Source organism: Caloramator quimbayensis, from assembly GCF_900167605.1.
Classification (GTDB): domain Bacteria; phylum Bacillota; class Clostridia; order Clostridiales; family Caloramatoraceae; genus Caloramator_B; species Caloramator_B quimbayensis.
This window is the reverse complement of the sequence record NZ_FUYH01000011.1, coordinates 1-107,289: the sequence shown is the minus strand read 5'-3', so window position 1 is coordinate 107,289 and position 107,289 is coordinate 1. Positions and strand designations below refer to the sequence as shown.

Annotated in this window: 102 protein-coding genes, 1 tRNA gene, 1 pseudogene, 1 riboswitch and 1 other annotated feature; of the genes and pseudogenes, 20 read left to right on the top strand and 84 right to left on the bottom strand. The window is 32.8% G+C overall.

All coding sequences use genetic code 11. The annotated features are described in order from the left end of the window. Positions 1-344, top strand: a pseudogene (locus tag B5D15_RS08825) (transposase); the annotation flags it as partial. Between the two features lie 622 nt (positions 345-966). Here B5D15_RS08825 and B5D15_RS08820 read toward each other — a convergent pair. From B5D15_RS08820 to B5D15_RS08805, 4 genes are all read right to left on the bottom strand, one after another. Then, a complete protein-coding gene (locus tag B5D15_RS08820) occupies positions 967-1,695 on the bottom strand; it encodes a pseudouridine synthase (protein WP_078696749.1) in 729 nt (242 codons plus the stop codon). A 74-nt stretch (positions 1,696-1,769) separates the two neighbouring features. Next, positions 1,770-2,168 (bottom strand): phosphatase PAP2 family protein, encoded by a 399-nt coding sequence (locus tag B5D15_RS08815; RefSeq protein ID WP_078696748.1) that lies wholly within the window; start codon positions 2,166-2,168, stop codon positions 1,770-1,772. A gap of 572 nt (positions 2,169-2,740) precedes the next feature. Continuing rightward, positions 2,741-4,087, bottom strand: coding sequence for a patatin-like phospholipase family protein (locus B5D15_RS08810; protein ID WP_179122240.1), 1,347 nt, complete (start codon positions 4,085-4,087; stop codon positions 2,741-2,743). Positions 4,088-4,108: 21 nt separating this feature from the next. Next, positions 4,109-4,684 carry a lytic transglycosylase domain-containing protein gene (locus B5D15_RS08805; RefSeq protein ID WP_078696746.1) on the bottom strand — a complete coding sequence of 192 codons (576 nt, stop codon included), beginning with the start codon at positions 4,682-4,684 and terminating at the stop codon, positions 4,109-4,111. A 188-nt stretch (positions 4,685-4,872) separates the two neighbouring features. On the opposite strand from B5D15_RS08805, the gene B5D15_RS08800 reads away from it, so the two are divergent. Then, entirely contained in the window at positions 4,873-5,112 is a 240-nt protein-coding gene (locus tag B5D15_RS08800; protein ID WP_078696745.1) for a hypothetical protein, read from the top strand. 74 nt (positions 5,113-5,186) lie between these two features. Here the strand turns inward: B5D15_RS08800 and purD are convergent, their stop codons facing one another. The 13 genes from purD to B5D15_RS08735 all read right to left on the bottom strand — a co-directional run bounded on the left by purD (position 5,187) and on the right by B5D15_RS08735 (position 19,600). Continuing rightward, positions 5,187-6,428, bottom strand: a complete 1,242-nt coding sequence (purD, locus tag B5D15_RS08795; protein ID WP_078696744.1) for a phosphoribosylamine--glycine ligase — start codon at positions 6,426-6,428, stop codon at positions 5,187-5,189. Between the two features lie 76 nt (positions 6,429-6,504). Beyond that, positions 6,505-8,004: a bifunctional phosphoribosylaminoimidazolecarboxamide formyltransferase/IMP cyclohydrolase gene (gene purH / locus B5D15_RS08790; protein ID WP_078696743.1), complete on the bottom strand. Its 1,500-nt coding sequence runs from the start codon at positions 8,002-8,004 to the stop codon at positions 6,505-6,507. Positions 8,005-8,086: 82 nt separating this feature from the next. Beyond that, positions 8,087-8,692 (bottom strand): phosphoribosylglycinamide formyltransferase, encoded by a 606-nt coding sequence (purN, locus tag B5D15_RS08785; RefSeq protein WP_078696742.1) that lies wholly within the window; start codon positions 8,690-8,692, stop codon positions 8,087-8,089. Next, on the bottom strand, positions 8,680-9,675 hold the full coding sequence (purM, locus tag B5D15_RS08780) for a phosphoribosylformylglycinamidine cyclo-ligase (RefSeq protein WP_078696741.1): 996 nt from the start codon (positions 9,673-9,675) through the stop codon (positions 8,680-8,682). Before purM ends, purN begins: the two co-directional genes overlap by 13 nt. 33 nt (positions 9,676-9,708) lie before the next feature. After that, positions 9,709-11,106: an amidophosphoribosyltransferase gene (gene purF / locus B5D15_RS08775; RefSeq protein WP_078696740.1), complete on the bottom strand. Its 1,398-nt coding sequence runs from the start codon at positions 11,104-11,106 to the stop codon at positions 9,709-9,711. 37 nt (positions 11,107-11,143) lie between these two features. Beyond that, positions 11,144-11,851 (bottom strand): phosphoribosylaminoimidazolesuccinocarboxamide synthase, encoded by a 708-nt coding sequence (gene purC, locus B5D15_RS08770; protein WP_078696739.1) that lies wholly within the window; start codon positions 11,849-11,851, stop codon positions 11,144-11,146. Continuing rightward, entirely contained in the window at positions 11,851-12,330 is a 480-nt protein-coding gene (gene purE / locus B5D15_RS08765; protein ID WP_078696738.1) for a 5-(carboxyamino)imidazole ribonucleotide mutase, read from the bottom strand. Before purE ends, purC begins: the two co-directional genes overlap by 1 nt. A 1,022-nt stretch (positions 12,331-13,352) precedes the next feature. Further along, positions 13,353-14,597, bottom strand: coding sequence for a DUF1015 domain-containing protein (locus tag B5D15_RS08760; protein WP_078696737.1), 1,245 nt, complete (start codon positions 14,595-14,597; stop codon positions 13,353-13,355). 75 nt (positions 14,598-14,672) lie between these two features. After that, a complete protein-coding gene (locus tag B5D15_RS08755) occupies positions 14,673-15,581 on the bottom strand; it encodes a D-2-hydroxyacid dehydrogenase (protein ID WP_078696736.1) in 909 nt (302 codons plus the stop codon). Between the two features lie 22 nt (positions 15,582-15,603). Then, on the bottom strand, positions 15,604-16,674 hold the full coding sequence (locus B5D15_RS08750; protein WP_078696735.1) for a pyridoxal-phosphate-dependent aminotransferase family protein: 1,071 nt from the start codon (positions 16,672-16,674) through the stop codon (positions 15,604-15,606). Positions 16,675-16,956: 282 nt separating this feature from the next. Beyond that, complete coding sequence (locus tag B5D15_RS08745; RefSeq protein ID WP_078696734.1) at positions 16,957-17,970, bottom strand: uroporphyrinogen decarboxylase family protein; 1,014 nt, start codon at positions 17,968-17,970, stop codon at positions 16,957-16,959. 168 nt (positions 17,971-18,138) lie between these two features. Further along, complete coding sequence (locus B5D15_RS08740; RefSeq protein WP_078696733.1) at positions 18,139-19,071, bottom strand: 4Fe-4S binding protein; 933 nt, start codon at positions 19,069-19,071, stop codon at positions 18,139-18,141. A gap of 127 nt (positions 19,072-19,198) precedes the next feature. Further along, positions 19,199-19,600 (bottom strand): hypothetical protein, encoded by a 402-nt coding sequence (locus tag B5D15_RS08735; RefSeq protein ID WP_078696732.1) that lies wholly within the window; start codon positions 19,598-19,600, stop codon positions 19,199-19,201. 180 nt (positions 19,601-19,780) lie between these two features. Here B5D15_RS08735 and B5D15_RS08730 point away from each other — a divergent pair, with 180 nt between their 5' ends. From B5D15_RS08730 to B5D15_RS08715, 4 genes are all read left to right on the top strand, one after another. Beyond that, a complete protein-coding gene (locus B5D15_RS08730; protein WP_078696731.1) occupies positions 19,781-20,461 on the top strand; it encodes a response regulator transcription factor in 681 nt (226 codons plus the stop codon). Next, the gene (locus tag B5D15_RS08725; RefSeq protein WP_078696730.1) at positions 20,461-21,732 is read left to right on the top strand and encodes a sensor histidine kinase; all 1,272 of its coding nucleotides are present in this window, start codon (positions 20,461-20,463) and stop codon (positions 21,730-21,732) included. The genes B5D15_RS08730 and B5D15_RS08725 overlap by 1 nt, the downstream gene beginning before the upstream one ends. A gap of 174 nt (positions 21,733-21,906) precedes the next feature. Further along, on the top strand, positions 21,907-23,022 hold the full coding sequence (locus tag B5D15_RS08720) for an aminopeptidase (RefSeq protein ID WP_078696729.1): 1,116 nt from the start codon (positions 21,907-21,909) through the stop codon (positions 23,020-23,022). Positions 23,023-23,079: 57 nt separating this feature from the next. Continuing rightward, positions 23,080-23,829, top strand: a complete 750-nt coding sequence (locus B5D15_RS08715) for a Fic family protein (RefSeq protein WP_078696728.1) — start codon at positions 23,080-23,082, stop codon at positions 23,827-23,829. 117 nt (positions 23,830-23,946) lie between these two features. On the opposite strand, the gene B5D15_RS08710 is transcribed toward B5D15_RS08715, so the two are convergent. The 27 genes from B5D15_RS08710 to B5D15_RS08585 form a co-directional block, all read right to left on the bottom strand. Next, entirely contained in the window at positions 23,947-24,435 is a 489-nt protein-coding gene (locus B5D15_RS08710) for a hypothetical protein (RefSeq protein WP_078696727.1), read from the bottom strand. A 2-nt stretch (positions 24,436-24,437) separates the two neighbouring features. Continuing rightward, positions 24,438-25,703 carry an AAA family ATPase gene (locus B5D15_RS08705; protein WP_179122239.1) on the bottom strand — a complete coding sequence of 422 codons (1,266 nt, stop codon included), beginning with the start codon at positions 25,701-25,703 and terminating at the stop codon, positions 24,438-24,440. A gap of 277 nt (positions 25,704-25,980) precedes the next feature. After that, positions 25,981-29,079: a restriction endonuclease gene (locus tag B5D15_RS08700; RefSeq protein WP_078696725.1), complete on the bottom strand. Its 3,099-nt coding sequence runs from the start codon at positions 29,077-29,079 to the stop codon at positions 25,981-25,983. A 17-nt stretch (positions 29,080-29,096) separates the two neighbouring features. After that, positions 29,097-30,983: a site-specific DNA-methyltransferase gene (locus B5D15_RS08695; RefSeq protein WP_078696724.1), complete on the bottom strand. Its 1,887-nt coding sequence runs from the start codon at positions 30,981-30,983 to the stop codon at positions 29,097-29,099. A 13-nt stretch (positions 30,984-30,996) separates the two neighbouring features. Continuing rightward, on the bottom strand, positions 30,997-31,719 hold the full coding sequence (locus B5D15_RS08690; protein ID WP_078696723.1) for a DUF4391 domain-containing protein: 723 nt from the start codon (positions 31,717-31,719) through the stop codon (positions 30,997-30,999). Positions 31,720-31,730: 11 nt separating this feature from the next. Further along, positions 31,731-34,898, bottom strand: a complete 3,168-nt coding sequence (locus tag B5D15_RS08685) for a helicase-related protein (protein WP_078696722.1) — start codon at positions 34,896-34,898, stop codon at positions 31,731-31,733. A 476-nt stretch (positions 34,899-35,374) separates the two neighbouring features. Further along, positions 35,375-35,677, bottom strand: coding sequence for a type II toxin-antitoxin system RelE/ParE family toxin (locus B5D15_RS08680; protein ID WP_242948720.1), 303 nt, complete (start codon positions 35,675-35,677; stop codon positions 35,375-35,377). Beyond that, positions 35,664-35,936: a type II toxin-antitoxin system Phd/YefM family antitoxin gene (locus B5D15_RS08675; RefSeq protein ID WP_078696721.1), complete on the bottom strand. Its 273-nt coding sequence runs from the start codon at positions 35,934-35,936 to the stop codon at positions 35,664-35,666. Before B5D15_RS08675 ends, B5D15_RS08680 begins: the two co-directional genes overlap by 14 nt. 41 nt (positions 35,937-35,977) lie before the next feature. Next, on the bottom strand, positions 35,978-36,322 hold the full coding sequence (locus B5D15_RS08670) for a helix-turn-helix domain-containing protein (protein WP_078696720.1): 345 nt from the start codon (positions 36,320-36,322) through the stop codon (positions 35,978-35,980). 424 nt (positions 36,323-36,746) lie between these two features. After that, positions 36,747-37,067, bottom strand: a complete 321-nt coding sequence (locus tag B5D15_RS08665; RefSeq protein WP_078696719.1) for a hypothetical protein — start codon at positions 37,065-37,067, stop codon at positions 36,747-36,749. A gap of 128 nt (positions 37,068-37,195) precedes the next feature. Next, complete coding sequence (locus tag B5D15_RS08660) at positions 37,196-38,848, bottom strand: tape measure protein (RefSeq protein WP_242948721.1); 1,653 nt, start codon at positions 38,846-38,848, stop codon at positions 37,196-37,198. Between the two features lie 297 nt (positions 38,849-39,145). Continuing rightward, positions 39,146-39,490: a hypothetical protein gene (locus tag B5D15_RS08655; RefSeq protein WP_078696717.1), complete on the bottom strand. Its 345-nt coding sequence runs from the start codon at positions 39,488-39,490 to the stop codon at positions 39,146-39,148. A gap of 18 nt (positions 39,491-39,508) precedes the next feature. Beyond that, a complete protein-coding gene (locus tag B5D15_RS08650) occupies positions 39,509-40,378 on the bottom strand; it encodes a sigma factor-like helix-turn-helix DNA-binding protein (RefSeq protein ID WP_143287258.1) in 870 nt (289 codons plus the stop codon). Between the two features lie 21 nt (positions 40,379-40,399). Beyond that, positions 40,400-40,837 (bottom strand): sigma-70 RNA polymerase sigma factor region 4 domain-containing protein, encoded by a 438-nt coding sequence (locus tag B5D15_RS08645; RefSeq protein ID WP_078696715.1) that lies wholly within the window; start codon positions 40,835-40,837, stop codon positions 40,400-40,402. Between the two features lie 79 nt (positions 40,838-40,916). Next, a complete protein-coding gene (locus B5D15_RS08640; RefSeq protein WP_078696714.1) occupies positions 40,917-41,111 on the bottom strand; it encodes a hypothetical protein in 195 nt (64 codons plus the stop codon). A 22-nt stretch (positions 41,112-41,133) separates the two neighbouring features. Beyond that, positions 41,134-41,448: a hypothetical protein gene (locus B5D15_RS08635; RefSeq protein WP_179122237.1), complete on the bottom strand. Its 315-nt coding sequence runs from the start codon at positions 41,446-41,448 to the stop codon at positions 41,134-41,136. A gap of 311 nt (positions 41,449-41,759) precedes the next feature. Next, on the bottom strand, positions 41,760-42,083 hold the full coding sequence (locus tag B5D15_RS08630; protein ID WP_078696712.1) for a hypothetical protein: 324 nt from the start codon (positions 42,081-42,083) through the stop codon (positions 41,760-41,762). After that, a complete protein-coding gene (locus B5D15_RS08625; RefSeq protein WP_078696711.1) occupies positions 42,076-42,441 on the bottom strand; it encodes a hypothetical protein in 366 nt (121 codons plus the stop codon). The genes B5D15_RS08630 and B5D15_RS08625 overlap by 8 nt, the downstream gene beginning before the upstream one ends. A gap of 54 nt (positions 42,442-42,495) precedes the next feature. Continuing rightward, positions 42,496-42,660 carry a hypothetical protein gene (locus B5D15_RS15430; protein ID WP_179122236.1) on the bottom strand — a complete coding sequence of 55 codons (165 nt, stop codon included), beginning with the start codon at positions 42,658-42,660 and terminating at the stop codon, positions 42,496-42,498. A 123-nt stretch (positions 42,661-42,783) separates the two neighbouring features. Continuing rightward, positions 42,784-43,032 (bottom strand): Mor transcription activator family protein, encoded by a 249-nt coding sequence (locus B5D15_RS08620; RefSeq protein WP_078696710.1) that lies wholly within the window; start codon positions 43,030-43,032, stop codon positions 42,784-42,786. A gap of 106 nt (positions 43,033-43,138) precedes the next feature. Continuing rightward, on the bottom strand, positions 43,139-43,402 hold the full coding sequence (locus tag B5D15_RS08615) for a hypothetical protein (RefSeq protein WP_143287256.1): 264 nt from the start codon (positions 43,400-43,402) through the stop codon (positions 43,139-43,141). A 19-nt stretch (positions 43,403-43,421) separates the two neighbouring features. After that, entirely contained in the window at positions 43,422-43,631 is a 210-nt protein-coding gene (locus B5D15_RS08610) for a hypothetical protein (protein ID WP_078696708.1), read from the bottom strand. Positions 43,632-43,635: 4 nt separating this feature from the next. Beyond that, positions 43,636-43,950 carry a hypothetical protein gene (locus B5D15_RS08605; protein ID WP_078696707.1) on the bottom strand — a complete coding sequence of 105 codons (315 nt, stop codon included), beginning with the start codon at positions 43,948-43,950 and terminating at the stop codon, positions 43,636-43,638. A 20-nt stretch (positions 43,951-43,970) separates the two neighbouring features. Then, entirely contained in the window at positions 43,971-44,207 is a 237-nt protein-coding gene (locus B5D15_RS08600) for a hypothetical protein (RefSeq protein WP_179122235.1), read from the bottom strand. 5 nt (positions 44,208-44,212) lie between these two features. Further along, a complete protein-coding gene (locus tag B5D15_RS08595) occupies positions 44,213-46,678 on the bottom strand; it encodes a DEAD/DEAH box helicase family protein (RefSeq protein ID WP_078696705.1) in 2,466 nt (821 codons plus the stop codon). 36 nt (positions 46,679-46,714) lie between these two features. Beyond that, on the bottom strand, positions 46,715-46,909 hold the full coding sequence (locus B5D15_RS08590) for a helix-turn-helix transcriptional regulator (protein ID WP_078696704.1): 195 nt from the start codon (positions 46,907-46,909) through the stop codon (positions 46,715-46,717). Between the two features lie 78 nt (positions 46,910-46,987). Then, a complete protein-coding gene (locus B5D15_RS08585; protein WP_078696703.1) occupies positions 46,988-47,194 on the bottom strand; it encodes a helix-turn-helix domain-containing protein in 207 nt (68 codons plus the stop codon). Positions 47,195-47,318: 124 nt separating this feature from the next. Here B5D15_RS08585 and B5D15_RS08580 point away from each other — a divergent pair, with 124 nt between their 5' ends. Next, positions 47,319-47,828 carry a helix-turn-helix domain-containing protein gene (locus B5D15_RS08580; protein WP_179122234.1) on the top strand — a complete coding sequence of 170 codons (510 nt, stop codon included), beginning with the start codon at positions 47,319-47,321 and terminating at the stop codon, positions 47,826-47,828. A 162-nt stretch (positions 47,829-47,990) separates the two neighbouring features. After that, entirely contained in the window at positions 47,991-49,079 is a 1,089-nt protein-coding gene (locus B5D15_RS08575; protein ID WP_078696701.1) for a site-specific integrase, read from the top strand. An 81-nt stretch (positions 49,080-49,160) separates the two neighbouring features. Here the strand turns inward: B5D15_RS08575 and guaA are convergent, their stop codons facing one another. From guaA to larC, 3 genes are all read right to left on the bottom strand, one after another. Next, positions 49,161-50,693, bottom strand: coding sequence for a glutamine-hydrolyzing GMP synthase (gene guaA, locus B5D15_RS08570; RefSeq protein ID WP_078696700.1), 1,533 nt, complete (start codon positions 50,691-50,693; stop codon positions 49,161-49,163). 6 nt (positions 50,694-50,699) lie between these two features. Next, complete coding sequence (gene guaB / locus B5D15_RS08565; protein ID WP_078696699.1) at positions 50,700-52,154, bottom strand: IMP dehydrogenase; 1,455 nt, start codon at positions 52,152-52,154, stop codon at positions 50,700-50,702. A gap of 62 nt (positions 52,155-52,216) precedes the next feature. Next, positions 52,217-52,315, bottom strand: a riboswitch (purine riboswitch). 131 nt (positions 52,316-52,446) lie between these two features. Next, on the bottom strand, positions 52,447-53,646 hold the full coding sequence (gene larC / locus B5D15_RS08560) for a nickel pincer cofactor biosynthesis protein LarC (protein WP_078696698.1): 1,200 nt from the start codon (positions 53,644-53,646) through the stop codon (positions 52,447-52,449). A gap of 94 nt (positions 53,647-53,740) precedes the next feature. Between larC and B5D15_RS08555 the strand changes: the two genes are divergently transcribed. From B5D15_RS08555 to B5D15_RS08540, 4 genes are all read left to right on the top strand, one after another. After that, on the top strand, positions 53,741-54,286 hold the full coding sequence (locus B5D15_RS08555) for a GerAB/ArcD/ProY family transporter (protein ID WP_078696697.1): 546 nt from the start codon (positions 53,741-53,743) through the stop codon (positions 54,284-54,286). After that, entirely contained in the window at positions 54,259-54,576 is a 318-nt protein-coding gene (locus B5D15_RS15860; protein WP_078696752.1) for a Ger(x)C family spore germination C-terminal domain-containing protein, read from the top strand. Before B5D15_RS08555 ends, B5D15_RS15860 begins: the two co-directional genes overlap by 28 nt. Positions 54,577-54,836: 260 nt before the next feature. Next, the gene (locus tag B5D15_RS08545) at positions 54,837-55,127 is read left to right on the top strand and encodes an autorepressor SdpR family transcription factor (RefSeq protein ID WP_278305714.1); all 291 of its coding nucleotides are present in this window, start codon (positions 54,837-54,839) and stop codon (positions 55,125-55,127) included. Beyond that, complete coding sequence (locus tag B5D15_RS08540) at positions 55,111-55,767, top strand: SdpI family protein (protein ID WP_179122233.1); 657 nt, start codon at positions 55,111-55,113, stop codon at positions 55,765-55,767. The genes B5D15_RS08545 and B5D15_RS08540 overlap by 17 nt, the downstream gene beginning before the upstream one ends. 95 nt (positions 55,768-55,862) lie before the next feature. Here B5D15_RS08540 and groL read toward each other — a convergent pair whose 3' ends face one another. The 6 genes from groL to B5D15_RS08510 all read right to left on the bottom strand — a co-directional run bounded on the left by groL (position 55,863) and on the right by B5D15_RS08510 (position 63,620). Further along, complete coding sequence (gene groL / locus B5D15_RS08535; protein WP_078696694.1) at positions 55,863-57,491, bottom strand: chaperonin GroEL; 1,629 nt, start codon at positions 57,489-57,491, stop codon at positions 55,863-55,865. Between the two features lie 26 nt (positions 57,492-57,517). Then, positions 57,518-57,802 carry a co-chaperone GroES gene (groES, locus tag B5D15_RS08530; protein WP_078696693.1) on the bottom strand — a complete coding sequence of 95 codons (285 nt, stop codon included), beginning with the start codon at positions 57,800-57,802 and terminating at the stop codon, positions 57,518-57,520. A 228-nt stretch (positions 57,803-58,030) separates the two neighbouring features. Continuing rightward, complete coding sequence (locus B5D15_RS08525; protein ID WP_078696692.1) at positions 58,031-59,635, bottom strand: hypothetical protein; 1,605 nt, start codon at positions 59,633-59,635, stop codon at positions 58,031-58,033. Positions 59,636-59,701: 66 nt separating this feature from the next. After that, positions 59,702-60,580 carry a DNA-3-methyladenine glycosylase family protein gene (locus tag B5D15_RS08520; RefSeq protein WP_078696691.1) on the bottom strand — a complete coding sequence of 293 codons (879 nt, stop codon included), beginning with the start codon at positions 60,578-60,580 and terminating at the stop codon, positions 59,702-59,704. After that, a complete protein-coding gene (locus B5D15_RS08515) occupies positions 60,561-61,403 on the bottom strand; it encodes a hypothetical protein (protein WP_078696690.1) in 843 nt (280 codons plus the stop codon). The genes B5D15_RS08520 and B5D15_RS08515 overlap by 20 nt, the downstream gene beginning before the upstream one ends. Positions 61,404-61,472: 69 nt before the next feature. Next, entirely contained in the window at positions 61,473-63,620 is a 2,148-nt protein-coding gene (locus tag B5D15_RS08510) for a glycosyl hydrolase family 18 protein (RefSeq protein WP_078696689.1), read from the bottom strand. A 180-nt stretch (positions 63,621-63,800) separates the two neighbouring features. Between B5D15_RS08510 and trxA the strand changes: the two genes are divergently transcribed. Both trxA and B5D15_RS08500 read left to right on the top strand, forming a co-directional pair. Further along, positions 63,801-64,124, top strand: a complete 324-nt coding sequence (trxA, locus tag B5D15_RS08505) for a thioredoxin (protein ID WP_143287254.1) — start codon at positions 63,801-63,803, stop codon at positions 64,122-64,124. Next, positions 64,124-64,969, top strand: a complete 846-nt coding sequence (locus tag B5D15_RS08500) for an NAD(P)/FAD-dependent oxidoreductase (RefSeq protein WP_078696687.1) — start codon at positions 64,124-64,126, stop codon at positions 64,967-64,969. The genes trxA and B5D15_RS08500 overlap by 1 nt, the downstream gene beginning before the upstream one ends. 64 nt (positions 64,970-65,033) lie before the next feature. Here the strand turns inward: B5D15_RS08500 and B5D15_RS08495 are convergent, their stop codons facing one another. Beyond that, entirely contained in the window at positions 65,034-65,681 is a 648-nt protein-coding gene (locus tag B5D15_RS08495; RefSeq protein ID WP_078696686.1) for a redox-sensing transcriptional repressor Rex, read from the bottom strand. A 213-nt stretch (positions 65,682-65,894) separates the two neighbouring features. Between B5D15_RS08495 and abc-f the strand changes: the two genes are divergently transcribed. Beyond that, positions 65,895-67,814 carry a ribosomal protection-like ABC-F family protein gene (gene abc-f / locus B5D15_RS08490; RefSeq protein ID WP_078696685.1) on the top strand — a complete coding sequence of 640 codons (1,920 nt, stop codon included), beginning with the start codon at positions 65,895-65,897 and terminating at the stop codon, positions 67,812-67,814. A gap of 66 nt (positions 67,815-67,880) precedes the next feature. Here the strand turns inward: abc-f and mglC are convergent, their stop codons facing one another. From mglC to B5D15_RS08450, 8 genes are all read right to left on the bottom strand, one after another. Further along, the gene (mglC, locus tag B5D15_RS08485) at positions 67,881-68,885 is read right to left on the bottom strand and encodes a galactose/methyl galactoside ABC transporter permease MglC (protein ID WP_078696684.1); all 1,005 of its coding nucleotides are present in this window, start codon (positions 68,883-68,885) and stop codon (positions 67,881-67,883) included. 14 nt (positions 68,886-68,899) lie between these two features. Beyond that, on the bottom strand, positions 68,900-70,390 hold the full coding sequence (locus B5D15_RS08480; RefSeq protein ID WP_242948719.1) for a sugar ABC transporter ATP-binding protein: 1,491 nt from the start codon (positions 70,388-70,390) through the stop codon (positions 68,900-68,902). 126 nt (positions 70,391-70,516) lie between these two features. Beyond that, complete coding sequence (locus B5D15_RS08475; protein ID WP_078696682.1) at positions 70,517-71,551, bottom strand: galactose ABC transporter substrate-binding protein; 1,035 nt, start codon at positions 71,549-71,551, stop codon at positions 70,517-70,519. Between the two features lie 183 nt (positions 71,552-71,734). Beyond that, positions 71,735-72,721, bottom strand: coding sequence for a substrate-binding domain-containing protein (locus B5D15_RS08470; protein WP_078696681.1), 987 nt, complete (start codon positions 72,719-72,721; stop codon positions 71,735-71,737). Then, complete coding sequence (locus B5D15_RS08465; protein WP_242948718.1) at positions 72,711-74,516, bottom strand: cache domain-containing sensor histidine kinase; 1,806 nt, start codon at positions 74,514-74,516, stop codon at positions 72,711-72,713. Before B5D15_RS08465 ends, B5D15_RS08470 begins: the two co-directional genes overlap by 11 nt. A 19-nt stretch (positions 74,517-74,535) precedes the next feature. Beyond that, positions 74,536-76,173: a response regulator transcription factor gene (locus B5D15_RS08460; protein ID WP_078696680.1), complete on the bottom strand. Its 1,638-nt coding sequence runs from the start codon at positions 76,171-76,173 to the stop codon at positions 74,536-74,538. A gap of 207 nt (positions 76,174-76,380) precedes the next feature. Next, positions 76,381-77,403: a tRNA (adenosine(37)-N6)-threonylcarbamoyltransferase complex transferase subunit TsaD gene (gene tsaD / locus B5D15_RS08455; protein WP_078696679.1), complete on the bottom strand. Its 1,023-nt coding sequence runs from the start codon at positions 77,401-77,403 to the stop codon at positions 76,381-76,383. Between the two features lie 187 nt (positions 77,404-77,590). After that, on the bottom strand, positions 77,591-78,151 hold the full coding sequence (locus B5D15_RS08450; RefSeq protein ID WP_078696678.1) for a glycerol-3-phosphate responsive antiterminator: 561 nt from the start codon (positions 78,149-78,151) through the stop codon (positions 77,591-77,593). A 237-nt stretch (positions 78,152-78,388) separates the two neighbouring features. Between B5D15_RS08450 and B5D15_RS08445 the strand changes: the two genes are divergently transcribed. The 3 genes from B5D15_RS08445 (at position 78,389) to B5D15_RS08435 (ending at position 79,389) form a co-directional block, all read left to right on the top strand. Next, entirely contained in the window at positions 78,389-78,763 is a 375-nt protein-coding gene (locus B5D15_RS08445; RefSeq protein ID WP_078696677.1) for a zinc ribbon domain-containing protein, read from the top strand. Positions 78,764-78,817: 54 nt separating this feature from the next. Further along, complete coding sequence (locus B5D15_RS08440) at positions 78,818-79,111, top strand: hypothetical protein (RefSeq protein WP_078696676.1); 294 nt, start codon at positions 78,818-78,820, stop codon at positions 79,109-79,111. A gap of 202 nt (positions 79,112-79,313) precedes the next feature. Further along, a tRNA-Trp gene (locus B5D15_RS08435) sits at positions 79,314-79,389 on the top strand. A gap of 121 nt (positions 79,390-79,510) precedes the next feature. Here the strand turns inward: B5D15_RS08435 and B5D15_RS08430 are convergent. From B5D15_RS08430 to B5D15_RS08355, 16 genes are all read right to left on the bottom strand, one after another. Then, positions 79,511-80,203 carry an SDR family oxidoreductase gene (locus B5D15_RS08430; protein ID WP_078696675.1) on the bottom strand — a complete coding sequence of 231 codons (693 nt, stop codon included), beginning with the start codon at positions 80,201-80,203 and terminating at the stop codon, positions 79,511-79,513. A gap of 112 nt (positions 80,204-80,315) precedes the next feature. After that, positions 80,316-82,181 carry a hypothetical protein gene (locus tag B5D15_RS08425; RefSeq protein WP_078696674.1) on the bottom strand — a complete coding sequence of 622 codons (1,866 nt, stop codon included), beginning with the start codon at positions 82,179-82,181 and terminating at the stop codon, positions 80,316-80,318. Positions 82,182-82,196: 15 nt separating this feature from the next. Then, a complete protein-coding gene (locus B5D15_RS08420) occupies positions 82,197-83,276 on the bottom strand; it encodes a S1C family serine protease (RefSeq protein ID WP_078696673.1) in 1,080 nt (359 codons plus the stop codon). Positions 83,277-83,499: 223 nt separating this feature from the next. Continuing rightward, complete coding sequence (msrA, locus tag B5D15_RS08415; protein WP_078696672.1) at positions 83,500-84,057, bottom strand: peptide-methionine (S)-S-oxide reductase MsrA; 558 nt, start codon at positions 84,055-84,057, stop codon at positions 83,500-83,502. Positions 84,058-84,080: 23 nt separating this feature from the next. Further along, positions 84,081-85,709 carry a M20/M25/M40 family metallo-hydrolase gene (locus tag B5D15_RS08410; protein ID WP_078696671.1) on the bottom strand — a complete coding sequence of 543 codons (1,629 nt, stop codon included), beginning with the start codon at positions 85,707-85,709 and terminating at the stop codon, positions 84,081-84,083. A gap of 12 nt (positions 85,710-85,721) precedes the next feature. Continuing rightward, on the bottom strand, positions 85,722-86,966 hold the full coding sequence (gene larAH6 / locus B5D15_RS08405; protein WP_143287252.1) for a nickel-dependent malate racemase, LarAH6 family: 1,245 nt from the start codon (positions 86,964-86,966) through the stop codon (positions 85,722-85,724). A 65-nt stretch (positions 86,967-87,031) separates the two neighbouring features. Further along, positions 87,032-88,042, bottom strand: a complete 1,011-nt coding sequence (gene iolG / locus B5D15_RS08400) for an inositol 2-dehydrogenase (protein ID WP_078696670.1) — start codon at positions 88,040-88,042, stop codon at positions 87,032-87,034. An 11-nt stretch (positions 88,043-88,053) separates the two neighbouring features. Continuing rightward, positions 88,054-88,950 carry a myo-inosose-2 dehydratase gene (gene iolE / locus B5D15_RS08395; protein WP_078696669.1) on the bottom strand — a complete coding sequence of 299 codons (897 nt, stop codon included), beginning with the start codon at positions 88,948-88,950 and terminating at the stop codon, positions 88,054-88,056. Positions 88,951-88,965: 15 nt separating this feature from the next. After that, positions 88,966-90,828, bottom strand: coding sequence for a 3D-(3,5/4)-trihydroxycyclohexane-1,2-dione acylhydrolase (decyclizing) (gene iolD / locus B5D15_RS08390; protein ID WP_078696668.1), 1,863 nt, complete (start codon positions 90,826-90,828; stop codon positions 88,966-88,968). A gap of 18 nt (positions 90,829-90,846) precedes the next feature. Then, positions 90,847-91,653, bottom strand: a complete 807-nt coding sequence (locus tag B5D15_RS08385; RefSeq protein WP_078696667.1) for a 5-deoxy-glucuronate isomerase — start codon at positions 91,651-91,653, stop codon at positions 90,847-90,849. Positions 91,654-91,666: 13 nt separating this feature from the next. Beyond that, complete coding sequence (locus B5D15_RS08380; RefSeq protein WP_078696666.1) at positions 91,667-92,638, bottom strand: transketolase family protein; 972 nt, start codon at positions 92,636-92,638, stop codon at positions 91,667-91,669. Positions 92,639-92,642: 4 nt separating this feature from the next. Beyond that, on the bottom strand, positions 92,643-93,482 hold the full coding sequence (locus tag B5D15_RS08375; protein ID WP_078696665.1) for a transketolase: 840 nt from the start codon (positions 93,480-93,482) through the stop codon (positions 92,643-92,645). Positions 93,483-93,560: 78 nt separating this feature from the next. Next, positions 93,561-94,823 carry a phosphoglycerate kinase gene (locus B5D15_RS08370; protein WP_078696664.1) on the bottom strand — a complete coding sequence of 421 codons (1,263 nt, stop codon included), beginning with the start codon at positions 94,821-94,823 and terminating at the stop codon, positions 93,561-93,563. Continuing rightward, on the bottom strand, positions 94,808-95,836 hold the full coding sequence (locus B5D15_RS08365) for a type II glyceraldehyde-3-phosphate dehydrogenase (protein WP_078696663.1): 1,029 nt from the start codon (positions 95,834-95,836) through the stop codon (positions 94,808-94,810). The genes B5D15_RS08370 and B5D15_RS08365 overlap by 16 nt, the downstream gene beginning before the upstream one ends. 18 nt (positions 95,837-95,854) lie before the next feature. Continuing rightward, a complete protein-coding gene (locus tag B5D15_RS08360; RefSeq protein ID WP_078696662.1) occupies positions 95,855-97,081 on the bottom strand; it encodes an NAD(P)-dependent malic enzyme in 1,227 nt (408 codons plus the stop codon). 289 nt (positions 97,082-97,370) lie between these two features. Then, positions 97,371-98,354, bottom strand: coding sequence for a LacI family DNA-binding transcriptional regulator (locus tag B5D15_RS08355; RefSeq protein ID WP_078696661.1), 984 nt, complete (start codon positions 98,352-98,354; stop codon positions 97,371-97,373). A gap of 299 nt (positions 98,355-98,653) precedes the next feature. Between B5D15_RS08355 and B5D15_RS08350 the strand changes: the two genes are divergently transcribed. Together B5D15_RS08350 and B5D15_RS08345 are read left to right on the top strand one after the other, a co-directional pair. Beyond that, entirely contained in the window at positions 98,654-99,751 is a 1,098-nt protein-coding gene (locus B5D15_RS08350; protein ID WP_078696660.1) for a GIY-YIG nuclease family protein, read from the top strand. A 357-nt stretch (positions 99,752-100,108) separates the two neighbouring features. Next, positions 100,109-100,345, top strand: a binding site (T-box leader). 90 nt (positions 100,346-100,435) lie between these two features. Further along, positions 100,436-101,758 carry a dicarboxylate/amino acid:cation symporter gene (locus tag B5D15_RS08345; protein WP_078696659.1) on the top strand — a complete coding sequence of 441 codons (1,323 nt, stop codon included), beginning with the start codon at positions 100,436-100,438 and terminating at the stop codon, positions 101,756-101,758. A 312-nt stretch (positions 101,759-102,070) separates the two neighbouring features. Here B5D15_RS08345 and B5D15_RS08340 read toward each other — a convergent pair whose 3' ends face one another. The 6 genes from B5D15_RS08340 to B5D15_RS08315 form a co-directional block, all read right to left on the bottom strand. Beyond that, on the bottom strand, positions 102,071-103,015 hold the full coding sequence (locus B5D15_RS08340; protein WP_078696658.1) for a carbohydrate kinase family protein: 945 nt from the start codon (positions 103,013-103,015) through the stop codon (positions 102,071-102,073). Positions 103,016-103,019: 4 nt separating this feature from the next. Further along, on the bottom strand, positions 103,020-104,399 hold the full coding sequence (locus B5D15_RS08335; protein ID WP_078696657.1) for a family 4 glycosyl hydrolase: 1,380 nt from the start codon (positions 104,397-104,399) through the stop codon (positions 103,020-103,022). 86 nt (positions 104,400-104,485) lie between these two features. Continuing rightward, the gene (locus B5D15_RS08330) at positions 104,486-105,358 is read right to left on the bottom strand and encodes a carbohydrate ABC transporter permease (RefSeq protein ID WP_078696656.1); all 873 of its coding nucleotides are present in this window, start codon (positions 105,356-105,358) and stop codon (positions 104,486-104,488) included. Positions 105,359-105,372: 14 nt separating this feature from the next. Next, the gene (locus B5D15_RS08325; RefSeq protein ID WP_078696655.1) at positions 105,373-106,248 is read right to left on the bottom strand and encodes a carbohydrate ABC transporter permease; all 876 of its coding nucleotides are present in this window, start codon (positions 106,246-106,248) and stop codon (positions 105,373-105,375) included. A 76-nt stretch (positions 106,249-106,324) separates the two neighbouring features. After that, positions 106,325-106,984, bottom strand: coding sequence for an extracellular solute-binding protein (locus tag B5D15_RS08320; protein WP_078696654.1), 660 nt, complete (start codon positions 106,982-106,984; stop codon positions 106,325-106,327). A 47-nt stretch (positions 106,985-107,031) separates the two neighbouring features. Further along, positions 107,032-107,289: ATP-binding protein (locus tag B5D15_RS08315; RefSeq protein ID WP_179122232.1), on the bottom strand; the 258-nt coding region annotated here is incomplete at its 5' end.

Sequence of the window (107,289 nt, the reverse complement as noted above, 5' to 3'; positions counted from 1 at the left end):
TAGATGCAAAGAGGCAGGAGTTTAAAGATGAACCTACGGAATACAGAAGCATGAGAAAGGTACTCGTTAGAGACTTATCCCCTGAAAAGATAATAGAAATAATTGCAGAAAGATTTAACATAGATAAACTAATGCTTAAGATAAAGAATTCAAAGGGAGTTAAGGAGGCAAAGGCAATATTGTGCTTTGCTTTAAGGAAGTTTTGCGATTTAAAATGTGCCGACATATGCAGGATACTTGGGAGCATGGGGCAGGCTAATGTATCGAGGCTGTGTGCTTTAGGTGCAGAACTTATAAAGGAGGAAAGATACAGAAACATTGTGGAGGAGATATTGGCGATATAAATATTAATTAGAGTAAAAAGACATATAAATTCATTATAAAAATACTTACATAACCAAATAATAATTCCAATATTTTTACAAAAAAATACACAACTATAAAACATTCTAAGATAGATATTTAATTAAAATGTACAAGCTATGAATATCAGCCACATATTAACAATCAAAAATATTTATTCTTTTATAAATAAAAGTTATTAACATAATATTCTACATTATCCACATACATTAATTTATCAAAATTTATTCTTAATTAATTTGATTCATCACAATAATACATATTTCATCATAAAATGTTTTTTATTCACTTTATTTCGATAAATATTTAAAATACAATTTATAATTATCCACAGATTTATATTCTAATCTTTTTGATAACTTGCTATAATTTGGGACGGTTACTTATTATATGAAGTATTTTATTAAAACTTTAATAATTTTAACTTTATACTATTTATAAAGAATATATATATACCTAATATTAAATATAAAATTATTTTTTTAATTTAATTAGAAAACCATACTCCCTATATATTAATAAAATAAGATTAATAAGTAACCGTCCCAGAGTTTTAGATTTTCTAATTTTTATAGCATTAAAAAAAGCAGCTCTTTAGCTGCATCATCTTTTAACCGCTTCCTTTAACATCTTTACTTCTTCTTCCGTAAGCTCTCTATATTCCCCATTTTTTAAGTTATTGTCGAGCTTTAAAGGTCCCATCTCAAGCCTTTTAAGGTATATTACTTTTTTCCCCACGGCCTCAAACATCCTTTTTATCTGATGATATTTCCCTTCATATATAATTATTTCAACCTCTGATATTTCATTAGATTCTATTATTTTAAGCTCTGAGGGCAAAGTTTCATATCCATCATCAAGTATTACACCTTTTTTAAACTTTTTAACATCTTCTAATGTTACTCTACCATCTATTCTTGCAAAATATTTCTTTGGTACATGTCTCTTGGGAGATAAAAGCATATGATTTAACTCACCATCATTAGTTAAAAGCAAAAGCCCTTCAGTATCCTTATCTAATCTTCCTACAGGTGCAGGGTTAAAAATTATATATTCATCATCAAGTAAGTCTACTACCGTCTTTTCATAGTAATCCTCGGTTGCAGAAATAACTCCGCTTGGTTTATTCATCATAAGATATATAAACTTTCTATATATTAGCTTTTCCCCACACACTTCAATTATATCCTTTTTAGGGTCTACATGCTGAGAAGAATCCTTAACTATCTGTCCGTTAACAGAAACTTCTCCGGATTTTGTTAGTGATTTTACTTCTTTTCTTGTACCAAAACCCATATTAGAAAGTATTTTATCAAGTCTCTCCTTTGTCATAGTGTCTCCTCCATTTTTATATCTAAGCAATTATATCATAAAACTAAAAATGTGGAAACGAATATGTTTTAATTTTAAATATATAAAAAACTAAATACTATGTTGGTAAGTACTGAACATATAATCCCAATAAACATCCCTACAACAACATCTGTTGGATAGTGAACTCCAAGATATATTCTTGTAAATCTAACTATTAAAGCTATTAAGATAAAAAAAACGCAAAAGACAGGAAACAAAAGAGATAGAGTCATACATACTGAAAAAGCCGCAGTTGTATGTCCTAATGGAAAAGAATAGTCTCTTAAAACAATGTTAAAGTTGTTTACATCATTTAAAATATTGTAGGGCCTTGGTCTTTCAAATTTATTTTTTAAAAAATAACTATAAAATGGCTCGTTGAAAGGGTTAAAAAGCTCTGAAAGCCAGCAATTTTTAAAGAATTTTTCCCAAAGATAATCATTATAAGGCATGTCAAAACTGTAACCATATCACTGCCTAAATTAGTAATATAAGGAACTATACAATCTAAAATAGTACATTTTATTCCATCGTTAATACAATAGAAAAGCCTTATATCACTATTGCTTATTTTTGTAACGAATTTATTCAAGAAAACCGCCACTCATATTTTTTAAAATTTAACATTATTATATTAAAATAGCGATGTTATAAATATATAAAGATATATTTATTTTTAGGTAAAATGTAATCCTTGCCTCTTCTTTCAAAATCCAAATGATAGCTGCAACTTATGTTTAACTTTTATATGCAAAAAAATTATCATATAAAGCAATTAAATAAGTAACCGTCCCTTCTACTTCCTCCTTATAATGGATACCCTTATGGCTGGTAAATTATTTTTTCAGTATTAATCCTATAGCAGACTTGCACCGCCGAGCTGGTGCTAATGAATGACACATAATAAGTAACCGTCCCCATTGATGCCCATTGATGCGTTGATATTAAAGAGGGACGGTTACTTATTTAATATAATTTGTGGGCTGCAAACCAGCCCATTTTAATTTAAAAATTAAGTAACAAATTAATTTCCACACTTATTTATATTATCTATCAAAAGCGTGATAAACATATTTGCAATAGAAATCTTTGGGAAGGCTATAGCAACAAACCTCCTAAACCTTCTAATTTTTTCATCCATATCCTTAAAGTCAGTATTATAAGATATTAAGAATTTCCCCTCTATCAAAGACTTTTTTATTTCTCTATCAAACTCAAGCTGGTTTTTACTCATTATTAGTTTCTTTATATTTCCTACATACTGTTTAAAATCATCGCTGTTTTTTATATCATCATACTTTTTTAATATCTCATCTATCAAATCATCCATGCTGTATACCATTTTTTTATCTATATCAAGCTGCTCTGCCGTAATCTCTGCCATAGCTGCATAAATGCTTCCTACCTCAATTTTTCCATCGGTATACTGCTGTATTGTCCTTATTATTACATCAAGTATGAGTCTGTTTGATGTTAAAGTCTTGCTATTAAAGTCAATTCCCAAAAATGAATATATCTTCTTTAAATCCTCAAGTTTGAGTTTATTTATAAACTCATATTTTATTTTTTCCTTATTTTCATCTTTAATATAATATTTGCATCCCTTTAGCATTCCAAAAGTCTTAAGCGTGTCTAAATATCCACTATTCATGTTTGCCTTTGACTTTTCGCTGTCAAACTCAAGTACCCCGCCTAATATATCCTTATTTTTTATATATAATATATCAGAACTTTTTTTGCCGCTGCTTCTTGTTATACCTGGTCCTGAAACATCAACAGCAATAATCTTTTTAGCTCCCCTGTCAATAGCAAGGGATATCGGTATGTTATCATAAACCCCTCCATCTATATATTTCTTGCTGTCTATTTCTAACGGTTTAAAGGCAGGGAAACAAGCGCTGGCAAGCAGATAATCTACCATCTTGCCCTCTGGTATATCCTTCTTAAATATTTTAACTGGTTTAAAATCCGTTAATGAAAAGGTAACCAAGCCAAAATCTATAGAAGATTCTCTTATTTTCTTCTCATCTATTATATCGTTTAAAAGCTGCTTTAATGGTGATGTATCAAGGCCTCCGCTGCTTACAGCCTCCCTTACCAATGCCATTCTGTCAAGTAAGCTTATTCTATCTTCTTCCACAGATGCAAGTTCCCTTTCAACCTTTACAACGCTTTCAAAGCTTATACTTGTCCATAAATCCTTTGCAAGTTCAAAATCACCCTGAGCTATCATAGCTCCGTTTAATGCTCCAACTGAGGTACCGCATACAATATTGATAGGTATATTAAGCTCCCTTAACGCCTGCCACACACCTATTTCATATGCTCCCTTTGCGCCGCCTCCTCCTAATACAAGTGCATAATTTTCCATATCCATCCCCCTTTAGGATGATTAGTATTTGCTATACTCTTTTAGCACTTTGCTTATGTAGCTTTGCGTTTCCTTTGGCATCTTCTGTATCTCTTCAACGCTGTCAACTCCAAGTTTTTTCATTCTGCCTATCCCTCCGTTATAAGCCGCAAGAGCAAGCTCCTTATTCCCACTAAAAGCATCAAGAAGCGTTCTTAGATATCTTGTCCCTCCATCAATATTTTCAAGTACATCAAAGGGATTATCGACTCCAAGGCTTTTTTGAGTCTGAGGCATAAGCTGCATTAGCCCCTGAGCTCCTGCCTTTGATACCGCCATAGGATTAAAGGAGGATTCAACATCTATTACTGCTTTTATAAGGCTCTCTTCTACATTATATTTCTGTGAAGCTTTTTTTATTGCATCGGATATATTGTTTATTTTATCATCAGCTTTATTATCATTAATATACTGTGAATCCTTGTCCATATTTTGCAAAATATTATCAAGCATTAAAGAAAACATGGAAGATAAATCTGTGCTGTTTTCACCTTCAGAAAGATACAAATTCTGCATCATATATATTCTCATTATCTGAGCAAATTCATCTACCCTCATAGTCTCCTCCTAAGCATAACAAGAATTATCTTCTTTAAAGCTTTAATATATTAATAATTATATCATATAAAAAAACATTAAAAGTTAAAATTTTTCAACATACATCTACTAAATTTCACATTTTATAATAAATAATTTTTTGTATAATGTCGCATATTAAAAGGAGAAAAAGCAAAGAGGTGATTAATATGAAAAATGCTAAGAATCCAGATTTGCCCTATAAAGATAAGAAAAGCGTTGATGTTAAAACTTCTAATGTTCCTTACCCAATTATAGAAAATATAAGCAATGCCATACTCTGGCCTGAAAAGCTAAAAGGTGGAATCGATCTTATCGATACCTATGAAGTTTCCTCCGTTCCTGAAAATCCAAACACTTCTCTCGATTCAGTTGAAACTTTAAAGAAGAAGGGAGTAATGCCTAAATAGAAAGAGGAATCTTTTTTATTTTATCAGCTCAATATTATCTTTAATACATCTTAAATTAAAAAGGAAGGATATAGTTACTCCCCTATATCCTTCCTATAATACATTCCACTAAAGTTTATTTTTTTTATATCCTCGTAGGCTGCCTCTCTTGCCTTATCTAAATCTTTTGAAACACAGACTACAGACAAAACCCTTCCTCCAGTCGTTATAAGTTTTTCATCCCTTAGAGCCGCTCCTGCTATAAAAACCTTGCCGCATACGTTTCCAATGCTTATTTCATGTCCAGTTTCATACTTTTCAGGATAACCCTTTGATGACGCAACGACGCAGCAGGACGCTCCATCTATCCATTCAACTTTAATATCATCTAAGCTTTTATCTATTGAGGCTTCTATAAGCTCAATAAAATCAGTCTTTAAAAGAGGAAGTACTGCCTGTGTTTCCGGATCTCCCATCCTTACGTTATATTCAAGAAGATAAACTCCCTTTTTTGTTATCATTATCCCAAAATATATAATTCCGCAGTAGTCAAAATTTTCTTCCTTTATACCCTTTAGAGTTGGATTTAGTATGTCCCTTTCAAATTCTCTTAAAACCTCTTCACTGCAATAGGGATTTGGAGCAATAACTCCCATTCCGCCTGTATTAGGCCCTTTACCGCCCTCAAAAATAGTTTTATGATCCTTTGAGGATATAAAGGGTATTATAGTATTACCGTCGGTTATAGATAATATTGTCGCCTCAACTCCCTCTAAATACTCCTCAATTACAACTTTTTCCCCAGAGCTTTTTAATATCCCCTCTATCATAAAATCTCTAAGGGTTTTTTCTCCTTCTTCAAAACTTTGGCATATTACAACACCCTTGCCTGCTGCAAGGCCGTCGGCTTTTATAACTATGGGATAGCCGCACTTATTTATATATTCTATTGCAGCACCGTAATCCTCAAACACTTCACACTTTGCAGTCTTTACGTTGTATTTTTTCATAAACTCCTTTGCGAAGGCTTTGCTTCCCTCGAGATTTGCCGCTCTTTGAGAAGGTCCGAATATTCTAAGGTTTTTTTCTTTAAAATCGTCAACTATTCCATCAACAAGATATGCTTCTGGTCCTACTATTGTAAGGTCTATTTTTTCCCTTAAGGCAAAGTCTAAAATCTCATCCTTTGTAGAAATATCAACGTTTACACATTTATATTCAAGGGCTGTTCCTCCATTACCTTTGGCACAGTATACAACATCAACATCTTCGTTTTTAGATGCTTTATAGGCTATTGCATGTTCCCTTCCTCCGCTGCCAACAACAAGAACTTTCATAATAACCTCCTTATCTGCTGCTTAACATTAAATTTTAGAACCGTTTCATCCTATCTACACAATTTTCATTATAAAATTAATGCTTAAAGTGCCTGATTTTTGTAAACACCATTGCTATTCCCTTATCGTCGCAGGCTTTTATAGAAAGGTTATCATTTATAGAACCTCCTGGCTGTATTATAACCTTAATACCATACTTTGAAGCCTCCTCAACCACATCGCTGAAAGGAAAAAATGCATCGGAGGCAAGAACGCTTGCTCCCTTTCCTCTCTCTAAGGCCTGCTTTGCTGCCCAGATTCTGTTTACCTGTCCCCCTGCAATTCCAACAGCCATTTTATCCTTAACAACAACTATTGCATTGGATTTAACGTATTTTACTACTTTCATTCCAAATATCATATCCTCATAATATTTTTCATCAGGTTTTATCTGCGTTACGCATTCAATATTATCTATAAGCACTTTGTCTGTATCCTGCACTAATATTCCTCCATCAACGGAGCAAACTTCAAATTTCTGACATGGTTTTACGCTGCATTTTATAACCCTTAAATTCTTCTTCTCGCAGAGTATTTTAAGAGCATCCTCATCAAAATCCGGTGCAATTACTATTTCAAGGAATATTTTAACAAGTTCCTTTGCTGTATCTGCATCAACTCTTCTATTAAAGGCAACAATTCCTCCAAAAATTGATACGCTGTCACACTCAAAAGCCTTTTTATAGGCATCAGCTGCACTATCGCCTATTGCAACACCGCAGGGAGTATTATGCTTTACAGCACAGCAGCAAATTTCATCAAATTCATTTACAACCTTCCATGCAACATCCATATCCTTAATATTGTTATAGGATAGTTCCTTACCATTAAGCTTTTCAAAATCCTTCATAGAACCCTTCTCTGTAGTTGAAACGTAGTAGGCAGCGCTTTGATGTGGGTTTTCCCCATATCTTAAATCCATCTCTTTTTTATAGGAAATGGATAGATATTCAGGATAATCATCTTCAAGAAGGAAGTTTGCAACAGCACTGTCGTAGGCTGATGTAAGGTTGAACACCTTGCCTGCAAGCTTTCTTCTTGTTTTAATATCCACATCTCCCTTTTCCTTAAGCTGATTTATAACATCATCATAGTCTGAAACATCGGTCAAAACCAAAACATCCTCAAAGTTTTTAGCCGCAGCCCTTATCATCGTAGGGCCTCCTATATCTATGAATTCAACCTTCTCTTCAAAGGATATATCATCTTTAACCTTTTCAAAGAAAGGATAAAGATTTACAACCACCATATCAATAGGCTCAATTCCCTTTTCTTTTATTGTTTCCATATGCTCTATATTATCCCTTATTGCAAGTATGCCTCCATGTATTTTAGGATGAAGGGTTTTAACTCTTCCATCGAGTATTTCATCAAATCCTGTAATCTCGGAAACTTCAACTACAGGTATTCCCTTTTCTTTAAGATATTTATAGGTTCCACCGGTTGATATTATCTGTGTTCCCATTGAATTTAAAAATGAAGCAAGTTCATATATTTTATCCTTTTTATATACGCTTATAAGTGCTCTTTTAATCATATTAACCTCCCTTTCGCCGCTTTATATGCGGCACAAAATAGGATAAATTTATTTTACGTATTACAAAAGTTTAAAGATATTATTAGTAGATTATAACCCTTCTTCCTTCTATTTTAACAAGTCCCTTTGAAATTAAATCTATAGCATCAACTATCGCTTTGTGCTCCTGCGTTAAAATCCTTTGCTGAAGGGTTTTAGCATCATCATTTGGATAAACTCCAACCGTTCTTTGAAGTATTATGGGCCCCGTATCGGTTCCCTCATCAACAAAATGTACTGTACATCCTGATACCTTAACTCCATATTCTATTGCAGCCTCATGAACTTTAATTCCATACATATTAGGACCGCAAAAACTTGGTATCAGGGATGGATGTATGTTTATTATCCTATTTTTAAACCTCTTTAGTATATCTCCCTTTAATATTGAAAGATACCCTGCAAGAACTATTAAATCAACCCTTTCATCAACTATTTTAAGTATCTCATCGGAAAGGGTATCCCTATATATTTTCCTGTCTAATAGATAGGTTTCAATTCCATGCTTTCTTGCTCTTTCTATGCCAAAGGCTTCTCTGTCACTTATTACACATTCTATTGAACATGAAATTTCTTTATTTTCTATTGCATCTATTATGGATTGAAGGTTGCTGCCTCCACCGGATATTAAAACTGCTATTTTAAGCAAACCCCTCCACCTCCAGATGCTGCATATCCTATTCTTACGGCATTTTCCCCCATATTCCTTAAAGCTTTCAGTATTTTTTCTTCATCCTTTTTATCTATGCAAAGTACAAATCCTATTCCCATGTTGAAGGTGTTGTACATGTGCTCCTCCTCAACGCCGAGTGACATTATATATTTAAATATATCTAAAACATTTATTTTATTTTTTTCTATAACAGCAGTAAAATCTCCTTTGAACATTCTTGGGATATTCTCAATAAATCCTCCTCCTGTTATATGGGCCATTCCTTTTATTTTAAATTCCTTTAAAAGCTCAAGTACGCTTTTTACATAAATCCTCGTAGGAGTTAATAAAACATCCCCTATCTTTTTACCGTTAAAGTCCATATCAAGATCTGTTATAAGCTTTCTAACAAGGGAATAACCGTTGCTGTGTATTCCGGAAGATTCAATTCCTATTAAAACATCCCCATCCTTTATAGTGCTTCCATCTATTATTTTATCCTTTTCTACAACACCTACTGCAAAGCCTGCAATATCATATTCCCCTTCTTTATAAAATCCCGGCATCTCTGCAGTTTCTCCTCCAATAAGAGCACAGCCTGCCTCTGAACATCCCTTTGATACTCCCTTTACTATATCCGATGCAACATCCGCATTTAGTTTTCCGCAGGCAAGATAATCGAGAAAAAATATTGGGGCTGCCCCATGGCATAGTATATCGTTAACACACATAGCAACGCAGTCTATTCCAACGGTATCGTATTTTTTCATTCTAAAGGCAATATCAAGTTTAGTGCCAACGCCATCAGTTCCAGATACTAATACTGGATTTTTAAAATCCTTAAGTTCAAACATCCCAGCAAAACTTCCAATGTTATTTATAACACCGGGGATAAAGGTTTTTTTTGCATATTCTTTATAGGATTTTACCGCCCTGTAGCCCTCTTCTATGTTAACGCCTGATTCTCTGTAAGTTACCATAATATCCTCCATTCCGCCGCAAATGCAGCTATATTATCTTTTTTCAAGATGAAATTTATCAGTTTCAAGAGGAGCAGATATCGGGTAAATTCCGCTGAAACACCCAAGGCAGAAGTTTCTGCTGTTTAGAGCTGACAAAAGTCCTTCCATACTAAGATACCCAAGGCTGTCTGCACCTATTTCCTCCCTTATTTTTTCAAGCTCTGACTTTGAACCAATAAGCTCCCTCCTGTGGGGAGTATCTATTCCAAAGTAGCAGGGGTATTTTACAACAGGGGAGGCAACTCTGAAATGCACCTCTTTTGCTCCTGCCCTTCTTAAAAGCTCCACAAGCCTTCTTGATGTAGTACCTCTAACTATTGAGTCATCAATTAAGACTATCCTTTTCCCCTCGACGTTAACCTTTAATGCATTCAGCTTAACCGAAACTGCTCTTTCCCTGATTTCCTGACTTGGAGATATAAATGTTCTTCCAACATATTTATTTTTTATTAGTCCAATTCCATAGGGAATGTTGGAAGCCTGTGCATACCCTACCGCCGCTGCAATGCCTGAATCAGGAACCCCTATTACCATATCGGCCTGTGCAGGGCTCTCCTTATATAGAATTTGACCTGCTCTAACTCTCGATGTGTAAACGTTTATGCCATCTATTGTGCTGTCGGGCCTTGCAAAATATATAAACTCAAAGGCACAGGTTTCGCACTTAGTCTTTTCTGCAAAGTGTATCGACTTTAATCCATCTTTATCTATTATTACAATTTCGCCTGGCAATACATCCCTTATGAATTCTGCGCCTAAAGCATCAATTGCGCAGCTCTCAGAGGATAATACATAGGAATCATCGATTTTACCTATACAAAGGGGTCTAATTCCATTAGGATCTCTAACTCCAATAAGCTTATCCTCCGTTAGTATTACAATTGCATAGGAGCCTTTAACTGCCTGAATCGCATCTACAATAGATCTTTCAATGCCTTTTTTAGCACCCCTTGCAATAAGGTTTAAAACAACTTCCGAATCTATTGAGGTTTGAAATATAACTCCTCCATCCTCTAAAAGCTCCCTTATTACATCGGCATTAACAAGATTCCCATTATGAGCTATTGCAATAGAGCCAAGCTTATATCTTGAAACAATTGGCTGTGCATTTGAAGGACTGCTTGAACCCGTTGTGGAATACCTTACATGTCCAATCGCAGCCATTCCCTCCATGTTTTTTAAAACATCGCCTCTAAAGGCCTCAGATACAAGACCCATATCCTTATGGCAGTGTAGATTTTTACCATCTGAAACGCATATGCCAGCGCTTTCCTGTCCTCTATGCTGGAGGGCATAAAGCCCATAGTACGTTATTCCTGCTACATCTGTTTTTTTATTTGAATATATTCCAAATACTCCGCACTCTTCTTTGAATTTATCATTAAACATAGTTTCCTCCTAAAGCCCTATGGCATAGTAAAATAAATTATTTTCTGTTTATTCTGTTTAGTATTTCTACATATGCTTCCTTTACATTTCCAAGGTCTCTTCTGAATCTATCTTTATCGAGTTTTTCGTTAGTATTAGCATCCCAAAATCTGCAAGTATCCGGAGATATTTCATCGGCAAGTATTATATCACCGTTAAACCTTCCAAATTCAAGTTTAAAATCTATAAGTTTTATACCAAGCTCTAAAAAGAATTCCTTTAATATATCGTTAACCTTCTTTGCAGTATCGTATATTTTATTCAGCTCTTCAAAGGTTGTAAGTCCTATTGCAACAGCATGGGTATCGTTGATCAAAGGATCCCCTAAGTTGTCGTTTTTATAGCATATTTCAAATACTGTTGTCTTAAGCTCATAACCTTCTGAGAGACCAAGCCTCTTTGCCATGCTTCCTGCAGCCACGTTTCTTACAATAACCTCAACTGGAACTATCTCAACTTTTCTGCACAGCTGCTCCCTTTCGCTCAGCCTTTTTACAAAGTGGGTTTTAATGCCCTTTGTCTCTAACATCTCAAAAAGTGCCGATGTTATGTTGTTGTTTAAAACTCCCTTATCCTCTATTTCACCCTTTTTTTCCCCGTTAAAAGCAGTTGCGGAATCCTTATAATAAATTACAACATAATCCTTATCATCAGTTTCATAAACCTTCTTTGCCTTTCCTTCGTACATCATTTCTCTTTTTTCCATTATAATTCCACTCCTTTTTCGTTATCATTTATAAATTTTTCTTTCATATTTTTCCTGTATTCTATAAGTTTTTTCTTTAAATCCGGATATTTAATTGAAAGAATTTGAACTGCGAGCATACCTGCATTATAGCTGTTGTTTATTCCAACAGTTGCAACGGGAATTGATTTAGGCATTTGAACTATCGAGAAAAGAGAATCAAGACCATTTAAGGATGCGTTTATGGGAACACCTATTACGGGAAGTGTTGTATGGGAGGCTATAACTCCGGGAAGATGGGCTGCAAGTCCAGCACCTGCTATAATACATTCATATCCATCTGATTCTAAATTTTTCAGAGTTTCGAGAAGCTTTTCGGGAACCCTGTGAGCTGAAAGAATATGAGTGCTATATTCTATATTAAATTCCTTTAGAGCATCGGCTGCCCCTCTCATTACATCCTTATCCGACTTGCTTCCAAAAATAATTGCAACCTTCATGAAAACCTTCCTTTCTTTATTTTATGAAATTTAAATTCTTATTTAATAATCGAAAAAAATACTATATAATGCATTAAAAAAGTTTCATTTTATGATTAAATTTATTATTCCTCATAATCTATTATAATTATCACTGCTTATTTATTAGCATCATCATATATTTAGGAGTATATTTTCTGCGAATATAGCTGAATGGATTTTTGCGATTCATTCTGCTCTAAAGCAGAAAATGAAGCGCAAATTTTTATATAAAGGGGGAGTTGAGATTTACTTTTAAATTGAAAGGACGATTCCTTCTCAAAATATAAGTTACTTTAGAGTTTTTATACATTAATATTATCATCAACAAAATTCATAGTCAATATATTTTTGGATTAATTTAATTTAATATTCACTATATATTGTTAGTATCGATAATGTTTAGTGCATATATTTCGTTATGTAACGAACATTGTATCAACACTCCTTAAAACATAATTCTTGTGTCTATACAAAAACTCACAGGACAAGCATAGGGACGGTTACTTATTATGCATCATTTTAAGCAGATATTCTCCATCTTCAGTGCCCACCAATAAATTAATACGTGACAAACTTTTTCATTCCGTCGTTGTGGCTATTGATGAGTCATGACTTGTTATTTATTTATTATTAATTTTTCAATTTCATTTTCAAAAGAATAGGGGTATATTCTCCTCTTTTGATTGACTATCAAAGCTATGAAAAAGCTATTTTGTTTATCAAAAACATAATAATTTTATAGTTGTTAAGTTCATATAACCTATATGTTGTAGCATAAATTTTAAATGTGCATTTTTTCAGATGCTTTCCTATCACTTGAAACAAAAAGGCTGTAATCCTTAAAGATTACAGCCTTTCGATTTTAAACAGATTTTTATATTTAAAGATAATTTTAACTAAAAAGTTATGTTCATAAAAAATAGAAAATAAGTAACCGTCCCTCTGCTGCCTATGCTATAAAATGTAGATAATAAGTAACTGTCCCTCGACCTTTGCCGCTTCTATGATAATTTATGTATAAACAGTCCGCTTCTTAGCTTAGGTTCAAACCAAGTAGATTTTGGAGGCATTACCTTTCCTGCATCTGCAATATCCATCAAATCATCAATGGTTGTTGGATACATTGAGAAAGCAACCTTCATGCCTTCCTTTACTCTCTTTTCAAGCTCCTTAAGCCCCCTTATACCTCCTATAAAGTCTATTCTCTTATCGGTTCTTGGATCCTTAATGCCGAGGATTGGATCTAAAAGATTATTTTGAAGTATGGAAACATCAAGCCTTCCCACAGGATCCTTCTCATCAAAGGTTCCTTTCTTTGCAGTAAGCTCATACCACATTCCATCAAGGAACATTCCAAAGGTATGCTTTCTTGATGGTCTTAACTGTCCTTCTCCTTCATAGGGTTTTATATCAAACTTTTCTGATACCTTTTTAATAAACTCCTCAGAGCTAAGACCATTTAAATCCTTTACCACTCTGTTGTAGTCCATTATATAAAGGTCGCTGTCTGGGAAAATAACTGACAGGAAGAAGTTGAACTCTTCATCCCCTGTGTAGTTTTTATTTTCCTCTCTTCTTTTTATGCCAACCTTTACCGCAGAGGCTGCCCTGTGGTGTCCATCAGCTATGTAAAGGCTGTCTATTCCCTTAAAAAGCTCAATTAGTTTTAATATTGTTTTTTCATCATCTATAACCCATACTATATGGGAAATGCCGTCCTCAGCAGTAAAATCATATTCGGGCTCTTTTTTAGTCCAATTATCTATTATATCGTTTATTTCCCTTTTGTTTTTATAAGTTAGGAAAATAGGGCCTGTATTGGCATCACAGTAATCCACATGATTTATTCTGTCCTGCTCCTTATCCGCCCTTGTAAATTCATGCTTTTTGATTATATTATTCATATAATCATCGATTGAAGTGCAGCCAACTATACCGGTTTGGCTTCTTCCATTCATTATAAGCCTGTATATATACAAATAAGGTTTTTCATCCTGATTAAATATGCCCCTGTCTATAAAACTATAAAGGTTCTCCCTCGCCTTTTCATATACTTTTTTATCGTAAATATCTATATCCCTGTCAAGATCTATTTCCGCCTTATCTATGTGTAAAAATGAATAGGGGTTACCCTCTACCATTTCCCTTGCCTCATCGCTGTTCATAACATCATATGGAAGGGCAGCAACCTTATGTGCTAATTCTTTCTTAGGTCTTATCGCTTTGAAGGGTCTTAATACTACCATAAAACTATCCTCCTTTTAAAGTTAAATATCAGATGGAAATTCCTTTAATAAGAAAATTTCCATCTGACAAATTAATTATTTTGCAAATTCTTCTATAATATTTACTACTTCCATTCCTATTTTTCCCTGAGCCTCAATAGTAGATGCTCCAATATGAGGAGTTACGCTTACCCTTGGATGATTTATCAGCGCTTCATTTTTTGTAGGTTCCTCTTCAAATACATCTATTGCCGCACCTGCAATTTTGTTAGAATTCAAAGCCTCAAGAAGAGCTGCCTCATCAACTACTCCTCCTCTTGCACAGTTTATAAGAAAAGCAGTATTTTTCATCATATCAAGCTGCTCTTTTCCTATAACCGGTCCTTTAGCCTTATCAAAGGGTATGTGTAAGGATACATAATCAGATTTTCTTAAAAGTTCCTCAAGGCTGCATCTTTCGAATTTAAAGGTATCAACAACTTTCCCTGAAAGGTTGGTGTAAATAACCTTCATTCCAAAGGCTTCGGCTCTTTTAGCAACTTCCTGAGCAATCCTTCCAAATCCTATAAGTCCAAGAGTTTTACCGTAGAGCTCAAATCCTTCATATTTTTTCTTTTCCCACTTGCCCTCTCTCATGGTCACATTTGCTATATGAATGAACCTGCTAACAGAAATTATATGCCCAAAGGTAAGCTCAGCAACCGAGATGCTGCTTGCCCTTGGTGTATTTTTAACTGTTATCCCGTTATTTTGAGCATAATCAACATCAATATTATCAACACCAACTCCGCCTCTTATTATAAGCTTTAATCTTCCACCTTCTAAAGCCTTATCAATAATAGGTTTTCTAACCTTTGTTGCAGACCTTACCACTAAAACATCAAAATCCTTTAATTTTTCCCCAAGTTCTTCAGCTTCATAGTGCTCGTTAACTACTTCAAATCCCTTTTCTTCAAGGGATTTTATGGCTTCCTTCTCAAGACCATCGGACAAAAGAATTCTCATAACCGCATCCCCCTATAAATTTTTAAAATCCGAGAATATCGTCAATATTCCATAAAAGCTCTTTTACATCATCCATAGTGCAGTCAGCCATATGAGCTATTCTAAAGGTCTTATCCTTTAAATCTCCATAACCGTTAGAAATCTGGAAACCTCTTTCTCCAAGCTTTTTATTAAGATCAGCAACGTCTATGTTCTTAGTATTTTTAACAGTTGTCAGTGTATTTGAAAGGTATCTTTCATCTGCAAATAAATCAAAGTGTTCCTTTGCCCATGCCCTAACATAATTAGCCATTTCTATATGCCTTGCAAATCTGTTTTCAAGTCCTTCCTCAAGTATCCTGTCAAGCTGATAATCGAGGGCAAACATATGGGAAAGTGAAGGGGTTGAAGGATATTGATAATCTTTCTTCTGTATGTAATTGTATAGTGATAGTAGGTCTAAATAGAATCCTCTAAAGGGAACCTGCTTTGCTCTTTCAACAGCCTTCTTTGAAAAGGAACATATGGACATTCCTGGAGGAAGGCCTATTGCCTTTTGAGTGGAAGTTATACATATATCAACTCCAAGCTTATCTACTTCTATTTTTGTTCCTCCCATAGAACTTACAGTATCAAGGCACCATACTACATCGGGATATTTTTTAATAACCTTTGATATTTCCTCAACTGGATTCATAATTCCAACTGATGTCTCATTATGTGTTATTGTAACAAGGTCATATTTTCCTGTTGAAAGGGCTTCCTCTACCATCTCAGGAGTTGTAGCATGTCCAGCTTCAGATTCAAATAAATCTGCAGGAACATTGTTAAACTTAGCCATTTCATACCATCTCTTACCAAAGGCGCCTACTGAAAATACTGCTGCTCTCTTTGCAGTACATGAACGAATAGCTCCTTCCATAAGTCCGCTCCCCGAAGTTGTTGAAAGAAGTATTTCCTCCTCAGTATAAAATACTTTCCTGAGCTTGTCGCTTATTCTCCTTTGAAGTGCTGATGCATCCTTGCTCCTGTGACCTATCATTGGAGTTGCCATTTTTTCAAGAACATCCGGTCTAACCTCTACTGGCCCTGGAATAAATAATTTCTTATGCATTTTTTTACCCCCTTTTAATATAATTATTTTTTATAATCGCACATTTTTGAATTTTTTGGCTATTTATATTTTATCATTATATAGCAATATTAACAACTTATTTGATTAGTAATATTATTAATTATTAGAATTAGTATAGTATATATTATAAAAAATTATAATATATACTAAGGCTTTAAATATGAACACTTATTATGGAAAACAAATACAAAAGCCACCACTTGTGACAGGTGACAAAATGATAGTTTGTAACTTGTCACAAGGATGGCTTACATATGACGCTTATACACCTGCGTAAAAATCCTTTACTGCACTAAAAAACTCATCTATGTTTTCCCATTTTGACATTGGAGGAATATCGCAACCTGAAGAAATTACAAAATTATTATATTTGCTGCATTCTTCCATAAGAGAAATTGTAGCTCTTCTTATTGATTCTTTAGTGCCGTTTTTAAACTCGCCAGCTGGGTCAATATTCCCCATAGCTACAATATTATTAGGAATAAGAGGCATTATTTCAGCCATATTTATTGCATTTCCAAAATGTACAACTAAGCAGCCAGTGCTGATAATAGAATCCACCATTTGAATAGTATTGTTACCGCAATTATGATAAATAACTATAAAATTATCATCTTGTACTGCATCTACTATTTTTTTCACATACCTCCCAGAAAACTCTGCTTCTAAGGCAGGAGATAAAATTCCAGATAAAGGTTCAGCTATCACTACACCATTAGCACCAGCATTTTTATAGGCTTTGCAATATTCAATTATAAATGCTGTTGCTTTTTCTAAAATTATATGTACCATTTCTATCTCTTCATAGCAATAAATCATAATTTCTGTAACATCCATCAGCCTTCCTGCCAAGGAAAAAGGTCCAATTACACCTGCAAAAACTGGGCGGTCAGTAATCATTTTAACAGCTTTCTCAATTGCTTCAATATAAACACCTGTACGTCCGGAACCAATCTCAGGGATTTGAAGAGCTTGTGCCTCTTCCTGTGATGATACTATGCTGTTAGTTACTGTTGGCACTTCATCATCTGAAAATTGCACAGCAGCTCCAAAACATTCTGCTTCAATTGATAAATCCATTAAACTTACAGATGCTGCTGAATCTATGCGATCTGCAACCAATTTCATTCCCTTTGCTTGAAGGTTGCTGTCTGATATTAATTCCTTTACGCTGATATTCATAAGCTGAATTGCAGGGAAAGAAAGAATTGGCATAGGCTTTTTTATAGGCGATTTTATTATTTCTTCCACCCACTGCTTCATATTTCTTTTCATTTTGTCCCCTCCATTATTTCAATAGTTTCTTATTATTTTAAGCTATTATTTATTAGATATATATTAATATTTTTTGCAGTTTTTGTACTTTTTTATTTTTATAATAAATTATTCTCCGGTGCCAGGCACCGGAGAATGTAGATATTACCTTTTTATTCTTTTCGCTTTCTATTTTTTTGCCTGTTTTAATGCATCTGCAACAGCATTAATTATTCCTACGCTTGTCCTTGTTGCACCTGATACTGTATCAATTTTGCTTGTGTTGTTATTTATCATACTTACAGCCAATCCCCTGAAAGCTATAAATGTAAATACGAATATCAACATTACTGCTACTTCATTTATTGTCTTTGATTTTATAGAAACCTTAGCATTATTCCCTAAACACCCTGCACTGCAGTTCATGCATTGAATACACTCTATGCTGTCAACTCTATCTATTTTTTCAAGGTCTATACCCATAGAACAGCTTCTTGAGCATAAATTGCACCCATTTAAACAATTAGATTTATTTTTACTTATCCTGACTATTCTAAAAACCTGAATCAAAGATAAAAAAGCACCAAGAGGGCATAAATATCTGCAGAAAAACCTTTCTATAAAAAGCGCTCCAATTAAAACTAATATTAAAACGCATAAAGATAAAATACTTTGAACAGATGGTGGAAACTGAATTATTTGTGCAAAAGCATCCCATGGGTTTAAACCATTTAATCCCTTATTTCCTAAAGTCCAAATAAATATTACAATAAACAGTAAAACTGCATATTTAATTAGCTTTAAAAATTTATCTACCCTTTTATTTATTTTAAACTTTATTTTTAAAACGTTAGAAGAAAATTTATAAATTAAATCGTTTATCGTCCCAAAAGCACAGATATATCCGCAGAAAAACCTTCCAAACATTATTGTCAGAGGTATTAAAATAAAAATTTCTATACTCATTGGCAATATTCTGCCAAGTTCAAAATTACCTTTTATTGATGCTGTATATATTTGCTTTAATTGCCCAAAAATCAATGTAAAAAGTCCCGGCATCATTATTAAAAACAGAATTTGAATTATTAGTCTTATATACGATGTATTTTTCTTCTTATTCAATTCAGATCCTCCTGCCAATCAATTATATTCAAAGATAAGACTTATTTTTAAGATGTATCTATTATATATAAACACGCCTTAATTATATAGTATTATATAATTTGTTAATAAAATTTTAGAAATCAGTTCACCTTCTTTTAAAATTACGCCCATGAAAACCTTTAAAATTATGTCTGTCATATGCTCTTTCATCTTTTATATTATAGCTATAGTCCTTCACACTCATGACTTGACCTGATAGGTTTTTCTTAATTAATATCCTGTCTCCTGCCTGTATATTTCCTAATATATTTTCAAAATCACCTACGTCCACAGTTTGGGTTGTTAAGAAATTCACTACTGTTATTTTGCTCCCTTCAACCTTTTTAACAACACCCTTTACTTCAAACATAAATAAATATGTTATTTTTAATAGCGCAAGTATCACTATTAAAGCTATTACTTTTTTAAGGTTCTTCTTATTAAAAATTTTTTTGTTAAACTCCTTTACTTTTTCATCTTGTAAAAAAGCAATTATCTTTTCTTTCATTTTAATTACTCCTTTCAAATTTTAATTTCTAACCTTATGGGTTTATTTTATATTTGCAACCTTAAATAAACCTTAAATATTTACTATAAGATAGTAATATTTAAGGTTTATTTAACCTTTACTGTGATATAATTAATAAAACAATCTTTTCAATTGGAAAAGGAGAGGAATTGATTTAATATGAAAATTTTGTTGGTAGAAGATGAGATTCATCTCTCAGAAGCCTTAACTCAAATATTAAAAAAGAATAAATATATAGTTGATGCTGCATATGATGGAATAAGCGGCCTCGACAATGCATTAAGCGGAATATACGATTTAATTATTCTTGATATAATGCTTCCTGAAATAGACGGAATAAGTGTTCTTAAAAATATAAGAAAAGAAGGAATTTCAACACCAGTTATTCTCCTCACAGCCAAAGGCGAAATCTCTGATAAGGTTACAGGGCTTGACAGCGGAGCTGATGATTATATTGCAAAGCCCTTTGCAACAGAGGAGCTTCTTGCAAGAATAAGGGCAGCCTTAAGACGCAAAGGTGAGGTTTTAACTGATAATAACAACTTAAAATTTGGAGATATTGAACTTAACGTTTCATCATTAAAATTATGCAAAGGTGATAAGCACATTAAACTTATACTAAAAGAATGCCAGCTTCTTGAGCTTTTAATATTAAGGAATACATCTGTAACGCCAAAGGAACTTGTAATTGAAAAGCTCTGGGGGTTTGATTCAGAAGCCGAACATAATAATGTTGAAGTTTATATCTCATTTCTAAGGAAAAAGCTTGCTTCCCTTGACTCAAAAGTCTCCATTACCACAGTTCGAGGGGTAGGTTACATTCTGGAGGTGAAACCTTAATGTTTAAAAAGTTAAGGAATAAGTTTCTTATACTAAATTTGTTAATAATATCAGTAATGATGCTATTATCCTTCGGTTCAATATACCTTATAATATATCAAAACGTACGAAGCACAATATATGAGGAATTAGCAGATGCATCTGAATTCTACGGCAAAATGGATGGGAATTTTAATTCTCAAGATTTGATTTTAAAATCTCCCCATCGCAAAAAAGAAGATAGGTTAAATGAATTATACGAACGCTCAATTTCATTTTCCATTTTAACAGATAAACAATACAATGCTATATCTAAATCATCAACATTTAAAATCGATGACAGCTTATATGAAGATTCGTTAAAGAAAATAATGCAGCAGAATAAAACTGTAGGTAACTTTAAATCAAAAGGTTATAACTGGGCTTTTGCTGTTATTCCTCTTAATATCGGTTACAGAATTGTTGTTATTGACATTACTTCTCAGCAGCAAATTTTAAACAGCATGGTTTATACATTTATTTTTGTAGCTTTAATAATGCTTATTATTATTTACTTTATAAGCAGATTTTTTGCCAACAGAGCTATAAAGCCAGTTAAAGATGCATTTGAAAAGCAACAGCAATTTATAAGCGATGCTTCCCATGAGCTTAAAACTCCTCTTACCGTAATAAATACAAGTGTTGATGTGCTTTTATCTAACGGCACTGACACGATAAGCAGTCAATCAAAGTGGCTCAGCTATATAAAATCGGAATGTGAAAGAATGTCCAAGCTTACAAATGATCTTTTATACCTAACACAAATGGATTGTTCAAGCAATAATTTAATTTTTTCAAACTTTAATATTAGTGAAGTCGTTGAAAATGTGATATTAACAATGGAAGCAATTATATTTGAACAAAATATTTCTTTATCCCATGATATAGAACCTTATTTGATTACTCATGGCAATAGTGATCAGATAAGGGAAGTAGTAATGATACTTTTAGACAATGCTGTAAAATACACAAATAAGAGCGGTTCAATATATATCTCTTTAAAAAAGTGTGCAAATAATGTACTGCTATCAATTACAAATACAGGTAAAGGTATCCCCGAAGAAGATTTAGAAAGGGTTTTTGACAGATTTTACCGCACAGATAAGTCCCGCTCACGAAGCAGCGGAGGATACGGCCTTGGGCTTGCTATAGCAAAGGCAATCGTAACTCAACATAAAGGTAAAATCTATGTTAAAAGCACTTTAGATAAAGAAACCTCTTTTTATGTTGAACTTCCCTTTATCCGGCTATAGCCCCAATGTAGTTTTTCAAAGGGACGGTTACTTATTTTGCATAAACTATATACTTTTCTACTTTTCTTATTTGGATTTTATAGTTCAATAGCCAAAATTTGTTACTTAGTTACTTGTAAATTAGGTAACACTTTTATAAAATGAAATTATAAGCTTTATAGGGAGGTATTTAAAATGGCGGATCCAAGACTTAATAAATTAGCTAAACTATTAGTAAACTATTCTACAAAGGTAAAGAAAGGCGACTTCGTTTTTGTAATGTGCGAAGATGTTGCAAGTCCATGGATGGCAGAGATAGTGAAAGAGGCTGTTAAAGCTGGGGGGCATGTTGAAACAATACTTACCTGTCAGGAAGTGCAGGAAGAAAAGTTAAAAAACGCTACCGATGAACAACTTTTAGAAGAAAACATAATATTAAAGTATGCTCTTGAAAAGGCTGATGTGTGGCTTACTGCATGGGGAACCAAAAATACAAGAGCAAATTCAAATATCGACTCTAAAAAAATACAGCTTCAGTCAAAGGGTGCTACAAGCTGGAGAAGCGTTTATTCTTCAAGAACAGGAGATGGAAGCTTAAGATGGTGCGGAACGCAATTCCCAACCTATGCAGATGCTCAAGAAGCAAGCATGAGTCTTAGTGAATATGAGGACTTTGTATATGGGGCAGGTCTTTTAGATAGCGATGACCCTATAGCTGAATGGGAAAAGATAAGCGCTCAGCAGGAAAGATGGGTTAAATATCTAAACACTAAAAAGCAGCTCCATATAATTTCAGAGGGAACTGATATAAAAGTAAATATTGAAGGAAGAAAATGGATTAACTGCGATGGAAGGGTTAACTTCCCAGACGGAGAAATATTTACATCCCCAGTAGATACAGGAACAGACGGATATATAACCTTCTCCTTCCCTGGAATATATATGGGCAAGGAAATAGAAGGCATTAAATTATATGTTGAAAATGGAATAGTAGTTAAGGCAGATGCAAAAAAAGGCGAAGACCTTCTTCATGCTTTATTGAACACAGATGAAGGTGCAAAGAAGTTTGGAGAAGTTGCTATTGGAACTAACTATGGCATTCAAAAGTTTACAAGAAATATGCTCTTTGACGAAAAAATAGGAGGAACTGTACATATGGCAATAGGAGATTCTATGCCTGAAGCCGGCGGAATAAACAAATCCGCAATACATTGGGATATGCTCTGCGATATGAGAAATGGAGGCAGAATATATGCTGACGGTGAGCTTTTCTATGAAGATGGCAAATTTATAGAAAGCGTTTTAAAATAAGTAAAAGGTTCCAATCACCAAGATTCAGGAAATAATTATGAATGGCGGTGGAACTCAATGACGATATATGAAAAAATCGACCGCTACAAGTTGGCCATTGATGAAATGCGCCCCTTTGAAGGTCACTTATTAAATGAACTTAAAAACTACTACCGTATAGGACTTACATGGTCGAGCAATGCTCTTGAAGGTAACACTCTCACTTTAAGTGAAACAAAGATCCTCCTCGAAGATGGATTGACTGTTGGCGGTAAGCCTCTTAAAGATACCTTTGAAGCTCTTGGCCATGCAAAGGCATATGATTTTATGTTTACATTGCTTGGCAGTTATCAAATAACCGAAACAGACGCTCTTACAATGCACCAAATGTTTTATACAGGAATTGATGCCAAGGAAGCAGGGAAATATCGTAACCGCCCAGTTTTTATAACTGGTTCAAAATATGAAGTATATCAAGTAGAACAGATAGAAGAGGAAATGGTAAAGTTATTCCAGTGGGCAGCCTCAGAGCGAAAAAAATATCATCCGGTTCAATTTGCCGCCCAGCTGCATAAACGATTTGTTTTTATACATCCTTTCATTTATGGGAACGGGAGAGTTGCCCGTCTGCTAATGAATACAGCACTCATTCAGGACGGATATATGCTGGCCATAATTCCACCGGTTTTGCGCCATGAGTATATAAGCTTACTTGAGCAGGCTCATGATGAGGATCAGCCTTTTATGGACTTTATTGCCGAACGCGTTTTAGAGTCTGAAAAGGAAATCATGAGGTTACTGCATATTCCTTTCCGCAATCCGCTTTAAAATAAAATTAAAGCCTGCAAAACCTTTGATTCTTAGTGTCTGCAGGCTTTCTTTGTTATTTCCACTCTACAATTGAATATTATCTTGCCTTAATAACGATTGTTATTGAGGCTTTTATTATTTATTTTTTCGCCTTTGCGGTAGCTTCATTTCTTCTTTATATCCAGCCAAATGAGAATCCATGCTCCATATCATAATAGTACCTATTCCTAAAACGCTCTCTTTATACTTCTCATAAGCTCTGATTATAGATAAATCTCCAAGCCCTGTCCCCCTCATTGCGCTATCTGGGAACTCAAAGGATAGTTTCAACAAATCTTCCTTGTCCAACTCTTTCCCAAAATATTGCCAAGGGGCATTATTATTTGCAGTATTTTTCAGAATTTTTCCCATTAATTCTGCCTTCTCGCGTCTTATGTTTCCATCTGGTATATGGGCAATATGATTACCCGTTTCAATAATAGCAGCTAAAGGTAAAATTAAAATCTGATTATCAAGTTCTTTAAGCCTATTAAGCTCTTCAACGACCTCAGAACGATTTTGATTCATGTGGGGGATATCTAAAATATTTGTCAATATTGATGTATCTATTATCCTAACATCCATGATTATACCCCCAGCCAATTAAAATCTTTTTTTCTTCTTCTGTTCCCTTTTATGGTATTCAAAATTTCGTTATTTACAGCCAAATCACCGAGACTTCCCTGTGCTAAAAGCTCTGGATACTTATTTATGTCTATGAATTGTATAAACTTGCTGCTTCCATCATTTTCATCTCTATAACATATTGTTACTCCTATTAAATCATCTTTTGTTACAGCATTTAATAGTGCCGGATTATGTGTTGTTATAATGACATCTATGCTTCTTTCCTTGCATAAAGATGAAATCGTATTAATCAGGCTCTTAGCTCTGCTTGGATGTATTCCATTATCTACTTCTTCAATAATTACAACACTTCCACTCTTTTCGCTAATTAATGAAGCAATAACAGCAATACATCTTATAGTCCCGTCTGAAAGTCTTTTAGCCTCTATATAGTCTGTGCTTACTGAAAATTTTTCTTTCAGCCTGAACATTACATCCCCAATTGGAGTTTTTATAAAATCAATATCTAATATTTCATTTTCAGGTAGAGTACCTATAACATCTAAAATTCTTTTTTTATTATTATCATCTTGGCATAATTTATATAAAACAGAAGATAAATTATCAGCTTTAGATCTCATTTCAGAATCATTTATCCTTGAATAATCCCTCATTTCTGAAGGAACAGGGTTCAAAAATAACATATTGCGCAAGTTTTTTATAACTAAATCTATATTGTTTATATCCTCTTGAAATTTTTCAGATTCTGAAGGAATTTTAGAGGAAAGTTGTGCAAGTACAGATGATGATCGTATGCAGGTAAGATCTGGGTTCTTTCCAGGCTTTCCGTTATTATACTCAACCTTTATATCTCCACTATCCTTTGATGTTTTCTTTGTCTTAAAAACCAATTCCTTAGTATCGTCATTAAAAACTTTATATAAACTTTCTTCATCTACGTATATTCTATCTCCTACCTTTATTTTTATTGAATACTCCAAGTCACTTTCATTATCCAAATCCACTATGCATCCTAACTTAAAAAAGTTTGAATTAAATTTAGGGCATCCTCTGCTTCCCCCTCTAATATCACTATCTACATTTTTTGAACCATCAAGTATAACTGAAAATTCCCTTCCTGTAGATATTTCTGAAAGTATTCTAATACCTTCAATTGCGTTTGATTTTCCACTGGCATTTGAACCGATTAATATAGTTAAACTTTCCAAATTAAATTCAGCTTTATTAAAACTTTTAAAATTCTCGAATATAAAAGACTTTATCACTTTTTCACCTTCTTTTAATTCAACATATGCTAAAATATTAACCCGTAATATATCTTTTAATTTTTGATTATTAAATTATTCTATTTATTTTACATTATTCCTTCTATTTTAAATTTAAAACATAAAAATTCATATTGCCTCAATTTATAATCAAAACTTTTCAATATATTGTTATATATAAATTAGGTCTTAGATATCTATCAATTCTTCTTATATTTAATATGACTTATTTTAACTCAGCATAAACATTTGAATCAATATTTCCTTATTATCATCATTAATTTTTCAGAATTTGATTTCTCCTTAATATATCCTTCTTCACCAGCTCTTTAAACTTATTATAACCGTTAACCCAATCAAAGGTAATATCTTCTGAAACCTTGGCAAAATGCTTCTTTGCACAATTGATTTTAGCATCTTCAACCTGAGTCAGGTCCTTCTTTTCCTTATCACACTTTGTTTCGACTATAAAGTAAAGTTTAGCTGTTGCATCATCTACCTTATGGATAATAGCCCAGTCTGGTGAATAATTTCCATAAGGAGTATCAATTACAATGCCACCCTTTTTAAGCTTAGTAAATAGCAGTACCTCAGGATCTTCATCGAGACTCTTTGCAAATTCATATTCTCCATCACTATCAACTCTTATATACTTATGTAGTACATTTTTATATGGAGCATTTGTTTTATATGCCCTTTTATTGTCTACCATACTTCTTTCAATCTCTTCCACAGAAAATATAGAACTTTCCTCAAAGAGATATCCATCTATAACTTCATAGTCAATATTTTTAGCCTTAAACTCTGTTAATTTATCCAATATAGCCTTCATAACCTCATCAAGAACTGCTTGTTTTTGGAGGAATTTTTTGTTTTTCAAACCTGAAATAATCCTAAACAAAGCCTTCCTTGGGAGCATAGTATGATGCATTAGATAATTAGTGATTTCAAAATCACTCTTAGTAATTTCTATATCTTCATCACCAAGAGCAAGGCTTACCTTTGCTGGATCATCAAACTTAAACTTCCTAAATTCATCATAATCTCCCTTACCTGTTGCTACTTCAAATTCTCTTTTAAGTGCCTTGTAGCTTAATTTCTCATTCAAATCATCAATACATTCTTTAATAAACTGTTCGTTATCAATTTTAACCTGATACATAGTTCTCTTTACTATACGATTTTTAAGTTCTATCCATAGTTTTTGGAACTCTGATTCAGTAACAAAACTATGGTATCCATTAACGACAGCTTCTTCATCTCCATTTTTGATTTCAATTCTGTGACTTCCCTTGTTTTGCATATTATCTATAAATCTTTCTTTGATTTTAATTTCAAAGGTTTTTAATGTAGGATTCTTAAATTCATAATATAATATATCCGCTGCATTTTTAGTAAGTTCATTGTTCTTTGGATTAATAATTTTAGCTTCCGTTAATTCTGCCTTAAAAGCTTCAACAGTTTCTGCTACTATGAATTCCTTAGGCATACCTGCTTCCTCGAGAGTTCTGTATACTATATCATAGGTTACTTCTTCCTTCTTAAAGCCTGCTTCACTGCTAAAATCATTTTGAAGTGCCTGTGCAAAATGATCATAGTAATCATTAGCTATAACGGTTAAAACATTAACATCCTCATCAAAGCATCTGTTGCCATGTATATCAACAGGCAATCTAAGTCCACGTCCTATCTCCTGCTTCTTTGCTATTTCTGAACTTCCCTTTTTTAATGTACAAAGCTGAAATACATTAGGATTGTCCCATCCTTCTCTAAGGGCTGAATGGGAGAATATAAATGCAAGTGGTTCATCAAAGGATATAAGTTCATCCTTTTTATCCAGTATGAGCTGAATTCCCCTTTCTATATCTTCCTGAGCCTTTTTATTCATCTCAATTTCATCCTTAGACCAGTCAAAACCATCAACTTCTGTCTCATTATTTTTCTTATCGCGGGCAAAATATCCTTCTCTTACCTTTTGCACATTTTTGTACTCTATAAAAAGTTCTGGATACTTTCTAAAGACTTCATTGTATCTTGGATCAAGGATAATCTTTGCATATTCTTCATCGAATATTTTAGCATAGAGCCCTCTGCCATCTGCTGCTTCACTGTCTCTAAAGTTCTTTACAGCATCTATAAAAAAGAGCGAAATAACCTTTATCTTATAACCTTTTTCAAGTATTTTTAACTGCTTTTCAAGATGTTTTTGTATTGTGAGCCTTATTTGAATTCTAATCAAATCAAGCTCGTCCACATTATAATTGTTCTCTCCTTCCTTGAGGACGAGAACATCATCGCCTAAACCGATTTTAAGGCCATTTATTTTATGTGGATCTTCTAATACAACCATATTTTTATACTGAGGAAGTCCCCCTGATAATTCAAATAAAGATGCGTTTTTTAACACATTAAAGGTCTTAAATCTTACACTTCCACCAGGCTCACTATAGAATATTTCTATCTTTGCCTTTAAATCTTTAGTAAACTCTACATATCTAATGTAATTATAGTCTTTACTTATATTGCTATATATAGTTTTAACTTCTATTTTTTTAACCAAATCCTGTTTATAAGCCTCATAAGAGTCAAGCTTATATATTTGATTATAAAGTTTTTTATGTGTGGCTGAATATCTTAATATAAACAGAGGATTCAGCTCCTCAATTGCACTTAAAGATGCACTCTTTTTCCTGCCGCTGCCCTCAAGTCTTTGTGGTTCATCTATAATAACAATAGGATTTACATACTTTATTAAATCCCAAAGCACCCTGCCTGTTTCATCTTCTTTTCTTATTTTATTTGTATCCTTATTGAAGGATTGGATATTCATTATAGCTATTCTTAAATCCCTTGCTTCAACAAAATCCGTAAGCTTTCCTATGTTATCTGAATCATATACAAAGGCATGTTTTGATATATCAAGACCATGATAAAGTGTCTTAATATGCTCCTTTAGCATCTCTATACTTTTTTCAACACCTTTTCTAATAGCAACAGTAGGTACAACAATTATAAACTTCATAAAGTTATAGGCTTCATAAAGCTCTAAAATAGAACGAAGATATACATATGTCTTTCCTGTACCAGTTTCCATCTCTACAGTAAAGTTATATCCTGTATCAAAGGCATTACTTGGAAAGAGCATATTATTATTCTGCACTTTTCTCATATTATTCAGTATTATACTTGGTCCAATATCAAGCCTGTTTCTTACTGGGTCCTTCTCAACAAAACTTTTTATATGGCGTGTTGCCCCCCTGTATATTACATCTCCAAGCTCCCTGTCCTGACCTTTGAAAAGATCAACAACAGCATTTATGGCTCTACGCTGATATTCCAAGCTTTCATCAAAATTAAAAACTATTTTTTGTGACACATTTATCCCCCCTATGCCTAAATAAACTCTACTCTGTAGGACTGTTCTTTTCCTTGATTATGCTTTTTAAGCTGTGCATCAAGGCGGTTCATTGTATTAAGCTTCAGGGAGATATCATCCTCAAAGGCACTGTCTCGGAATATTACTTTAATAGGCTTTGGCTCTATGGCTGCAATTCCATCAACTATTTTGTCTGTTACCTTTTCTTCTAAACATACAACTATTGCATCAGCAAAAATGTAAGTTCTTTCTCCTATATTTGAGAGCTTTTCTATCTTTGAGGTTAGAGGGAAATCCCTGTGGCGGAGCATTATTTCGTAGACTACGTCAATATCAGTAAAGTTAGGATTAAAGTCTAATGCATCCTTTGAAAGTCCCTTTATATACAAATCTTCAGCTTCTTTAAATGAATTATTATTCCATCGGATATTTGTATCTGCTACTTTGAAAACTTTAAATCCAATATCAAGATTTTCTATTCCTTCTTTGTCTTTAAATTCCTCTTTTATTTTTTCACCGGCACGACGGATACGTTCTTTTCCAATTTCACAAATATTTTTATATCCAGCTTTGTAGGCTTCTGATTTTTCATCACAAGGTTCTGGAAGTTGTACCATTATAAATTTACGATTTCCTCCATCCTCGGCATTAAGCTGCATAACCGCATGTGCTGTTGTGGCGGAGCCTGAGAAAAAATCGAGAATAATAGAATTTTTATCATTTGAGCAAACATGAAATATTAGTTTATTAATCAAAGCAACAGGCTTTACTGTCTCAAATCCATGTTCACCAATTATCGCTTTTAATTCTGCTTTTGCGGTTTCTGCTGTGCCAATTTCTTTTGATATAAACGACCAAAATGGTTCCATTTTATCTTCTTCGTCAAATTCTCTAATACGAAAATAAGCCTTTTCATTTTTAATTAATAAATCGCCTCGTTCTCTAAATTTTTCAATTGTTTCAATACCATATTTCCATTGGTTTCCCTCTTTAGGATATACTCCATCAATAGAAAATATCATAGTATTTCTACCCCTGATCCCACTCGCAGACATTTCTCCTATCTGTTCTAATCTATATCTCTTTCCATTCTCATCAACTTCTGGATATATTCTATGTTCAGTTAATTTTAGAGCAAATTCATATCTTAAAGATGACTTTTTATACACGAAAATATATTCTTGTTTATTCTGTAATTGGTATTTAGCAGTCTTGGTATTTTGACATTTTGTTTTACTTTCCCAATCAATAATTCCTAAACAATTTGTAGAACCAAATATTTCATCACATACTTTTTTCAAATTGTCAATTTCTTGATTTGCTATACTTATAAATATAATTCCATCATCACTTAGTATATCTTTAGCTAATTTAAGCCTTGGATACATCATATTTAGCCAATTTGAGTGAAATCTTCCACTTCCTGCTTGATTTTTAATCAATCTATTTCCTTCTTCATCTATATTGCCCTCATTTTTATCGTTCTCCATAGCACTAACCGAATAATCGTCCCTGTACACAAAATCATTCCCTGTGTTATATGGCGGATCAATATAAATCATCTTAATCTTCCCATAGTAGCTATTTCTGAGTAGCTTTAATACCTCAAGATTATCTCCCTCAATGTATAAATTCTCTGTTGTTTCTGGATTCTTGCTGTCCTCTGGGACATATTTTAATGTTCTGCCAACTATATCTGTATTTGCAAGCTGTTTTGCTTGTGTTTTTCCTGGCCATGTAAGTTCATACTTTTCTTTGCCCACTTCTTCAAACTGCCCAAGCTCCTGCTTTAAGGCTTCAAAATCAACTTGTCCATCCTTTACTATCTCCGGAAACAGACTTTCAAGCTTTTTTAAATTTTCATTTATTGGATTGAATATCTCCATACTTACTTTATTCTCCATACTTATCCTCCTGTCACTCTGTTAGTTTATTTATTTTTTCAAGAGTATTCTTGATTTTTATATTAATCTGCGCCTTATCTGACGCAGTATTAGCAATGCTTATTTCTCTCTCAAAGCCTTCAATTTCTCTTAAAAGTCCTGTCAATGATTTCATAGTATCAAAATCATAGAATATGTTTGATGATAAAATGCCTTTGTATCCGGAAAAATATGCCCTGTTACTGATTAATTTGGCTTTGCAAAACATTTCATAATAAAAGAAAAGCTTATTGACCTTGTTTTTAACTTCATCAAAATCTAAGTATTTTGATATTAGTTCTTTAGTTTCATTCTGCAGAAAAATTGATGATGCAGGTGTAAATATAGTTTCATCTATAACTATCTGGGTATTATCAAGTTTATTAAGCCTTTTATAGGCAAAACAATAGCTCTCTGTCCCCTTAAAGTCAAAGAATCTTATTACAACTAATGGTTTTACAACTCTTTGAATAATTTCTCCTATAGTTTTTGCACATTTTAAATCCTTAACTTCAACCTCAAAAAACATTATAGCCTGACAATTATGTTCATCATCAATAAATGATGCAATATCTTCTCCTGTAATTTGATATTTTAATTCTATTTTAAATACATTATCTTTAAAATATTTCTTCTCCTTTGGAGTAAGCTGAGAGGTTGTAAACATCTTTATATCAAACTTTTTATTAACCTCATAGGCTGATGGAATATTAAACATTTTTATGCCTCCTACTCTACAACGAGGAAGGATACTAATTCAAAATCGTCACTGCTTACATTTTCAAAGCTGTTTTCATATCCTCCAAAGTCAAAAATACTCTGCTGTGCCCTTTTATCCTCTTCTCCCAATATTTGTGATATTGCTTTATTAAGTAGTTTTGAATAAAAGCTCATATCTGCTGCATTTTTTGTTCTCTTATTAAATTTTTGAATAAGTAATCTATCCGGCTCTGCCTTACCATAGGCAAGTTTTCTAAACTCCTTTAGTGTTTCCCTGGCACTGCTATTTCCAAAATAGATTTCTCCATCCTCTGATACATACATAAGATAATATGGATACAATGAACTTTCACTCTTAGGCTTTGCTTCATCTTTTAAATGCTTAAAACAGAAGATACATCCTTTTTTCCCTCCCTGAGCTACAGAATAAACACCCCTTGGCACCCTTTTTATGTCAGGGTTTTGCCTTACAAATCCAGCAAGTTCATAAAGATAATCATTCATATTTAAGTCAGTAAGGGATATATTGTCATTTAAATCTTCTATATCTACAACCTCATTTTTAAGTCTTTCAAGCTGTTTCTTTCTAAAGATAAAATCATTCATTTCAGGTGAAAGTATATCCTCATCCCCTGTTGATGAAAGGTTTGCTGCCATCATTTTACCTTTAACCCGACTCTCCAGCTGTAAATACTCATTAAGCTCCATATTAGGGAAGAAGTTTATCATAGCTATCTTATCATTTTTGCTTCCTATTCTATCAATTCTTCCAAACCTTTGAATTAAGACAACGGGATTCCATTGTATATCATAGTTAATTACACAGTCTGCATCCTGAAGGTTCTGTCCTTCAGAAATACAATCCGTTGCTACAAGCACATCAATTTGCATTTCCTTTGGAAGTTCTTCACCAAGTTTGGACTTTGGTGAAAAATGTTTTAGAACTGTATTAAATTCCTTTTTTATTCCGCTTAATGTTGTTTTAGGCTCTCCTGAGCCTGTTATACATGCCGTATTAATTCCATGTTTTTTTAGCTCATCTGCTATTGATGCATAAATATAGTTTGCTGTGTCTGCAAAGGCTGTAAATATTAATATCTTCCGATTTTTAGGATTTACAGGAGTAGTTATAATTTTATTAACTATAACGTCCTCAAGAGTTTTTAATTTTTCATCCCTATTATTTTCAAGTATTTCATTAACCTCTTTCATAATATTTTTCAGTATCTCTTTATCGTAGAGCAAATCTTCAAGGAAGTTTTGACTCATCAAATGCTTAACATTTATCTCATATTTATAGTCAAGTGTAACTTCATCTTCTTCATCTATATCATCTACTTCAAGATTCAAATTCTCTTCTGAATCATTAGTTATCACATAAATATAATTATCTATTCTCTCCATAAGCCTTCTTATAGTTTCTCCAAAGGAATAAACAGAACTTTCAAGGCGCTTAAATAAATTGAAGCGGTGTAATGTAGCAGTTATAAGCTCTCTCTGTTCATGATAAAATATTACCCTATCTCCATATACTGTTTGGTATTTTTTCCTATAATACTCCTTATATTGAGGTTTAATATATGACATAGGTGAATATACTGCAAGCTTTAATCTCTCAAGAACTTCATTAGTTTCTTTAAACTTTAAAAGCTTGCCTTTACTATCAATTTCTGGATTATATGTCTTTGGGGGAAGCTTGTCTGGAAACTTTCCTACATTATCATTGCCATAATATTGTGTTATATGCTTTCTGCTTCTTGATATTGTAATCATTTCAAGAAGTTTAAAAAATTCAGATGGCAGCCTGTCAAGCAGAACATTCTTGCTCCTGCTGCTCTCTTTCATCCACTCATTTATCTCTCTTTGAGCCTTTCTTAAAACTCCATCAATACTTGGAATACCATCCTCCTTAAAAGCTTTATCATCATCAATATTTATAACACTTAACTGATTTTTTAAATCTGTGAGTGAATTGTTAACAGGAGTTGCTGACAGCATTAAAACCTTGGTTTTAACACCTTTCTTTATTATTTCGTTAATTAATCTTCCGTACCTTGTCATCTTTTCAGGGTTTTCATTCCTGTTTCTAAAGTTGTGGGATTCATCAATAACCAAAAGATCATAATTCCCCCAATTTATACGTGATAGGTCAAGGCCACTGCGTGTTCTTCCACCCTTTCTGGATAAATCAGTATGGCATACTATATCAAAAGCAAATCTATCCCTATCAAACCTGTTATCTACATAAGAATTTCTAAATGATTCCCAGTTATCATAAAGCTTTGCAGGAGTCAGCACCAATACCCTATGCTGTCTTAATTCATAGTATTTTATAACAGCAAGAGCCTCAAAGGTTTTACCAAGCCCTACACTGTCTGCTATTATGCACCCATTATATTTTTCAATCTTTCTAATAGCAGAAACAACCGCATCCTTTTGGAACTTAAAAAGACTCTTCCAAATTTCAGTATCTTTAAAACCTATGCGGTCATTTTCAAACTTTTCAACATCTGAATCAAGATTATCCCCAAAGAGTTCATATAACGTAAAGAAGTAAATAAACTCAGGACCATATTCCTTATATATAAAGTTCAAACTTTCAAGAAGCTGTTTTTTAAAGTCCTCTGTATATTCTTTACTGTTCCATAAAAGTTCAAAGTTCTTTGATAGCTGTTGAACCTGCTCCTTATCTGTTAGCTCCACATTAAAATTAATAGTTTTAAATAAGCCTGTCAGTGCTTTTTTTGTAATTTCTAAAGAAGAATCTCCAAACACTGCATAGTCATTATCAATAAGCATTAAATTGCTCTTTACAACGGCTTTGTTTCTTACCCTTTTTACATTTACATGTTTTTCTATAAATTCATGCATATTTCTTGCCTTATTTAAGTGATTTAACTTATTCTTTTCAATAATATCATAGGAATTAAAGAGCATATCATTGACTGTACGGCTTATCTCAAATTCCCTTGATACCTCTCGTCCTGAAGGAATATAATAAGAATCTCTTATTATAAGATTAATATCCTTTACTTTACTCATATTTTCCTTTAACTCTGAAAAGACCGAAAGAGTTAGTTTGTCATTAATAATATTTACTCGGCTTCCTTTCTTATTTGAAAGCACATTGTTCACCTTATTAATAAGCTGTTCATTTGAATTAATAATGCCGCTCACAGTCAATACCCCCATTTATTTACTACACCCATGTAATTATATATTTAATCATAATTTATACGCTTGTACTTATATATACAATATTATTTTATTCGTTTTGACGACAGCATTCAATATTCTACATTATTATTTTCTAATTAATGTAAAATTCTACAACATTATAAAGCTTTCGGGCAGCTTTGGAGGACGGTTATGTGAAAAAGTTTTCTCCATCCTTGGTGCCTGACACCGGAAATGGAGAAAACGAATAAAAAAACTTCCACCCAGCTGACGTTTGTCACTTGTCAACTGGGTGGCACTTTTTTATTCCCACTCTGTGATTATGTCTTTTTCAATAATTTCACCTATTGATTTTACTGCATTTCAAGCCATTATTTTTTCTATTTTCAATGAAAAAAACAGGCTTCAGAAATTTTGCGTATCATTTTCGTATCACTTTTTCATTCATTTTTATATTTTCTGTGGTGTCAGATATATCATTTTATAATCTTTGTTAAATCCATTCTTGAATTGATAATTCGGTGAATCTCAATTGTATCTTCTAACACGACATAAAATATCAAGTATTTATCAACTACCATCTTTCGGTATCGAAAGCCCATCACATCTACTGGATATTCCTCATACATAAATGGGAATTCTTTTAAAGCATTAATTTTTTCTATAATTCTATCATATTGTTTTAAAGCTGTGCTTGGGTAAAATTTGGACAAATAATCTATCATATCTCCCAAATCAACCTTTGCAGCAGGAAGCATTTTAATCTTATATTTTTTCAATGAGTTTCTCCCTCATTTCTTTTGAAACCTCATCAAAATCATATCTTACATCTGTTGATTTTGCTTCCAATGCAGCTTCTTTTAATTTTTCATAAATCAAAATATCCAGCTTAAACTTTTCATAAGCTTCCATACTCATTACAACCATATCACCATAACCATTTTTGGTCAAGAATACCGGTTCGGCAGTTTCATGGACCACCCTTGAAATATCAGCAAAATTATTTCTCAAATCTGAAACTGGTCTGATATGTGGCATATTTTTCACCCCTTAATTAGTTTAGCATCATTTTATCATAATTATGCTAAACTATCAATAGTATTCTGTTCAATCGGCTTTATGTTAGATGGGTCTGTCAAATCATATCCTTGATATTTTTCCAAAAATTCCAACAATGCAATTCTTCTTACCTTCATACTCCCAAGTTTTAAACCTGGAAGCAAACCTGTTTTAATTAACTGATATACATAATTTGTGTTGCATTTTATAAGTTCAGCAACTTCACTGACTGTATATAAAATATCCTGTGATTCAGCATTATAAACAACTGTTACATTTTGCTGCTTTTCACCCAATAGGTTATGTCTTTTTAATTCGTTAATGATTGATTCCGCAATCTGCTTTTCATCAATTTTTATTTCCATAAGCTTCAAATTCCTTTCTATTCGCTTTTAAAGGGTAAAGGCAATATAATTCTACCCTCAAGAAAAAACAAGCCCTTAAAAGCCAAATACAAGCTTATAAGGGCTTGTTATGTATAACTCGTCCAAAAACATGGCAACTCCTATAATATTATTATAGGAGTTGCCATGTTTTTGGACGAGTTTTGTATTGTGTCTGCTTTTAATTTCTTATACTTATTTACAGTGTCATGAGAAACACCTGCAAGTTTTACAATTTCTTTTTTGGTATCTACATTTGTCAGATTTCTGACAAACGGTATTTTGCTTTAAACTTGATAATTGATTCTCTTTTGCTTGTGCTTTTATCAAAGGTTCAAGTAATAATGCTAATTCAATTTTTACAGCATTGGTTAAATTACGTCTGCCATTAAATGAGGGGGTGCTTTTAATAAACAATACCTTCTAAATCATAAGTTGGTATCTTCCCAATATCCCCAATAGCTTCAATTGTTGGGATTGAACCATCATCAAAGAAAACTGATTCAAGAACACTGTAAGCCGCCAACAAACTATTTTCAGGCGGGTAATATGTTCCACCAATTGCTGGTGCTTCTTTAAGTAGTTGATTAAATTTATTTTGTATGGTTTCATCATATTCACCATCAATTTCAATAATCGGCAAACCATCTTCAAGAAATACTTCAACTTCTCTTTTAACACCAAGATATTTTCCTTTAGCAATTATTTTGGGTATTGGTTGTAACATACCTTATCACCGTTCCTTTGAAAATTAACTTTCAAAATATATTATAACACATTTGATATTCCCCAATAAACAAAAAAAAGCCCAAGGAATAGCCTTTATTTTGGCTATCCCTTGGGTACTTATCATTATTATAGATGCACACCTTCAGCGGCAACCTGCATTGCTTCATATAACCCATTTGCAAGGTAATCAATTATGCCATCAAGGTCAGTATCTTTGCTTACATTGTTGGTTATGCCACCCATTTCAACCTTGATTTCAGCAGTTGTAAAGCGGTTTATTACTTCCTGTTCAGCAATATCACGAAGATATTCAAGGCTTTCTTCACTCATTTCCATAGAATTAGCCATTTTTGATGTATTGGCTGCTGTATCAGCTAAATTTTTCATTGCTTCAGCATTATTAAACATAGATGAAAAGTCATTATCTTGCGCTGCTTTGGCTGCATTTGCCGCTTGTGCTGCACTTATTTCAGCTTGTCTTTTAGCGGCTGCTTCCCATGCATCTGACTTCATCCTTTCAAGTGCTGCATCCCTTGCAGCCATACCAGCTTCAAGTTGATTTCTGTAATTCTGAAGGTCAGCTTCCCTTGCTCTTTTGGCTGCATCATTTTCCATCTGTGCAGTTGTTCCAAAGGTTACTTCCTGGATTGCACTAATGGATACCCCTGGAATCTTATTCAGCAGGTTAATGAAATTATTGATGATTCCAATTGCACTATTAACCATATTTTGAAGGATAGTCAGCACACCTGCTTTCATATCACCCATGAAATTCTGAATTCCAACACTTGCAGTCATGATTCCAAGCTTTAGTTTATCCCATAAATCAAGAACCCAATAAACACCTGTGAAGAATCCGATTTTCACCCAATCCCAGGCTGTCAGGATTCCATTCATGGCAATCTTCCAGGCTATTTCAAGCCCACCAACTGACTGAACCCATTTATAAATCATTCCGATTAAAACACCAATGGCAACTGCAATCCATAAAACAGGATTGGAAAGCATTGTTGTTATTAAAGCCCTATTTGCAGCAACAGAAAGCCATGTCGCAGCAGTTTGAATTCCTGTAATTGTAGCATAAGCACCAACAGCAGCAGTAAGCCCCCAAAATATTGGTTCAAGGGTTGACCAGTTGTCATATATCCATTGCGCCCCTCTGCCAATACCCTGAAGCACTGGTTCAAAGGTCTGAAGTAAGGTATTTCCAACAACTGTTCCAATCTGTCCAATAGTCATTGGCATTTCAGCAAACTTGGCATTTGTTTCATCAGCAGAAGCAAACATTGCATTTTTAATAATATCAGCAGTAATCAAGCCTTCAGCGGACATATCTTTTAATTCACCAACAGATTTTCCCATATATTCAGCAATAGATTGTGCAAGAAGCGGCGCATTTTCCATAATGCTTCTGAATTCATCACCTTGTAATTTACCTGCCGCCATTGCCTGTGTAAGCTGGTACATTGCCGCTGTCTGTTCCTGAATACTTGCCCCACCAATAGCAAAGTTCTTGTTCATTAGTTCGGTAAATGCAACTATTTCTGCATTGCTTGAAAAGGCATCCTTTGCCATAATTCCAAGTTTGGAAATGGCGGCAGCAGTGTCCATATATGAAGTTCTTGAAGCATTTGCTGATTTTAGTATCATATTCTGTAGTTCTTCTGTGGTTTGAAGTCCATCATTCATTAAGTCAAGCCTTGCATTTGTAGAAGTCATGGAATCTGTCAATTCAATAATCTTTTTAGCACCAAAGGCAGCACCAATTGACATTGCCACACTTTTCAATTTACCCAACAATCCATCAGCAGCCCCTTGACCATTCCGCACATCATTATTAAATTGCTGTTGTGCCTGGTTTGCTTCTCTTATTTGTTGTTCAATCTCGTTAAAAGCCAATTCTGCCCTGTTTAATTCTGCCCTTGCTGCTTGAATACTTGCAGTATCAACCGCATTATGAGAAGCATTTTGAAGTGCTTCAAAGCTTGATATTGTCATATTCAAAGCATTGGTTATACTTCTTAATCCTGGTGTCATACCATCATGAATCTGAATAGCTGTTCTTATTGTTGCCATTTATTTTTCACCCCTTTCCTTTTTTCTTCTTTCAGCTTCTACCTGAAGCATTGCAGCATATACTGTTTGCCAATCTGTTTTATTTTTCAAAGCTTGTGCTGCTTTGATTTCCTTGTTTAATTGCTTGTCCTTTTTCTTCATCAACTTTGGAAGCCATTCTTTAAAAATCTTATACCCTGGATAATCCTTGTTAAGAATAAGCAATCCATCATTGGTTACCCGCCCAAATTCTTCATAGGCTGGTATTTCTGAATCAGGTTTATAATCAATTTCCGATATGAAGGGAAGGAAGCTGAACTTTACCGCCCACAAATGTTTATTGATTACTTCAATATTTTGATTCATCCTGTTTTCACCGCCTTTCTAAGAGCATTGTTTAAGAATTTTATACAGTAAATCATCAACTATTTCCATTTTTTCAAGAATTTTATCAGGTGAAGTAAATTCATTTATTTTGTCCCTCTCATGTTCCAGTGAACTTAACACTTTCCACTGATATTTTTTCATCAATGCTTTACCTGCTTCACTATTTCTTATTTTTTTAATTGCACCGAATTCAATTTGCTGAACATACTGGTGTGATACATTGAACTTTTTACCTATTTGTTCAATTGATTGTGGTTTCCCCTCTAATCCATAATGCAAAATAAGAACTTCCCTGCCAGTAATACTATTTTTCAGCTTAAAGGTTAAATAATTGACATCCATAATACTAAAATCTTCACCATTGAATTCTGTTTCTTTACCAAATACTGAATCAAGCACTTCATATAGGTCTTGCCTTAGTATTTCATTGTCAATTTCTTCATCAACTTCTAAAAAAGGCTGTTCTGAACTTTCATCTGCAAGTAGTTCTTCAAGGTTTCTGTCATCATCTTCTGACACAACCTCATTAATACTATGCATTTTTATCCAGTCACTCGTTGAATCACTTTTTTTAACCCTGGAAATATTACAATTCAAGAACCTAAGCATTCCATATTTCATTGCTTCGCCTGCATATTTAGAAAATTTAACAGGTTCTTCAGTATCAAATCTATATTTTTCAACTGCTTTTATAAAAGCAATCCAGCCTTCTTGTTCCAGGTCATCAAAGTCAATCAATGCCTTACTTGCAACACCACAATATTTGTAGACAAAATACTTGACCAGCCCTGTATTTTTCTTTATCAGTTCATCCAAAGCTGAATGATTGCCTTCTTGATATGCTTTTACAAGTTCTTCATTAGTCAAGTAATTCACCCCTTTCAGCGCCTATCTAAACATAGCCATGATGCTAAGTTCAGGATATAAAATAATTGATAACTTCAGCAAAGCTTTTTTCTTATTCCTTGTAACTGTTGTAACATCAATATTTAAAGCATCTGCTATTTCATTTCTTGTCTTATCTTCAATATAGGAATTATAAAAAATGGTAAAACACCTTTCTCCAACCATTTCATAAAGCTTTTTAAAAGCTTCATTCATGCCCTTAACAAATATCGCTGCTTCACGTTTCTTATTAGCTGTTACTGAAGCATCATTCAACATAATTAAGCTTTGCTTGAACCATATAATGTCACTGAGAATGGATGAAATAACTTGTCCCTCATATTCATTAAGTAAATTTGCTTTTCTTAATTCATTTAAAAAATTTTCTCCTGCTTGCTTTACTATCTGCTTGAATTCAAATAAATCCAATGTTTCCACCAATAACAACCACCCCCTGAAAACAAATAGCTGCACCAATGCTGAAGGGAAGTCCACCACCAGTACAGCTTTGAACATGGCATTATTCTTCTTTTGGTGTTGGATTTATGGCATTGGAATGTCCATCCTGCATTACTGTTCCAACATGTTCAACTTTTCTTAAATAATCATAACCATCATCAGTTGGGTTAAGTCCATCAGGTGTTGGCGAACCAATTCTTACCCCAACCTGAAAGCCATTTACCGTTTTATTTACTGCATCATCCTGGTATTTCATATCAAATTACACCCCTTTCCTTTTAAGATTCAACGGTATCTGCCAGTTTTTCAATATTGCTAACACTATCCATAAACATGGCAAGTTTAACACCGCTATTTAAGCTGGTATCTTTTGAATTAAATAAATTATCAACTGTCTTTTCTGCAATTTCAAAGCTATTCACCAACATCATTAGATTATTGGTTTTGCCAAAGGTTTTATCAAAGCGATTAAACATATCAGGTTGAACCATATTTCCAACAACTGACTGAAATAACTTCATGGTTTCAAAGTCATTTTGGAAAGGTTTAAGGATATTATAAGCTTGGTCATCATTCAACTTGCTGCCAGCCAATTCAAGAAACTTTAAAGCATTGGCAACTTGAAGTTGATAATCAGCAGGCTTTGCTTCAGGTTCACCAATAATGGCTGCTTTTTCTTCTGCAATAATCTGTTTCAGCTTTTCATTGAAAACTTTATCATTTGCAATAGCTTCATTCTGAAGAACGTTAATAGCTTCTGCTTTATAAGTATCCGAATAAACAGTATTTGATTTTTGCTGTTATGTTCTTAATGATTGTTTGGTAAGTATCAACCAGGGTTTTAACTTTGTTTCCAATTTCTGTTTTCATGTTTTTTCCACCTTTCTTTTTTGAACATTAATTTTCAAAACTGCTTTGCAATTTCCAAGGGGTCATTATAAGCCAGGTCTTTGAGAACCTCCACCAATGGTGCTTCACCATAAAATATATTGCAATCAGGGTTTTGAGAAAAATATTCTTCCTTTGTGTTAATAACTTTTTCAACATACTTTAAAGTGCAATTGATGCCATGTGAATTAGTACTGTTATAATGTTCAACTACTTCATACCTACCATCAGGAAGTTTTCCGATAAAGGCTATATAAGGCTTGTTGTTTGGGATTTTAACATCCATTTCATCAAGCTTTTTATTTATCTGCTTTTTTAGTGTCACTTTCTTTTTAATCATTTCTACCAAGCCTTCTTTCCAGTTCAGCAAGCCTTTGAATAATATTTTCATCTTCAAACATGGTCACACCCATTTCTAAAATAGTTCTTGCTGCACTCACTCTGGAAGAATCAGTTGCACCATCATCATTCATTACCTTCCGCAATACTTCCAATGATTCAAGTGTATAGCCTTGTGCCTTTTGCATGGCATCATTGAAAATTTCGTTTTTAACCGCTTTCAAAACATCCTGAAATGCTTCAGTTTTCCTTAACCTATAAAGTGTTGCTTCTGAAATTCCTGACTTTTCAGCAGCTTCCTTTAAGGTTGAACAAGTCAGAAGGTTTACTGCAACCTTTTCTTTATTCAACTTTGCCATGTTTACCACCACCTTTTTTCTAAAATTCGTTCATTCCAAGTCATTTTCTGTCAATTAATATGCAAGCTGCAATTTCTTTGCCCAATATCGTTGGTTATATTCCTTCACCTTTTCAGGATGTTCAGCCCGCCATTGTCTTTGATAAGCATTAATTGATTCCTTGTTTTCTGCTCTATACTTTTTAAGGTATTCCTTGCGATTATTAACCTTTGCATCCATGAATTTCACCCCCTAAAGCATACTTTGCCCTAAGATAATTTTACCAAAATGTGATATCATTTTCACTATTAGAACACTATATTTAGTATGTTAGTACAAAATTAGACACTATATGTAGTGTTTTTAAAGATTTTCTATGATTTTATAAATTGTTGATTTTTTTAGTTGATATTTCTTCATTAGTTCAGGAACATTCATTCCTCTATAAAAATCTTCAATAATTTGTCTGTTTCGCTGCTGTTTATTATAATGTTCTGCATTATTAGGCAGCCTGAATATTGCACCAGGCATTTTTTCAATAACTTCAAAGAACAATTTCTTACCAATAATTTCTTCCAAAGTTTCAAGATTTGTAACATTCGTATTGGGCATTAATCACACCATCCTTCCAATATTGAAAATATTGGCTTCACATGATAAGATTAAGTTGCGAATTTAATATGTACCATGTGAAGCCATTGTGTAATTCTTAGGGATATTATGCAGTGGCTTCAGCCTTTACAGCATTAGTAATAGCTTCTAAAGCTGCAATCATTCCTGCTCTGAATCCAGCTTCAAAACCTGCTTCTTGGTTAAGTGCTTCTAATTCGGCAGTTTTCATATAAATTTCATTAAAGACTTCATCAGGTAACCAATCTTCCAATTGCTTGTCCACTTCAGAATTAAGCTTCTTAATTTCTGGAAGTTCAGCATCTTCAAACCAGTCTGCATAAGCTTCTTTCCAATTTAATTTTTTTAACATTTTACATTCCCCTTTCATCTTATAAGTAAAATTCAACTTCATCCTTCAGCTTGATGGTTTCCCAACCCAGGTACTTCCTTAAAATGTTCATGGCATCAATTAAGGCTTTTACTTCATCATAAAAAGGATTGTCGGAAAACTTCTTATATTCCCCTGTCTTTTGTTCTTCCAAGAAGCAATCCAGTAAGGCTTCATAATGTGGTCTAATTGCATCTAATACATGGTCCATAAAATCACACCCTTTCTTTAATTTGTTTTCTTGAATAATTTATTGCATTTGCTATATCGTCAATAAAATTTATTCTAAAGTCATTTCCTATTTGTTCCATGAACTTATTTATTATCAAAGCCATTGCACTGAATTGAATAAAATTAATACCAGTCTTATCTGGTGGTAATGGATATGTTATTTCAATTTCTTCACCATCAGCAACTATCACTACTTTTACCAAATCAGGGTCTAACACATCCTTCCCTTCTACACGCCAATGAATGTCTGTAATTTTTTTAATCCTTCTAACCTTCTTCAAAAATTCTTTACCTGTCATAGTTTTCATCATCCTTTCAATTATTTGTTAAACCATTTACTTACAAGATTTTTTATATCTTCCGCTGAAGCAGTAATTATGAACTTCTTGTTCTTTTCATCATAATCACTTACTTTATTTAGTTCAGTTGTCAATTCTTCAAGCCATTTCACACAATCTTGCAAGTGCTGATAATCTTCATAGGTTGTTGTAACTGTTGCTTGATGTAATTGTTTTACAGTTGTTTCTCCTAATTCTATAAATTGCATTTTCATCATCCTTTCTACATAATATTTTCAATAATGGCATCTTCCAAAGGCAGCTTTGCCACCAAATGAACTTTATTATTGTTCCTTAATATTCTTGCTCTACCAACACATTGTTCCAATTCACTGTTTATCATGTATAGCTGAACCTGTCTTACAACTGGATGCTTAAAAGTGTAAAGATGAAATCTAAAACCGTTATATTCAACAACCTGGTTTTCCGTTTCCAAATCTCTTGTTTCAACCGTATCATCAAGCATTTTAGCAAATAGTAAATACTGTATCTCTTGGGTTCGGTATGTACCAATAACTGCAATATCTTGCCCTTCCAAGAAATTTAAACCTTCTGTACTTCCAAAAGTAGCAACTACATTGAAGCCATTTTTTAAAAGTTGATTTTCAAATTTCTTAAAAGTTATTATAGGCATGTTATCTTTTGGTAAAATATTTTGTATCCTTTTATAGTTCTGAATCAAATCGCCTTCCTGTAATGCGTGTCTTGACGAAGGTAAGTCAATATATTGATGTAATTGTCCTCTTTGTTCAATTCTGGGAATCTCTATAAAATCAACTTTCATAGGTTTAACCATCCATCTTGAAATAACATCATCAATAGTAGCCGATAAAATAATAATTTTCTTACATTTTGGAAGGCTATGTTTTATAACAAAGGTAACTCTGCTATCTTCTACATAACACAACCTTGATTTTAATACCATGTAAACATTGAAGTTTATATTATCATCAATTTTATCCATGATATTTTTAACCTGTTTTCGATTTAATGGATGTAATTGTATTAATCCTTTTTTATCAGATATACAATTTAGCCAATCATCAAGCGCAGAATCATTTGCAAGATTTTTAAGACTAATCAAGTCATTCACATCAACGTCTACTGTTTCTATTGACTTTGACAAAATATCTTCATCAATAACCAGTACATCATTTGTTATTCTGCTTTTTAAAAATGCTCTTTTATGAGTAATAATTACTCTGTCAAGCCATCCACGATTAAAATTGTCTGTTAATCGAACATATTCCATAATTTCAGGATTCTTGGAGTTGTTCAAAATATGTTTACATTCAATGTAATTGCCAACTATCAAATATTTATTGTATTGCTCCTGCTCTTGGGGTTCTAATTTTGAAATATCCAATTCGGGAATGACTTCAAAATCTAAATTATATTGTTCTATCTTCTGAAACAACTCATCCTTTAATTTATGTGTTGGTACTGCCAAGCAAACAGACAACTTTTTATTTTCTTTCAAATAATCTAATATTGCAGTAGTTTTCCCAAGTCCAGTTTGTGCTTTTATAATCGTAAAGCTACTATTGTTTGTAAAAGCAGTTTCTATTGCCTGTTTTAACTGCTTTTCACCTTCTTCCAAAGAAATAGTTTCATTAAATCTTACCTGTTGCACATATCCACGTTTTAGTGGTTGACATTGTGACAAAGTATTAAATTTACAGTTACTTTTGTATGGACAAGGTAACATATCACATCTTCTGAAAAAAGGTTTTGCACTTTTGATAGCATTTTCAAGGTTTCTAATTTGAGCATTGTTATAAGAATGTGGATGTAATTCTATCGCTTTATCAATTAACTGCCTTAATCTTTTAATGCTGCCTTTTTTACCCTTTAAAGAAGATGCAAAGAAAAATAATTCAGGTTCTGTTATCCAATGTTCGCCAGTGTTTGATTTTCGCCATAACTCACAATTATCATTGAGGAAATCCCAATCATAATTTTCATTGTTTAAAATTGGTTCTTCCTCTATTACATTCACAGGGCAAAAATCATAGGTGTATAACTCGTCCAATTTTCCGTTCTGACCTATAATATTATTATAGGAGTTGCCATGTTTTTGGACGAGTTTTGAAGGTATTTTTTTCAAATACAACCTTCTTTTAAGGTTTCTTGAAAAGTTACCATTGGTACTTCCATCCTTTATTTTCTGACAAGCTTTTAAAATAACATCATGAGGACTAATAAAATGGGAGAGATTATAACCATATTCTCCCTTAGTTGACCCTTGGTATATTTGAGTAACATTTTTTATCTGGTCAGCATCAGGAAATAATTCATTGATTGCAAGTCTTAAAGTCTTGGCAAGCCTGAAATCCTCAATTACTTCATCTAAATGAAAAATCATTCTGAATCTTGGATGTTCTTCTGTATGGGAAAATGTGTAATAAATTAGCATTGGAAGTAAGTTGTATTCTTCGCACTGCTTTAAGACTTCATCAACTGTTGTTCCACTATCAAAATCAAGAGTTAATAACTCTTGACTTATAAAATCTGCTTGCTTTGTTCCGCAAGTAGCACAATCTTTATAAGCATACCCCTTATGTGATATGACATATAAAAGCTGTTCAATATGCTTTGTATTCAATAATCCCATATTTAAAACTCTGTACTTGTATTCTGTACTATCAGGTTTATGGTCAATTGGTAATCTGTCAAATGTTAATTTCAAGCACTATCACCTGCCTTTTCAAAGTTGATTTTCATATTACAAAGCCACTTTTTCATAAAAATAGCGGGAACTTACCTTGCCAGCCACAGTAATTTTTCCTTGCTGTTTAAGTTCATCATTTAGTTTCTTTACAATGCGGTAACCAGTTGTTAAAGAAACACCAAGCATTTCTGCAACTTCAGAAGCAGTTATAAATTTAGGTTCTTGCTTGATAACTTGATTGTTTGTCATAGTTAACACCATCCTTTCTTTATTCTTCATTGAAAAATAATTCCTGAACTGTGCAATTTAAAGAATCAGCAAGTTTTTTCATACTTCTTCGTTTTCTATGTCTTTGAAATAATCGAGGGGAACTTTCAAAGCATCACAAATTTTAAAATATTCTTCTGCTGATATACCACGATTTCCGTTTAGCATTGCATTACAAGTGCTTGCAGTCATCCCAAGCTTGTTTTTTAAAAATGATTGCTTAATCCCTCTTTCTCTCATAAATAATTTAATCTTTTCATTAAGCATTCGTTTCACCTTCCTTTTTTACTACGATATTTTCGTTGTAATTTAATATTATCACGATATTTTCGTGTTGTCAATACAAAAATATGAGATTTTCGTATTTTTGTATTGCAATTATGAATTTATTGTGATAGTATTGAAACATGGTAAAAAAAAAGAAGGTGGTGAAGTAATGGGAAAAATAAAAGAAAATATTTCATCCAATATAACTAAACATAGAAAAAATATGGGACTTTCTCAAAAAGATTTGGCTGATAGACTTGGAACAAAACCATCTACTGTTTCAAGTTGGGAACAATCCGTTAGTACACCAAATGCCGAAATGCTTTTTGAAATATGCAGAATTTTTAATATTACTGTGGATGAAATATATGGTGTAAATGAAGATGAAACGGAATATAAACTTATGAAAGCCATTCAACATTTAGAAGATGCTGGTTTCTATATAGAACAAGATGAAAAAGATATTGAACGTAATGAATATCAAATATGTCATCCTGACTTTGGAACTGTTACCGTAATGCAACAACATGATTTAATTAATTTAGTTGATAAGATATTGCAAGACAGTATTGAATACCAAGAACGATACATTATAGAAAGGATTAGAACAGAGTTTTTACCAAAAAATAAATAAAAAAATCGCCTGGTGCTGCTAACACCAAACGATTTTTCATAGATACTCTATAACCCTTTAAGGGATTGATATAGTACCGCTCCATAGCAAGTATTATATCATGAACCCTTAGAGTTATAAAGGGTTTATTTTTTATACTCTTTTTTAGGAAGGAATGATATAATGCCTGTTTACAAAGATGAAAAACGTGGTACTTGGTACTGCAAATTCAATTACAAGGATTGGACTGGTGCAAATAAACAGAAAATGCAACGTGGTTTTAAAACTCAAAAGGAAGCCAAGGCTTTTGAAAGGGAATTTCTAAATAAAGCCCATGCTTCTTGTGACATGACATTTGGCAGCTTGGTTGAACTGTATATGGAAGATTGCCAAAGCAGATTGAAACCAACCACATTGGAAAACAAAAAGTATGTGATTGATTTAAAGGTATTACCATTTTTTAAGGATATGCCGATTAACACCATTACCCCAACAACCGTTAGAAAATGGCAGAATGAATTGATTTCCCATGAAAATAATTATAGTCAAACATATCTGAAAACAGTAAATAACCAGCTTTCAGCCATCTTCAATTTTGCAATGAAATATTACAAGCTTCCTTCAAATCCTGCCAGGATATGTGGAAGCATGGGTAAGAAAAATGCTGATTCAATGAAGTTTTGGACTGTCGAAGAATTCAATAAATTTATTGCTGCTGTGGAAGATAAGCCAGTTTCAAAGGTTGCGTTTGAACTGCTGTTTTGGACTGGTATGCGGTCAGGTGAATTATTAGCATTAACATTAAATGATTTTGACTTTGAAGCCCTAACAGTTAGTATAAATAAAAACTATGCAAGGATGGGTGACCAGGATTTAATACTTGAACCCAAGACACCCAAAAGCAAAAGGGTTGTTACCATTCCGCCTTTCTTGGGTACACTGGTTCAGGAATACGCATCCAAGCTTTACTATTATGAACCTCTTGAAAGGCTATTCCAGGTAACAAAATATTACCTTCATCATGAAATGGATAGAGGTTGTAAGAAGTCAAAAGTAAAGAAGATTAGAATTCATGACTTGCGACATTCCCACGCATCATTATTGATTGAAATGGGGTTTTCACCGTTACTTATATCGGAAAGGCTTGGGCATGAAAATATTGAAACAACCCTTCAAACTTATTCCCACCTTTATCCGAACAAGCAAAGTGAAGTTGCTGACAAGCTACAAAAGTTAGTACAAAAAGATATAAATGATACTATTGAAAAATAGGAAATGTATCATTTGCGTATCACTATTAAAATTAAAATCCTCTAAACCCTGTAATATCAAGGTTTAGAGGATTTTTTCTTACTATTCCCACTCGATTGTTGCTGGTGGTTTGCTTGTAATATCGTAAACTACTCTGTTTATGCCTTTTACTTCATTTACAATTCTCGATGATATTTTTGATAGTACATCATAGGGTATCCTGTACCAGTCGGAGGTCATTCCATCTACGCTCTCAACTGCCCTTATCGCTATTGTATGGGAGTAGGTTCTCTCATCCCCCATAACTCCAACACTTCTTATGTCGGGAAGTACTGTGAAATACTGCCATATTGATTTGTCAAGGCCTGCCTTTTTAACCTCATCCCTTAATATGAAATCCGTCTCTCTTACTAAATGGAGTTTTTCCTCAGTAATTTCACCAAGAACCCTTATCGCAAGGCCTGGTCCTGGGAAGGGCTGACGCGACACTATATCCTCTGGTATTCCAAGCTTTCTTCCAACTTCCCTGACCTCATCTTTAAAAAGCTCTCTTAAAGGCTCTATAAGCTTAAAGTTAAGATCTTCAGGAAGTCCCCCAACGTTGTGGTGGCTCTTTATAGTTGCCGATGTCCCTGTTCCGCTTTCAACAACATCTGGGTAAATCGTTCCCTGAACTAAAAACTCTATTCCTAAAAGCTTTCCTGCTTCCTCTTCAAATACCCTAATAAACTCTTCACCAATAATCTTTCTCTTGCTTTCAGGATCTTTAACACCTGATAGCTTCCCTAAAAATCTCTTTGAAGCATCAACCATAATAAGATCCATGTCGAACTTTTCTTTAAAGGTGCTGTATACTTCCTCCGCCTCATTTTTTCTTAAAAGTCCATGGTCAACGAATATACAGGTAAGCTGCTTTCCAATTGCCCTGTGAACAAGAACCGCTGCAACGGAAGAGTCAACACCTCCGGAGATAGCGCATATAACCCTTTTATCTCCAACGATATTTTTAATCTCTTTAACCTTATCCTCAATAAAGGATGTCATGCTCCAACTTCCATCTAACCCGCAGACATTATATAAAAAGTTTTTAATCATATCAAATCCATACTGAGAATGTTTAACCTCTGGGTGGAATTGAAGACCATATATTTTTTTATCTTCATTTTCCATAGCAGCGACTTTGCAGTTATCGCTTCCTGCTGTAATTTTAAAACCCTCTGGAAGTTCTATAATCTGATCCGTATGGCTCATCCAGCAGATGCTCTCCTCTTTTAAACCCTTAAATACTAAAGATGATGTATCAAAATTAACCTCAGTATTTCCATATTCCCTTATATCCGTTCCTGCAACCTTTCCTCCTAAGGTATAGGCTATAAGCTGAGCACCATAGCATATACCAAGAATAGGTATATTGAGCTCAAAAATTTTCTTATCTATTCTTGGAGCCCCATCCTCATAAACGCTGTTTGGTCCTCCTGTAAATATTATTCCCTTAGGATTTTTTGAAACTATTTCATCTATTGTGGTAGTATAGGGAACTATCTCACAGTAAACAGAGCACTCCCTAACCCTTCTTGCAATAAGCTGATTATACTGCCCACCGAAATCTATAACAAGAACTAAATCCTGATTCATATTATTTTATCCCTCCGTAGTGTAGTTTGGAGCCTCTTTAGTTATCTGTATGTCATGGGGATGGCTCTCCCTAAGTCCTGCTGAAGTCTGGACTACAAACTGTGACTTTTCCCAAAGCTCGTAAATAGTTTTTGAGCCGCAGTATCCCATACCTGATCTTATTCCGCCAATTAGCTGATATAAAGTATCCGCAACAGCACCCTTGTAGGCTACTCTTCCTTCAACACCTTCTGGTACAAGCTTTTTATTATCCTCTTGGAAGTATCTGTCCTTGCTTCCTTTTTGCATTGCAGCAATTGAGCCCATTCCTCTGTATACTTTAAACTTTCTTCCCTGATATATCTCCTCATCTCCAGGGCTTTCCTCACATCCTGCAAGCATGGAACCCATCATAACAACCGATGCACCTGCCGCAAGGGCCTTTATAATATCCCCAGAATACTTTATTCCACCATCTGCAATAATTGGAACGCCATGCTCTATTGCCTTTTCAGCACAGTCCATAACAGCAGTTAACTGAGGTACTCCAACACCTGCAACAACCCTCGTAGTACATATAGAACCTGGTCCTATACCAACCTTAACGCAGTCTGCTCCTGCTCTTATTAAATCAGCTGTTGCCTCTGCCGTTGCAACATTTCCTCCTATAACCTGAAGATCTGGGTATTTTGATTTTATTGTATATATAGCATCGAGAACTCCCCTCGAGTGTCCATGGGCAGTATCTACAACAACAACATCAACTCCTGCATCTTTAAGGGCAGTTACCCTGTCCATCATATCCTTAGTAACTCCAACAGCAGCCCCTGCTAAAAGTCTTCCCTTTTTATCCTTTGCAGAATTAGGGAATCTAACTGCCTTTTCAATGTCCTTTATAGTAATAAGCCCTTTTAAATTGTAGTTTTCATCAACTAAAGGAAGCTTTTCAACCTTATGCTTTCTTAAAATCTGTTCGGCCTCCTCTAATGTCGTTCCAACTGATGCAGTAATAAGGTTATCCTTTGTCATAACCTCTTTAATCTTTCTTGAAAAATCCTTCTCAAATCTTATATCCCTGTTTGTAATAATTCCAACAAGCTTTGTGCCTTCAACTATAGGAACTCCTGAAATTCTGTACTTACCCATAAGGAAGTCTGCATCCTTTAAAGTATGCTCAGGAGTTAAATGGAAAGGATCTGTAATAACGCCGTGTTCAGAGCGCTTTACCTTATCCACCTCAACAGCCTGCTCTTCTATGGACATATTTTTATGAATAATTCCGATTCCGCCTTCTCTTGCCATGGCAATTGCCATTTTAGCCTCGGTTACTGTATCCATTCCCGCACTCATAAGTGGTATGTTAAGCTTTATAGTCTTTGTAAGATATGTCGAAACATCAACATCCTTTGGAAGAACGTCAGATTTTTGTGGAACTAAAAGCACATCATCAAAGGTATATGCTTGTTTTAAAATTTTACCCATAGCAACCTCCATTCTCTTACTCAAAAAATAAAGACTCTGCGAGTAAGGTGCAGAGCCAAAAAATGCAAAGCAGCCTTACTCATAGTCGAAGGTTTACGGCCCCCGGTAGAAACTCCCGCCCATATTAACAGGATTATATGAGTAAGATTTGTATTTTCATTTGTTTTTATTCGTTATTATAACTTTAATATTAGTACATGTCAACCTTTAGCAGACAAAAGTTGTTTTTTGTTTAAAATATATAAAAAAGTGCTTTTTATTAGTTATTGCACCTTTCTTAATTTAATTCAACTTATTCATATATTTTTTTATTGTGACCTATCTTAACTGCTTCATTATATATTTTCTTTAATGGAATATTTTTGTTTTCTGCTGCCCTTTTAACATCCTCATATTCTGGGGATACGTTCATTATCTCACCTTTATAGCTTGAAACTTTAAACCTTATATCACCAAACTCAGTGCTTACCTTTTTAAACTCTCTGTCAAGCTCTGTTCTTTGTATATTAAATCTTCTAATCCCTATGGTTGTGCTCTCTTTAAACATTATCTCTTTTATTTTTTCCTCAATAGATACAGGCGTTGTTATTGTAATTAAAATCCCTACCCTGTTTTTCTTCATATATACAGGTGTATAATAAACATCCTTTGCTCCGGCTTCAAAGAGTTTATCCATAAGATATCCGCAAAACTGAGGGTTCATATCATCGATTGTAGCCTCAAGTATGCATACATCCTCTGAATTACCCTCCCCCAATATTACCCTTAAAAGATTAGGCTTTTTAGTATCCCTTTTGCCGCATCCATATCCTTCCCTAATTATTTTCATGCAGGGAAAATTCTTAAACTCACTTGAAAGGGTTTTAACAATAGCAGCCCCCGTTGGAGTCGTAAGCTCAAATTCCCTTTCGTCACAGTATATAGGAACACCTCTTAATATCTTTAAAGTGGCTGGAGCAGGAACAGGTATTATTCCATGCTCGCACTCTACAAATCCCTTTCCTGTATTTATAGGGGATGAAATTATTATATCTGGTTTTATATAGTCAATACAAATAGCTGCCCCAACTATATCAACAATAGAATCTACTGCTCCAACCTCATGAAAGTGAACCTCATATATATCCTTACCATGAACTTCACTTTCAGATTTTGCCAAGCAATAAAATATATCCTTTGAAAGCTTTTTTACATTATCCTTAAGACTGCTATTATTTATTATTTCTTCTATGTCCTTAAGATTTCGCCCATGATGATGGTCATGATGATGATTGCTATGGTTATCATTATTATGTTTTATATGTACATTGAAATCTATTCCAGTTATTCCGCACTTTTGCCCCTCTTTTATCTCTATATCAAATTCATCTGATATGCTAAGTTTGTCAAGCTCTAATAAAAGATAATCGAAAGGAACTCCTAAATTCAAAAGTGCTCCTATTGTCATATCCCCGCTTATTCCAGAAAAACAATCAAAATAAAGTACTTTCATCCTTTCAACTCCTAACAATTTTTTAAATATAGTATAGAAATTTATACCATAAGAAATACTAAAAAATAATAGTATAGTGAGGTTTTTGGTAAATATGAGAGATTATTTAAATAACAGACAAATATCATTTTATCTTTTTGGAATAATACTTGGCTATGGCTTTATAAACCTTCCTAAAAGTATAGTTGAAAATGCGGGCACAGGTGGATGGATAAGCATTCTCCTGTCGACAATTATAGTCAGCATATTCACATATATTGTAACCTATTTAGGCCTAATTTTTAAAGAAAAAAATTTTATTGAATATTCAAATCTGCTCTTAGGGAAAACTATGACATTTATAATTTCTATACTTTATTTTATATACTTTTTTTTAATACTTTCCTTTATTACAAGAATATCCTGTGAAACTATTAAACTTATCATTCTACCTAAAACTCCTGTTTGGGTTTTGAGCTTTTTTATGTTTATATCAGTTTACTACTCCTCAGTAAAAGGGCTTCAATGCATAGGAAGAATATGTGAACTTTATGGAGTAATAATAATATTGTTCATAGTATTTATTCATATCTTTATGTTTATTGAGGGAGAAGCCATAAATCTAAAGCCTTTATTAGGAGAGATAAATTTCTTATCATAATAGCTGAAGACTATAAATCAAATATCGAGTCTGAAATTTCACAAAGATTAAAAGAGGATATAAAAAACATAATATTAAAATCTCAAAGTGAATTTAATACAGATTTTTTTAATTTTTATAAATATTTTAGAGCTCAGCATCCTTATATATTCAAAACCTTAGACTGGAACGAAGAATATAAAAATGCAGAAATAAATCTTAACGTTGAAACAAGAATTGAAAGGCTTGGAATTATAGATATGAATGCAAAGAAAAAATTTCAGGAGGCATTCTATGAATACAAAAAATAACGAAATTCAAAAAGAGTAGAAAATCTTACTATTTATAATAGTTTCCTTTTCAAATGCTCTGCTCCTTTATTGCCCCCTTTAATCTTAACGATTTTAAAAACTATATTTTAAGCGATATTTTAACAAGCAAAAAAAGGCCTGAAACTCTTGATGCTAAGGATAAAATAAGGAAAAAATAGATGTTTACAAATAACTTAAAGGTGATATAATTATATTAGATATTTAGATAATTGTCTAATTATCTAATATATGGGGGTGATATTTTGAATCTACCGTTTAAAGCTCTTTCCGATCCAACAAGAAGAAAGATAATAATGCTTCTAAGAAAAGAAGATTTAACCGCAGGAGAGATTGCAGAGCATTTCGATATGACAAAGCCCAGCATATCTCACCATTTGAACCTTTTAAAGCAGGCAGGTCTTGTTAACGATGAGAGAAAGGGGCAAAACATCTACTACTCCTTAAATACAACTGTTTTTCAGGAATTAATAGGGTGGTTCTTTGATATTATAAATGTTAAGGAGGATGGGAAAAATGAAGAAAATAATTGAAAATATAAAAAAAGACTGGTTCATACTGCTTCTTATGGTACTAACACTATTAGTAAGTATATATCTTTATCCAAGCCTTCCAGATAAAATGCCAAGCCACTGGAATATAAAAGGTGAGGTTGATGCATACTCGAGTAAACTTTCTGGGATTTTAAATATAAACCTTATGAACATTGGATTCTATTTTTTATTTCTTATACTTCCTAATCTGGATCCTAAGAAACAAAACTATGTAAACTTCAGACCTGCCTATAATGTAATAAGATATACATTCCACCTTTTATTTATAGCTCTTCAGTATATAATACTGTTATCTTCCCTTGGATATAAATTTAATGTAGGTTCAATAGTTACTCTATGGGTTGGAATAGTGTTTATTCTACTTGGTAATCAGATGGGAAGGATAAAGCATAACTACTTTGTTGGAATAAGAACTCCATGGACTTTAGCTGACGAAACCGTTTGGGTTAAAACCCATAGATTCTCAGCCCCCCTTTGGGTTGCAGGAGGTTTTATTGTTGGTATTTTAGCTTTCTTCAAAGGTACAATTGCCTTTACTGGGCTAATGATTGTAGTAATTGTAATTTCAATAGTACCTATTGTATATTCCTATTTATGTTTTAAAAATATAAAAGGCTGAGAAGGTTTTCTTGATGATAGGGAAAAAATGATGTAAAGTATTTATAATCATAAAAGTTTATAAAAATATAAAGCTCCCAATTGGGAGCTTTATTATTAATACATATCTGGCATTCCGCCTGGCATTGCAGGTGCATTATCCTTCTTTTCAGGAATATCAGCAACAACTGCTTCAGTTGTAAGGAATGTAGCTGAAACTGATGCTGCATTTTGAAGAGCTGATCTTGTAACCTTAGTTGGGTCAACGATACCAACTTCAATCATGTTTACATATTTCTCATGTAAAGCATCAAAGCCTATTCCCTTATCGCTAACCTTTACCTTTTCAACAACAACAGCGCCGTCATAACCAGCGTTTTCTGCAATTTGTCTTAGTGGTTCCTCAAGGGCTCTCTTAACGATATTTACACCAACTTTAACATCAGCATCTTCAACTTTTTCTGCAAGGTCAGCAACCGCTGGAATTACATTAATATATGCAGTTCCGCCGCCGGATACTATACCCTCTTCAACAGCTGCTTTTGTAGCATTTAATGCGTCTTCTATTCTTAATTTTCTTTCCTTAAGCTCAGTTTCAGTAGCTGCACCAACTTTAATAACTGCAACTCCACCTGCAAGTTTTGCAAGTCTTTCCTGAAGCTTTTCTCTATCAAAATCAGAAGTAGTTTCTTCAATCTGTGCTCTTATTTGAGCAACTCTCGCATGGATTTCTTCTTTGCTTCCAAGTCCATTAACTATTGTAGTGTTTTCCTTTGTAACCTTAATTCTTTCTGCACGGCCAAGCATTGATATATCTGCTTCTTTAAGTTCACGGCCAAGTTCTTCGGATATTACCATACCACCAGTTAATATAGCGATATCTTGGAGCATTTCTTTTCTTCTGTCACCAAATCCAGGAGCTTTAACTGCAACACAGGTAAATGTTCCTCTTAATTTGTTAACAACAAGTGTTGCAAGAGCTTCTCCTTCGATATCTTCAGCAATTATTAAAAGCTTTCTGCCTTGCTGAACTATTTGCTCTAATATTGGAAGGATATCTTGAATGCTTGATATCTTCTTATCAGTTATAAGTATATATGGCTCATCAAGAACAGCTTCCATCTTTTCAGTATCAGTTACCATATATGGGCTTATATAGCCTCTGTCAAACTGCATACCTTCAACAACGTCGAGTTCTGTTCCCATTGTTTTTGATTCTTCAACAGTTATAACACCTTCGTTACCTACCTTTTCCATAGCATCAGCTATAAGCTGGCCTATTTCTTCATCAGCAGCTGATATTGAAGCAACTCTTGCTATATCTTCTTTACCGTTTACCTGCTTTGAAATCTTCTTAATTTCTTCAACAGCAACATCTACAGCCTTTCTAATACCAGTTCTTATAAGCATTGGATTTGCACCAGCTGTAACGTTCTTTAAACCTTCTCTTATAATTGCCTGTGCAAGAAGTGTAGCAGTTGTAGTTCCATCTCCTGCAACATCATTTGTCTTTGTAGCAACTTCTTTTACAAGCTGAGCTCCCATGTTTTCATATGGATCAGCTAGTTCTATTTCTCTTGCTATTGAAACACCGTCATTAGTAATAAGAGGAGCACCAAATTTCTTATCAAGAACAACGTTTCTTCCTTTAGGTCCAAGTGTTATTTTAACTGTATCAGCAAGCTTATCAACACCTTTTTGCATTGAACGTCTTGCGTCTTCACTAAATCTTATTTCCTTTGCCATTTTTATCTCTCCCTTCTTATCTCAAATTATTCAACGATAGCTAAGATGTCATCCTGTCTTAAAATAGTAACTTCTTCTCCATCGATTTTAACATCGTTTCCTGAATACTTGGAGAATATAACCTTATCTCCAACCTTAACTTCCATTTTTACTTCCTTTCCGTCAACTACTCCGCCAGGTCCTACCGCTATAACTTCAGCCATTTGCGGCTTCTCCTTTGCTGAACCTGGAAGAACTATTCCGCTTTTTGTTGTTTCTTCAGCCTCAATCTTTTTAATTACAACTCTGTCACCAAGTGGTCTTAATTTCATCGTTAACCCTCCTTGTGTATATTTTAATTTTAATTATTTGCTATTTGTTAGCACTCATTTTAAGTGAGTGCTAATCACAATTAATATATTAAATAAATGGCAGTTTATTATCAAATTGTTATATATAACTAAAATAGCTAAATAGTACGAATAATGACTAATAGATGATTTTATCATTCACGTTCTCTTTTTTTCTTTATTTTTCACTTAATCCTTCATAAATTCATTTTATGAATCTTTATCCAAAACTTCTATCTCTATTTCCTTTACTTTTGTCTGATTCTTTATGTAACATAGATAATCCATAAGTATTGAAAATCTTGAATATTTTATATCCCTTTTTGAAAAATCAAGTATTGTCTCAATTTTGTTTGAGTTATCTAAAATTTTAATATCGGTTTTAATTATGCTTTTTCTGCTGTTTTGCCACCTTAACAGCACAGACTTGTTTGCATTATTATCCGTTACAAACTCTATTAAGAGCTTTTCACTATTTTTTTCTCTAAGGCGCTTTAATACTTCATCTATATATTCTTTAATATAAAAATCTTCAAACTTTAGAAGCTCAATAATAATACTATTGTTTTCATTTTGTATGTGGTTTATTACAGATTTATTAATTAAAAAGAAAAGTAAAAACACAAAAACACCTAATACAGAAGAATATAAAAAATTCTTATTTATAAGCTGAATTATACATGCAGCTGTAAAACCCATATAAAAAGGAAATATATTAATACATTTGAAGTCTTTCTGATGCTTTATATAAAGAAACTGTTCAATTCTGTTTTGTTTTATTATTAAATATTTAAAACTTAAAATAATAGAAGATATAAACACTATAATTGGAAGATAAAATATATAATCAATTTTAAGTCTCAAAATGTCAAATTTCAGTAGGAAAAACAGATAAGTTAAAAACAACAAAGGTGTTGCATATTTTATGCACAATATAATATTTTTGGAAAATATCCTGCAAAAGGCAACATATACATAAGAATAAATATCCCCATCTATTTTAAAACCTCGTATTCTTCTCCTGCTCTTGTATTCTAAAATTTCTATAATTGAAATATCAAATATGTATTTTTCTCCAAGGATAGATAAGGTATCTTTCTCAATATTAAAATCCGAAAAGCTCTCAACATTAAAATCAAAAGGAAATATTTCCTTTATAGAATTATCCTTATAATTAAAAAACATCAAACTTTCATTTCCGTTTGTAAAAAGGAGTATAAAATAGTCCTTATATTTTTGCATCTTAGATATTATTTTTTTATTATCACTTAATCCTATGTTCCACTTTTCAAGCACAGCACCTATATAGTTGGTTTTAATTATTATAAAATCGTTATGTATGTCAAAACCAGCAATATATATATACTCTTTTTCAATATAAAGGCTGCATCCGAAGAAAATATCCTTTGGATATATTGTCCTTAGCTGCTCTAAATCATTGTTTAGTATTTTTACTACTGTCTTCCCATTTAAATTACCAAGACATATAAGTTCATTAAAATAAGATTGTTTAAAATCAAAAAATATACCTTCAAGTTCAATACTCTTTTCAATTTTTTGATATTTAGAGTATTTTATTAAAACCGTATTATCCCTTGCTTTTGATACATACATATCTCCATCATATGTTATCATTCCCTGTCCTGCTAAAACTTCAAAACTATTTAAAATTCCATCTAAAGAAGAAATGCAAAATCTACCTTCATCAGAATTTATCCTATCGTAATAGATTATATTTTCATCTTTTTTAATAAAAACCTGTGGAACTATAGCGTCCTGAAGCTTTATTGTTTTGTAATTGAGGGTAGATCTCATAATATCCCCCCTTAAGAATTTATACTATATATCTAATATTTACTATTTCAAGTAATTATATGCATATTATTTTAAAAATCCCTCTCTTCCTTTAAAATCCCTTGCATAATAAAAAAGATACTGCTGTGCAAATCCTGCATAATCTTTAAATTTATTTCTGCCAAATTCCCTTATCTTTTTAAGGCTTACATCCGGTGCAAGATAGAAATACTGCATTACTCTTTTAACCCATATATCAACAGGAAAGGCATCATACTTTTGCATTGAAAATAAAAGTATGCAGTCTGCAACCTTAGGCCCAATTCCTTTAAGCTTCATAAGTTCTCTTTGGGCATCATCAGTTTTCATTCTGCTTATAAATAGTAAATAAGCTTCATTGCTTAATATTTCCTTTGTTGTATCAACTATATATTTTGCCCTGAAACCGCAGCCGCACCTTTCTAAATCTTCAATATTGGCCCTTGATAGCTGAAGGGCAGTTGGAAAGGAGTAATAAGTATTGCCCTCAAACTCGATTTTATCACCAAAGGTTTTGCATATATTTTCTATAGCCCTTTTAATCATAGGAATTCTGTTATTTGCAGATATTATAAAAGATATTGTGGTTTCAAACATTTCCTGATTTAAAATCCTAATTCCGTATCCATAATTGATTGCCTCAAGCAGAACGCTGTCCTTTGAGAGTTCTTTCTTAACAGCCTTATAATCCCTTTCTAAATCTAAATAATTTACCCAAAATAATGCATCATCAATCTTTGCGCCTTCAATAAATATATCCTTCTCTTTTTTGTATATCCTGACTGCTTTTTTCCCCGCAACTCCAATATAGCTTCCTTCTTTATCTTCAGACCATCTGAAGCATTGACCACAATCAAAGGTATGTTTTAGTTCAAAATCCTCTATATTTTTTATTACTATTCCTTTTTCAAATTCGCAGAATTCCATTTTGCCCTTCCACCTCGATTTTAACGTTTTTTACAATAATATTTACACTTATTATGTTAATTCCTGTCATATATTCGAGATTATCTTTAACCCTGTGCATTATGTTATTGCTTATTACATTCAGCGGCTCATTTATATTAAGAGATACAGCTATAGTAATTATTATACCGTTTGCTCTATTATCTATATCAATTAATAATACCTTTTCTAAATTTACTACTTCCTTAGCAGACTCTGCTATTATTGTCTTTAAAGCGCTGTTTGTTATATCATACTTTCCTAAATAGCTAAAAGTAGGTCTAACAACAGTTTTTTCAGTTATATCAGGTTCTTTATTCCCTCTTTTGCCAAACATCTTTATAGAGTCGAGAAAATAACCTGAAAAATCCTTTTTAACCTCAAAGGTAGGAACGGGTATGACGTGTTTCCCTTTTATTCTTCTTGCCCTTGTTGCTTCTTCAATTTCATCAAGTTCTGATACTTCTTCTATTCGTATTATTCTGTAATCCCCTTCAAGTTCCAGAGCTTTTATTATGCTTTTTATCATATGCTCAGAAGTTCCTATTATTAAAAGTTTATCAGGAGAATGTTCCATTATAGCCTCTTTTACATTTTTTCTATGCTCATAATGCGTAAAAACAGCTCTTTTAACAGCAGCAATCCTCGTGTTTTCTCTCTTTGCCGATACCCCAGCTAAAACTTTATTTCCTTTTATAAATAGACCGTCATCTATTATATATTCAATATCATAAAGACCTGCAACATACTGTGCTTTAAAGCTTTTTCCCGTACCGCTTCTTCCAATTAGAGCGTAAATTTCCATATTAATTCCTCCAGAATTCATATTACATTTATTATAACAAATACTTAAAAAATAGCAAAAGCTGAAGTATTACTTCAGCTTTTGCTTAATAACATCCCATATATCTCTTGTTTCAAATCCAGTCTGCCATGCAGCCATACCTTTTAAATTGTACTGATTAACTATATCCATTCTCCATGCCATAGATGACGCATCTTCAATCCATGTTAATCGTTTATTCCCATCAGAATCTATATATTCAAGTACGTTTTGTTTTGCTTTATCATCAAAGTATACCCTGCCGTTATATTTTACCTTATTATCAGCTACAGCCTGCATTTTTAAAGCTCTTGAATCTATAACAGTCTGACTGTCATTCCCTATTTTGATTAGTGTTGCATCGCTCTCAGGAATATAAGCCTGACCTCCATTATATTCAACCGTATACCATCCGTTTGCTAAAGAAATGTAGCCATAGCTTCCATCTAAAGTTGCATTCTCAATTTTTAAATCATCACTTAAAACTGGCTGGCTGTAAATACCGCTCTGGTCAGTGTTAAATATTACAACCTGTACTGCCTGATCAATCGATAATGTAAACTCCCTTGCGTAAAATGGAACACCTAATATAAGCTTGTCCGATGGAACGCCGCTATTTATAAGCCCTTTTACTGAACTATCAACCCATGGATATGAACCTACAGAACCTGGAGTTTTTGAACCAGAATAATGTTCATCATAAGCCATAAGCATTACATAATCTACATACTTTGAAAGAGCAGCCCTGTCATATCCTCCTGAATAAATATTGCTGTCAGTTGTAATTTTGGTAACATCAACAGAAACCGTAAGGTTAGCCTTATGCAGCCTTTCTGATAAATCCTTTACAAAGGCTGTAAAATATGCCTTGTTTTTAACTCCTAAGGCTTCAAAGTCTATGTTTATACCATCAAGATTATAGGTTAATGCATAATTTACCACATCATCTATAACCTTTTGGCGAATGCTCGAATTAGTAAACATAGCATAGGCTCTGTCTGCACTGAACTCTGAAAAAAGTCCATGAACTTCATATCCGTTTCTGTGAGCTCTTATTACATATTCTCTGTCAGCCTTCTCTGCAACCTTAATTGATGATGGATTCTTGTAATCCCCAGTCATATAAAGCCATGTAGGGGATATAACATCAAGACCATAAGATGCACTGTTGTTGTTTATATAATGGCTATTGTCCTTCCAATATATTGAATTTGAAGATTTTGCATAGATATAATTCCATGCAACAGTAAGTTTATCCTTTACCTGATAATCAAGAACTGTAACCTTATCAGCAGCTATGTAGCCGTATATTGCTCCCATTTTAATTTTAAAATATCCATTTTGTTCATCAATAATTTTATATGTTTTACCCTTTACTGCATATCTCTCATCATGGGTACCGTCTGTATTTAATAAAAGCTGGGTATCTTCATTTACAAGTAAATATTTGCCTACATTATTAGAAGTATTTCCTCTCGATGTATCCTGTATTCTCTCAGTATAGGATTCATAAATATACCCCTTGCTGGTTTTTAGAAAGCTTCCTTCCTTTGCAAATACATCAACAACATCTCCTCTATAATATTTACCAACTTCCTTTGAAGATGATGAAGCTTCCTGTCTTATTGAAAGTATGCTTGCTAAAACCTTTGCCCTGTATAATGGCGGAGTTGAAGTAGGTGCAGGTGTAGCAGGAGCAGCTACTACATATTTTTTAGTATAGGCAGATGCTATATAACCTTTATTTGTTTTTAGAAAACTTCCATACACTCCAATTATATCAACTATGTTGTTCTTATAATATTTCCCTACTATTTTATAGCTTGTCGAAGGACCCTGTCTTATATTAAGATAGCTCGATGTTATGATTACCTTATATGGTGTAAAGCTTGTCCCTCTCGATGCTGTAGTTGTTGATGTTGTTGTATATTTTTTTGTATAGGCTGATGCTATATAACCTTTATTTGTTTTTAGAAAACTTCCTGATATACCTACTACATCAACTATAGTTCCCTTCTTATAGTACCCGACAATCTTTCCTGAGGTTGAGGGGGTTTGTCTAATATTAAGGCTTGAAGCAGTTATTACTGCTTTGTAAGGGGTAAAACTTGAAGATGCTGCATAAGATACTGAAAACTGTGTAAAAATAAACATGAACAGGAGAAAGAATAGTGCTACTTTTTTTATTTTTTTCGACACGTAACCACCTCTTTGTAATTTATTCTCGTATTATTATGACACTTTTTTTAAATTATTTGTTCCAATTTAAGTTCATCTTTGGTAAAATGTTTGTAAAAATATATTGACATTTTGCTTTGAAAAGAATATTATAATATCAGAAATACCCCTAAGGGGTATAAATAATAGGAGGTAATGATTATGGTTATACATGCAACTGATTTAAATTTTAAAGAGGAAGTTTTAAACTCAGATAAGCCGGTACTTGTTGATTTCTGGGCTACCTGGTGTGGTCCATGCAAAATGCTTGCACCAGCAATCGACAGCATAGCATCCAAATATGACGGGAAGCTCAAAGTTGTTAAGGTGGATGTTGATCAAAACCCAATGAGCGCAAATATGTTCGGGATTCAAAGCATACCAACACTTATATTATTTAATGAAGGTAAAGCCCTTGGAAAAATAGTCGGCTTTAGACCTGAAAACCAAATCGAAGATGCAATAAAAGGAGCCTTAAATATATAATGTATGATGTTGCTATAATAGGAAAAGGTCCTGCAGGTATATCTGCAGCAATAAATGCAAAGGCTCGAAATAAATCCGTAATAATTTTTGGAAGGGACAGTAAAAAAGTTATGCTGTCCCCTTCAATTCATAATTATCCCGGATTTATTGAAATAAAGGGTCCCGAACTTATTGAGAAACTGAACAATCATCTGCAAACCTTAGATGTTCACACATCATCTAAAATGGTAAATATGATTTATACAATGGATGGGTATTTTTCAATTCAGGCTGAAACAGATATGATTGAGGCAAAGACAGTAATCCTATCCGTTGGAGTTGATTTTAAAAAATCTATAGAAAATGAGGATAAGTTTTTAGGCTCCGGGGTGAGCTACTGCGCTACCTGCGATGCCCCTCTTTATAAGGGTAAAGTAGTTGGAGTAGTTGGCTACAATAAAGAATCTATTGAAGAAACCAAATTTTTATCTGAAGTATGTAAGAAAGTATATTTTGTTCCAGCTGTAAATGAAGATTTTGATTTCAGCAATAACGTTGAAATAATAAAGGATGTTCCTTTAAAATTTGAAGGAGATTTTACAGCTAAAAAACTTCTCTTAAAAAATAGTGAGGTAGAAGCTGATGGTTTCTTTGTAATAAAAGACAGCTATCCATTAGGAACTTTGGTACCAGGACTTGAAGTTGACGGTGCCCATGTTAAAGTAAATAAAAACATGGAAACTAATATTAAAGGTCTTTACGCTGCAGGAGATATTACAGGAAAGCCATATCAAATTGCAAAGGCGGTTGGAGAGGGACAGCTTGCAGCCCTTTATGCAGCCGATTATATAGATAATTTAGGATAAATGAAATAAAAGGAGGCATGATTACATGCCTCCTTTTATTAATCAGCTTCTTAATAGATAAGGTTTATTCTTCGCCAAAAAGTTTAGCTTCATTAAGTCTATAGCTGAGAGTTAAAAGGCTCTCACTAAGATGTACATTTTCAACAATAACATCCTCAGGAACGTTAAGATCCGTTGGAGCAAAGTTCCAAATTGCCTTTATTCCGCTCTTTACAAATATATCAGCAATTACCTGCGCCTGTGTTCTTGGTACACATATAATTCCAATGTCGATTTTATTTCTTTCAAGAAAATCTGAAAGTTCATCTACATCCTTGACTTCAATGTCTCTTATTTTTATTCCTATAAGCTTTGGATTTTTATCAAATATTCCCTTTAATTCAAACCCAAGCTTTTCAAATTTAGAATAATTAGCAACTGCCTGTCCTATATTTCCCGCACCAATTATTACAGTAGTATAAGTCCTTGTAAGTCCGAGTATTTTACTAATTTCATCATAAAGCTCCCTGACATTATATCCGTATCCCTGCTGTCCGAAATCTCCAAAACAGTTTAAGTCCTGCCTTATTTGAGATGCCGTAAAACCTATTCTCTCTGAAAGCTCCTTTGAGGATATTCTCGTTATGTCATTATTAAGAAGTTCTCCGAGGTATCTTTGATACTTTGGTAGCCTTCTAATAACAGCCATTGAAATCATAGTTTTCTTATTCATAAAACCTTTCAACTCCTATATAATTAAACTTAATATAAGTTTATTTAATAAATTTTAAAATAATTAATTTACTTTGATATATAGTTCTACATAAATATGTTAATATATAAACATTTATGTGTCAATCGAAATAATTTTCTAAAAAATATTCCATTGAAAAAACGTATCACAAAATAGTAAAATATCATTGTTACTATGAAATGAGGTGTTAATATGATAGCATTATCTTTAAATAAAATACAAAAATCCTATGGAATAGATGTAATTTTAAAAGATGTTACTTTCACAATTAATGAGAATGAAAAGGTAGGTCTTGTTGGCTCCAACGGTGCAGGAAAAACAACTATATTCAAGATTATTAACGGGGATTTAAAGTCTGACTCTGGAGATATATTTATAGGTCAAGGGAAAAAAATAGGTTATCTTTCACAAAATTTAAACCTTGATGATGATTCTACTGTTTTTGATGAAACTATGAAAGTATTTGATAATATAAAAAAGATAGAGGTGCGCTTAAGAGAGCTTGAAAACCTTATGTCCCATAAAAGCCTTGATTCTGATGAATATAAAAAGCTGCTTAATGAATATGGTCATCTTCAGGAAGAATATGAAAGGAATAATGGCTATGGTTGTGAAAGTTTTGTCAAAGGTATGCTTATTGGCCTTGGAATTTCATCGCAAGATTTTTCAAAAAACATAGCATATTTATCAGGAGGTCAGAAAACAAGGGTTGCACTATCAAAACTTCTTTTATCAAATCCTGACATTCTTCTTCTTGATGAGCCTACTAACCATCTCGACCTTGACGCTATAGAATTTCTTGAAAACTTCCTTAAGGACTATAAAGGAACTGTTTTAATAATATCCCACGACAGATACTTTCTCGATGTTATTACAAATAAAACCTTTGAACTTACTGATGGAATTATTGAAGAATATAACGGAAATTATTCTTTCTTTATTTCTGAAAGAGAAAAACGCTTTGAGCAGAGGATGAAGGAATATTCTCTTCAACAAAAGGAAATAAAAAGGCTTGAAGAAATAATAGAAAGATACCGCTCCTACAACAGAGAAAAAAGCATAAAACAGGCTGAAAGCAGGGAAAAGGCTCTCGAGAGAATTGAGAGATTAGACAGACCAAATATAGAGAGTAAATCAACAAGAATTGAATTTGATGTAAAATGCAGAAGCGGAAACGATGTTCTAATAGTTGAAAATCTTTCAAAATCCTTTGATGATAAAACGCTGTTTACTAACCTTTCATTTATGATAAGAAGGGGAGAAAGAACCGCCTTAATTGGAGAAAACGGTAAAGGGAAAAGCACTTTGTTTAAAATAATATGTAATAACATGCCCTATGATAATGGTTATGTAAGAATCGGCAAAAACGTATATATAGGCTACTATGATCAGGAGCAAAAGGATTTATCTATGGACAAAATAGTCCTTGATGAAATTTGGGATGAATATCCAGACCTTACTATAACACAGGTTAGGAATTATCTTGCAGCTTTTTTATTTTCAGGAGATGATGTTTTTAAAAGGGTTGAAACACTCTCTGGAGGGGAAAAATGCAGGCTCTCATTATTAAAACTAATGCTCTCAAAAGCAAACTTTCTGCTTCTTGATGAGCCTACAAATCACCTCGATATATTATCAAGAGAAGCCCTTGAAAAGGCACTGCTCGAATATGAAGGAACCCTTTTTGTAATTTCCCACGACAGATACTTTTTAAATAAGGTAATAAACAAAATAATTGAAATGAAAGATGGAAACATAACCGAATATCTTGGAAATTTTCAATATTATATTGCTAAGAAAAACAGCGCAATAGATGAAATAGTAGTAAATACTGAAGGGAAAACTAAAACTGAGATACGGGAGGAAAAAAGAAAGTTAAGAGAAATACAAGAGAAAAAGAAACAGCAAAAGCAGATGATTAAAGATATAGAAAAGGAAATCGAAAAAGTCGATTCAAAAATACATGAACTTCAAAATCTTATGTGTCTTGAGGAAGTATATTCTAATCCTGAAAAGTCCTTTGAAGTTAATAAAGAATTTGAAGATGCTAAAAAATACCTCGACGCGCTTTACGAAAGATGGGAAAACCTTTTAGCTGAAGCTGAAGAATGATAACTTTTCCTCTCCGGTGCCTGGCACCGGAGAGGAAAAGTTATCATAAATTATGAGTTTTTGTTATTACTTTTTAGCTATATATTTTCTTATATCAAAGGCTACTGCAAAAACTATAACTATTCCCTTTAAAATATACTGCCAGTACGGGTTAATACCTATGAAAGTTAATCCATAGTTTATAACCCCAAATATAAATACTCCGGCCAATACTCCTGGAATAGTTCCTATACCTCCTGTAGTTGATACTCCACCAACAAAACATGCTGCTATTGCATCAAATTCGTACATAAACCCATAGTTATTAGTTGCACCTCCTGTTCTTGCTGCCTCCAAAACACCTGCAAATGCAAAACATAAAGATGCTACAGTATATATAATAAACAAGGTCATCTTTACATTAATTCCAGATACTTCTGCTGCTTGTCTATTTCCTCCTATAGCATAGGTGTTTTTACCAAAGGATGTTTTTGTAAATACTAACCATGCTATTGCTGCTATAAGTATAGCTAATATAACAATAATAGGAATACCTCCTATAGACCCTGAACCAAGAAAAGTAAAATCCTTTCTTAAGCCTCCTATAGGCTGTGAATTATTAGGAGGAAGATCAAAATAAATAGAAGTAATACCATAAACAATTACCTGTGTTCCAAGGGTTGCAATAAAAGGCGGAACACTGAATCTAGATATAATTATACCATTAAGAATTCCAACAACAACTCCCGCAAGCAGTGCGATTAATATTGGAATAAAAAGTGGCTGTTGGGGAAGATTTGGATAGAATCTTCTTGCATAATCTGTAGTTTGAAGCATTGATGCTGAAAGGACAGCTGTAAATCCTATGACACGGCCTGCTCCGAGATCAACCCCACCAGTAAGCAATATACAGAACATACCAACTGCAATGATAACCCTTGTTGAGCATTGCAGCAATATATCACGAAGACATGTCAATGATAAAAAATTAGGATTAATAAAAGCAATTATTATAATAAGCAATAATAAAAATAGATATATAAAATTCTGTGAAATAAAATTTATTGTCTTTTTTATTTTCACGTTTTGCATTTATGTTATCCCTCCTATGCTATGAACTTAGTAGCAAGGCGCATTATTTCTTCTTCAGTCACTTTATTACCTTCTATAATTCCAGACATTCTTCCTTCGCACATAACCATAATTCTATCAGACATGCCTATTAATTCCGGCATTTCAGAAGATATCATTATTATGCTCTTTCCCTGCTTTGCAAGTTCAGCTATTATAGTATATATTTCATATTTTGCCCCAACATCTATACCCCTTGTAGGTTCATCTAATATTAATATATCTGGCGTTGTAAGCAGCCATCTTGCAATCAGCACTTTCTGCTGATTGCCACCTGACAGATTTTTTATCAATGTCTTATAGGAAGGTGTTTTTATTTTAAGCATTTCTATACTTCTTTCTACATCTTTTCTTATTTTTTTATTATCTAATAAAAGGCTCGGCTTTCTATATGCTTTTATATTAGCAATAACTGTATTTTCAAGAACACTAAGCATAGGAAAAATTCCTGTTGCCCTTCGTTCTTCTGTTAAAAGCGCTATTCTATGGTTTTTTGCATAAGTCGGTGATTTTATATTTACTTCTTTATCTTTAATAAATATCTTTCCAGATTCAATTGAACGGAGTCCAAAAATGGCTTCTACTAGCTCAGTACGTTGTGCTCCAACTAGTCCTCCTATCCCAAGTATCTCACCTTTTCTAAGCTCAAAGGAAACATTCTTAAATGATTTTGGGAAAGGTGATGTAAGATTTTCAACTCTTAAAACCACTTCTCCTGGTACATTACTCTTTGGTGGAAACATATTTGTAAGTTCACGTCCTACCATTTTTGATATTATTAAATCTCTTGTAAGTTCTGAGGCTACCCATGTTCCCATTTTTTTACCGTCTCTCATTATTGTAACTTCATCAGCTATTTTCAGAACCTCATCTATTTTATGAGTTATATAAATAATAGATACCCCTCTATTTTTAAGATCCCTTATTATAGTAAATAAATGATCTACTTCATCTTCTGTTAAAGAAGATGTGGGCTCGTCCATGATAATAACCTTTGAATTATAAGAAACAGCTTTAGCTATTTCCATTAATTGTATTTTTGATACTGACATAGTACCTACAATTGTATTGGGTTCTATATTTATATTAAGATTTCTGAATAAATTAATTGTATCTTCATGCATCTTCTTATTATCAATAAGTTTAAACAAAACATAATTTTTCATTGGAAAACGCCCAAGCCAAATATTCTCCATAACGCTCCTATACGGAATAGGATGCAGTTCTTGATGTATCATAGAAATACCTAAATTAATAGCAGTTTTTGAATCTTTTATCTCAACTTTATTACCGTCAATTATTATTTCTCCTGAATCATGTTTATATATACCAAACAAACATTTCATAAGAGTTGATTTTCCTGCACCATTTTCACCCATGAGTGCATGAACTGTGCCGGGGCGTACTTGTAATGTTACATTATCAAGTGCCTTTACGCCGGGAAATTCTTTCGAAATATTGTTCATTTCCAGTATGAAATTTTCCCCATTCAATATAATTACCTCCCTGCGTGTTTTATTACTGCTATTTTTAGAAATATACTGGAATATAAGGGAGTAATATAAATTCATTACTCCCCTATAAAATATATATTATTGTTGTGCATCAGCTATATTATCTTTTGTTATCTTTACATAAGGAACCCAAATATATTTCCCATCTGTAATTTCATATCCTGTATTTTCTTTACTTGGTGTCTGCCCCTGTGAAAGTACATATGCTACTTTGAAAGTAGCTATTCCCTGATTTTTTGCATCATTTAAAACAGTTCCAAGCATTGTGCCATCTTTAAGAGCTGCAACTCCCGGAGCAGTAGCATCAACACCAACAACTGGCATATACTTCCCGTCTTTAAAATATCCAGCAGCTTTTAATGCTTCAATTGCTCCAAGTGCCATATCGTCATTGTTTGCAAATACAACTTCTATTTTATCTCCTAAAGAAGCAAGGAATGCAGCCATTTTTTCCTGGCCTTTTACACGATCCCACATTCCTGTATCTTCTGCAAGTTTTTCTACCTGAATTCCTGCATCTTGAACAGCCTGAATTGAATATTTAGTACGAAGTTCTGCATCCTGATGCCCTGGTTCACCTTTGAGCATAACATACTGCATCTTTCCATCTTTATTTTTATCTGCCTCAGGATGTGATTTCCAATAATCAACAACAATCTGTCCTTGAAGGCTTCCTGACTGCTCTGCTTTAGCTCCTACATAATATACCTTGTCCCATTTTTTCATATCATCTGCCAAAGGTTCACGATTAAAAAATACAACTGGTATATTAGCTTTTTGAGCCTTTTCAATTAATACACCTGCCGTAGTACGATCAACTGGGTTGATTGCTAATGCATTATATTTTTTTGTTATAAAAAGATCTACTTTATCGTTTTGAGTTGGTTGTGAATTTTGAGAATCTACTATATCAACTGTAGCACTATCAGCAGCTGCCTTTGATATATTGTTTCTAACACCAGTCATAAATGTGTCATCAAATTTATAAATTGCAACTCCTATAGTTGGTTTTGACTGAGTATTCCCTGATGATGATTGCTGACTTCCACATCCTGTAAATACAGTTGATAATAATAATGTTACTGTTAGCAGTATTACGCCTGCTTTTTTCATGAAAAATCCCCCTTTTTTATAAATTTATTACAAAATAAAGTCTAATAAGTATACTAATATTCATATTTTTAGCCTTATAGACTTTACTTTATAATATTTTTACTACTATATATAATTATCACAAAATTCTGTTATATTTAAATATAAAATTCTTATCAAATATATAAAAATCCTTTTGTGTTTTTACCACACAAAAGGAAATAACATCCTTTGATTTTCAGGAAGATACATATTATTTTTATCTATTACTTTTGTTTCCATTAGATATTTACTTGGTATCTTCTTACCATTAAGTTTGTCAACTGCAAATTTTACACCTAAATATCCTATACTAAATGGATTTTCTATTACAAGCGCTTGTATTACTCCTTTTTCCAAATAATGAAGTTCCTGTGTTGTACTGTCATATGCAATTACCTTTACCTTCCCCCCTAATTTCATTTCATCAACAGCTAAAGCTACTCCTTCAGATGATATATCATTTAATGCTACAATTCCATCAATATCTTCATTTTCTAATAATAATTTTTTTGTTAAATTACATGCAAGAGAAGTATCTGAATAACAATATTCTTTAGATATTAATTTTATATCTGGATACTTTGCGATAATACTAATTAATCCATCTTCTCTTTGCTTTGCATTTCTAGAGCCTTTAATAAAACTCATTATTGCGATTTTTGCTTTCTTGCCACAAATATCCACAAGGATATTTCCCATCTTTTTACCTGCTTCAAAATTATCAGTAATAATATTGCTGCTTATCTTAGATGTATTAACTTCAGAATCAATTACTATTACGGGAATATTTTTATCATAAACTTTTTCAATTACATCAACAAGTTCATCATAGTCACTTGCCGCAAGAACAATTGCATTTACAGTTTTATCATTATTATCTATAACATTATTTACAAGCTTAATCTGTTCTTCAACATTCTCTTCAAGATCAGGAGCTGCAAAATCAATATCAACATTAAATTCCTTTGATGCAGCAATAGCCCCCTGTTTTACAGTAGCCCAATGATATCCATAACTCATCTTAGAAATAAAAACTATATTTTTCCTTTTATTGTTAATAAAGTTAGAACTTGTACTTTTATTAACCATACAGCTTTCAGATAAAATCAAAATAAATAATATTAAAAGAATACTTATTTTATATTTCATTTTGTTTATCCTCCTTACTTACTTCTTCAATAAGAGGAAGCCATATCTGAACAATAGTACCCTCATCCAACTCACTTTCTATTTTCAATCCATACTGCTTTCCAAAATACAATTGTATTCTTTCATGTACATTTTTTACTCCCACACCCGAATCCCTTTTTTTATTTAATTCTTTATCCAAAAGACTGTTTAATACTTCCGGTTCTATTCCTACTCCATTATCTTCAACTATAAACAACAACTTATCATTTTCAATGGAAACTGATATTTTAATCTTTCCTTTATCAACCATATATTCTATTCCATGATATATTGCATTTTCTATAATAGGCTGAAGAATTAATTTCAAAGTTTTATATCTTAACGCCTCTTCTTGTATATTGAATTCATATTCAAATTTATTTCTATATCTTATGCTTTGTATAACAAGGTAATTTCTTGCATGCTCAAGTTCTTCTGATACATTTATTATATTCTTTCCTCTGCTTATACTTATCCTAAATAATCTTGCAAGTGCTGTAACCATACATATTACATCATCATGTTTCCCATTTTCCGCCATCCATACAACAGAATCTAATGTATTATATAAAAAATGAGGATTTATTTGCGCTTGAAGTGCATTAAGTTCACTTATCCTTTTAGACTCTTGTTCTTGTACAATTTGATTCATAAGCTGTCTTATTCTTAAAACCATTAAGTTAAAGGTACGTGACAGTTGAGCTACTTCAGCTTCTCCTTTAATATCAAGATTTATATTTAATTGTCCTTGCTCAACCATCTTCATCGATTTTTCCAGTTGTTTTATTGGTCTTGAAATTTTAGAAGATATGATTGCTGAAATAAAAATAAAAAGCAGTATGCCAAATACAAAAACCCAAAAAATATAAAACAATATATCTTTTTTAACAGTTGATATTTCATCCATATAAGCAATTCCAACTATTCTCCATCTACAGAAATTTACTGTTTCTATAGTTATAAGGCGCCTCTCTCCATTTACCTTATCAAAATATCTTCCAAAAACATGTTCCTGTACCTCTTTTACATTTTCTTGTTTTAATCCCACATTAATAAGAGGAAGCTGAGGATGATAAACTATATTACCTTTAGAATCAATAATATATATATATCCTTTTTCTCCAAATGATACTTTTGTACATAACTGCTCAATTACACTAAAATTCATATCTACGAGCAAGACTCCTGGAATCCTTCTTCCATTTTTATTTATTGTAATCTTTCTGCTTAATGAAACAACCCATCTATGCTGTCCATCGAATATATTTTGTACATGCGGAGATGAAAAATATAAATTACCAGGTTCTTTTAAAGGAGTTGTAAACCAATCCTGTTCTTTGATATTTGTTGTACTTTTCATTTTATCTGAAGGAACACTAAGAATAAGCTCACCATCTTCAGAAAATATTGCAAGAGTTACTATATCTTTTCTTGAGTTTACAATTACATTCATTTGTTGCTTAAGATTTCCGTTCTGCAAATCATAATCATTATATATTGCATTATCTATATAATCAGAAATTTCTATCATACTTTTCATATAATAATCTAAGTTTGTGTTAACCTGATCTATTATCTGTCTTGTATTTAATATTGCATTTTGCTCTGAAAGGCGTGAAACTTTATTATAAAGGGCAATACCGATAAACAGCATTGCCAGAATAGTGATTAAAATAAAAGATACACTAATAACAAACTGTATACTTTTAAATTCAATTGAATTTTTAAATAATTTATAATATTTTTTCACTTCTTTCATCATTTTTTCTTTCAAAGGCCCATCTCCTTTACAGCTAAATACTATTTCTGTACTCTGATGGGGATATATTAAAGTTCTTTTTAAAGCAATAACTAAAATAATTAGGTTCTGAATAACCAACCCTTTTAGCTATCTCTAATGTTTTATAATTAGTTGTTTTTAAAAGTTCTTTAGCAGCTTCCATCCTAATATTGGTTAAATAATTTACAAAGGTATACTTTGTTTCTTTTTTAAAAATTGTACTAAAATATGCCGGACTTACATGAAGTATTTTACAAACTTTTTCTACTGAAAGCTCACTATCGTTGTAATTTTCGTTTATATATTTGATAGAAGCTTGTACAATTTCTTTATAAGAGTTCTGTCTTTCCCTTACAATTTTGCTTTTTATCTTTAAACATATATTAATTAGCAAGAGTTCAACCTCTTTTATTTCCTTCATTTTTAATATTTCATAAAATATATCGCAGTTATCCTCAAAAATATTATCTAAATCAATGTGCAAATCTTGTATAACTTTTAATATTGTATTAATTATTCCAATTAAATATATTTGATAATTTTTATATGACATTTTAGAATCTACTATCTCTTTAAATAATCCTTCTATTATTTCGACTGTTTCATTTTTAGTACCAAACTTTATACTATTTAATAGTCTTTTTTCTTTAAATTGATCAAATATTGTTTCTTGTACAATTTGGGGTTCTACATCTTCAATATATATTATATTATCATCAATTATAGATCCATAACTGACTGCAGAAACAGCACTCTTATATGCATTACTAATAAAATCGATTTCTTTAAATAAACTGCCTATCCCAATAGTACATGATATATTGTAAAACTTTTTAATCGATTGTCTTATTTCTTCGAGTGTTAAAAGAATTCTTGACATAAATATATCATTATTATCATCCGAATCTGATAATATCAATACGATAAAATCTTCATTCATAAAAGAAATTCCTATTTCATGCTTTTCAACTATTTCCTCACAAACTTTAAGAACACCTAATTTAACATATTCATCATTTTCATTGAACTTAATATCATCTTTTCTGACGTCAGCTAAGCAATATGTATCTTCAAACTTATTAAAGTTAATACTAATTAAAGCAATTGCAAAAATTTTACCCATTATTTTAACATTATAAGTTTCTAACTTCTCTATTATCTCATCTTTTTTTATCTTCTTTGAAACTATAGAACATAAAAATGTCTGTCTTAAAATAGGAAAGCTTTTGTTATAATATTCTTTTAATACTTCTATATCTTTTTTTTGAGCAATTTCATCATCCATTTTTTTCTTCACATTTATAAGAACTTCAAGAAGTTCTTTTGATGAAACAGGTTTTAAAATATATTCAATAACATCAAATTTAATAGCTTTTTGTGCATATTCGAATTGGTCAAATCCTGTTAAGATAATTATTTTTGTGTTAGGATGCATATTCCTTATTTTACTACATAAAGTAAGACCATCCATGAATGGCATCTTGATATCTGTAATAACAATATCAGGTTCTACCCTTTCAGCAATCTCTAAAGCCTCTATTCCATTTTCAGCTTCTCCAGCAATCTCAAATCCATATTTATCCCATTCTATTTTATTTATAATGCCTTTTCTTTCTTCCTCTTCATCATCAACAATAATAAGCTTATACATAAATTACCTCCCATACCCTCTTCAATTATTTAAACTAAATTAAAAATTCAGCATTTTACTTTATATTATAAATATTATGTTAATATCCACAATATCCACATACTTATCCACAGTCAAAATCCCTTTATACAAAAGTTTTTCAACAGTATTTCACACTATCCACATATTTTTATCAACATATTAAAATTTACTAACAATTAATCGAGTTTATTCACACCTTTCTCCTATTTTTAATGAAGCTACTGCATTAAGCGACAATTTCGAAGGCCCGTATTTTATATAATCATAATACCCTGCACAGGCTATCATCGCAGCATTATCAGTACATAATATTGTATTTGGATATAAAAATCTTATTCCTTCTTTTTTACATCTTTTCTCCAATTGATTCCTAAGTTCACTATTAGATGCAACACCTCCTGCAATGCATAAAGTATCAACTCCTTTATATTTTGCAGCAGTTATAGACTTATCCACAAGAACCTCAACAACTGACTGCTGAAAACTTGCTGCAACATCTGCTCTATTTATTTCAAGTCCCTGCATATTCATCTTATTAAGATAATTTAAAACCGCAGATTTAAGACCGCTGAAGGAAAAATCAAAGCTCTCATCCTCAAGATAAGCCCTTGGAAATTTTATTGCATTTTTGTCTCCTTCCTTTGCAAGTTTATCTATAAGTGGCCCTCCTGGATATCCAAGTCCTATTGCCCTTGCAACCTTATCATAAGCCTCACCTGCAGCATCATCCCTCGTTCTTCCTATAATTTCGTACTCTCCATAGTCCTTTACATATACAAGATGGGTATGACCTCCTGAAACTACAAGACATACAAAAGGAGGCTCAAGATTAGTGTGAGCGATATAGTTTGCACTTATATGCCCCTCTATATGATTTACACCAATAAAGGGTTTGTTTAAGGAAAGGGCTAAACCCTTCGCATAGGAAAGACCGACTAAAAGAGCTCCCACAAGCCCTGGGCCATAGGTTGCTGCTATTACATCTATATCTTTAAAAGATAACCCTGCCTCATCTAATGCCTGCTTTACTACATTGCACACAGCCTCAACATGCTTTCTTGATGCTACCTCAGGTACTACCCCTCCGAATTTTTTATGTATATCTATCTGTGAAGATATTACGTTTGATAAGACCTTCCTCCCATTTAAAATAACTGCCGCCGATGTTTCATCACAGCTTGTTTCAATACCAAGTACTTTAATATCCATAAACACATCTCCTATTATTTTATTGTTTTCGACATGTCTTTACCTTTGTTTACAAAATCTTAACACACAAAATACAAAAATATGATAGAATAATAAAAGCGGCAACAAATAAACCCCAACCCATTTACCCATTAGCCTGGAGAAAATTCTCCAGGTATTTTTTTATACAAATTTATTATACATTAATCTATTCATCCCATAAGAAGTTTTGAGATGTAGATACTGCAACTGCACCATTAGACAGTGCATTTATAACATCGCTCTTTTCAAGCACAAGTCCTCCAGCTATAACTGGTATGTTTATTTTCTCATGTATTTTTTTAATTATTTTTGAAGTTGCTGCAGGCATTATTTCAACTGCATTAGGCCTTTCATCTAAAATGCTTTTAATACCCGTCTCAAGGGAGCGGGAATCAACCATGAAAAGCCTTTGTATTGCATACATACCGCAGGATTTTGCATCCTTTATAAGGGAAGGTCTTGTCGTTATTATGCCATCAGCTCCAACTCCTTTTAAAAACTCTACCGCTGCACTGTCTCTTCCAAGCCCCTCTACTAAATCTATATGAATAAACACATACTTATCTTTATTTTTAATCCTTTTTATAATCTGATTCATGTTTAAAATGCTCCCACAGAGCATAAAAATTATACCTGCTCTGCTCTCTATCGCCCCTTCAAGTTCCTTAACATCTCTGACTGCTGCAATAATTGGACTTTCTTCTATTATTTCAACGATGCTTCTCATAATATCACCACCATTTTTTATATATATTATACTATATATTTTAATAAGGTTTAATCTAAACATTGCCGTAATCATAGATGTATATATTTTTATTTCACATCTATCTCATTTTCAGTGAAATCAAATAAAACATATTGATTACAGCAGTATTCCATTTTGTGCCTATGATAATTTTATCATAAAGATTTAAAAAATGATGCTGTTAAGGTAAAATGATATAATAAGGGAGGGATTCATATGTTTTTTATAGGCATTTTCGGAATAGAAACAAAACAAGAAGAAATAAAAGACATCCAAAACGTCATATGTAAAGCCTGCGGTGCTATGACTTCCTTCAGGCTGATTAAAACCTATAATGTTTTTCACTTTTTCTTCATACCAATTATAAAGTGGTCAAAGAAATACTATATAATTTCAAGATGCTGCAACCGCCCCTTTGAGATACCCATAGAAAAAGGGGAAGAGATTGAAAGAGGAAGGGATATACCCCTTAATGATGAAGATTTAAGACCTCTTTATAATAACTACGACTATAATATCTGCCCAAATTGTAAAAATGAGGTGGATAATAATTTTATATATTGTCCTTATTGTGGAAATAAATTAAGATAAAGTTTTAACCTCCTGTAAATTGACTTCATATTATATTTATCAGGAGGGGATACTATGGCATATTGGGGAATTATTACAACAGTTGTAATTCTCATAATCTATTATCTTGTAAATAGAACATTAGCTAAAAAAATTGCTCTTGAGCTTATGCTCTACATTGAAAAAAGGGCAGAAGAATTCTCAATATCAGAAGGAAAGGACAAATTAGAATGGGTTGTAAGCCAGTACGATAAGCTTCCTGCAGTTATCAAAAGCGTAATTACAAAGGATGGTTTTAGGCTGCTTATACAGGAATTATTCGATGAGGCAATGAAGCTATTAAAGAATAACACACAGTCTTCACCTTAAAAAGCAGCTATGAACATAGAAATATATACGTGGGAAGAAAGTATATATCAAGATATAATATATCTTGATAATACATGCATCTTCTATAATGTTTTTTTCAATTCTTACTAAATGGAAAAGAAAAACATATCAATAACATAAGCACAAATATTAAAAGGGTATTGCCTTTTTTGCAAATATAATATATAATAGTTTTTGTCGCAGGGGTATAGCTCAATTGGTAGAGTAGCGGTCTCCAAAACCGTTGGTTGAGGGTTCGATTCCTTCTGCCCCTGCCACTTTAAAAAATAAAAACGGACGAAAAACGGACAAAATTAAACTCTGGATAATCCAGAGTTTTTCTTTTATGGTTTCTTATAAAATATATCATCTAAAGATTCATTTCAAAATTAATCATAACTATTTCCTGCTTATTCTGTGTCTTTGGGGTTTTAAAGTTATATCGGTTAGTACTAAGCCTTCCCTTTGAGTCAAAACCATTTTAACAGCATCTGCAATTTCTGCAGGATATATATATGTATCCTCCTTTTCTCCTTCTTTAAAATTTGCATTTCTATAAAAGTTAGTTTTAGTAATATCAGGATGTATAGTTACAACCTTTACTCCATATTTTCTAACTTCCTCAAACAAGCTTTCTGCAAAATGTGAAAGCCCTGCCTTGGTAGCTGCATAGGCACACCCATAGGTACTTATCTTTTTTGCTGTAACCGATGAAATATTTATAATATATCCCTCATTCTTCTTTAAATCCCTAAGAAGCTGCTGAGTTAATATTAAGGGCACTTCTAAATTTATCATGACCATCTCATGTATCTTCCTGCTGTTTAGCTCCTCATGAGGGCCAAAATATCCAACCCCTGCATTGTTTACTAAAACATATACATCTTCTTTGCTTTTTATACCCTTTATAATTTGTGTCAAATTATCAACATTCGTCAAATCACAAATTACAGGAATAAAATTTGTATCTTTTAAATTATTCTCATCAAAATTTCTCCCAAAGCCATAAACTTTAAAACCTGATTCAATTAAACTTTTACTTAATTCAAGACCTATTCCCGATGATGCACCTGTTATTATAGCTGTTTTCATAATATCCTCCAAAAAAAGCCCGCTTTTTTAAAAACTTTCATAATATCTTGTCTAACCGTATTATAGCATCACAAAAACTATTTTAAAAGGAGCACTCTCGTGCTCCTTTACCTTATTTATTCATCTTATCAAACTCTGAAAGCTTCCTGTCCTTAAAGTTTAAAGATAATGTACTGTAGTTAACCTTGTTTATTGTAGTATTTTCCCATATGCTTTTTATATTTTTCATATTTTTGTCTGAGGTCTTTGAAACAGGGATTGTAATGGTCTGTGTAAATGTGTCCTTACCAATCTTTACAATATACTGATATATATTACTTGTTCTATCAAGATTATAAATCTTTGTTGCATCGCTGTTTACAAAATCATTTATTTCTTTAATATCGTATTCCTTTGAAATTTTAAATATTTGTGCTCCATTGTATTCTGCTGACTGTATCTTTATTTTTGCAACTCCTATTGCAATGTCACTGTCCCTTAAGTAACTACTAACATTATCAGAGACTATATCATCAATTGGATTTGCATTAAGTCCTGCTGTCATGTTTATGTTTATATTGCTTACAGGCTCAAAAGCACTTACATATTCAATATTGCTTACATTACCATCATTATAATAGTATTCTTCAGGCATATACATATATTTATCATAGTAACCAAACATTTCGCTGTTCTTGCTGAGTATATCCCATCCCTTTGTAAGCTTTGTTTTAAAATCATATTTCTTTGTCTTTAATTCCCTTGCAGCATTAAAATCAATAAGAGAATCGGCTGAAACTATCTTCCCAAGGTATTTACTCAATAGTGAACTGTCGAGGGTAAAGGATTCTATCATATTGTCAAAATCCTTTCTCTTATTTGCATCTTTATACTTATCGTCTTTAATAATAGCATTAACAAGATATTTGTACCCATTTCCAACAACATAAAGACTGCTTACAACATAAGAATTATTAGTAGTCGTTTTAAACCTTATAACAACTCTTTGAGCATCCATTCCATTTTTATTGAAAGGCTCATTTTTAAGTATCTCATATACGCTGCTGTTGTAGTTATTTTTTATCATATCTATTTCCTTTTGTGCAAAACTTGAAGCTGTTTCCTTATTACCGCTTGAGCTTATTAAAGATACTGTTATTCCTTCATTGATTTTCACATCATTATTTTCTTCAGTTTTTGTATTCATCATATTAAGTTCTTCATCTGAATAAACAGGACTGAAGCTTTGATTTCTTGAATTTGGCACTCCATCTACCTTATAGTAAGGGCTTAAAGTTATCTTCCAGCCGTAACTATTATTCTTAAATTCCCTTGTTGTACTTACAGATTCAGAGAGTTCCTTAATATTTGGGTTATTGCTGTCATAGGAAGTTTTAAAAGAATTTACAAGCTTATTAAACATATCCTGATGTCCTCTGTAAAATTCCCCTTGCATCTGAACAGTTAGATTGTAAATATAATTATTTGCAATATATATCCTGTTTTCAATATAATCACTGAATTCCTCTGCAGCCTTATCTACAAGAAAATAATCATAATACTTTTCCGTTTTAACTACTTTTATAAATCTTTGGTTGTAGGAATCCGTTGCAATCTCCATGTTGTATTCCTTATCTCCCCAAATCCAGTAATTCTGCTGTCTTGAGCTGTTCTGCATCTTATATAATATATCCTCTAATGTTAATTCATCCTCATTTTTGCTGACCATAAGCTGTATATTAGCCCTATAGCTGTTTGTTGACATATTAAAAAAGTTTGCCCTATCAGATTTATACACCATACCATCATCTGGAAGATACATTGACCATTTATATACTCTGCTTCCTACCTGATTTTTCATTATATCGTTTTGATTTGAAAAAGCACGGTATAAATCTATCTTTCCATCATCATCCTGCGCAAAGGAATATACTGGTATAATCGCAGCTATTACAATAGCAGCAATTATTATTGAAAATAATTTCTTTATCTTTTTCACATTATTCACCTTCCTTTAATTGTCCTTTTTAATAAGTTCCTTTAATGTTACTGTAATTTCAAAGGTCTTATCTTCCCTTTTAAAAGTCATTTTTATCTTATCCCCCGGAAGATGTTTCTTCAGCGCTTCATTATACTCTGCTATTGAACTTATTTTAACTCCATCGATACTTTCAAGAAAATCTCCTTCTTTAACCTCATCCTTTGAAACTGCTGCATCATTTTTAATAGCTGCAACTTTAAGTCCTTGATTTGTAGGTATTCCAAGAAGGGCTGCCCAGTTCTCTTCAAATTCTATTCCTGTGTAACATCTTTTTATCTTTCCATATTTATTATATTGGTCTATAAAATAAGTAACATTGTCAACAGGAATAGAAAAATTCATGCCCTGATAAAATGTATATCCAAGGGTATTAATTCCTACAAGTTCTCCCTTCATATTAACAAGAGGTCCTCCGCTGTTTCCAGGATTTACAGCAGCATCGGTTTGAAGATACATGTAAACTCCATCCACTGGTCTGTTAAGCCCGCTTATTATTCCTTTGCTTGCACTATTCCTGTATCCAAAAAATAAAGGCGTCCCAATAGCTACAACATCATCACCTACATCAAAATCCTTTTCACTTGCAAATTTAATTGGCTTCATATTACTTCTGTTTATCTTTATAAGGGCTAAATCTATATCCTTATCCGCATATAAAAGCTTTGCCTTGTAAGCATTTCCATCATAGGTTACAACATAGATATCATCAAGACCGTCAACTACATGGTTGTTAGTAATAATTCTTCCATCGCTGCTCACAACAACTCCAGAGCCAAACTGAAGATTTTGTGGATATTTTGAATAAACTTGATCATCATTTCTATATTTTGTGTTCTGCCCAATAACTGCAACAACCGACTGGTTTACTGCATCTATAACCTGAGATACAGTCTTTTTCTCCTCCTCAATCTTTTGAATTGTATTTTGTGCCTGAGATATATAGGTGCTGACTACATTCTGCTGCGTTTTTTTATCTGTAGCAGCATAGCAGGGTATACTTATAATAAGTATACATAAAATAACAATAGATAAAATTTTTGAGATTTTTTTCATTTACGTAACCTCCTTAATTAAAATCTTTCTAATCTAATTATTTCCATCGTGATCATATTTAGTAAATATTACATCACTAAATATTATATAGTATATAGAATAGGAAATAGTTACAAATTTATGAAAATATTATTTCAAATCTCTATACATCTATGAATTTGAATTTAGAATATATATAAAGGCTGGTTTGAAATATAATTTTTTATTTCAAACCAGCCTAAAATTAAAAAATACTATAATAATCTTCTCCCCAATGTTTTCTTATAAACTCATCCCTTCCCGATATTCCTCTGTCCTTTTTATATTCCTCGGGACTCTTTTTATAAAAATCTTGGTGATATTCCTCTGCAAGGTAAAAAGTTTTTGCAGGAAGTATCTGTGTAACTATTGGCTTTTCAAACCTTTTAGAGTTTTCAAGCTCATTTTTAGATTTTTCCGCCTCAATTCTTTGAGCTTCAGTAGTATAAAATATTGCTGTTCTATAGGAAGGTCCTCTGTCATGAAACTGTCCTTCATCATCCGTTGGATCAATCTGCCTCCAATAAGCATCGAGAAGTTTTTTATATGTTATTATTTCAGGATCATATATAATCCTTATGGCTTCATAATGTCCCGAAGTCTGAGATTTGACATCTTTATATGTAGGATTTTCAAGATGACCGCCTGTATAGCCTGATTCTACCTTTATAACGCCATCAAGTATGTCAAAGGGAGATACCATACACCAGAAGCATCCTCCTGCAAATATAGCAGTTTCATATTTTTTATTTTCATCATTCATTATTATCTTCCTCCTTCATACTTTTAATCGAAAATTTTACTAATTATATGCTTATACAGCTTCGGTACCACATCAAAGGAATAGGATATATTAAGCCTCTCGGTGTATTTGTGAAAATCTTTTCCAAGTCCTCCAAAATTAGCAGCAGGTATATTAAGCTTTTTTAATGATTCTATAGGAAGATTGTAGTTTAATCCAAGTCCTAAAAGATTAGAAGATATTATATTAAGCTTTTCTTCACATTTTATACCTGTATAACTTAAATCGCAAATCCCAGTAAAATAGTTTTGTTTTTCAATAATTTGTCCATATTCTCTCTTACCTATCTCTATAATTTCATTAATAATATTGTGAAGCTTTTTCACTCTGATATCAGAAAGGTCAGCACTTTTATCAGGGTAATAGGGCGGAGAAAAGGCTATAACTATTGTTGGAACTTTGTTTGGATATTTTTCATAGGTTTCTTTAACAATATTTATAGCTATATTCTGATTATCCATTTTTTCGTCCTGCCACTTTTTAACCTTTAGCCTTAATTCATCATTAAAGCTTTCTCCATATATTTTTTTAACTTCATTAAATAGCTCCTCATATGTCAATACAGTATACTTTAAATGCTTTTTATTAATTTTTTCACCTGATATACCTTCATATTCAATTCTTCTTTTCTCTACAATATCAAAAGCATTAATAAATGCTTTTTCACATAAGTTTTTAAGTTTTATTATTAAGTCATTAGCGTTTAAATCTAATGTCATAAGATTGTAGTATGACGCAGCATAAAGAGGAGTTTGAACAGAGTAAAGCTCCTTTAAATCCATCTGTTTTAAACAGGTTGGAGGGGGTACTGTATCATCTCCTATCCTGTCGCAAAAATCGCTGTTTAATTCAAATAATCTATTAAGCTCTGATGCTAAAAGATTAGCATTAAGTCCTGTAAAAGGTTCGTGTACATGAGTTTCCTTACCTGCAAAGAAAAATAGAGGCATTATCTTTCCAACTGAACCGAGGTATATGTATTTTATAGTATCATCATGTTTTGGCATAGAGCATTCAGAAAGGAAAAGACTTATAAATTCAAGTCCATTTTCTTGAAGCTCAGTAAGGTAAGGCAGTGCCCCAAGCATACCCTCGGAATTGCTCTCTTCCGACGGTACAGCTAAAAAAAGGACATTGCCGTTAAGATTATCTTCATTGCATATATCCCTTAATAGCTCAATATAAAGGGACAAGCCAAACTTCATATCCGCAGTTCCCCTGCCAAATATGTAGTCGTTAGATTCTAAATCATGCTTTGCTTCATCACTCAATTCAAGCTCATCTATCCTATTTGTTAGCTCAACAGGACTAAAGGCAAAATCCTTTAAATGTCCGAACTCCTCGACTCCCACAACATCAAAGTGCCCTGTTAATATAATAGTTTTATTTGTATTATATTTGCTTTTATAAAGTGCCGACACAAAACACCTTCTATATGGGTCTCCCTTAATTTCAATAAGTTTTAAATTCTCACTATTTGTTTTAAAGTATTCAAACTCAGATAAAATTCCGTAAATCTTTCCTGCAGTTAGGTTTTCGCTCTCAGTCCCTGAAATTCCAGGAACCTTTACAAGTTCAAGCATGGTTTGCATATTTCTTTGCTTTAATTCCATAATATCAGTCCTTTACACACAAGGTAGAATTGATCCTCCATGGGGTATAATTAAAACCTTTGCATCACTTCCAATTTCAGCAAGGGCACTTTCATATGCAGATTGTGCATCAGAATAAGGCTCAAGAAAAATACTTTTTACAAAATCAGGTTCAAGTTCTGATACAAGAAATACTCTTGCATTTTGAAGAACCATTGCAATTGCTGCGGCTTTATGCCCTCCAAGTTTAAAATCCTTTTTCACTCTTTCAATAAGATCTTGACTCTTTTCAGCATTTAAAAGCCATTCCTCAAATGTATGTTCTCCAAGACCTTCTCTGCATGATGCAACAAGTATTATTATACCATTTTTTTTAACTGCATGTTTTGCATTATCAAGAGCTTTTTGTGCCTGATAAAGATTAATGTCCTTTGGAAATCCTCCAGGAGATGTAATTACAATATCAGCCTTTTCCTTTATCTTAATTTTATAAAAACTGTCCAAAAAGTGGCATCCTTCTCTGTGAGCATCTATATAATGTCCCGATACGCATTTTATTATATTCTTTTTTTCATCAAGTACTACATTTACTATAAAGTCAATAGGTACAAATTTAACTGTCTCTTCTATGTCTTGTCTTACAGGATTTGTCTCAATATTTCCTGCATGAGCTTTCTCATCAACCATCCTGCTGTGGTTCGCCTGAATCGCTTCTCTTGTAGATACACCAGGCATTATAGCCTTAGCTCCCCCGCTGTAACCTGCAAAATAGTGATACTCTATATTTCCGAGGCAAATCCTTCTGTCTGCCTCTGCAACAGCCCTGAAAATATTAATAGGGGTATTGTTTTTCGTATATCCAAAATGAACATAGTCCTTCACATCACTATCAACGCATTTTATTCTTTTGTATATTTCCTCTCCAACAAGATATTTTTTCTCGTCTTCTGTATGCTTTCTATGGCTTCCAAGTGCAAACACGATTGTAATATCTTCATCCTGTACTCCTGCCTTTTTAAGCTCTTCTAATACAAAAGGAAGAACAATCTTGCTTGGCATAGGTCTTGTTATATCACTGGTAATTATCGCTATTTTCTCGCCTTTTTTTATTATTTCACAAAGTCTCTTTGAATTAATTGGATTTTCAATTGATCGTTTAACCTCATCAGCTCCTGTTAACCCAATCTCAACTTCATTAGCATGAAGAACCCCCAAAAGATTTTTTTCATCAACATTAACCTTCATTGTTGTTTTAGAAAAACCAAGACTAAATTCCACTTTTATTCCTCCCTGTTAAAAATGGATGGTAAGCTTGGCCCACCATCCATATTTATTTTAATTATTTATTCTACAAGTACTACAGGTTTTCCTTCTTCAAAGGATTTTTTTGCTGCTAGCCCAATTAACACTGGTTTTAATCCGTCAATAGCCGATACAGGTGTTGGAGTATCATTTAATATTGCATCAAAAAATTCCTTCATTTCATCAGCAAAGGAGTCCATATATCTTTCAAGGAAGAAATACTTTGGCTTATCTGATGTAACAGCATCCTCAGTACTTAAAACAACTGTAGTTGGTGTATCATTCATAGCTTCAGCTTTACCTTTTGAACCGAATACTTCAACTCTTTGGTCATATCCATATGCAGCTCTTCTGCTATTATCTATAACACCTATTGCACCGTTTTTGAACTTTAAACTTATTAATGCAGTATCAACATCTCCTGCTTCTCCAATTGCAGGATCAACAAGAACTGTAGCATTAGCATAAACTTCAACTACTTCACTTCCTGTAAGATATCTTACCATGTCAAAATCATGAATTGTCATATCAAGGAACATTCCTCCAGATACTTTAACATATTCTGCTGGAGGTGGTGCAGGGTCTCTTGAAGTTACTTTAACAATTTGAACATCTCCAACTTTACCATCTTTAACAAGTTCACGAACCTTTTTAAAGTTATGGTCAAATCTTCTGTTAAAACCTACTTGATACTTTATTCCTGCTCTTTTAACTGCCTCAAGTACGGCATTTATTCTTTCAACATCATAATCAATAGGTTTCTCACAAAATATATGTTTTCCAGCATTTGCAGCCTCTATACTGATTTGCGAATGAGTATTTGTTGAAGAACATATTATAACTGCATCTATTTCAGGATCATCTATTATTTTTTTATAATTGTCATATACATTCTTGATGCCAAGACTTTGTGCAAAATCTTTAATTTTATCGGCGTATACATCAGCAATAGCTTTAACTTCAACATATCCAAACTTTTTTACAATATTTTCAGCATGTATTTTTCCTATTCTTCCAGCACCGATAATACCAACTTTTAATTTCTTTTCCATAATTACACCCCCTATAGTCCTGTTTTTTCTTTAATATATTTTCTTGCCTTTATAGCATATTCAAGAGGATTTGCTTTTGCCGGGTCCTGTTCTGCTTCAACTACGAACCAACCTTCATATTTATTTTCTTCAAGTATTTTAAACAGAGGTTCAAAGTTAATCATCCCATCTCCCGGAACTGTAAATACTCCCTCTTTTACTGCCTGAAGAAAACTTAATTTTTCATCTTTTACTTTTTTCAAAACATCCTGCCTTATATCTTTAAGGTGAACATGTTTTATTCTTTTTACATATTTTTTAAGTATTTCTTCTGGATTTTCTCCCGAGAAGGTTAAATGTCCGGTATCAAACAGCAGATATACAAGGTTTTCATTAGTCATTTCCATAAGTTTATCTATTTCTTCTGTTGTCTGAACTCCCGTTCCCATGTGGTGGTGATATACTACCTTCATATCCTTTTCAAGTGCAAGCTTTCCTAATTCTTCAAGGCCTCTTGCAAGTTTTTCCCATTCTTCTTCAGTAAAAACAGGTTTTTTATCAAACACTGGAACATCCATCATTCCCTGTATGCTGTGGCCCTGCTCTGCAACAACTATAACCTTTGCACCCATTTCATAAAGAAAATCCCTGTGCTTTATAAAAGCTTCTTTTGTCTCTTCAAAGGGTTTTGTTGTTAAAAATGCGCTGAACCATGCGCTTGCAATGGATATTCCTCTTAAATCTAAAGCTTTTTTAAGAATTTTTGTATCTTTTGGGTACTTGTTTCCAACTTCGCTTCCTGTAAATCCTGCAAGCGCCATCTCACTTATGCACTGCTCAAATGTATTTTCACTTCCGAGCTCCGGCATGTCATCATTTGTCCATGCTATTGGAGCAATCCCAAGTTTTACTTTACTGCTATCAAACATAATATATCCCCCATATTAAAATTTCTTTGTCTTTTTAACTTCTTCAGACATTTTTTGGTATGCTTCTCTTACGGATTGGTTTTCTGATACCTCGGGAACGCCTACGCGCCACCATGATTCATAACCTCCGGTCATAGTCTTTGGAGCAACCTTTATGTCAATTAATGTTGAAACCTTATCTTTCCTTGCACATTCAAATGCTTCTTTTAATTCTTCTATATTTGTAACAGTATATGTTTTACATCCGTAGCCTTTTGCTGCTTCAGCATAGCTTATCGGTATAGACTGACCTGTAAGTCTTCCAGTTTTTTCATCACGGAACTTAAACTGTGTTGCAAAAGTTGGTATGCCTTGAGAATTCTGCAGGTTTTCTATACATCCAAAGCCTGAGTTGTCAAAAAGAAGAACATTAATCTTTTTGCCTTCCTGAATGCTTGTTACAAGCTCTGAATGAAGCATCAAATAGCTTCCGTCTCCAACCATAGAGTATACTTCTTTATCTGGTTCTGCAATCTTAACACCAAGTGCAGCACAAACTTCATAACCCATACATGAAAAACCGTATTCCATGTGGTATGTCTTTGGTTTTTCAGGTCTCCATACCCTTTGAAGGTCTCCTGGAAGGCTTCCTGATGAACCGACAATTATATCATTCTTATCAATTAGCTTGTCAAGTTCCCCAAGAACTCTTGTCTGTGAAAGACCATTTTCAATATCAGCCTTAAATAGCCTGTTAACTTCTTCTTCCCACTCTTTCTTTGCATTTTCTATTTCATCCTTATAGGAAGACATATATCCTGCTTCATCAAGTACTTTGTAAAGTGCCTCAAGTCCTGCCTTTGCATCCGCAATTACTGTACATGCGTTCATCTTATATGCATCAAAGGAGTTCACATTTATTGAAACTACCTCAGCATCAGGATTTTTAAAGAGCCATTTTGATGATGTTGTAAAATCCGAAAGCCTGCTTCCAACTGCAATTACAAGGTCTGCATCCATTGCTATCCTGTTTGCTGCAAGTCCTCCGGTAACCCCAATTCCTCCAAGATTTAATTTGTGCTTCCATGATACAGCACCTTTGCCAGCCTGTGTTTCACCAAATGGTATGTTAAATCTTTCAGCAAACTTTACAAGTGCATCTGCAGCTTCAGAATATACAACACCTCCGCCGCATATTATCACTGGCTTTTTCTTATTTTTAATTTTAGCTGCTGCTCTTTCAATTTCAGCTTTTGATGGTTCTCTTCTTGATATAATGTGGACTCTTTTTTCAAAGAACTCAACAGGATAATCATATGCCTCACCCTGTACATCCTGAGGTATACAGATAGTTACAGCTCCTGTATCTGCAGGATCAGTTAATACTCTCATTGCATTAATCATAGCACTCATAAGCTGCTCAGGTCTTTCAATCCTGTCCCAGTACCTTGATACGGCCTTAAATGCATCATTTGCTGTTATTCCTTGACTTAATGGATGCTCAACCTGCTGAAGAACTGGATCCGGCTGCCTACAAGCAAATGTATCGCCAGGGAATAATAAAAGAGGTATTCTGTTTACAGTTGCAGTTCCTGCAGCAGTAACCATGTTTAATGCACCAGGCCCAATTGATGATGTACATGCTATTATCTCTCTTCTGTTTTTCTGTTTTGCATATCCTATTGCAGCATGTGCCATTCCCTGCTCATTTTTTCCCTGATAAACAACAATATCTCCTTTATAACTTTCAAGAGCTTCACCAAATCCGACAACACATCCATGACCGAAAATTGTAAAAACTCCTTTTACAAATTTGTTTTGAACTCCGTCAAATTCTACATACTGATTGTCAAGAAACTTTAAAAGTGCCTGACCCATTGTAAGCCTTTCTGTTTTCAAATTTCTCACCCCACTAAATTATTTTTCCGGCCAAATCTTTGCATTTTTATCATTTACCCAAAGATGCTCACTTTCAAAAATTGGATACTGAGGGCTCTTGTATGGATTTTTGTCAATATGCCTTATAACCCATATATAGTACATTGCATAACCAGGTGCTGTAACCTGTGGATGGCTCACATCATCAAGAATCTTTATCGTATAATTATTCTTTACCTGTTCAACTCTGTCCCCGAGCTGTGAAAATCCGTATCCGTTTTCAGGATAGAATTTATAAAAATATATTTCAGGCTGAGGATGATGATGTGGAGGATAGCTTGACCATTTTCCTGGAAAATCTATAACTTCTCCAAGTACAAGATTTGAATAGTCTGCATTTGAATAATCAAATACTGTTCTTACTATTCTTGTCGAACATTCATTTAGCGTCCCTTTTCCTCTCTCTTCGCTTGCACATTCATCTGGTGAGTAAAGCCTTGCATTAAAATTTCTGTCATTGGTTGTACTTGTTATATTAATCTCAGAATCATCAGATATTCCAGTAATTTTAACTTCAGTACACTTTGGAACATGAAGTACCCAAGGGTTATAGTCAAAACATGATTCTCTTTTTATTATCCTTTTGCATCCGTTCCACTCAAGTGCTACTTCTCCCTTTATCATGAGAAATGCTCTTTCCTTATTTTCACTGAAAAATACTTCCTTCTGGTCTTTTTTAAGCCTTAAAATCCCAAAATCCATCATTGTATCATGTTCTTTTTCTCCCATTACGGTTATAGCATTATATCCATATTCAAAGGGTTTATCTTGACAAATTTTAATCATTTAAAACACCTCTTTATGAGTTCTTTCTTTTAAGCACTTTTTTAACTTTTTCAACTATTGATTCAGGAGTAAGCTTAAACCTCTGCTTTAAATAATCGAGAGGTCCAACTTCTCCGAATTCATCCATAACTCCTACCTTCTCAACTGGGACTAAAGTACTTTCTGCTATAACCTCAGAGACTGCAGAATAAAGTCCGTTAATTACACTGTGGTTTTCAGCAGTAACTATTGCACCTGTTTCCTTTGCGCATTTTATTATAAGTTCCTTGTCTATTGGTTTTAAAGTAAATATGTTTACAACCCTTGCTGATATACCCGTTTTTTCAAGTTCATCGGAAGCTTTTAAAGCATCATCAACCATAATTCCTGTTGCAATTATTGTAACGTCTCTCCCATCCTTTAAAGTAATTCCTTTTCCTATTTCAAATGTTGAGCTGTCCTCATAAATTTTTACTGCATTTTTCCTTAAAAGCCTTATGTAAAACAGGCCATACATATTTGATGTCTGTTTTATAATATCTTTTAACATTACAGAATCAACGGGTTCCAAAATTGTAATGTTAGGAATATTTCTAAGTATACCCATATCCTCAAAAGGCATATGAGTTCCTCCGTTATATGCAGCTGTAACTCCAGGATCGCTTCCTACAATTCTTACGTTTAATTTTGCATATCCGCAGGATAAGAAAAGCTGGTCAAAGCATCTTCTTGTTGCAAAAGGTCCAAAACTATGAGCAAATGGAACAAGCCCTGTTGCTGAAAGCCCGGCTGCAATACCAACCATGTTAGCTTCCTGTATACCAACGTTAAATGTTCTTTCTGGGTATTTATTTGCATATTTTGTCATTCCCATTGAATTCATAAGGTCTGCATCAAGGACTACAATTTTATTATTTTCCTCTGAAAGTTCCATAAGCGTTTCGCAGTATACATTTCTCATTTCCTTATCTTCTTTAACTCTCATATTTGCTAATACTGCACTCATGCTATCACCTCCTGCCAAGCTCATTTAAAAGAACATTGAGTGCTTCTTCCATCTGCTGCCTGCTTACTGTCATATGATGGTTGTATAGTTCATTTTCAGCAAAGCTGCATCCTTTTCCTTTTACAGTATGCAGTATTATTGCAGATGGCTTTTCATTCTGCTTCTTTGCATTTTCAACTGCTTCATAAATTTCTGAAACATTGTGTCCGTCAACTTCCTGTGCAAACCAATTGAAAGCTTCGAATTTTGATTTTAAATCTCCAAGGTCATTAATATCTGCAGTATATCCATCAAGCTGTTTTTTATTGTAATCAACAAATACTATAAGATTGCTTAATTTCTGCTGTGCTGCATAAAGTACTGCTTCCCAGACCTGGCCTTCCTGCATCTCTCCATCGCCAAGTATTAAATAAGTTGTATTTTTTCTGCCGCAGCATCTGTTCCCAAGGGCTACACCTACTGCAAGAGAAGAGCCCTGTCCAAGGGAGCCTGTTGTCATATCTATACCTGTTGTAAGGTTTCTGTCGCAGTGGCTTGGCAGATGTGTACCAGGTTTATTTAAAGTCATAAGCTCCTCGATTGGGAAAAATCCTTTTAGTGCTAAAGCAGAGTATATAGAAGGGCCTGCATGTCCTTTTGAGCATATAAGATAATCTCTATCCTCCCAATTTGGATTTTTAGGATCGTATTTCATTACAGCATCATATAATACAGCAATAGTATCCGCAATTGACATTGCTCCTCCAATATGACCAAATCCAAGGTTCCCTATCGCTTTTATGGTTTCAATTCTAATTTTTATGGCAAACTCTTTAACTTCCTTTATTTTTTCACTGCTTAACATCTTCTACCTCCATATTTATGGTATATGCTGCTTTGATTCATAATTATAGGAAATTTGCAGCATATACCAAAATAAGATTTATTTATATTCCCTTGTGTATGCTTTTTTCATTGCTTCAATAAGAGGCATTTTAACTCCTGATAAGAATCTTACCATCGCTCCTCCTGCAGTACATACATAATTAATATTTGAAGTGTCAATGAATTTTTGAGCCGCGCTTACTGTATCTCCCCCGCCTATTACCGAATATCCTTTAGCATTTGCAATAGCTGTCCAAATCTCTCTTGTTCCGTTCTCAAAAAGTTTATTTTCATATACCCCTGCCGGACCGTTTACAAATATAGTTCCTGCTGATTCTATTTCTTTTTTGAATATTTCAATTGTCTTATCCCCAATATCAAGGAAAAGCTCATCAACAGGAAGATTTTCAATATTTATTTCAACTCTTTTACCATCTTTTTCAAAGGCAAGGTCAATAGGATAAATTATTTTTTCTCCATAGTTTTCAATATATTCCTTTGCAGGTTTTATAAATACATCGAGAGACCTATCCCTTATAAACTTTTCATTTTTCTCTCCAAGATTATATCCTTTTGCCATAAGCATTATATGCCCTGTTACTCCGCATGCAAGAATTCTGTCTGCACTTCCGTTCTCCAAAACCTGCTTCATCATTCCAAATGCATCTGAAATCTTAAGTCCTCCAAGTACAAATACATTTGGCCTGTCTGGGCTCTCCATAACCTTACATAAAGCATCAATTTCCTTCTTTAAAAGTATTCCTCCAGCTGATGGAAGAATTTCCTGGAATGCTACCATTGAAGGTGCATTTCTATGTGCAGCTGCAAATGCATCATTAACATAATAATCTGCAAGAGGTGCAAGGCTTCTTACAAGATAGGTATTAAGCATTTCATGAGGCTCTAATTTTACTGCATCTTCAAAGGTTGAAATCTCTTCGCAAAGATATCTTAAGTTCCCTAAAAATACAGCCTCTCCTGGTTTTAGATTTTTAACTGCCTCCCTTGCTGCAATACCGCATACATCATCGATGTATTTAATTTCAATATCCAAAAGGTTTGAAAGCTTTTGAGCATGTTCTTCCATTGGAATTAAGTTGTGGTAATCAAGGGTATCTCCCTGATGTGCAATTATTGCAACCTTTGCTTTTTTCTCCAGAAGATATTTTATTGTTGGAATGCTCTTTTTTATTCTGTTTTCATTAACAATTTTCTTAGTCACAGGGTCAATCGGCGAATTTACATCTATTCTTAGTATTACTGTCTTTCCTTCATAATCAAACTCATCCATCGATCTTATTTTAGTTATTTTTGTATCCATTTTCCCATCCCCAAATATTTATTTGTTTCTGAAGTTGCTGAAATTCTGTCAGGCTGCATCATTAAAGCTGCTCTAATTCCGTCTATTGTTTCAGGAATTGTTACAGCTTCCTGAGGTATATTTATTGCATACATTATGTCATCTCCTGAATTTACAACTGATTCTTCCCAAAGTGCTATTTCATACATATCTCCTCTTGGATTTCCGAGGTCTCTTGCATATCTAAAGAGTGAAGCATTTCCAAGGAACCCGTCTGCAATTCTAACTACTCTTATTCTTGGGTGTTTCTTGAAGCACTCAATTGCCTCTTCCTTTGATATCTTTTTCTTTGGTGTTGCAACTACTGTTATAATATGTCCATGGGTAACAGGCGTATGAACAAGTATTCCTGTTGCATTAATATGAGGCATTATAGTCATTAAATCTACTGCCTGATGGCTTGGAGCCTTGTCTATCTGAAGAGCATTTGTAAGACCTCTGTGGTAATCACCAGGATCAGCAACACGTCTTATTATAGTTATTGCAACTTTTTCTATTCCAAATTCACGATCAAGGCAGTCAACTGATCTTATAAGCCCTGTTGTGTTGCAGGATGTAAGCTTTAAGAACTGCTTTCCAAGTCCTTTTTCATAGTTTGCATATCCATGGAAGAATACATCAGCAACAGAGTTTTTCTCTCCTCCCTGGAATATTGCCTTTCTGTTATACTTTGCATAAAGTTCCTTATTCTTTGCTCCAACACCTGCACTTGTAGCATCAAGTATAATGTCAGTCTTCTGAACCAATTCTTCAAGAGTTCCTGATACAGGTATTCCAAGTTCCTCAAACATATGAAGATTCTCAGGCATTCCAAGATAAAAATTATATGGCATTCCTTTTTCTTTTAGTGCCCTTATTGCGAGGGTTGGCGATACATCAGCAACACCAACAAGTTCCATATCCTTTTGAAGGGCAACGCCGTCTGCAAGCCTTTGACCTATAACTCCATAACCTACAACTCCAACTTTAACCATTTTATCAGCCTCCTAAAATTATTTTTTTAATAATTCAACAGTATGATTAAAAACCCACTCAGGGGTTATTCCCTCAGCTCTCGCTACCTTTGTTTCAATAGCAGCTTTTGCAACAGACTCTGCAACTTTTGGTGCAATTCTTAAATCAAATGCATTTGGGAGAATATAATCTTCATTTAATTCGCTATCTTCTACTACACTTGCAATCGCATAAGCTGCTGCAATTTTCATTTCCTCATTTATCTGGGAAGCTCTTACATCAAGAGCTCCTCTGAATATTCCTGGAAATGCAAGAACATTGTTTATTTGATTAGGAAAATCTGAACGGCCTGTCCCAATAATTCTTGCACCACCTTTTTTAGCTTCATCTGGATAAATTTCTGGCACTGGATTTGCCATTGCAAAAACTATGGCATCTCTATTCATTGTTTTTACCATATCAGTGGTTAAAACATTGGGAGCAGATACCCCTATAAATACATCTGCACCTTTAATTGCATCCTTTAAAGTACCTATTATATTATCTTTATTAGTTATTTCTGCAAGTTTCTTTTTGTTAAAATCAAGTTTGCTGTTATTTTTTGATATTATCCCTGTTCTATCACAAATCAGTATATTCTTTACTCCAGATTTTATTAAAAGTTTTGTTATAGATGTACCTGCTGCTCCTGCTCCATTTATTACAACTTTTAAATCTTCAAACCTTTTGCCTGTAATTTTTAATGCATTTATAAGTGCTGCAAGTGTAACTACAGCTGTTCCATGCTGGTCATCATGGAATACCGGTATGTCACAAATTTCTTTTAACCTATCTTCTATTTCAAAGCACTCTGGGGCCTTTATATCTTCTAAATTTATTCCTCCAAAGGTAGGTTCCATAAGTTTTACTGTCTCAACTATTTTATTTACATCCTTTGTTTCAATACATATTGGAAAAGCATCTATTCCAGCAAATGATTTAAATAAAACAGCTTTCCCTTCCATTACTGGAAGCCCTGCTCCCGCTCCTATATCACCAAGTCCAAGAACTGCAGTGCCATTTGTAACTACTGCAACAAGGTTTCCCTTTGATGTATATTCATATATTTTGTTATAATTCTCTTTTATTTCAAGGCAAGGTTCTGCAACACCGGGTGTATATGCTAATGTCATATCTTCCTTATTATTTACAGGTACTTTGCAATGAAGGGCAATTTTCCCTTGATTATCTTTATGCACTTTTAAAGCTTTTGACTTTAAATCCATATTATTCCTCCTAATAAGATTTTATTTTTATATTAATCTAATTTTTTTCAATTTCATTTATCTAATAATCTCATTTTTGAAAAGCAACAATCTTTTACTTAAACGTTTAAGTTAATTATATTATATAACTTTATTTTTAAAGATTCAATAATTGTTTTATTTTTGGCAATTTTCTTATATTTTAAAATTAATTCTGCACTAATAAATCTATGTTATAATTATTATATTTATTTAATTAAACTAAAATAAGAAGCTGTAAAGTTTAAATTTTAAACCTTACAGCTTCTTATTAGCCAGTTTTTCTTTTAATTAGTTTAGGTTTTAATATAATATTTTCACAATTTATTTCTGGATTCTTTATTTTGGATAAAAGCATATTTGCTGCATGCTCTCCCATCTTATATTTAGGCTGAAGTATTGTAGTCAGTGATATTTCAGGTAGACTTGCAAAAGGAATATCATCAAAGCCAACTATTTTTATGTCATCTGGTATCTTTAAGCCAAAATCTAAAGCTGAACGCATTACTCCAAGAGCAAGCAAATCATTACCTGCGAAAACACCATCTGGTATAATTCCATCATTAAAAACTTTTTTCATAATTAAATATCCGCTTTCTTGTTTGAAATTACCACTTCTTATATATTGTTCATTAATTTCATAATTACTTTCTATTAATGCCCTTTTATATCCCTCTAATCTTTGTTTATTAGATTGAACATTTTGTTTTCCTCCAACAAACATTATCTTCTTACAGTTTTGTTTAATTAAATGTTTTACAGCTATATATCCACCTTTTTCATCATCAATAACAACATAGTTTTGGTTATTATAGCTTTTCTTTGTTCCAACAATTACAATTGGAATATCAACACTCTCTAAATTTAAGCTTTCTTCTCCTATAGGTGCAATTATTATTCCATCTACTTTCTTACTTGTTAAAAGGTTAATATAATCATTTTCATTACTATTTTTCCAATTAGAATTACATAGAAAAACACTATAGCCTTCCTTATTAACTGTTTCTTCTATCGCCATTGCAATCTCAGAATAAAAAGGATTTGTAATATCTGGTATAATAAGTCCTATAGTCTTTGTTTCTTTTTTTACAAGACCACGAGCAATATAATTTGGTTTATAGTTTAATTCTTCTGCAACCTTTCTTACTTTAGCTTTCATTTCTTCACTTATGTCATCCCTATCACTTAGTGCTTTTGAAACAGTTGCATATGATACATTTAATATTTTTGCTATATCTTTTATTGTAACTGACATCTTTATCCCAACCTAAAATTATATTTTTGTTAAATTAATAATTTACATTATATCACTTTTATAAAGATTTTAAAATTTACAAAAATCTAACCGTTGCAAAATATCACAATCAAATTTAAATTTCTAAATGGTATAACTCTTATTATTATTTTCTTAAAGATGTAAATTTTTTGTAATCTTAACTGTATTCAATTGCTATGATACATTTTTAATATTTAATAACATATTTGATTTGAAATCATTGAAGATTTTTATTCATGATGATAAAATAAGTAATAAACTTTTATGGGAGGCATAAAATGAATTTAAAAGAAAAAGCAAAAATGCTTCCTTCTTCTCCAGGGGTATATTTAATGAAAAACTCACACGGAAGTATAATTTATATTGGAAAGTCAAAAAATCTTAAAAACAGAGTTGAATCATATTTTACAAATTCATCAACGCATTCACCAAAGGTTATAAAATTGATAAAAAATATAAAAGACTTTGATTATATTGTTACTGATACAGAATTTGAAGCCTTTTTGCTTGAATGCAAGTTAATAAAAGAAATAAAACCTATTTTCAATAGCAAAATGAAAAACCCAAATTCATACTGTTATATAAAAATAGAAATCAATAGAAAATATCCTAATATTGAAATTTCTGATGAATTTAACATTGATGATGGAAATATTTATTTTGGACCTTATACAAACAAAAATACAGTACTTAGAGCTATACAAGGAATAAAAGAATGCTGTAGAATTTTATGCAGCAATGACTTTTTAAGAACTTCAAAATGTCTTAATTATTCACTTGGTCTATGTATTGGAATGTGCTTTAACGATAATGCAAAGGAACAGTATAATGATGTAATCCATAAAATAACAAATTTGCTTTATGGAACTGACAGAGAGATAATTGAATTAATCAAAAATAAAATGATTACGTCCTCTGAAAAATATGATTTTGAAAGTGCAGCAAAATATAGAGATTATTTAAGTGCTGTAAACTATTTGGTTAATAAAATAAAAGTTATTGAATTTATAAAGAAAAATAGGAATATTCTTCTCTTTGAAAAGCTAAACAGTAAAGAATTTAAAATTTTTTTATTAAAAGGAATTAAAATTCTTTTTAATAAAAAGTATATGTTATTAGAAGATAATTTTAAAGAAATAGCTTGTGAAATTAGCAGTAACATATCATATTATTTTAACAATAATACTTTTGAAAAATCAGTTAATATTGAAAAAAACGAAGCTGATGAGTCTCAAATAATATATTCATACTTAAAAAACAAATCTAATAACTGTAGTTATTTTTTTATTCCATATAAAAAGCTAAATAAAAAAAATATGAAGATTGATACTAAAATTGAAAGTTTACTTAAAAAATCATTTGCTACTTCTAACTAAAGTAGTAATTTAGCTTTAAATTACTACTTTAATGACTTTATGTAACGATAGCAAAAAATATCTTTCACTCTATACACTTTAATAGATAATTAGCACCTTTCATAAAAATAACTTTACTTACATAAGCTTAATTTAATTAAATGCATAGAATCTTTTAAATTAAAAAATATTAAACTATCATATCACCCTTAAAGAATTATGCCTTGTTTGTATTATCCCTTTATAGCTTCTACCACCTTATAAAGTATATAACAAATTTATATTATAAAACTCTTAAATTAATTTTCATTTTTTATATAAGACCTTCATAAAATCTTCATAAATATTTGATATAGTAATTTCATCAAGTACAAAGTATTAAACACGATGATAAGGTAAAGTAAACTGTATGAATCAGACAGAGAGAAGCTCCACTGGCTGAGAGGGCTTTATGTAGGATTATGGTTGAAGTGCCCCTTTGAGTGTTAGGCCGAATTTAAGTAGGCTGTTACGTGTCCTCCCGTTAAAGAGGTAAGGTATGATTGTACCTGAAATGAGATGGGCATATTTTGCCTAATCAGAGTGGAACCGCGGAAGTAACCTTCTGCCTCTGTAAAAAGGGGCAGAAGGTTTTTATTTTGCATAAGCAGATGCGCGCTGCTGCTTATGAAGAAATATGAGTTATAAATTTAAGGAGGTTAAAAAATGAATTTATCTTATATTAGCTTACTATTATCAATAGTGCTGCTGCTTTTTCTTTATTTTCTTAAAATAAAAAAAGTCAGCTTTGGAATAAGGGTTTTAACAGCAATGCTCTTAGGTATTGCAATTGGAGCAGTTTTTAAAAAGGATGCTTTAATAATTGAGCCAGTTGGGAAAATATTTGTGGGCCTTATTAAAATGGTCGTTATTCCTTTAATATTTACATCTATTATTTCAAGTATTACAGCATTAAATAATCCAAACCAGCTAAAAAGAATAGCGTTAAAAACAATATTACTTCTTTTAATTACAACAGCTTTAGCTTCAGTAATCGGAATTGCAGCAGCAGTATCCTTTAACCTGGGTTCCGGACTGCAGTTTGCTAAGGATTCAGCTTTTAAAGCAAGAGAAATACCTTCATTTGCAAAGGTACTAATTGATATGATACCATCTAATCCTATAGCTTCAATGGCAGAAGGCAAAACTATACCAACAATTGTTTTCTCAATATTTATAGCTCTTGCAATTATTATTGAAGAAAACAGAAAGCCAAAGTCTACAAAACCTGTAACAGATTTTATTAATGCCTTTGCTAAAATAATGTACAGAATTACAAAAATCATTATTAAGCTTGCTCCATACGGAGTATTTGCTCTTATGGCATCTATTTCAGCGGAATATGGATTATCAACTCTAATTCCACTTGGAAAGGTCATAATAGCCGTATATTTGGCATGCCTGCTTCAGGTTATAATAGTTCATGCAGGACTTGTTGCATTAATTGTAAGGATTAATCCTCTTCGATTCTTTAAAAGTATATATCCTGCACAGTTAGTTGCTTTTACAACTCAAAGCAGTTATGGAACTCTTCCAGTAACTATTAAATCGCTGATTGGAAGGACAAAAATATCTGAAAAAATAGCAAGTTTTGTAGCACCAATTGGTGCAACTGTCGGTATGAATGCCTGCGGCGGACTTTATCCTGCAATTGCAGCAGTATTCGTTGCAAATGTTTTTAACATTTCTCTTAATACAAATGATTATTTGATGATTATTGCAGCAACTACTTTGGGATCTATTGGAATTGCAGGTGTTCCAGGAACAGCATCAATAGCAGCAACAGTTGTTCTTTCAACTCTTGGACTTCCGCTTGAAGGCCTTGCAATGCTTCTTGGCATTGATGTAATAATAGATATGGCAAGAACAGCTACAAATGTAACAGGAGCATCTGTTGCAGCTCTAATTGTTGCTGCTTCTGAAAATGAATTTGACAGGGAAGCATTTAATAATAGTAAACTTGATGAGCTTGAACTAAACACAGTATAGACTTAAAGAACTCAGGTTGCTTTAAATCAAGCAGCCTGAGTTCTTTAAGTTAGTTTTGTAATAAGACGCTTTTAAATTTTAAATCTCTCATTTTAATAAGCATATCCGGCCTTCTTGTAGTTATATTGTCAACCTCCATATTAAGATATTTTTTCATATCTTCCTTATTATCTACATAAGTAAAATCTAATATATTTGTACATACAATTTATTATTATCTTTATATATTTATAGATGGATATTTATTGTTAAAAAAATTTTTATAAAATTTCTTTTATCAATAATTCACATATATGCATTTCTGATTTTTAATTAATCTAAATATCTTATAATATCTTTTTCATTTTGAATATTTACACAAGTCATACCGTATAAATACTGCTTTGCCTTCTCAATTGTGATATCAGCACTGCAGCACCCAAGCGACGTTGTTGAATATGCTCCGACTATATTTCCCATTTTAACCGACTCTTCTATTGTCCATCCTTTATATATTCCATATATTACTCCTGCTAAAAAGTTATCTCCTGCTCCTGTTGTATCAACTGCCTTTATTCCTTTTACAGGCGGAAAGTACATTACTTTATCTTTACTCTTTGCTATACTCCCGTTTTTACCTAAGGTTATTATTACATTTTCAGCGTATTCTCCTATTTTTTCAAGTGCTTCAAATACATTATCCGTCCCTGCAATTTTTCGTGCTTCCTTATCATTTGGAGTAAATACACTAACATGTTTTAATACAGGCTTTATCTTTTCAATGCTTAAATCATCGCTCCAGCCTACATCATATACAATTGTTGTCCCTTCTTCTTTCAGCTTTTTCATAACTTCAATGTGGCTTTCAATTCCAATTACAACTTTTGCTCCTTTTAAAAAGCTGTAAACTTCATCATCACTTAATATTTTTGAATCAACTTTTGAAAAATATGATAGAAAATATCTATCCTGCGGAAAGGATGCAACGCTTGTAACATTAACTGCTCTTTCGTCTCCTCTATAAAGATTTGTATAATTTACGCCTTTCTGCTCAAGAAGTATTTCTGCCATCCTTCCTGTATTATCGCTTGATAAAAATGTGCCAAGTTTTGTATCTATCCCAAGCTTTGACAGTGTTATAAGCGTTGCAGGTGGGCCTCCGCCAATTTGAATATCAAACATATCTGCACAAACTTCCTCTCCAAGCTTTGGCATCCTTGGAAGGCCTGAGTATAAAATATCTATTGTAACAGGAGAAATTGCTGCAACTAAAGACATAGTATTACCTCCATGCTCCTACAAAATCTATATATTCATTTAAATATTCTTCTATGAGATTTGAAGCTATTGAATATGAATTTACCAAAGGATGTATCATTAGTGCCTGTACTGCTTTTTCTTTGTTTTTTTCAATAATAGCTTCAACTGCAAGCCTTTCATACAGCTTTACCTGCCTTATTAGAGACATTTGTATTTCCGGAACCTCCCCAATATAAACAGGGTTTGCTCCATTTTTATCTACACTGCAAGTAATTTCAACAACATCATCATCTTTTAATCCTTCTATCATTCCATTGTTTGGTACTGAAAGAATCATTTCCTTTTTAGAATCATTAACAATTGCATCAATAAAACCTAATGCTATTCCTGCATAACCTTCTCCGCCCTGCATATCAAAAAAATCCTGCCATGTAATTTCTTTTTCTATATGAGGCTTATTAGAACCCGATTCAATATTCATATAACTTTTCTCTCTTTGAGAATAATACTTTAAAAATATGCCCAGCATTTTTTCAAAATCTTTTTCAGGATTTAGAGTACTTAATTCTCTATACATATTTTTATTAATTTCCCTTATAGTTTCCCCTCTTGTATATTGTGATTTTAATATATTATCAACTGCTTTTTCTCTATAATAATAATAGTATAAGTATGCATTTGGTATCATGTTTAAGCTTCTTACAAGCTTTTTCTCAAACAGATGCATTTCTGTTTTTTCATATATTCTGTCATCTTCAATTATTTCGTTTATTTTTTCTTGTCCTTTTATTTTTATACTTCTAAACCATGATAAATGGTTGAGTCCGAAACATTCAACAGATATATCATCTAAATTTATATTAAGATATGACGCAAGTTCCTTTAAAAACCCATACGGTCCGTCGCATATTCCATATACATTATCAAATCCAAGACTTCTTAATGCCTGTGTTACAAGCCCTGATGGATTTGTAAAGTTAAATATTTTTACATCAGGCTTTGAATATTCTTTTGCCATACTGCAATATTTTATAAGTGCATTTATTGATCTTAATGCCATTGCAAATCCGCCTGCCCCTGTTGTTTCCTGACCAACTATTCCATATTTTAATGCTGTTCTCTCATCTGTAACTCTTGACTCATCACCGCCGACTCTAAGAGATGTTATAATAAAGTCAGCATCTTTTAAAGTTTCTTTAACATCAGTTGTTATTTCAAATTTAAGTTTTGGATTGATTATACTTGCTGCTTTTTTTGCAATCCCCCCGTATATTCTTATCTTATCACTGTTATCATCCATAAAAATAACAGAATCTATTTTAAGTTTTTCTGCCTTATTTGCTATATACTTGGCTAAAAATGGGGATCTTACGCCTCCCCCTCCTAATACTGCAAGTTTCATATTTTTCACTCCTTGTTATGCAAAGTTTTATATAAATATATTTATTTTCATTTTAATTCAATTAATTACAAATATAAACTATTTTATTATCCTTTTACAGATCCTGCAGTTAGACTGCTTACAACCTGCTCCTGCATTAAAGCAAATAAAATTATGCTTGGAAGACTTACCATAACAATTGCAGCAAATAAAGATGTATAGTTAAAGCTGAATTGAGAAGTAAAATAGCTTAGCGCTACAGGTATTGTACGGTTTTCTTTTGAATTAGTAAGAACTATGGCATAAAGGAATTCATTCCACGAGAGTAGAAATTGTAAAACTGCCGCAGTTGCAAACCCTGGTCTTGCAACAGGTACTATTATTTGAATAAAAGTCCTGAAAAATCCTGCTCCATCAATATAAGCAGCTTCCTCAATATCTTTTGGTATACTTAAAAAATAGCTGTTAAGAAGAAACAATGTTGTTGGAAGTCCAAGAGCAGTATAAACAAGAATAAGACCAGCTTTTGTATCATAAAGCCCAATTTTATTAATAGTCATATAAACAGGATGAATTAGTGATGTCATAGGTAAAAACAATGAAAGAGACAATGTTATCAGAATAACTTTTTTAAATTTAAAATTAAATCTTGCAATTACATATGATGCCATGCCTACAAAAAAAACATTTAAAATTGTACTTGTAACTGCAATTATAATGCTGTTTGCATAGAATTTATGAAGAGGCGATATCTTAAAAGCATTTATATAGCCATAAAAATTCCAATGCTTAGGGAGTGAAAGCGATGAATTTAATATTTCTCCGTTTGTTTTAAATGATGAAAAAAATATCCATACTATCGGTAAAATAGAAATTGCAACAATAATAAGCTGAAATAATATTGAAAATGATGATGTAAAAATTCTTATGCCTCGTATTTTTTCAGATTTATAGTTTTTTTTCGTCGCTAAACTTCTCATTTTGTCACACTCCTTTAAACATCAGATTCACCAAATTTAAATAGTTTTGTAACCAGTGCAATAGTTATAACTCCCATTATTATAAGAACCGTCCCTATTGTATTTGCATATCCAAAATTGTTTTCAATTAGTGCAGTTTTGTAAAGATATAAAGGTAAATTAAGAGTTAAATCTGCAGGACCACCTTTAGTAGTTAAAAATATCAATTCAAATTCTTTAAGCATACTCGTAGCGGCTAAAATTACACAAGTTGCAAGAATATTTCTAAGCATTGGAAGAATTATATAAATATTTATTTTAAAATCTGACGCTCCATCAATCTTTGCTGCTTCAAAAACAGATTCAGGAATAGACATAATCTCTGCAAGTACGAGTATAGTTATTAATCCTGCATAAATAAGCCAAGTAATTGTAACTGTAAAAAAAGCAGTATTATAATCAAAAAACCAGTTTGTATTGATATTTTTATTTCCAAATATTTTAATAATTGAATTGACTATTCCATAAGTTGGATTAAATACATTAAGAAATATAACTCCAAGTGCTGATGCTGAAATGATATTTGGAATCATATATGATGTTCTAACAAATTTCCATCCAAAACGCTTTTTAGCAAGAATAAGTGCAAGTATTGTTCCGATTGCCACATGAACTGTTGACTGAAGAAGTATCCATATGAGTGTATTCCCTAATGCTTTTTTAAAGGAACTGTCGCTTGTAAAAAGCTGTATATAGTTTATTAAACCAATAAATGTCATTCTGCCTGAAAAACCTCTATAGTCAAAAAACGAAGTAAAAACAACCGTGAATACTGGAACAGCATAAATAAGCAGAAAAATTAAAATCGTAGGCATTAAAAAAAGTGCAATCCAAAAGCCTTTTCTATTCATTCTGCATTCTCCCTTTCAATTAAAGCCTCCTCAATTTCTAATTATCGAGGAGGCTTTATTTAAAAACTATTATTTGTTATTTATTTTTATTTGCAGCCTCAGTCAGTTTTTTTGCAAATTCCTGTGGAGTCATTTTATTTAATGCTAATGCTGGATAGTTTGTACTTAATGTATCTAAAGTATTAGGATACCATAATCCTTGATAGTTGTTGTATTTATATTTTGCACCGTTTGCAAGTTTAATAAGTTCTGTTATAAGAGGATGTTTATTTGCAACTTCCTGTGGAATTTCAATATTTGTTGAAGCTGGCATCGTTCCTACCATTTCAAGTCCTCTTAATTGCACTTCCTTACTTGTTAAATATTTAAGTAGCGTAACAGTAGCATCTGCATGTTCTTTATCTTTTGATGCAATGAAGAATCCAAGCATTGGAGCATCAAATACACCCTGTCCTGGGAAAATTGCGGCTCCAACCTTATCAATAAATCCTGCAGGAGCTTTTGTTGGATCCTGAAAATCCGAAATCATCCATGGCCCATTTGCTATCATTGCTGTCTTTTCTGAAAGGAAGTTATTTGCTCCGTTTTCATATTTCCCTCCAACTGCATCAGTTGTTGTATATTCCTTAAACATCTTTTGTATCTTTGTAAATGCATCAATAAATTCAGGAGTTGTAAAATCCTTTATATTTGTTGTATTCATAAGCTTGTTGTGTTTTGCAATAATTAAATACAAACTTTTGAAAAAAATCTTTGCAACATCCGCATTACCATAATTGTAAATTAATTGTATTTCATTAATGAATTTTGGAGCCTCCAGCTGGGGCCGTCAAATATTAGTAAATGACTGTGATGGACCATCCTATCAAGTATAGCGTTTGTTAGCTTTTCATCGAAAAAAATACTGTTCCATTTACTGAATTCAAGGTTTGTAGTTAATATTATGCTTTTTTTCTCATAGCATCCTGCTATAACCTGGTATAATAGTTTAGCCCCTTCAATGTCAATTGGAATGTATCCCCATTCATCGCATATCAATAG

What these genes read in the sequence shown, in the direction of transcription:
- B5D15_RS08470 (WP_078696681.1), bottom strand. Translation starts at nt 72,721, where the DNA reads ATGAAATATAAAATAAGTATTCTTTTAATATTATTTATTTTGATTTTA.
- B5D15_RS08715 (WP_078696728.1), top strand. Translation starts at nt 23,080, where the DNA reads ATGACGATATATGAAAAAATCGACCGCTACAAGTTGGCCATTGATGAA.
- B5D15_RS08720 (WP_078696729.1), top strand. Translation starts at nt 21,907, where the DNA reads ATGGCGGATCCAAGACTTAATAAATTAGCTAAACTATTAGTAAACTAT.
- B5D15_RS08450 (WP_078696678.1), bottom strand. Translation starts at nt 78,151, where the DNA reads ATGAGAAGCATCGTTGAAATAATAGAAGAAAGTCCAATTATTGCAGCA.
- B5D15_RS08750 (WP_078696735.1), bottom strand. Translation starts at nt 16,674, where the DNA reads ATGCATAAGAAATTATTTATTCCAGGGCCAGTAGAGGTTAGACCGGAT.
- abc-f (WP_078696685.1), top strand. Translation starts at nt 65,895, where the DNA reads ATGATAGCATTATCTTTAAATAAAATACAAAAATCCTATGGAATAGAT.
- B5D15_RS08360 (WP_078696662.1), bottom strand. Translation starts at nt 97,081, where the DNA reads ATGGATTTAAAGTCAAAAGCTTTAAAAGTGCATAAAGATAATCAAGGG.
- B5D15_RS08500 (WP_078696687.1), top strand. Translation starts at nt 64,124, where the DNA reads ATGTATGATGTTGCTATAATAGGAAAAGGTCCTGCAGGTATATCTGCA.
- B5D15_RS08655 (WP_078696717.1), bottom strand. Translation starts at nt 39,490, where the DNA reads ATGAATCAAAATATTGAAGTAATCAATAAACATTTGTGGGCGGTAAAG.
- purD (WP_078696744.1), bottom strand. Translation starts at nt 6,428, where the DNA reads ATGAAAGTTCTTGTTGTTGGCAGCGGAGGAAGGGAACATGCAATAGCC.
- B5D15_RS08800 (WP_078696745.1), top strand. Translation starts at nt 4,873, where the DNA reads ATGAAAAATGCTAAGAATCCAGATTTGCCCTATAAAGATAAGAAAAGC.
- B5D15_RS08615 (WP_143287256.1), bottom strand. Translation starts at nt 43,402, where the DNA reads ATGTTAAAAAAATTAAATTGGAAAGAAGCTTATGCAGACTGGTTTGAA.
- B5D15_RS08520 (WP_078696691.1), bottom strand. Translation starts at nt 60,580, where the DNA reads ATGGAATTCTGCGAATTTGAAAAAGGAATAGTAATAAAAAATATAGAG.
- mglC (WP_078696684.1), bottom strand. Translation starts at nt 68,885, where the DNA reads ATGCAAAACGTGAAAATAAAAAAGACAATAAATTTTATTTCACAGAAT.
- B5D15_RS08810 (WP_179122240.1), bottom strand. Translation starts at nt 4,087, where the DNA reads ATGGAAAATTATGCACTTGTATTAGGAGGAGGCGGCGCAAAGGGAGCA.
- B5D15_RS08690 (WP_078696723.1), bottom strand. Translation starts at nt 31,719, where the DNA reads ATGTTTAATATTCCATCAGCCTATGAGGTTAATAAAAAGTTTGATATA.
- B5D15_RS08735 (WP_078696732.1), bottom strand. Translation starts at nt 19,600, where the DNA reads ATGAAAGAAAAGATAATTGCTTTTTTACAAGATGAAAAAGTAAAGGAG.
- guaB (WP_078696699.1), bottom strand. Translation starts at nt 52,154, where the DNA reads ATGGGTAAAATTTTAAAACAAGCATATACCTTTGATGATGTGCTTTTA.
- B5D15_RS08350 (WP_078696660.1), top strand. Translation starts at nt 98,654, where the DNA reads ATGAATTTAAAAGAAAAAGCAAAAATGCTTCCTTCTTCTCCAGGGGTA.
- B5D15_RS08600 (WP_179122235.1), bottom strand. Translation starts at nt 44,207, where the DNA reads ATGATGAAAATGCAATTTATAGAATTAGGAGAAACAACTGTAAAACAA.
- B5D15_RS08605 (WP_078696707.1), bottom strand. Translation starts at nt 43,950, where the DNA reads ATGACAGGTAAAGAATTTTTGAAGAAGGTTAGAAGGATTAAAAAAATT.
- B5D15_RS08625 (WP_078696711.1), bottom strand. Translation starts at nt 42,441, where the DNA reads ATGGCAAAGTTGAATAAAGAAAAGGTTGCAGTAAACCTTCTGACTTGT.
- B5D15_RS08745 (WP_078696734.1), bottom strand. Translation starts at nt 17,970, where the DNA reads ATGAAAAGAAATATGAAGCAGTGGGTGGAAGAAATAATAAAATCGCCT.
- B5D15_RS08340 (WP_078696658.1), bottom strand. Translation starts at nt 103,015, where the DNA reads ATGTCTTTAGTTGCAGCAATTTCTCCTGTTACAATAGATATTTTATAC.
- tsaD (WP_078696679.1), bottom strand. Translation starts at nt 77,403, where the DNA reads ATGGATATTAAAGTACTTGGTATTGAAACAAGCTGTGATGAAACATCG.
- B5D15_RS08525 (WP_078696692.1), bottom strand. Translation starts at nt 59,635, where the DNA reads ATGAGATCTACCCTCAATTACAAAACAATAAAGCTTCAGGACGCTATA.
- B5D15_RS15430 (WP_179122236.1), bottom strand. Translation starts at nt 42,660, where the DNA reads ATGGATGCAAAGGTTAATAATCGCAAGGAATACCTTAAAAAGTATAGA.
- B5D15_RS08440 (WP_078696676.1), top strand. Translation starts at nt 78,818, where the DNA reads ATGGCATATTGGGGAATTATTACAACAGTTGTAATTCTCATAATCTAT.
- B5D15_RS08760 (WP_078696737.1), bottom strand. Translation starts at nt 14,597, where the DNA reads ATGGTAGTATTAAGACCCTTCAAAGCGATAAGACCTAAGAAAGAATTA.
- B5D15_RS08675 (WP_078696721.1), bottom strand. Translation starts at nt 35,936, where the DNA reads ATGCCACATATCAGACCAGTTTCAGATTTGAGAAATAATTTTGCTGAT.
- B5D15_RS08730 (WP_078696731.1), top strand. Translation starts at nt 19,781, where the DNA reads ATGAAAATTTTGTTGGTAGAAGATGAGATTCATCTCTCAGAAGCCTTA.
- B5D15_RS08330 (WP_078696656.1), bottom strand. Translation starts at nt 105,358, where the DNA reads ATGAGAAGTTTAGCGACGAAAAAAAACTATAAATCTGAAAAAATACGA.
- B5D15_RS08540 (WP_179122233.1), top strand. Translation starts at nt 55,111, where the DNA reads ATGAAGAAAATAATTGAAAATATAAAAAAAGACTGGTTCATACTGCTT.
- groL (WP_078696694.1), bottom strand. Translation starts at nt 57,491, where the DNA reads ATGGCAAAGGAAATAAGATTTAGTGAAGACGCAAGACGTTCAATGCAA.
- B5D15_RS08620 (WP_078696710.1), bottom strand. Translation starts at nt 43,032, where the DNA reads ATGCCCAATACGAATGTTACAAATCTTGAAACTTTGGAAGAAATTATT.
- B5D15_RS08445 (WP_078696677.1), top strand. Translation starts at nt 78,389, where the DNA reads ATGTTTTTTATAGGCATTTTCGGAATAGAAACAAAACAAGAAGAAATA.
- B5D15_RS08665 (WP_078696719.1), bottom strand. Translation starts at nt 37,067, where the DNA reads ATGTTACAACCAATACCCAAAATAATTGCTAAAGGAAAATATCTTGGT.
- B5D15_RS08370 (WP_078696664.1), bottom strand. Translation starts at nt 94,823, where the DNA reads ATGGATACAAAAATAACTAAAATAAGATCGATGGATGAGTTTGATTAT.
- B5D15_RS08610 (WP_078696708.1), bottom strand. Translation starts at nt 43,631, where the DNA reads ATGGACCATGTATTAGATGCAATTAGACCACATTATGAAGCCTTACTG.
- B5D15_RS08515 (WP_078696690.1), bottom strand. Translation starts at nt 61,403, where the DNA reads ATGGAAATTTACGCTCTAATTGGAAGAAGCGGTACGGGAAAAAGCTTT.
- B5D15_RS08365 (WP_078696663.1), bottom strand. Translation starts at nt 95,836, where the DNA reads ATGGTTAAAGTTGGAGTTGTAGGTTATGGAGTTATAGGTCAAAGGCTT.
- guaA (WP_078696700.1), bottom strand. Translation starts at nt 50,693, where the DNA reads ATGAATCAGGATTTAGTTCTTGTTATAGATTTCGGTGGGCAGTATAAT.
- B5D15_RS08325 (WP_078696655.1), bottom strand. Translation starts at nt 106,248, where the DNA reads ATGAATAGAAAAGGCTTTTGGATTGCACTTTTTTTAATGCCTACGATT.
- B5D15_RS08670 (WP_078696720.1), bottom strand. Translation starts at nt 36,322, where the DNA reads ATGGAAATAAAAATTGATGAAAAGCAGATTGCGGAATCAATCATTAAC.
- B5D15_RS08495 (WP_078696686.1), bottom strand. Translation starts at nt 65,681, where the DNA reads ATGAATAAGAAAACTATGATTTCAATGGCTGTTATTAGAAGGCTACCA.
- larC (WP_078696698.1), bottom strand. Translation starts at nt 53,646, where the DNA reads ATGAAAGTACTTTATTTTGATTGTTTTTCTGGAATAAGCGGGGATATG.
- purC (WP_078696739.1), bottom strand. Translation starts at nt 11,851, where the DNA reads ATGGAAAAAAGAGAAATGATGTACGAAGGAAAGGCAAAGAAGGTTTAT.
- B5D15_RS08640 (WP_078696714.1), bottom strand. Translation starts at nt 41,111, where the DNA reads ATGAAATACCAGGATGATGCAGTAAATAAAACGGTAAATGGCTTTCAG.
- purM (WP_078696741.1), bottom strand. Translation starts at nt 9,675, where the DNA reads ATGGTAACTTACAGAGAATCAGGCGTTAACATAGAAGAGGGCTACAGG.
- B5D15_RS08380 (WP_078696666.1), bottom strand. Translation starts at nt 92,638, where the DNA reads ATGAGTGCAGTATTAGCAAATATGAGAGTTAAAGAAGATAAGGAAATG.
- trxA (WP_143287254.1), top strand. Translation starts at nt 63,801, where the DNA reads ATGGTTATACATGCAACTGATTTAAATTTTAAAGAGGAAGTTTTAAAC.
- B5D15_RS08590 (WP_078696704.1), bottom strand. Translation starts at nt 46,909, where the DNA reads ATGACAAACAATCAAGTTATCAAGCAAGAACCTAAATTTATAACTGCT.
- B5D15_RS08460 (WP_078696680.1), bottom strand. Translation starts at nt 76,173, where the DNA reads ATGTATAAGCTTATTATTGTTGATGATGAAGAGGAAGAAAGAAAAGGC.
- B5D15_RS08375 (WP_078696665.1), bottom strand. Translation starts at nt 93,482, where the DNA reads ATGTTAAGCAGTGAAAAAATAAAGGAAGTTAAAGAGTTTGCCATAAAA.
- B5D15_RS08335 (WP_078696657.1), bottom strand. Translation starts at nt 104,399, where the DNA reads ATGAAACTTGCAGTATTAGGAGGGGGAGGCGTAAGATCCCCATTTTTA.
- B5D15_RS08815 (WP_078696748.1), bottom strand. Translation starts at nt 2,168, where the DNA reads ATGCCTTATAATGATTATCTTTGGGAAAAATTCTTTAAAAATTGCTGG.
- purH (WP_078696743.1), bottom strand. Translation starts at nt 8,004, where the DNA reads ATGATTAAAAGAGCACTTATAAGCGTATATAAAAAGGATAAAATATAT.
- B5D15_RS08585 (WP_078696703.1), bottom strand. Translation starts at nt 47,194, where the DNA reads ATGCTTAATGAAAAGATTAAATTATTTATGAGAGAAAGAGGGATTAAG.
- B5D15_RS08710 (WP_078696727.1), bottom strand. Translation starts at nt 24,435, where the DNA reads ATGGATGTTAGGATAATAGATACATCAATATTGACAAATATTTTAGAT.
- msrA (WP_078696672.1), bottom strand. Translation starts at nt 84,057, where the DNA reads ATGAATGATGAAAATAAAAAATATGAAACTGCTATATTTGCAGGAGGA.
- iolG (WP_078696670.1), bottom strand. Translation starts at nt 88,042, where the DNA reads ATGGAAAAGAAATTAAAAGTTGGTATTATCGGTGCTGGAAGAATAGGA.
- groES (WP_078696693.1), bottom strand. Translation starts at nt 57,802, where the DNA reads ATGAAATTAAGACCACTTGGTGACAGAGTTGTAATTAAAAAGATTGAG.
- iolE (WP_078696669.1), bottom strand. Translation starts at nt 88,950, where the DNA reads ATGTTTGATAGCAGTAAAGTAAAACTTGGGATTGCTCCAATAGCATGG.
- B5D15_RS08805 (WP_078696746.1), bottom strand. Translation starts at nt 4,684, where the DNA reads ATGAGGGTAGATGAATTTGCTCAGATAATGAGAATATATATGATGCAG.
- B5D15_RS08420 (WP_078696673.1), bottom strand. Translation starts at nt 83,276, where the DNA reads ATGAAAAAAATCTCAAAAATTTTATCTATTGTTATTTTATGTATACTT.
- B5D15_RS08755 (WP_078696736.1), bottom strand. Translation starts at nt 15,581, where the DNA reads ATGAGAATTCTTTTGTCCGATGGTCTTGAGAAGGAAGCCATAAAATCC.
- B5D15_RS08410 (WP_078696671.1), bottom strand. Translation starts at nt 85,709, where the DNA reads ATGGAATTAAAGCAAAGAAATATGCAAACCATGCTTGAACTTGTAAAG.
- purE (WP_078696738.1), bottom strand. Translation starts at nt 12,330, where the DNA reads ATGAAGGTTGCAATTATTTTTGGAAGCAAGTCGGATAAGGATGTAATG.
- B5D15_RS08480 (WP_242948719.1), bottom strand. Translation starts at nt 70,390, where the DNA reads ATGAACAATATTTCGAAAGAATTTCCCGGCGTAAAGGCACTTGATAAT.
- B5D15_RS08575 (WP_078696701.1), top strand. Translation starts at nt 47,991, where the DNA reads ATGCCTGTTTACAAAGATGAAAAACGTGGTACTTGGTACTGCAAATTC.
- B5D15_RS08345 (WP_078696659.1), top strand. Translation starts at nt 100,436, where the DNA reads ATGAATTTATCTTATATTAGCTTACTATTATCAATAGTGCTGCTGCTT.
- B5D15_RS08475 (WP_078696682.1), bottom strand. Translation starts at nt 71,551, where the DNA reads ATGAAAAAAGCAGGCGTAATACTGCTAACAGTAACATTATTATTATCA.
- B5D15_RS08630 (WP_078696712.1), bottom strand. Translation starts at nt 42,083, where the DNA reads ATGATTAAAAAGAAAGTGACACTAAAAAAGCAGATAAATAAAAAGCTT.
- B5D15_RS08725 (WP_078696730.1), top strand. Translation starts at nt 20,461, where the DNA reads ATGTTTAAAAAGTTAAGGAATAAGTTTCTTATACTAAATTTGTTAATA.
- B5D15_RS08695 (WP_078696724.1), bottom strand. Translation starts at nt 30,983, where the DNA reads ATGGAGAATAAAGTAAGTATGGAGATATTCAATCCAATAAATGAAAAT.
- B5D15_RS08385 (WP_078696667.1), bottom strand. Translation starts at nt 91,653, where the DNA reads ATGATTAAAATTTGTCAAGATAAACCCTTTGAATATGGATATAATGCT.
- B5D15_RS08430 (WP_078696675.1), bottom strand. Translation starts at nt 80,203, where the DNA reads ATGAAAACAGCTATAATAACAGGTGCATCATCGGGAATAGGTCTTGAA.
- B5D15_RS08820 (WP_078696749.1), bottom strand. Translation starts at nt 1,695, where the DNA reads ATGACAAAGGAGAGACTTGATAAAATACTTTCTAATATGGGTTTTGGT.
- B5D15_RS08355 (WP_078696661.1), bottom strand. Translation starts at nt 98,354, where the DNA reads ATGTCAGTTACAATAAAAGATATAGCAAAAATATTAAATGTATCATAT.
- B5D15_RS08555 (WP_078696697.1), top strand. Translation starts at nt 53,741, where the DNA reads ATGAGAGATTATTTAAATAACAGACAAATATCATTTTATCTTTTTGGA.
- purF (WP_078696740.1), bottom strand. Translation starts at nt 11,106, where the DNA reads ATGTTTAATGATAAATTCAAAGAAGAGTGCGGAGTATTTGGAATATAT.